Source organism: Pseudomonas sp. SJZ077, assembly GCF_007993905.1.
Classification (GTDB): domain Bacteria; phylum Pseudomonadota; class Gammaproteobacteria; order Pseudomonadales; family Pseudomonadaceae; genus Aquipseudomonas; species Aquipseudomonas mandelii.
The window spans coordinates 1-113,389 of the sequence record NZ_VIUJ01000008.1 but is presented as its reverse complement, the minus strand read 5'-3'; the positions used below and the strand labels follow the sequence as shown (position 1 = coordinate 113,389).

The following is a 113,389-nucleotide window of genomic DNA, read 5'->3' as shown; positions in this document are numbered from 1 at the left end:
TGTCCTCGGCCCTGTTCCTCTGCGAAGCGGGCTACAACGTGACCGTGCTCGAAGCCGCCAAAGTCGGTTTTGGCGCCAGCGGTCGCAATGGCGGCCAACTGGTCAACTCCTACAGCCGCGACGTCGATGTCATCGAAGAACGCTACGGCGACAAAACCGCCGAAGTCCTCGGCAGCATGATCTTCGAAGGTGCCGACATCATTCGTCAGCGCATACAGCACTACGACATCCAGTGCGACTACAAGCCGGGCGGCATCTTCGCTGCGCTGAACAAAAAGCAGCTCAAAGGCCTGGCCGAGCAGAAAAGCAGCTGGGAGCGTTACGGCAACAAAAACCTGACCATGCTCGACGCGACGGACATCAAGCGCGAAGTCGGTTGCGACAACTACGTCGGCGGCCTGCTCGACATGCAGGGCGGTCACATCCACCCGCTGAACCTGGCCCTCGGCGAAGCCTCGGCCATCATCGGCCTGGGCGGCAAAATCTACGAGCAATCGGCAGCGGTGGAAATCACCTACGGCGAACCGATCACCGTGCGCACCGCCAAAGGCGTCGTGCGCACCAAGTACCTGCTGATCGCGGGCAATGCCTACCTGCCACAAGACCTCGATAACCGCGTCACGCGCAAAAGCATGCCGTGCGGTTCGCAAATCGTCGTCACTGAACCGTTGTCGGAAAAGGTTGCGCGCAGCCTGATCAAAAACAACTACTGCGTCGAAGACTGCAATTACTTGCTGGACTACTACCGCCTCACCGCCGACAACCGCCTGCTGTACGGTGGCGGCGTGGTCTACGGTGCCCGCGAACCGGACGACATCGAGCAACTGATCAAGCCGAAAATCCTCAAGACCTTCCCACAGCTGAAGGACGTGAAGATCGACTACCGCTGGACCGGCAACTTCCTGCTGACCATGTCCCGCATGCCGCAATTCGGCCGCATCGAGAAAAACGCCTACTACATGCAAGGCTACAGCGGCCACGGCGTCACCTGCTCGCACCTGGCCGGCAAACTGATCTCGGAAATGATCCGCGGCGACGCCGAACGCTTCGACGCGTTCGCCTCGCTCCCGCATATGCCGATGCTCGGCGGTCGCACCTTCCAGGCGCCACTCACTGCCATGGGCGCCGCGTATTACGCGCTGCGTGATCGGTTCGGGATCTAAGTCCAACGCAATCCCTGTAGGGGCCAAGCCTGCTGGCGAAGACGGCGGCACAGTCAACATCGACGTCGCCAGACACACCGCCATCGCGAGCAGGCTCACTCCTACAGGAGATCTGTGGCGTGCACAAAATGTGGATACGCCCAACGCAATCCCTGTAGGAGCCAAGCTTGCTGGCGAAGACGGCGGTACAGTCAACATCGACGTCGCCAGACACACCGCCATCGCGAGCAGGCTCACTCCTACAGGAGATCTGTGGCGTGCACAAAATGTGGATACGCCCGGCCCAAACTGTAGGCGTGAGCTTGCTGGCGAAGACGGCGGCACAGTCAACATCGACGTCGCCAGACACACCGTCATCGCGAGCAGGCTCACTCCTACAGGAGATCTGTGGCGTGCACAAAATGTGGATACGCCCCGGCCAAAACTGTAGGAGTGAGCCTGCTCGCGATGGCGCCAGATCAGCCACCATCACCGCCACCTGACACCCCCCGAACCCACATCGCCAAACGGTCTGACATGAGCACCCTCAGCTTTTTCACTAACCAGTTATCGAACCTGCTGAGCAACACCACCAAACGTGATTTAATACCCGCCTTTCACATTTACGGGACAGGGAAGCGGTACTTTCGCGGCCAAAAGTCGCCCGCCATCCACCCCCATAACCCTTAAGTATTTCTCGCATAAGGCTGTCATGGACACGGGCTCACGACTCAAATTAGTACGCGAAAGCTACAAACTGTCCCAGCGCGAGCTGGCCCGGCGTAGCGGCGTCACCAATGCCACCATCTCCCTGATCGAACAGAATCGCGTCAGTCCCTCCGTCAGCTCCCTGAAAAAACTGCTCGAAGGCATTCCCATGTCCTTGGCGGATTTCTTTACTTTCGACCAGCCGCCACGTGAGCATCAATACGTGTTTCGCGCCAATGAACAGCCGGATCTTGGGCGTCATGGGTTGCGGCTGCTGTTGATTGGCGCTTCGGTGCCGAGTCGGCAGATGCGCCTTTTGCGCGAGCAATACGCGCCGGGCGCGAGTTCGGGGGAAGAGCCGATTGTGCATTCGGAAGGCGAGGAGTGCGGGCTGGTTACGCGGGGGACGGTTGAGTTGACGGTTGATGGTCAGATCAGCGTGCTCAACGCTGGCGACGGCTATTACTTCCCGACGACGTTGCCTCACAAGTTCCGCAATATTGGCCAGGATGAAGCGGAAATCATCAGCGCTAACACCCCGGCCAACTTCTGATATCAAAACGGACGCCATCCTTTAGCAGCTGCCGAAGGCTGCGTCCGCGGCCAACAGCCATGCCCAATGGACGCACCTGCTACAGGGTTTGATCAAAGCAAATGGACTTCATCTCATGACCACGCCCCGCATCCGAGCCCTCGCACTCTGCATCTTCCATCACGATGGCAGGATACTGGTCAACGAAGCACTCGACCCCGTTACTGGAAAGCCCTTCATGCGCCCAATCGGTGGCGGAATAGAGTTCGGCGAAACCAGCGCCCAAGCCGTAATACGTGAAGTCGACGAAGAACTCGGTTTATCCATTACCGATGTTCGCCTGCTCGGCACGCTCGAAAACATCTTCACCTATGCCGGCACGCCCGGGCACGAAATCGTGCAGGTCTACGATGCGAAATTCGTGGATGCCAGCGTCTATGAGCTGCTCCACTTGGATGCTCAAGAAAGCGATGGCGCTGCCTTTGTAGCGAAGTGGCTGGCGCTCGACAGTATTACTGGCGAAACGCCGTTGGTGCCTGCTGGGCTATACGAGTTGCTGAAGAAAGTCGTACTGCTGGACTGATGCTCGGTCATTAGCAATAGCGCTGTTTAACGTATTGATCGCCAAGGATGCGATCACCTTTCAAGGAGCGAAAATGACATTGACTGCCGAAGCGTTGGTCAGCATCGCGATGACCAATCCAGTAAACGCGGAAATCACCTTGCGCTTGCCTTCACTGGGTTTGAACCAATGCATGCTCACGGCGGGCTGCCTTTTTCAGGCCGTCTGGAATCATCAGTCGAAACAGTCGCCAGCGTGGGGGATCAAGGATTACGACGTTTTCTACTTCGATGAGGATTTGTCGTGGGAGGCTGAGAATGAGGTCATTAACTCGGCACAGCGCCTCTTTCAGGATCTCGGAGTTAGCGTAGAAATCAAGAACCAAGCCCGTGTCCATCTTTGGTACAGCCAGAGGTTTGGCGGGTCTTATCCTCGGCTTCAGTCGACCAGCGACGGCATTGATCGTTATCTGATCGCCGGTACGTGTATCGGGTTGGATATTGAAACAGGTGAGCTCTATGCACCCAACGGTCTGGCCGACACGGAACAGGGGATTCTTCGTATCAACCCCAAAACGCCCCAGCCGGATTTATTTGAACAGAAGGCGAAGAGTTATCAGGCACGCTGGCCTTGGCTCAGGATTCATGGGTACGGCTGACTTAATGCTACCAAGCAAAAAACGTTACTTGGAACGCGCGGTTATTACGAGCATTTTCGGTGGAATGTTCTAATTGATTTTAAATTGCATGAGGGGCGTGTAAATGACAGTGAGTATTTCAGAAGTTACCGCTTTATTGAGTCTTTTTGTTGCCTTTGTTGCATATCGAAATAGCGTAGTGTCGTCTCGAGATAACTCAAAAAAAATTGATAAAATTGCAAATGATTATATGGTGTTGACATCAAATATTGCGATTTCAGAGGCGAGTAAAAAATATATATCACTTCTTTCTGAAGTCAATAAAGAGTTCGAGTGCATAGTGGCGAAATTGGCACATCCTGCGCTTAGTGGGAGCGTCAATATAGGAGATGTTTTCGATGAGTTCGATGCGCAAAGGCATTCTCATCCGTACTTGAGACACGCATTAAACACAAGCGTGAGAGTAGTGCGCGAGGCCTATGACTACGAGCTGACGTACCAGACAGGTCTTAATCTCGTATCCAGGCTGAGGGCGTTGAAATTTATTAAGGGTGATGTTGTTTTATATGAGTCTGAGAAATCGAAAGCTTCGGTCTTTGCTTTTCTGAAAAAGAAATCCGTGCCACAGGGTCCCGAGGAAATAATTGCCGAGTCGTCAGTTTTTTGGGAATCGCTGGGATCTGTATACAATAGAATTCCAGAGGAAAAAGAGTCCGAGCTTTTCCGTAAAGTATTGCCATGCATTCAGGAGTATATAGCTCTGCACAGTGAGTACAGACCTCGCCTTAAGGTACTCGAAGAAAAGCTAGAGGATGCAATTAAAGAAAACTCACTAGAGATGTTTAATATTCGGGATGTTTCGGGTCTAGGGGAAAAATTCTATAGGGTAAAAGGGGATATCGGTCGGATGAGGGAGTTATATCTTCCGGATTTTTATAGGATTGAGGAGGTGCCTGTTTCTGAGGGTGTTTCATATTCTTTGTATGCTGCCAGTGTTCTGTTTATAGCTTCGCAGCATTTTATGTGGGGTAGTGTTTAGTATTGATCCTTCATGTAAAGGTTGGCGCAAGCAGGGCGATTTATCAGTCAATGATTTATTTTGTCGCCCTGTCAGGTGTAGGCCAGCAGTCGGCCACAGAGCACCACGCTGATCCATAACATAATCGAAAATATCGCCTGGATTCTTGCTATTCCTGGCGCCGCGGTGTCGGTGTTCCACCGGGCTACTGATCGAAAGACGCCCACATGAAAAAGAGCCGCGTTGAGGCCCGCAATACCGATCAAGCACAGCTTCAGAATAAAAACGCTGTTAGATGCGAAGTCGTGCGGATGGGCTGAAAACATCATCAGCCCCGCCGGGACGATCAACAGCAGGGCCGCGACTCCCCACCTCAGCAGGTGGCGGGCCAGTGCCGTCACCGGAAGATCTCTCGACAGCCCGAGAACCCGCAGATCGAACATGACGACCGAGCCGACAAGCACCACGAAGCCAATGATGTGAACCACCTCGACGATCGGATACAGCCATAACTCGCTTCGCATCGCCGACCCGAGTGGCGATTCACCCACATCGTCCAGCCAGCCGTCCAGACCCGATCCACCGCGGGTGCCAGTTGTCTGCATCAACGTAACTCAGTGGTTTTGTTGTCGACCGTGATGCGTTCTGCGCGCAGTTCATCGGGGTTGTTGCGATTCTGATAGCCCACCACCGTAGCCCGTTTTCCGACACTCAGCATTTCCCTGGAAAGCCCCCGGTTTTCCATGCGCGATGGCGGCGCAAGCACGACACTCCAGGTCTTGTCGTCGGTCTTCAGGCGAATGAACCCGTGCGGGTGGGAATAACCGGACTCCTCGATCGTTCCGTTCAACTGCAAGGGTTTGCTCGAGTCATACTCACTCCAGCCGTGATGAGCGAACACCGTCGATGCCACCAGTAACGTTGAGAATCCAAGAGCCCCAAGCAAGCGCTTCATGATGCAATCTCCTGTTACGGATCATTGATGACCGTCGACCTGTTCTGATCGGGAACAGGTCAATCCAGAGAGTCTTAAAAATAGTACAGATTCGTGACGAGGGGAGGCCGGGACGGCTTCGCCATCCAGCGGGAGCAAGCTCCCTCGCCACGGAGGGTGGTTTCTATATGGAAAAGGTGACTGGAAAAGGTGACAGATCTATTTAAACAAAGGACCTGTCACCTTTATCACGCGGCTGTCGCTGTGCCGTTCAGCTAAGGCGCCATGGATTTGCACTGATTGCGCAGACCGTCGTCCTTGATGTTCTGGCAACCTCCGGAGCCTTGCTGGGCCTTGCAGTAATTGCGCTGGTCATTGTCGCGAATGTTTCCACAGTCACTCGTACCTTCTGTTTGCGCTTTGCAGGCATTGCGCATGTCGTCGTTCTTGATGTTTTGGCAACCTCCCGAACCCTGCTTGGCTTTGCAATAGTTGCGCTGGTCATTGTCGCGAATGTTTCCACAATCACTCGTACCCTCCGTTTCCGCTTTGCAGGCGTTGCGCTGGTCGTCGTTCTTAATATTCTGACAACCGCCTCGGCCCTCACGCGCCTTGCAATAGTTACGCTGGTCATCGTTGCTGATGTTTTCGCAACTGGCGTAAACGTAGCTGCTGAACATCAGCATCACTGCGAGTATTAGTCTCATTGCACACTTCCTTGATTGCCCGGGAGCCGCATGGCGCGGAGTGGCCCAGGATGAATGGGGACTCGGATGAGCCGTGCTCTCAGTGATTCAAGGCATTACATTGGTTGCGCAGGTCGCTGTTTCTGATACCCGCACAGCTTCCGTTACCTGCTTTGGCATTACAGTAGTAGCGCTGGTCACTGTCATTGATGCCCGCACAACTGCCGTTGCCGGTCTCCGCATTACAAGCATTACGCAAATCTGAGTTATTGATCCCCGCACAGCTTCCGTTACCTGCTTTGGCATTACAGTAGTAACGCTGGTCACTGTCGCTGATGGCGGCACAACTGCCGCTGAAGTTGCCGCTGCCGTTGCCATTACCTCTGACGTTGACGTTGACGTTGACGCTGCCGTTGCCTCTGACGTTGCCGGTCTCCGCATAACAAGCAATGCGCAAACCTGAGTTCCGGATACCCGCACAGCTCCCGCCACCTGCTCTAGCATTACAGTAGTAGCGCTGGTCACTGTCACTGATGCTGGCACAACTGGCGTGGGCATACCCGCTAAGCATCAAAAGCGCTGCAATAATCAGTCTCATCACACACGTCCATGGTTTTCCAGGAAACAGCCTGGCGCTGGTTGGCCCACTGATTGATGTTGTGGCGCGCCATCATATCGACATCATCTGGTTAAAAAGTTCCAAGACAGAAAAAGAGAGTGTGAGGAGCGAAATATGTACAAGGGAACGCATTTATTTTCCCCATCAAAATTGACAACCCCGTTCATCCAAAACACTATCGACCCATGATCTACATTTCCCGCATGAACATGATGTGTTCCTCCATGACCGCCGCTGGCGGGCCGTGAGGTCACGCGTTCATCAGATTTGACGTAGTTACCCAAGGCCCCGCCAGAGATGGACGGGGCTTTTTAGTTCTCCGTCCACCGATGGCTCAAGGAGAATGAAATGTTTGAGATCAGACGCGCCGAACCAAGCGATGCCCAGACCGCATTCGATATCCGCCTTCAAGCGATACGGCACCAATGCATCGGCGCTTATACCGCAGAACAAATGCTCGCCTGGACCGTCGGAGCCGCCAAAGATGGGTATGGCGACTTAATGGAAAAGCACTTTTACCTGGGCTGCATTCAAGGTGAACCAGTGGCGACAGGGATGCTTGATCTGGACAACAGCGAAATCGGCGCGATCTTTGTGCTGCCGGGTTTCATGCAACAAGGCATCGGCTTGAAGATGCTCAGCCATCTGGAATGCCTGGCGCGGGAGTTGGGCCTGAAGGCGGTCAATCTGGACGCTACGTTGAACGCGACTGATTTTTACCGGCGCTGCGGTTTCGTGGGTGACGAACCTGCTGTTTACCATGCGCCTTCAGGGCTTCAGTTGGCGTGTGTGCCTATGGCGAAGAGGCTTTAGCCTTGATCGGGGAAGGCGGGCAGGGGTAAATACAGGTCATGAAAAACCCGCAGTGATGCGGGTAATTTGTGGCTGAAATCGGTTGTGGCTTCTACTTGGTTCACTCGATGAACTGTTTGATCATCGCTTCAATGAATCACACTGGTTACGCAGGTCGCTGTTGCTGATATTCGCACAGCTCCCGTTCCCTATTTTGGCATTACAGTAGTTGCGCTGGTCGCTGTCATTGATGTTGGCGCAACTGCCGCTGCCGCTGCCGCTGCCGGTCTCCGCGTTGCAGGCATTGCGCAAATCCGAGTTGTTGATATTCGCACAGCCCCCATTGCCTATTTTGGCATTACAGTAGTTGCGCTGGTCACTGTCATTGATGTTGGCGCAACTGCCGCTGCCGCTGCCGCTGCCGGTCTCCGCGTTGCAGGCATTGCGCAAATCCGAGTTGTTGATACTCGCACAACTCCCGTTACCTGATTTGGCATTACAGTAGTTGCGCTGGTCACTGTCGCTGATGTTGGCACAACCCGCGTAGGCATACCCGCTAAGCATCAAAAACACAGCAAGGATCAGTCTCATCACATACGTCCATGGTTTTATCAGGAATCAGCCTGACTCTGGTAGCCCCACTGACAAGATGTCGTGGTGCGCCATCATATCGACATCATTTTGTAGTAAAGTTCCAGGCAGAAAAGGCAAGAAAAAGGTGACAGGAAAAGGTGATAGAACTATTTGAGTAAATAGGCCTGTCGCCATTTTCCAATAATGGAGAGGCAAGGATGACTGGACAGGTTTTGAAGTCGAAGTTGGTCAATTTTCTGGTGGCCGATGCCGAGGTGAATTACGACAACGTGGACGATTTATATTCCGTGGCTGAGGCTGGCAATGTGGACGCGTTGGGCGATGTGCTGGAGGCCTTCAAGGAAGCATACGGAGGACTTTGGGTTGGCGGGAAGATGGAGCTGACGCAAAAAATGGTTCGTTTGAGTGCCAATGCCATGAACCGCCTCGTTCAGGACGGGACGCTGGATATTGAGCTCCCACTGGCATTCATCCGAAAGGTCACTATTGAAGGCGGGTTCATGACGAAGATCATCCGTCTGGATACCGGCGCTGGCAGCGTTAAATTCCGGTGTTTTGGTGCGAAGGATGTCGCGGCGCTGATAGAGAAGACAATTCACTCGCCAACTCGACAGGCCTGAACAACACAAAAAACCCGCAACTCAGTGCGGGTTTTTTTACGACTCAACTTTGATCACTGACTCTTGGGTGCATCAAACCCACGCTGCTCAATCACCCGAAACACATCGCTCACATCCTGGACCAGGATCCGGGCGATGTTGGTGACGGTGTTGATGTCGTGTTCGGCGTAGTCGGGGAGGCTGGTGCAGGCCATGAGGTTGAGGTATTTGAGGACGGCGTTGAGGCGTTCGCTGAGGCAGTTGTGGAGTTCGCGCAGTGGGGCGTCGTAGTCGATGAGCAGGACGGGGTAGTCAGTAGCGAGTTGAGACATGGGGGTGAAGCGGCGGGGCGGCTTGTGAGTTGTCATGGTGTGAATCCTAACAAAAGAAGAATTACCACCGTTTGCTGCGAAACAAATTGGGTGGCAGTTGTGCGCGGGTTCGCAGACCGGAGAACCACACCAAAAACCCGGCAGACCCGAAGGTCTCCCGCGCACAACCGCCATAAAACACTTTGCAGCCGGAGCCGGCTGCATCATGCCTGACGGTGTTTTGGTGTCAATCTTGAGGGCTGCGAAACCCTATCGCTAATACAGTCAGCGACGGGTCGAATATAGGCGGCGATTTTGGTGCCTGCAAACGGGTGTGTAGGACCAAAATCGTTACTTTGTGGCTGATGGCGGATCCTGCATTCAGCTGAATAACAGTCGGGAAATCAGAACGTGTTTAATGCCAGCTGAACCGTGCGTGCCGGATTTGCGGCTGCTGTGCAGCCGAACGCAGGCTTCGCCAGCGGCTACGGGATGTAGGCATGTTTAAAATGTTGTCGGATTTTGGGGCTGCTTCGCCGCCCAGCGGGAGCAAGCTCCCTCGCCACAGGTTGTGGTTTCCTACGTGAAATTCGGACGTCGAGATTCATAGATTGTACAAAGCAGCCCGAGCTTTCGGCTGTGCCGACTCGCATTGCCGGTTGAATGCTGATTCAAGCGATGAGTGCCGCCCTTACGGCACTCTCGTCGGTCAAGCATCTTGGCCCGTCATCAAAGCGCCGCGTTAGGCATCCGGCCAAGAGCACGTTCATATTCAACCTGTGCCGTCTGCTCGGAAAACTCCCCGGCCCATCTCGACACCACGACCGTAGCGACACTATTCCCAATGGTGTTGCAGAGTGCGTTAGCCATCGACATAAACCGATACACTCCAAAAATCAGCGCCAGTCCTTCAACCGGTAACACGCCGATGGCGCTCACTGTCGCGGCGAAGACCACAAAGCTGCCGCCATTCACGGTTGCCGCGCCTTTGGAGGTCAGCAGCATGACGGCGAGTATTCCCAGCTGCTCGTCCCAGCTCAGTGGCACGCCGTAGGCGTTGGCAATGAACAGTACGCAGAGTGACATGTAGATCGATGTGCCATCCAGGTTGAACGCATACCCGGTGGGCAGCACCAGACCGACGCTTTGTTTGGAACAGCCAAACTTTTCAAGTTTTTGCAGCAGGCGCGGCAGGACGCTTTCCGAAGAGGCGGTCCCCAGGACGATGAGGATTTCATCCTTGATGTACTTCATAAATCGCCAAAGGCTGAACCCGGACAGTCGGCATATCGCGCCCAGGATGATGAGGATAAAAAAGGCGACCACCACATAGAACATCAGCACCAGGTTGGCCAATGACATCAGTACCGCGCTGCCGTTGCTGCCGACGGCATAGGCCACGGAACCGAAGGCGCCGAGTGGGGCAAGTTTCATGATCAGGTTAATGAATTCAAAGAAGCATTCGGAGATCCGATGCAATCCGTCTTCAATGAAGTTGCGACGTTCCGGTTTAAGAGCCAGCAGAGCGAACCCAAACACCACCGAGATAACCAGCACCTGGAGCATTTGCCCGCCGGAGAACGCACCGACGAAGTTGTCCGGAAAGATGCTGTAAATAAACTCCATGGTCGATGCCGGAGCGTGGGCTTTGGCGACGGCCGCGTTGGCTGCCGCTGTTGCCGCGCTATTTGGGTGGGCGCCGTGCATGTTGGCGCCGATATCCAGCAAGTTGCCCCACAAGAGACCAATGGCCAAGGCGAGGGTGGAAACCACCTCGAAATAAATAATTGCTCTCATGCCGACTTTGCCGACGCGTTTGATATCGCCTGCCGAGGCGATGCCCTGGACCACCGTGAAAAACACCAAGGGCGCCACGGCGGTCTTGATCAGTTTGAGAAAGAGGTCGCCAAGCATTTTGAATTTGACAGCCAGTTCCGGCGCGAGGAAGCCTAAAGCGATACCCAGCCCCATGGCGACGACTACCTGGAACGTGAGGTTTTTATAGATGGGCTTCTTTTCTTTGGTGGACATGTCTGTGGCCTCGTTGTTGTTATTGTCGAGTAGTGACGAGGGGGATTACAGAAGTAACCCATACCGCAGACAAACGAGTTTTTGGCCTTTTGTTGTTGAGGAAATATCAAGCCTGAGACGTTTTAGACGGGAGTGGTATGCATTGATTTGTGATCAAGCGAATCGGGACTTTATCTCGCTTGAGCTGACCTGAACCCTGTTTGACGATCACCGGAAACGTGGACAAAACAAGAACGCGACATTCCGGTTGAGGACGTTATGGGAAATACAAACAAGAACATCACCCTTGAGTTGGCGTCTTTGGTCGTCAGCCTCCGGTTGGAGGATATTCCCCCGCAGGTGTTGCGCATTGCCCGCCAGGCTGTACTCGACTGGCTGGGCGTCACCGTGGCCGGCGCCGATGATTCCGTTTCGCAGACGCTGGCCGGGCTCATGGTGTCGGAGGGCGGCCATCCTCGCTGCTCGCTGGTAGGTCAGGTGGATCGCCTTCCTGCTTCGGCGGCAGCGCTGGTCAATGGTATGGCGTCCCATGCGCTTGACTACGATGACGTCAATTTTTCCATTCCGGGACATGCCACCGCGCCGGTGCTGGCAGCGGCGCTGGCGCTGGGTGAAGACCTCCAGGCCAGTGGTGCACAACTGCTGGAGGCGTTTGTTGCCGGTTATGAAACCTCGTGCCGCGTCGGTCAATTGGTCGCCCCCAATCATTATGCGAAAGGTTTTCATGCGACGGCAACGATGGGCTGTTTCGGGGCGGCTGCCGCAGCATCTCGCTTGCTCGGCCTCGACGCGCAAACGACCGCACGGGCCTTGGGCATTGCATCGACGCGTGCGGCAGGGCTGAAAGCGGCGTTCGGGTCTTCGTGCAAGGCGCTGCAGGTTGGAGAGGCTGCACGCAGTGGGCTGGTGGCTGCGATGCTGGCGCACAGAGGCGTGGATGTTTCCGAGGATATGATCGGTCATCGCCTCGGGTTCGCACGGACGCACTCGAGCGACATGGCCGTGCATTGCGCGCTGAGAACACCCCGCTATGTAGCCGATTTTGCTGTCGAGACCACAGACGTCGCACCGGCCTATGGCTTTCATCTGGAAACCAATCTCTTCAAATATCACAACACTTGCTACGAAACCCATTCGGCCATTGAAAGTGCGCTTTACCTGGTTCGTACTGAAGCCATGAAAGTTTCCGACATCGTTGCGATTGATATTCGCGTAAACCCTCATTGCGACGACATCTGCAACATCGCCAGGCCTGCCACGCCGATGCAGGCCAGGTTTAGCCTCAAGCACACGGTAGCGATGGCGTTGCTCGGCAAAAACACCGCTGACCCCAAGGCCTTTAATGAGCTGAGCGTGGTGGATCCGCAGGTGTTGGCTTTGCAGGGGTTGGCGCAGGTGATTCTGGACCCGGCATTGCGAGTGCCGGAAACGACTGTAGGGATCACATTGCGAGACGGACGGAAACTGGAGCGCCGGCATGATTCAAGTCAGCCGGAAACGGATCTCGGCGCGCAACAAGAGCGGCTCATACAAAAGTTTCGGTCGCTGTGCGAAGGGCGTCTTCCTTTTTCCACGATTGTAGAACTGGAGCGGACGGTCGCGCGGCTGGAGTCGCTGGCTGACGTTGGAGAGCTGGTACGGCCCTTTGGAAATCGTCGTTAATCGGGATATATGATCAGGGCGAGGTCTTCATTTCTGGTGAAGTCTGGCCGATGCCCCCTCTTGAAAATAATTCCAGTGTCCACCGTCGTCTAAAAAATGTACGTTGATGTACATTTTATGTACGCCTTGCACGCAGCCGCGTACAGTTGCCGGGACATCAGATATCAAAGAGGAAGCCAAAATGCCGCAGGCAGGAAAGACGCGAATCAAGGCGCAGGAAGCGGGTTGGCGTGGCTCCGTCAATGGCTGGCTGGACGCGGCTTACGATGCGCTGAAAGAATCCGGTGTGGACGCCGTGCGGGTGATGCCGTTGGCCAAGCGGCTGAATTTGTCGCGCACCAGTTTCTACTGGTTTTATGAAGACCGGGAGCAGTTGCTCGCGGCGCTGCTGGCGCGGTGGCGGGACAAGAACACCGGCGGCCTGATTGGCCAGTGCGAGAGTTATTCAGAAAGTATTTCCGAAGCGATCCTCAACGTTTTCGAATGCTGGTTAAACCCTGATTTGTTTGACTCGCAGTTTGAATTTGCCGTGCGCAGCTGGGCGCTGCAATCGGCTGAGGTGTCCGCCGAAATCGCGCTGGCTGATGAAGCGCGAATCAATGCCCTGGCCGCGATGTTCCGACGGTTCGGTTATGAGGTTGCGGCCGCCGACGCTCGGGCCAGAACGATCTATCTCACCCAGATCGGCTACATCTCCATGAAAACCACTGAGGATATCGTCGTACGTTTCCGGCGAATCCCTGAGTACGTCACCGTATTTACCGGCAAAGCACCGAAGCGGCGCGAGCTCGACCGGTTTTATGGGAAATTCGGCTACGCAGAAAAAGAGCCGGGGGTTTTCGTGTCACGGGTCGACAGCTTTGAGGAGGCCACCCCCGATGCAGAATAGAACCCTGGGCATCATCGGTGGCACCGGCTGGCTGGGCCGCGCGATTGCGCAGGCGCTGCTCGATACCGGCTTCATCCGTCCTGATCGTTTGCTGGTCTCGAACCGGTCCGGCACCCACACGTTCGAACCACCGGTGCGGCTGCTGGCTGACAACCAGTTGCTGGTGGATCTCAGCGATATCGTTGTGCTGTCGATCCGGCCAGAACAATTTCGCCAACTCCAGATAAACGCCAGGGGCAAGCTCGTGATTTCCCTGATGGCCGGGGTTCCGGCGGCGGCTATTCGCGCGGCAACGGGCGCCGAAGTGGTGGTACGTGCGATGCCGAATGCGGCGGTGGAAATCAGGCAGTCGTTCACGCCTTGGTGCTGTCCTGCCAGCCTGTGCGAGCAGGACCGAGCGCTGGTGCAACGGTTGTTCGAGTGCGTGGGCGCGGCGGATGAAGTGCCGGATGAGGACTGTATCGATTACCTCAGCGCGCTGTCCGGCACCGGGCCTGCCTTGGCGGCGATGTTGCACCAGGCGTTGATGAGTCAGGCGGTGGCGGCGGGCATCCCGGCCGCGATCGCACAACGAGCCGCACAGGGTGTGGTGGTGGGCGGCGGTCAATTACTCGCCAGCCACGATCCCCGGCAAATGATTGAAAACTTGATGGCTTATCGCGGGGTGACGGCGGCCGTGCTGCAGTCGATGGCTGATCAGGGCATCGAAGCCATGGTGGGGCGTGCCGTGCAGGAAGGCGCGCAAGTGGCCCGGCGAGGCATGTAGTCGATCGGTCCGGGCACACACTTTGCGCCCGAGGCGCCTCCTTCCGCTCAGGGAAGGAGGCTGTCGAGTCAAATATCTTTCACCAGTCGCAACGCGTCATAGATCGCCGCGTGGGTATTTCGAGCGGACACCGCATCACCAATCCTGAACAACTGGAAACGCCCTTGCGGGTTGGTGACGATGTGCTGTGCGTTGCCCGCGATGAGGTCGTGCTGTTCGACTGCGCCTTCATTGCTCGAATGAGGACGAAGGTCGAAATACAGGTCATCCAGGGGGATCGTGCCGTGGTTGACGACGACCTGATCGACCACGCGTTGCTTGTGGACCTTGCCGTAATCGCTGCCGAAGGTCGCAATGAGCCTGCCATCGCGCTTCTCGACTGACTCGACCCGATAGGTGACGGTGAAGGTGACGGCCAGGTCCTGCAGGCTGCGCATGTAGGGCACCAGGTTCATCGCCATGACTTCGGGTGCAAACGACCGGTCTGGGGTGACGATCTCGACGGTCGCACCGCTTTGCGCGATGACTTCGGCCGCCTGCAGGGCGGCGTGGTCGCCGGCATCATCGAAGATCAGGACATTGCGGCCAGGCTTTACATCGCCGGAGATGATGTCCCAGGTCGAGACCACCAGGTCATTGCCCTGCGACAGCACCTCGGTATGGGGCAGGCCGCCGGTGGCAACGATTACCACGTCCGGTTCATGGGCCAATACCGTGTCGGCCTCGGCCCAGGTGTTGAAGTGGAATTTGACGCCCAGGCGCTCGCACTGGCTCATTCGCCAATCGATGATGCCGATCATTTCGCGTCGGCGCTCGCTCAGCGCCGTCAGCCGGATTTGGCCGCCAGGGCGGTCGGCCGCTTCCAGCACGGTGACATCGTGGCCGCGCTCGCCGGCCACGCGCGCCGCCTCCAGACCTGCGGGGCCGCTACCGATGACCAGGACCTTGCGCTTCACCGCCGCTTTGGGAATGTCATGGGGCATCGTGGTTTCCCGGCCGGTCGCCGGGTTGTGGATGCAATAGGCGGCGCCACCCTGATAGATCCGGTCCAGGCAGTAATTCGCACCCACGCACGGACGGATATCTTCTTCACGCTTCTCGATGATTTTGCGCACGATGTGCGGGTCGGTCATGTGCGCGCGGGTCATGCCCACCATGTCCACCTTGCCTGACGCAATGGCGTAACGCGCGGTGGCAACGTCGGGAATCTTCGCGGCGTGGAAGGTCGGAAAACCCGTGGCGGAGCGAATCTCGCCGGCGAAGTCCAGGTGCGGGGAATTGCGCATGCCCTGGATCGGGATGACGTCGGTCAGGCCCGCGTCGGTGTCGATGTGGCCGCGCACGACGTTCAGGAAGTCCACCAGCCCGCTGTCCTTGAGCATGTGTGAGACCTGCATGCCCTCGCTGGCATTGAAGCCGCCCGGCAGTTGTTCGTCACCCGTATAGCGCACACCCAGCAGGAAATCTTCGCCGACCCGCTGGCGGATGCCCCTGAGGATGTCGAACGTAAAGCGCATGCGGTTTTCCAGCGAGCCACCGTAAGGGCCTTCGAGGTCATTGGTCAGCGGTGACCAGAACTGATCCATCAGGTGCCCGTAAGCCTGTAATTCCAGGCCATCAAGCCCGGCCGCCTTCATGCGCTCGGCGGCATCCACGTAGTCCTTGATGATCCGCTCGATGTCCCAGTCTTCCATCTTCTTCGGGAAGGACCGGTGCGAAGCCTCGCGTCGGTGTGAGGGCGATACCACGGGCAACCAGTCGGCTTTGTCCCAGCGGGTACGGCGGCCCAGGTGTGTCAGCTGGATCATCACGGCCGCGCCGTGTTCATGGCATTCGTCGGTCAGGTCCTTCATCCATTTGACCACTTCGTCCTTGTAGGCGAGCACGTTGTTGAACACCGGAGGGCTGTCTCGGGACACGGCTGCGGAGCCGGCGGTCATGGTCAGGGCCACGCCGGCTTTGGCGCGTTCGACGTGGTAAGCGCGATACAACGCCTGCGGCATGCCATCGACCGGGTAGGCCGGTTCGTGCGCGGTGGTCATGATCCGGTTTTTCAGGGTCAGGTGCTTGATCTTGTAGGGTTGCAGCAAGGGATCGCTGGACATCGTGGTGCGCTCCGTAGTGGGGCTTTATCGGGCTTGGCGAGTTGAAATTAGGATAACTGTACACCTGTGTCAATCATCGTTGACACAGGTGTACATTTTTCTTGCGCGCCGCAAAACTCGTCGATAAGATCAAGCTCGAAAGGGTGCAGAGACCCCGTCGTCAGTGTTCTGGATGGATGACATGCATGGGATTGCGAGGGGCAGAAGAAGAGGGCTGCGCTGCCCGGGCTTAAAGCAGCGAAGACTGCACTGTTCACGACCGTAAGGCCGTTCAAATGAAGACAACCTGCCTATCCCACATCAATAGGAAGACGCCTGATGAACGCTCGTTCGCCGTATCGAAAAAAAGCCTGTGCCTGCCTTTTCGGCTTTGCGCTTGGAGCAAGTGCAGCACTGGCACAGGCTGCTGAACCCGAGCCCGTGCGCATTGGCTGGGTCAATTGGTCCGACACCGAAATCACCGTCAAACTGGCCAGCACCGCGTTGCAGGAACATCTCAAGCAACCGGTCAAACTGGTGATGGCCGACATTGGCATTCAATTCCAGGCGCTGGCCAACGGTAATATCGACCTGATCCCGATGGTGTGGCTACCGAGTACCCACAAGGCGTTTTACGACAAGTACAAGGACCGGCTGGAAGACCTCGGCGTGCTGTATGAAGGGCGGATCGGCATGGCCGTGCCCACCTCGGTGCCCATCAGTGAAGTGGCGAGCGTCGAGGATCTGAACAAACCGCAGGTCCGGGAAAAACTCGACGGCAAGATCCTCACTTCTGAAGTCGGCAATGGCCAATACAAGCTCACGGTCAAGGCCATGGAAGAATACAAGCTCGACGGGTACAAGCTGGTGGCCTCCTCGGAAACCGGCATGCTCAATGAGCTGGACCGCAACCTCAAACGTGACAAATGGTCCCTGGTCAATGCCTGGAGCCCACACTGGATGTTCTCCAAGTGGTCACTGCGTTACCTGGATGATCCCAAGCATATCTTTGGTGGCGCCGAGCAGATTCACGCCATGGCGCGCAAAGGTTTTAGCCAGCAGTACCCGGAAGTGGCGTATTTCTTCGCTCATTACTCGATCCCCCAGGCGGACCTGGAAGCGCTGATGATGCAGGCACGCCAAACCTCCTCTGACCAGGCCGTGGCCGCTTATTACGCGGCCAACAAACCGCGTTTCGAAGCGATGTTCGAGCAAGGCGAGCAGCGGGTCAGCACGCGACAGCCTTGAACACCTGAAAACACACAAGGCCGCGAAGGCGGCCTTGTTTTCATTCTCACTTCTTACACAACCGCAGCCTCGTCAATGCCGCTCTTCGATCTCGACAACGGTCATGCTCCACTCCTGCCAATTCATAGAAGGCAGCGTGTCTGACTGTCCCATGAGGCTGACAAGATAACGGGCGATGAGGTCATCATCGCCCGTTTTCTTTATGCCTGGCGCGCTGCCATGGCCGAGTAGCTGTTCATCAGGTTGCGGTAGTTCGGAATGCGCTGGGACAGCAAGTTGCCCAGGCCTTCGATGTCGTTGCGCCAGTCGCCCTGCAACTCGCAGGCGACCGAGAACCAGTTCATCATTTGCGCACCGGCTTGCGTCATGCGGTTCCACGCCGCCTGTTGCACGGTGGTGTTGAAGGTGCCGGAAGAATCCGTGACCACGAACACTTCAAACCCTTCAGCCAGGGCCGACAGCGTCGGGAAGGTCACGCACACATCGGTCACGACACCGGCAATGATCAGTTGTTTGCGACCGGTCGCCTTGATTGCCTTGACGAAGTCTTCGTTGTCCCAGGCGTTGATCTGGCCAGGACGGGCAATGTAGGGCGCGTCCGGAAACATTTCCTTGAGCTCCGGGACCAGCGGACCATTGGGGCCTTGTTCGAAACTGGTGGTCAGGATGGTCGGCAGTTCGAAGAACTTGGCCACGTCAGCCAGAGCCAGCACATTGTTCTTGAACTCGTTCGGCGAGAAGTCCTGCACCAGCGAGATCAGACCGGTCTGGTGGTCGATCATCAGGACTACGGCGTCGTCTTTGTTCAGGCGGTTGTATGTGGCGTTGCTCATGATGAAATCCTTTCTCTGTAGGGATAAGTGGCTTCGTTCAACATGGGCTCAGATTAATGATCTACAGGAAAGGGAAAAAGAGGGTGAAAACGGTTTGACTGTCAACTCGGATGGGACAATCGAGGCCCGCCCCGGCGAAAGCGGGCATTCACCGCAGCCCCATTCAGGCAAACGCATCCTCGATAAAGGCCTCCAACGCCTTGTCTTCCAATATCTCGATGGAGAAGTGCCCGAAGCGCTTGGGCAGCCAGATGATGCGGGTCCCGGACGGAGATTGCAGGTTCGCACGGGCGAGTGGTTTTCCGTTCTCGTCTTCTGGCTGAACACCCGCGGCGATCAATTCGTCATAGGCCTTCTCGATGTCCGGTGTGGAGTAGCAGTGGCGGTAAATCATGCCTTCGCCCGCGCAATCCAGGAGCGCCTTCAGGTTCCCCGCCAGCGGTTGCACCAGCATGAATCGCTCCGCACCGATCAACGCAATCGCGTAGCGCACGTGCAGACCACCGCGTTCCCAGACAAGCGTTTTAGAGATCCTGGCTTGCAGTATCTGTGCGTAGTAAGCACAGGCTTCTTCGAGGTTCTTGACCAGTACATCGACGTGACTGAACTTCAGCTCCATTGCATTCCTCCGGTTGAACCCGTGTCCATGGTAACGACCGCTGCCTCGGCATTAGAAGAATTTTCGTGTGGCCTTGGTTGCCCGTCCATGAGGCAGCGATGCACTTGCTTCTGCTGCACTATGGCGTCGGTCTGCTCGCCTGAGCACGGCACTGAGCAAACGCTGTCCGTATAAACCGACGCCAAGCCCCGATACGATGAGAACGACAGCAACGATTTTGTTGAATGACAGGGGCTCATTGAAAATCATGACTGAACCCAGCAGTCCGAATACCGGCACCAATAACGATAACGGCGCGACGGTAGACACTGGGTATCGTTTCAGGAGTGAATTCCACACCCAGTAGCCGAACAGGGTGTTGGGGTAGACCTGGAACAGGATCGACAGGACGGCACGGTAGTCGAGTTGATTCACCAATGCGCTGTACCCCGTCGAGCCGTTGACCGCGTAATCAAGCGCGAAAAGAGGGATGGGCGAAAAAGCACTGGACCACACCAGGAAAGCAAAGACCTGAGTTGTTCTGGCTTTTTTGTTGATTACGTTGGCCGCACTCCAGGCCACCGCGCCCAGCAGCACCAGCATCAGCCCTGCCGTCGTCACTGTCCCGTCAACAATCGAGATGATGCTCAACAAGCCACAGAAGGCGATGCCCATGCCCGCCAGTTGGTAGCGGGAAATGGTCTCCTTGAATACCCATGAGCCCAGCAGAATCGTGAAAAAAGCGCTGAACTGAAGCACCAGCGAAGCGATGCCAGCGGAGAGGCCCGACTTGATACCAAGGTTGACGACGCCCCAGAGTCCTATGCCGAAGACCAGACCGTAACCAATGATGTAGCGCCACTGTACATCGGGTTTCGGAATGAAAAAGATCGCTGGAAGTGCGCAAAGCGTAAAGCGAATGCCGGCAAGAATCAGCGGGTCAACGGTGGTGAGGCCCAGTTTGATCACTGAAAAATTCACACCCCAGATGGCCGTAATCGAGATGGCGAGTAGCAGGTGCCTGGCTTTCATGCTGATCTTCCTTGATTGGTCGGTGATAGATGACTCGTAAAAACCCAAAGCGCCAAAGCCGCAGCACTGATCAAGGCGCCAAGCACGCTTGTTGCCATCCAGCCCCAGCGCGCATAAACCTGGGTTGCGGCGACCGCCCCCAGCGCACTGCCGACCGAGTAGAAGCACATGTAGGCGCCGACCATCCGACTTTGCGCGTCGGGTCGTGCCGCAAAAATGAAGCTCTGATTGGTGACGTGCACGGCTTGCACCGCGAAGTCGAGCACGACCACGCCGAAAACCAGCGCGATCAGGGACGTCTCGGCAAAACTGATGGGCAACCAGGAAAGCGCCAGGAGCCCCAGCGAAAGGCCGGTCACGCGTTGACCCCAACCTCTATCGGCCCACTGGCCGGCTCTTCTGGCAGCCAGGGCGCCGGCAACGCCCGCCAGGCCAAACAGGCCGATGGCCGTGTGTGAAAGCGACAGCGGCGGAGCGCTTAACGGCAGCACCATAGAGGTCCACAGCACTGAAAAAGCGGCAAAGATCAGCAAGGCCAACAGGCCCCTGGCCCACAAAACCGGTTCGGTCATGAACAGCTTGAAGAGCGACCGGATCAGCGCGGGGTAGGTGTCATGATTGCGTGGCAACGCCGTGGCGGGCACCACTTTCCACAGGACCGCCGCGAGGGTCAGCATCAATCCTGAGGACACGAAATAGACGGCGCGCCAGCCCGCCAGATCGGCGATCAGCCCAGAGATAAACCGCGCCAGAAGAATGCCCAGGACAACCCCGCTTGTTAGGGTCCCCACGGCCTGCCCGCGCTGTGAGGGCGTTGCGAGCGCGGCGGCATAGGCTACGAGCACCTGAACCACCACGGCGAGTAAGCCCATCACAATCATGGCGCCCAAGAGAGCCAGCCACTGCTGTGAAGCGCCGACGGCCGCCAGCGCAAGGGCAGACAGCATCACTTGAGTCAAAATCAGCCGTTTACGGTTGACCCTGTCGCCCAGCGGTACGATGAACAACAACCCCAGCGCGTATCCGGCCTGAGTGGCCGTCACCACGACCCCGATCACACCTGAAGTGACCCCCAGGCTTTCAGCCATCGAGGCGAGCAAGGGTTGGGCGAAGTAAACATTGGCGACGGCCAGCGCGCAGGTGACAGAAAACAATAACGTGAGTGACGGAGAAAGCCCCGAGGATTGGCCAGTCCTACTGCATTCTCCGGTTTCCGCAGGCGGCAATCCCACAGGCTGCCCGGTGCTACGTTTGGCTATTGCGTCGGCATCTGCTGTCATAAGCGCCTCCATGGCGTTAAGCTGGTTGCAATTAAAAACCGGATTCGATTATTGCTGAATCAAGTTTCAAATTGCAACCAGCTTGGTCGGCAGACTTGGCAACCCTTATCCAAAAGGTAAATACGATGGTCGAAGGCACTTCACCGCACAGCAGCGAATGCCCGGTAGCAAGAACACTTGAGGTGATTGGGGATCGCTGGTCGCTGATGATCCTTCGCGACGCCTTTGACGATATTCGCCGATTCAGCGAATTTCAGAAGAGCCTGGGCGTGGCCAAAAATATCCTGGCCTCGCGACTGAAAGCATTGGTTGAAGTCGGGGTCTTCGACGTTCGACCGGCGTCAGATGGAAGCGCCTACAAGGAGTACGTCCTGACGGACAAAGGACGTGAGATCTTTCCGGTGGTGGTCAGCATGAGGCAGTGGGGCGAACGTTTCCTGTTCCAGCCGCAGGAAACGCGTTCTGTGCTGTTGGACAACGCATCCGGCCAGGCCCTGATGCCGATGGATGTTCGTTCATCAAGCGGGCAAAAACTGGGGCCGTCTGACTGCCACAGGGTGAGACTTGTCGACGGCGAGTCGTGAAACAACAGCAGTCGAGTTAGCTGCTCGAAGTTCGCTATCCGCGGTTATTGCGCAAGATGGAAAAATTCAACGCAGCCGCCACACAAAGCCACACAAGGTAGGGGAACAGGATCAAGCCTGTGATCACATCTAGCCGCATCGCCATCACCACCATCGCTGCGACCACCAGCCAAAGCAGCGTCAGGATCACCATCGCGGCGAAAATGCGGTGCGCGCCGAAAAACACCGGTGTCCACAGCGTATTCAAGGCAATCTGCGCCGCCCATAACGCCAGCACCACCTGACTTCCAGGTATCAGGGACAACCGGTAACCGGCCCAGGCGAGCAACAGATAGATAATCGACCAGGCGACGGGAAACAGCCAGTTGGGTGGCGTGAAGCTCGGTTTGACGAGTGATTCGTACCACTGGCCCGGTTTGAAAAGAAGGCCAGTACTGGCCGCCGCGCCGCAGGCTAAAAGAAAAATCAGAAAGGTCATCATCAGTCCTTCGTTGAAGTCAGCTGTGTGGGGGTTGCAAAAACCGGTCGGCCATTCATGCCGCTAGGCGCCCGGTACGCCAGGCACATCCATGTTGATCTTGCGCCAGGCGGCTTCGGACAAGCTGTACACCGAAAAGGCGATCAATCCCAGGGCCATCACCATCAAGATGACGCCGCCGGCCGGCAGGTTCTGCAGCGCATCGAGGGCCTCCTTCATGCCGGGCGGGTCCATGGCTTTATAGCGGGAGCCACTGATGATCAGCAACAGGGCGATCTCGATGAACACGACGCCACGGGCGATCAGACCGAATCGAGACACCGGACGGACGTAGCGCATTACGTCTTCGTCCGCTTCGAAATATTTCTCGAACGACGACTTCCAGCCCTTGATGATGTGAGCAATGCCTACACCCAGAGGGATGATCGCGACGAGGTAGACCACGACATTCGAGTGTTCCCAGGACAACAGGTGCGCCAGTAGATCCTTGGTCTGCCCACCGCCGGAATCGCCCGAGCTGCTGATGCCGCTGATGAGCAAGCCCAACGCAAAAAACGCCAGCGCGCCGTTGACCAAACCTCCTGCCAACAGTCCTGCCCGGATGACCAACCCCTTCAGTTCGTGACCGTGATGATCAACGTCGCGCAGGGCTTGCAGCACTCGCCAACAGGCGAAGGCGAGCAGGCCTGCCACCACCAATCCGACTAAAACGTAACCGAAAGGCTGGCTTAACACGGCCTCCATGCTCCTGTGACTGTCTTTGGGTTTTGTCGAATCTTGAGCCGCCAGCAGCGCGAAGATGCCAATGATCAGGTAAAGAACGCCGCGAGCGGCATAGCCTCCCCGAGCGAGTACAACAAGGCTTTGGTGCGCAGACATGAGAGCTCATTCCAGAGAAGTACTACAGGAGCAGACCTTTCAGGCGTGGAGGGGTTCGATTGAAGATAGGGTTCGACCAACCCCTCGGTCGATATTGTCAGGCAGGACTAAGCTCAGGCCGCAAATCAAGCGTTGTCATGTCAGTGTCACCCGGGACAACGGGCGCCCTGAACCTTGCAGCATCACGCGCCGGAGGCATCCCGAACAGGCGTGCATATTCACGGCTGAATTGTGATGCGCTTTCATACCCCACGGTGAAGGCAATTGAAGCGGCATCGCGAGGGTCGAACAGCAATAACCAGCGAGCCCTGAGCAGGCGCAGGCGCTTTTGATATTGAATGGGCGTCATGCCTGTGATGGATTTGAAATGCCGATAAAACGCCGCAACGCTCATGTCGGTCATGGTCGCCAGTGGCTCGACGCGAAAGGGTTCGGTGTAGTGCTCACGGATCCATTGGGTGGCGCGGCGTATCTGCGCCAGACGACCATCCGGGCGAGCGATTTCACGCAGCATCGGCCCTAGCGGTCCTTGCAAGGCTCGAAACAGAATCTCCCGCTCAAGCATCGGCGCCAGTACCGCGGCTTCGTTTGGGCGGTCCATCAGCCGCATCATGCGCAACCAGGCGTCGATCATTTCAGCCTGTGCCGGCACCGCCGCAAAGCGGCTTGCGGGTGGCGGCGCGGTCGTCTTGATGTCGGTTGTCAGCAGCGTCGCGATGACGTTCGGGTCCAGGGTCAGGCTGATCGCAAGATAGGGCAAGCCTGGTCCGCCGGGGTGTATCTCACCGGTGGCGGGCACGTCCACCGGCACGAGGAAGTAGGTCATCGGCAGATACTGATAAACCTGATCGCCGATAGACAAGGTTTTCGCACCCTGGAGCACCAGGTGCAGCATCGGCTGATACACCTGGCTCGCACACGCCTCCGCCTGGACCATCGTCACACGCGGCAGCCCGGTGTCCGTCCACTTGTTTTCCGCGCGCATCACGAGGCGGCGCAGTTCTTCGATCGCAGGATTCATGCGCTGAACATGAGCCATCGCCGCGAGCAGGGCAAGCCATGCGAGAAGAATAGGCAAGCATTCGATAACAACTGGCAAACGTTTGTCCTTCGCCTGCCCGGATACTGGGGGCAAGCGGCAGGTTGCGTTCAGGCCTTCAAAACCTGATGGCAGGCAGACCTGCGATGGATCAATCAACTCAGGTAAAGGTCAGCCTCATGAAACTTGAAGGAAAAATTGCTGTTGTCACGGGCGCATCGAAAGGCATCGGCGCAGGTATTGCCAAAGCATTGGGCGCGGCAGGAGCAACGGTCGTTGTGAACTACGCGTCGAGCAAAGCCGACGCCGATGCGGTGGTCGCGCAGATTCAGGGGCAGGGCGGTAAAGCCGTCGCCATTCAGGCGGATATCAGCCAATCAGCCGATGTGGTCCGCTTGTTCGACACGGTCAAGGCGGACTTCGGAGCGCTGGATATTCTGGTGAACAATGCGGGCGTCGCGGTATTTCAAATGATCGAAGACCTCACCGAGGACGCGTTCCACCAGCAATTCAATCTGAATGTGCTCGGGTATCTCCTGGCGGTCCGAGAAGCCGTCAAGCTGCTTGGCCCCTCGGGCAGCATCATCAACATCAGCTCAATTCTCAGCACCGATCCCTACTTGGCCTCCAGCGTTTATTCGGCCACCAAGGGCGCGGTTGATACATTGACGTTTGCCTTGGCCAGAGAGCTCGGGCCGCGAGGGATCAGGGTCAACTCGATCTTGCCCGGTCACACCAATACGCCGGCGACGGAGGGCAACTTCGCCGGAGCGTTTGGTGAACAGCTGATCGCCGGTACGCCGCTTGGCCGTTTCGGTGAGCCCGAAGACATTGCGCCGCTGGCCGTTTTCCTGGCATCCGACGACTCGCATTGGGTCACCGGCGAATCCATTCGGGCATCGGGTGGTGTTCGTGGGGTGGGTTACTGAATCCTGTGATGATTGCGACCGGTGCGGGGTGACAGGCACCCGCAAATGACAAAAGGGCCACGCCTCTCCGTATCACTGGATCGAGGTGGCCCCTTTCAGGCGTCACAGATTCAACAACGGCATCACTTCACATCAAAGCGATCCAGGTTCATCACCTTGGTCCACGCCGCCACGAAGTCTTTCACAAACTTCTCTTTCGCATCACTGCTCGCGTAAACCTCCGCCAGCGCCCTCAATTGCGCATGAGAGCCGAAGACCAGATCAACCCGCGTGCCGGTCCACTTCAACTCACCGGTTTTGCGATCGCGTGCTTCAAACTCCTCGTTGGCCTCTGAGGTCGGTTTCCATTCCACGCCCATGTCCAGCAGGTTCTTGAAGAAGTCATTGGTCAATGCCTCTGGCTGCTGGGTGAACACGCCGTGTTTTGTTTGCCCGACGTTGGTGTTCAACACGCGAAGACCACCCACGAGCGCGGTCATTTCTGGCGCGGTGAGCGTCAGCTGTTGCGCCTTGTCGATCAACAGATGCTCGGCCGACACGCTGTAACGGGATTTGAGGTAGTTGCGAAAGCCATCGGCGATGGGTTCGAGGAAGCCGAAAGACTCGACATCCGTCTGCTCTTGCGAGGCGTCCATCCGCCCGGGTGTGAACGGCACGGTGACGCTGTGGCCGGCATTTTTTGCGGCCTGTTCGACACCTGCATTACCCGCCAGAACGATCAAATCCGCCAGCGAGATTTTCTTGCCGCTGTTGTTGAACTCGCTCTGGATGCTCTCCAGTTTCGCCAGCACGTTCGCCAGTTGCTCAGGCTGGTTGGCTTGCCAGGATTTCTGCGGCGCCAGACGCAGACGACCGCCGTTGGCGCCGCCACGTTTATCGGAGCCACGGAAGGTGGAAGCCGCTGCCCAAGCTGTTGATACCAATTGCGAGACGCTCAGGCCCGAGGCAAGCACTTTGCTCTTGAGCGCTGCGACGTCGCTGTCGTTGACCAAAGCATGGTCGACCTCTGGGATCGGGTCTTGCCACAGCAGTTCTTCGCCGGGCATTTCCGGGCCGAGGTAGCGGGAGAGGGGGCCCATGTCACGGTGGATCAGTTTGAACCAGGCACGGGCGAAGGCGTCGGCCAACTGATCCGGATTGGCCAGGAAGCGCCGCGAGATCGGTTCGTAGATCGGGTCGAATCGCAGGGCCAGGTCTGAGGTCAGCATGGTGGGATTACGCCGTTTGGACGGGTCGAAAGCATCCGGGATGGTGCCGGCGCCCGCGCCGTTTTTCGCAACCCACTGGTGCGCACCGGCCGGGCTTTTGCTCAGTTCCCAGTCGAAGCCGAACAGGTTTTCCAGGTAGTTGTTGCTCCACCGGGTGGGTGTGGTGGTCCAGGTCACTTCCAGGCCGCTGGTGATGGTGTCCGGGCCTTTGCCGGTGCCGAAGCTGTTCTTCCAGCCCAGGCCTTGTGCTTCGAGGCCCGCCGCCTCAGGTTCGGCGCCTACGTTGTCGGCGGGGCCGGCGCCGTGGGTTTTGCCAAAGGCGTGGCCGCCGGCAATCAGCGCCACGGTTTCTTCGTCATTCATTGCCATGCGGCCGAAGGTTTCGCGGATGTCTATGGCGGATCTGACCGGGTCTGGCTCGCCTTCCGGGCCTTCGGGGTTGACGTAGATCAGGCCCATTTGCACGGCGGCCAGCGGGTTTTCGAGGTTGCGGCCGTGTTCGGTACGGCTCTCCTCGTTTTTGCCGGGTTCGGCCACGAGTGGACCGTCACCGGGTGCTTCCACGGGAGCATTGTCGTCTTTGCCGTAGCGGGTGTCGCCGCCCAGCCATTTGTTTTCCGAGCCCCAGTAGACGTCTTCATCGGGTTCCCAAACGTCCGCACGACCACCGGAAAAACCGAAGGTCTTGAAGCCCATGGACTCCAGCGCGACGTTGCCGGTAAGGACGATCAGGTCGGCCCAGGAAATTTTGCGACCGTACTTTTGCTTGATCGGCCAGAGCAGCCGGCGCGCCTTGTCGAGGCTGACGTTGTCCGGCCAGCTGTTGAGCGGTGCGAAGCGCTGTTGGCCCGAGCCGGCGCCGCCCCGACCGTCGCCTGTGCGGTACGTGCCTGCTGCGTGCCAGGCCATGCGAACGAACAGCGGTCCATAGTGACCGAAGTCCGCTGGCCACCAGTCTTGGGAATCGGTCATCAGCGCCGTCAGGTCGCGCTTGACCGCCTCATAGTCCAGGGTCTTGAATTCTTCGGCGTAGTTGAAGCCCTCGTCCATGGGGTCGGACAGGGACGAGTGCTGGTGCAGGATCTTCAGATTCAGTTGGTTCGGCCACCAATCGCGGTTCGTCGTGCCACCGCCAGCGGCGTGATTGAACGGGCATTTCGATTCATTTGCCATGTGTGAGCTACCTTTGGTCGTGTTTCATCCGGCTATCGGCCCGGGGTGGGCGTTAGATAGCAACGAGCGAATTCAATGACATAGGCTGCAGGACCCAGAGTTGGATCAACTGATTGTCTGGACCACACGGGAATTCTGAACTGCGGCAATCGAGTTGCCTGCGCGGTGGCCCACGGGTGGCCTAGTCAAGCTTCGGACTCATTCCTGTCTCCTTATCAGCACTAAACCGGCCAGCTTGTTCCGCCAGCGCTGGATACAGGTTAGACCCCACTTGGGAAGTCAGCTAATAGGTGGAGTATTGGGGAGTAATAGACAGAGTCTTTTACGGGTTTCGCGGGGAGGGCCCGCGTCTATTTGGAGCATAGACGCGGGTTTGCGGGGCTTGAACGGTTACTTTCGAACGTTCTGGTACAGCATCAACCGTGAGGTTTCATGCATGGCGCGGGTCAGCGCCGACAGGCGTTTGAACTCTTCAGGGTTTTTCTCGGCAACGTTGTCCCGTGGCGTCATCGAAGCCAGGTCGTGAAGGGTCGGCGAACTGCCGTCGTGCTCCATCTGCACCATATAGTGTTGAGTCACGCCGGCAATCAGCGGGAACGTGCCCTCACGCAATACCAGAGGCACCACGCGTTCACCCTCGCGCGCGGGCTGCTGGATATCACGTCCCATGCCGCTGTTGCGAAACTCAAGGCCGGCCATCCCCGCCACGGTGGGCAGCAGGTCCACCAGGCCGACCGCTTCCTTGACCTGGCGCGTCCCGATCAAGCCTGGTGCGTGGATGATCATCGGCACCGCGTTGCTCTCCAGGCCCAGTTGCTCGTAGGCCGGTGCCAGGAACGGGATCTGCGCGATACGGGTGTTGTGGTCGCCAAACATCACGAAGATGGTGTTTTCGTACCATCCACCGGCCTTGGCGATTTCCATCAAGCGGCCGAGGTTGAAGTCCAGCAGGCGCACGGCGTTGTACTGCTCGACACTGCGCGATCCGGCGGCCTGCACTTCGGCCAGGGTAGGGTGCTTGACCTCGAAGCCGTCATTGCTTTTTGGGATCGTGAACGGACGGTGGTTGCCGGCCGTCTGCACATAGGCAAAGAAAGGTTTGTCCTTGGGCAGTGCTTGCAGGATCTGGTCGGTTTCCTTGAACAGGTCCAGATCGGAAATACCCCAGACGTCCACCACCGGCGATTTCCAGTCCCGCTCTTCGAACAGACGCACGCCGTCGATGCTCTGCCGGATCAGGGCATTCATGTTGGCCCAGCCGGAGTTGCCGCCGATGGTGTAGATCTTCTCGTAACCGGTAAACGCATTAATCAGCGTGTTTTGCTGGGTGATCAGCGGATTACGCGTCGCGGTTTCCTGCCGCGTGACATCAGGCACCCCGCTGATGCTGGCCCAGACGGTTTTCGCGGTCCCCGTTACGGGTACGTAGAAGTGCTCGAAGAACCAGCTCTGAGTGGCCAGCCGATCGAGATTGGGCGTCGGATTGATCGGGTTGCCGTAGGCCCCGACAGCACTGGTGCCCAGCGATTCAAGCATGATGAACATCACGTTCGGGGGACGCGAGCCCGGGATTTTGTACGGTTGGGGGCCCTGGTGCCGCACGAAATCAAGGGTCTGCGGGTCGGGTTTGTCGACGCCCAGGTAGTTGGCCATGACCGCGTAATGTTCGCGCACTTGCGCCTCGTCATAACGCGATTGGCCGACTTTGCCCGTATCGTAGAGAAACAGCACCGGGTTCAGGCCGAGTGCGGCGATCTGGTTATTACCCGAGAAGAACGCATCGCTCCAGCGCAACGGAACGGGGTTTTCAAGGTTCATGTTTTCGACACGACCCAAAATTCCCAGCAGCACCAGGACGACCATCAACGCACCGCCCCACGTCGCGGAGAGCTTGCGAATGGCTTTGCGAGGGCGGTCCAGCGTGACGCGTTCCAGGCGCACCAGGGCCAGTGTCACCAGCGCAATCGTCACCAGCCAGCCCAGTGAAATCCAGATCACCGGGTAAGTCTGCCAAACCATGTCGCGGGAGATCTGCGCATCCTCGATGAAGCGCAGCACGGTGGCGTTGATCCTCACGCCCAGGTAGGCGTAGTGGCCAAAGTCGATGATGTAGATCAGCAGCAAAACGCTCAGGGCGGCGACCAGATAGACGCGTGCGATACGGCGCAGCAGGCGGCTGCGGAGCAGGTTCCAGCGAGGCATCCAGGCCAGCAGCGCCAACGGCAACATGGTCAGGATGGCCAGGCGCAGATCGAAACTGAAGCCGATGCTCAGGGTTTCCCAGACGCCCTTTGTGTCGATCAGGGCTTTGGGTTCGAACCCGGAAAAGCCGAAGAAGAACGCCATCCTCAGCAGTGCAAACAGCACAAACGCAATCGCTGTAGCGCCTAGCCAATAATGTAAACGTCTCGAGTGCAGCCAACCCATCCTTGTTCCCCTGTTAAAAAGTCGTTAAATCTCAAACGGATTTGAGTTCGTCGCTCACTGCACCGTGCCGCTTGCTTGAGCGGCGATAGGTCCAGCGCAGGGCAAGCGTCAGCAGTGCCCCGCAGCAATACAGACCCAGCAGCGGATCAACCAGGTAATCCCAATAGTTTTGCGAAGGTTTGATCCCGGCGATGAAGGCCAGGGTTGCGCTGGCCAGCATCAAGACGGCCAGGCCGTTACGCAGGTAAAACAGGCCCAGCGTCAGCACTGCGAAGAAAATCAACATTGGGCGCGGGCTGTAGCCTAACCGATAGGGGTCCACATCACTCATGCCCAGAGTGGCCGGGTACAACACCAGGGCCATCGCGGCGAAGAGGATCAATACGCCGGTTTTGCCGCGTGCCGGTGGCAGCATGTCCAGTCGACGCAAGCAGCCCCACGCCATGAACACCAGGGTGGTGATCGCAAGGTCATCAATGTAGCTGCGCAAATACGCGGCCAACGACAAGCCGTCCGGCGAGAAGAAGCTGACGGCCAGCAAGGCGGCCAGCAGTGCGATCCGCCAGTTCCTGGACAAGCCGAACGACGGCAGCAGCAGGAAGATGATCATCGCGAAGCTGAGATGGGCTTGCCACAGGCTGATCATTTGAGGCGCTCGCTAAGCCATGCATCGTTAAAGGTGACGTGCTTGATGAAGGTGTTGTTCCAGGAATAAACCAAGTGATACATACCGTCAGGACTGCGGATGAAATACGGGTATTCGTATTCGAATTCACACCCCTGGTTTTTACAGACACGGTTGTCGAGGTTATCCAGGAACTCCGCTTCCAGTGAATGGCGGCGTGCGCCGCTGGAACCGCGGAATTCTCTGCCGATGATCTCCTTGTAGGCTTCGGGAGAAAATGGCGCGCCCAGTGGATCCGGGGATTTGTCCAGGTCGCGTAATGAGCGCCAATCGTCCATTTTGGCATCGGTCCCATACAGGCTCAGCTTGAAGCGCCCCTCCTGCAGGTCGTTGAGCGCCACCAGCAACCCATGTTCGGGTGTTGCGACGGCAGCCAACGAGGAATTCGGATTCGAGGGGTCGAGCGGATAAGGTTCGCTCCAGGTTTGCCCGGCGTCTTCAGTGCGGGTCGCCAGGACACGGTGGTGGGTGTTGCCGGCATAACGCAGCAAGGCGATGCCGCGCTGGCCATCCAGCGGCACCACCGCGGGTTGCAATGAATTCATGCCATGGCTGATGCGGAATTTGTCGATTACATCGCCGTCTGCGCTCAGGTAGAGGTACTCGGCAAACTTGCCCAGGAACTCATGGTAGACCGGCAGGCCGATGGAACCGTCGGCATGAAACACCGGTGCCGACCGGACCAGGGTGCTGATGTTCAGAAAGGGCGAGGTGATCAGTTGGCGCGGAGCGGACCAATGTTCACCGAAGTCATCGGACACCATCACGTTGACCGCGCTACCGGCCCAGCCACCCATGGACACGGACACGTAGAACAACCACACCCGATTATCCGGCGCGAGCGCCACCACCGGGTTGCCCAGCTTGCGGATGTATTTTCGAGTGCCCTGTTGGGTCGAGTCCCGAGTGGCCAATACCTGTTCAGCACCCCATTCGCCGGTTTTCGAGTCGAACCGGGCGGAGCGCACCTGTACATCGGCTGCGCCTTCGCGGGAGCCAGCAAACCAGACCGTCATCAGACTGCCGTCGGGCAGTGCGGTGACCGCCGAGGAATGCACGAAATCCACCAACCCGGAGGAGGCGAAACGGCTGGTATAGATGGGCTTGGCCACTTTGCCGGCCACTGCCATCACGGGGCTGATCAGGGCAAAGGAAGAGTGCGTATTGGCAGGATTGGTGATCCACGCGGTCGCAAACAGGCAGGACAGTAGAAGGTAAGCACAGAAGGCAGGAAAACTGGGAAGTTTGATGCGCATGACTACGTTGGCATCTCATGGACCGATAAGGCGGCCAAACTAACACTCGTTAGTACACGATCGGGTTTTATGACTGGCTAAATTGTAAGCAGGTATTTGTAGCGGCCAGCCATGTCGTCGCGTTCAGTTTGATTTAGCGCCGGAGACTGTCGGGCCAGAGCGATCGTGGCGGGCTTGAGGTGAATTACGCCGTTGGTCGCAAAGGCTGGGGCGGTAACAGGGACGTCTTCGGAATATGTGCTGTTTGTTCCGGCCTCTTCGCGGGCAAGCCACGCTCCTACGGTTGACCTGCGTCGTTCACACAAGACGTGATCGACCCCTATCTCTGTGGAAGCGTGGTTTGCCCGCCAAGACAGCAGCACAGGCACAAACGCTTTTTCTGCTGAAACCTAGTGCTGTCTGTACGTCTGTAGGGTGAAGGCATTCCCTGCCGGGTCTTTACCCTCAAGCGTTATCTCATTGTCCTTGATCATCAGGATTTTGAGTTCGTCGGAAGCGCCGGACGCTAAGCCGTCGCTAAAGTTTGGCAAGGAGGGCCCGGCAAACTTGGCAACCAGCAAGGGGGAAATGGCTGTGCCGTTGATTACGTAAGACTTGGGAACTGATTTCATGTCAGCCAATGTGAACGAAAGCAGGCTGGAATCGGCCGTCCAGCTACCGGCTCCGTTTACGCTGTACTCAAGCCGGTAAGGTTTGGCTTCAACGGTTCCGTCCACAAAGACAACGCCATTGACGTTGTACCGTCCGTTGCGGAAGTACTCTGTCATTCCCTTGAATTCGAACGTGCCGTTGGTGATCGGGTAGGTGTAATCGGTCGTCCAGCGACCTATGAAGCGGGGATTGTTGGGGTTGGTTTCGTGAAACGTGGCGTAAATCGTTGCAATGCCGCTTAGAACTGTCACCAGGGCCGCAAGCGCGAACCAGGCTTTAGTGGAGACTTTTTGTATAGCAGTGAAACTCATTGTGATGGATTCCATTCGATTGATTTGTCGTGCGCGGACGTCTTCCATGGGCGGTGGTGATACCGCACCCCGGTGTATTAGGCGCCGGGACAGAAGTATAAAACTTAAGGCGCTAGAAGACACAAAAACGCGAACTCACGCAGTTTCATTTGCCGCGTCATCCGACCGAACCCGCTGCACGCGCGCGGTCACCCGCGGCACCTCCCCAGCGGCATCACGTTTCAGCCATTCGGCCGGTGGACAGCCAATCACGTTGAGAAAAGTACGGGAGAAAGAAGCTTGCGAGCTGTACCCGACCGATGCGGCAACCACTTTGATCTGAACCCCGTCGCGTAGCAGGTCCTGGGCCACTTTCATCCGCCAGGCCGTCACGTAGCCCATTGGTGATGTACCCATGATCTGCGTGAAGTACGCAGAGAATTTCGACCGGGACATGTTCGCCAGGCCAGCAAGTTTCTCGACAGTCCACAGCGCCTCCGGCTCCTGGTGAACACGTTGGAAAACCGCCCCAAGACGCCCATCCTGAAGCGCATAAAGCAGGCCGCTGGAAATCTTTTGCTCGACGACCGAACGGCGCACCAACACCACGAAAATGTACTCAAGCAACAGGTTGAGCGCTTTGGTTCTACCAGGGGCCTGATCCTTGAATTCGGCAAGCAGTGAGCCGATCACGGGCGTGATGTTCTGCAGTTCACTGAACGGGAAAACCAGCGTTTCCTTGAGGCCCAGAGGGAAGGGTTGCAGGGCGTTGCGCCCGAACTGGAACGAGGCGCAGATTAGCTCGGCGCCGTGTGCCGAACTGGCGCGCAACTGGTAGCGGCAGCTGCTCGGGCAAAACAACACGCTGGGTTCGGTGATGGAGATCTTCGGCAGGCCGGGTTGCACCATGTCGATCCCGCCTTCACTGATGACATGGATGAACGCCATGCCAGGAGGCTTGTCGAGCACCAGCGTGCCATCGACCCTGCCAGAGAAGAACAGCCTGCCCTGAAGGTTGGTGCGTTCGAAGAATTCGGACAGGATATCCATGATAGAGACGACCGGGTAAAGACTCTGCACGTCCAGGCAAAAGCCGCGCAGGGCAGGGCAATAGGATGAAGTTCTCGCCGATGGTAGACAACGCCCCACCCGGGCGCCATGGCGCAGAGCGATTTTCCTGTTATCGACCGGAGTCCACTGTCATGAGCAACGATTCGAACCGCATCGCCCTCCAGTATGCAGACCCGGCAGAGCCTGCGCTGCCCGATCCCGGCATGAAGCTTGACCTCTCGCGGGCCGCGCTGGTGGTGATCGATCCGCAAATCGACTTCCTCAGCCCCGAAGGCGTGAGCTGGGGCGTGTTTGGAAAAAGCATCGTCGAGCACGATACCGTCAAGCACATCGGCCAGCTGTTTGCGGCCGCCAAGGGCGCGGGCATCACGGTCGCCGTTTCGCCGCACTATTACTATCCATGTGACCACGACTGGCATTTCGGCGGACCGCTTGAGAAGGTCATGCACAGTATCTGCATGTTTGATCGCAAGGGGCCGCTGACCCTCGACGGTTTCGAGAACTCCGGTGCCGACTTCATGCCCGAGTACAAGCCCTACATTCTCGACGGCAAAACCATCATCGCGTCACCACACAAGGTGTACGGCCCGGAAACCAATGACCTGGCGTTGCAGCTGCGCAAGCACGGCGTGTCGCAAATCATTCTGGCGGGCATGGCGGCTAACCTCTGTGTCGAGTCGCACTTGCGTGAACTGCTGGAGCTTGGCTTCGAAGTGGCCGTGGTTCGGGACGCCACCGCCGGCCCGACGACTCCCGAGGGCGATGGCTACCTGGCAGCGCTGATCAACTATCGCTACATCGCCAATGCGTTGTGGAGTACGGCGCAAACGGTCGAGTTTCTTAACGGGAAATAAGCCATGGCAATGGACTGCGTCTCACCATTGGGGCGCAGCCTTGAAAAACTGCCTTTGGTCGGTGCACCTGAACCGCTTTCACGATGGATTGATCCATTCTGAAAGAACTCTAGGGGGGCGCTGCCATGCACTCGTTTGCCAATCTGCTGACTCCGGCGCAAGAGCAAAAGCTGCGTGCGCTCAACACCTGGCATCTTGTCCTGGAGGACTTGAAGCTGCGCATGGAGTGCCCCGATGCGTATCACGAGGAACTGATTCGTCAGTCTGACGAGATGGATCGCCTGGGAATCGTGAGCTGGCAGGAATGGCGCGACCTCAGGGTTGAGGCCGATCAAGCGTACCTGCGCGCCATCGCGGGCGAGGATTATCACCGAGCACTAAGGAAGAGGAGCGGTTGATGAGCTTCGCCGGTGCACAGCTGAGGCTGAAGTTTGATTCGGTGTTAAACACGGAAAACGGGTTAAGTGCGATGTCGATCGTTGAAACAGTCGTCGATTATCTGCGTCAACAGTCGTTGCGGCTGACCACCGCAGAATCCTGCACGGCGGGCAGTATCATCACGCTGCTGGCCCAGGTGCCCGGCAGCGGTGAGCTGATTGAAAGCGGCTACGTGGTTTACTCACCCGAGGCTAAGCAACGCTTGCTCGCAGTCAGTGCAATCACTATCGAGACCTTTAATCTCACCAGCTGCGAAGTGGCTCGGGAAATGGCCATCGGCGCGCTGCGTGACAGCCCGGCCAACGTGGCGGTGTCCACGACAGGGCTGCTGGGGCCGGAGGATGTTGATGGTATTCCAGCCGGCACGGTTTGCTTTGCATGGGCCTTCATGGCAGGGCAGGAAATGGCGGTATTCAGCCGCAAGCAGCGATTTTCTGGCAGTCGGGAGTCCGTGCTTCAGCAGGCGTCGTTGTATGCTTTGAAAGAATTGCCGACGTTTCATCAGGCCATGCTCAACGGCGAGCGGGGCTAGATGATGAACACTTCGGTTATCCCGTTCGAGTGAGTCGGGGTTCGATAGCATGAACAAAACCATCAGCGCTAACGATCTGGGCCCTGTTGGACGACGGGATGCCTCCGGATGTCCTGGTCGCTACCGCCAAGCGCATGGGCGCTCGATCAGAGGATCTGGAAGGGTTGCGGCTGGAGCTGTTGAAGACTATTCAACAAGGGGAAAATGTACCGGGTTTCGGGTTTTGCCGATCTTGTCGCTTCCATCAGACAGTGGCTGGCGGGGCCTTTTGTGGGCTGACTCAGGAACCTGGAGTCCGGCGAAATCGGTTTGATTGACAGGGAGCATCGATTGCCCCAAGAAGTGAACGATTGACAGCGGTTTAATATTTCGACCATCAAAGGATTCCCCATGGGTTTAAGCAAACGCGATCAGGCACACATCGAGCGTCGCCTGATTGCCACCCTGACTGAGGCGTGTGAAACGGCCAAAGCGCACATCGTCGGCTTTGAATGGCTGACCCACGAAGTCGATTACGAGGAGTTTCCTTCCAGCCTGAGGGTGGTCTGGGTTTTCGACACCCAGGCCAACAAGGATCAGGCGCTGGCGAGCGGGCAGGGCGAACGCATGGTCGAACTGACGGCTACAGCGTTAAGCGAAGCGGATGTACACGTCAGATCGGTCGCGGCCCATGTGCAGTTTGATTCTGAAGAACAATGCCAGCGCGCCAATGGCGGCAATTGGCAGCAACGCCTGGCGCGTAAGCGCTAGCCCTGTAGCGAATCGGCTTCGTACCAGCACGCTTTGGACTCAATACAGGTGTGTTTCTGCTTTAAGGCCAGGAAAGGCGTATCCAGCGTACCGATCGCTATCGAAACCCAGTCCGAAAACGCCCCCTTCGAATCAGACCAGAACAGCGAAGACCCGCAGTGGGAGCAGAATTGGCGTGTGACGCCTTTGGACGATTCGTAGCCCTTGAGCACCTTTGCACCGGCAACCATTGAAACCGTCGACCTGGGAGCGCTCGCATACGTCGCGAATGCCGCTCCATGACTCTTTTGGCATTTTTTGCAATGGCAGTGGGTGACGGCTTTCAGTTCGGTGGATACGTGATATTCAACGGCGCCGCATAGGCAACTGCCTTGGTGAAGCTCGTCCATGTTCATCGGTTCCATGATTTTCGTCGCGCCACTTTAGCCGCCCGGCGCAAGGTTTGGCCATGACTTCACCGCTCAGAAAGCGACAGCGCAGAATCAGGATCACGGCGCACCAAACATCATCGTCCAGTAAACCCCTTCATCACTGCGTGCGTCCGCTGCATACGCCGCGCCCACCTGGGTAAACATCGGGTTCATCAAGTTGGCGCAATGCCCGGGGCTGGCCAGCCAGCCTGCCATTGCCTTGCCCGGTGAGCTCTGCCCGGCGGCGATGTTTTCGCCGATCTGCCGGCCTCGGTAACCGGCGGCCCTTGCTCGATCCGCCGGGCCATCACCGTCGGGGTCACGGTGTGCAAAGTAATTGCCATAGGCCATGGCCTTGCTGTGCCCTTGCGCTGCCGCGCCGAGGGCGGGGTTCCAGCTCAGCGGTCGTGCGGCGGGGTAGCGCTGACGACCGCACATCCGTGATTTGGCCCGGGCGGCATTGACCTGCGCCAACAGCCCCTTGCTCGCCGCACGGGAATCACCCACACGGCTATCGAGAACGGGTTGCGCCAGCACGATCTGCCACTCGCTTCGGGCTCGACTGACGCCAATGTCGGCGTACTGGTTATCCAGCAGCGCCCCGCAATACTCGTCCTGAAACAGGTCAAACGCTTCGTCGGCGTCCTGCGCGCCTACCACACGCAGGGTGCGCACCGTCACCGCTGCATAGCCTGAAGCCTTCAATCGATCGCGCAAACCGCCGCCATAGCCAATCGGCAACGCCAGGTTCGACTTCAATGACAGCGGGGCCAAACGTTGGGCCGGGCGCCTGTCGCAACGTTGCGGGTGGGCGCGGTAGTCGTTGATGGCTTCCACCAGTTGCCGTTCACCACTGGCATAAGCAGGACTGGCAAACAAAGCAAGCAAAGGCATGAAACAGAGCGAGACAAAACGCAAGGCAAGGCGAGGTTGGCGCATGGGACGGCAGCTCTGATGAGATGACAGCGGCAATGGGAATTCACGGCTCGGCTAAGACTTGCGTTCAGGCGCTAGGTTCAGGCGTGAAGAGGGGAAATTTGCGCTGGAGACAGCGGCGGTGACTACCGCATGTCGCAAAACACTGAAAGTCCGGCGTCAGGCATCAAAGAGTGGCGGGCGCCGCCGATAACGTGTTCATAAAAGCGACGTACCGAGAGGGCTACCCCATGTCTATAAAATTACGTTTGTTGCTGCTGATTGGTACGAGCTTGCTCACCGCGCTGATCGTGAGCCTGGTCAGTTACGTGGGAAACACCCGGATGGCCGAAGCGGTGAAGGACAACGAGGTCAGCTTGACCGCGCTGCGCAATCACCTCGAAGCCGACATGATGCACGACGCACTGCGCGCCGATGTGCTGTCCGCGATGGTGGTCGGACTGGGCAAAAGCACCAGCAGCAAAGCCGAGGTGCACAGTTCCATCGAGGAGCATGCGGCGCATTTTCGTGAAGTGCTGGGTGAAAACCTCCAGTTGCCGGTCAACGACACCATCAAGGCGGGCTTGAACAAGGTCAAGCCGAGCCTCGACACCTACATCAGCGCCGCCGAGCGCATTGTCGGTCTGGCGCTGGAAAATCCGGATTCCGCGCAAAAGGAACTCGGCACGTTTAATACCGCGTTCAGCCAACTGGAAGACCAGATGGCAGCCCTCAGCGAGGTGATCGAAACCAGCACCCAACAGACCAGTAAAAACACCGAGCAGGCCATCAGCAGCGCCAACTTCACGCTGGGTATCGTGCTGATCGCCAGCCTGTTGTTACTGCTGATCCAGGGACGCTGGGTGATTTCGAGCATCATGGGGCCGTTGCAGACCGCCAGCCGCATTGCCCAAAGCATCGCCCATGGCAACCTCAGCGAGCCGATTGTCGAACCGACCCACAATGACGAAGCGAGCGCCTTGATCCGCAGCCTGGCGACCATGCAGCGTGACTTGCGCGGCATGATCGAGGTGGTTCGCAGCAATGCGCATGGCGTCAGCGGCATGAGCGTGCAGTTAAGCAGTGGCTGCCATCAGGTCGCCGACAGCAGCCAGCAGCAAAGCGTCGCCGCCAGCACCATGGCCGCTGCCGCCAGTGAGATGACTGCCAGCATCGAGGAAGTCACCCGTCACGCCGAACGCGCGCTGAACATGGCCAACCAGGCCGAGGCATTGGCCAAGGACGGTGGTCGGGTGATTCATCAGGTGGTCAATGACATGGATGGCATTGCGCGTTCGGCGCAGCAGTCAGCCCAGGTGATCCGCACGCTGGACAAGGAGTCCGAGGGGATTTTCAGCATCATTCAGGTGATCAAGGGCATCGCCGATCAAACCAACCTGCTGGCCCTCAACGCCGCCATCGAAGCTGCTCGCGCCGGTGAACAGGGCCGTGGTTTTGCCGTGGTGGCCGACGAAGTCCGCAGTCTCGCAGGACGCACCAGTGCCTCCACGCAGGAAATTGCCAGCATGGTCGCGCGCATCCAGCAAAGCACCCGCGAGGCGGTGACCAGCATGGAGGCGGGCGTGGCGCAGGTCGACAAAGGCATGGCCGTGACCGCCGACGTCGAGCGCGCGATCCGCGAAATCCTCGAAGCCACGCTCAATACCACTGAGCTGGTGAATGACATCACTCGCACGATCGGCGAGCAGAGCCTGGCCAGTAACGAAATTGCCCAACAGGTGGACATGATTGCCGGGATGTCGGAGGGTAACAGCAAGATTATTGGCCAGACGGCTTCGACGACTGATGAGCTGTCGACCTTGGCGGGCAAGCTGTCGCAGTCAGTGGATCGGTTTCGGCTTTGAGGCTTGTGCGCTGATCCATTGATTCTTGGTGATATTGAAGGCCTCTTCGCGAACAGGCCCGCTCTTGCATGGGGTCTGCTTCGAACACAGATCCTGTGTTCAATGAAGATCTCATGCAGGAGCGAGCCTGCTCGCGAATGCGCCAGATCAGACAGCGCAGAACCTATCCCTTAAAGATATTTATCCGTCACCGCGCCCTCCGAAGCACTGGACACAGTCTTCGCATACTTGGCCAACACCCCGCGTTTGTATTTGGATTCCGGCCGCACCCAACGGGTCTTGCGCTCGGCCAATTCCGCGTCTGAAACATCCACCGTAATCTGACGGGTCTCAGCATCGATGGTGATCCTGTCGCCGTCTTCAATCAGCGCAATCGGCCCGCCGTCAAAGGCTTCCGGCGTGATATGCCCCACCACAAAACCATGGGAACCACCGGAGAAGCGGCCGTCGGTGATCAGCGCGACATCCTTGCCCAGCCCTTTGCCCATGACTGCCGACGTCGGCGAGAGCATTTCGCGCATGCCCGGCCCTCCCTTGGGGCCTTCGTAGCGAATGACGATGACGTCGCCGGCCCGGACTTCGCCATTGAGAATCCCGGCCAACGCGCCTTCTTCACCGTGATACACGCGCGCCGTGCCTTCAAAGCGCAAACCTTCCTTGCCAGTGATCTTGGCCACCGCGCCCGTCGGCGAGAGGTTGCCGCGCAGCACCACCAGATGAGAGTCCTTTTTGACCGGCTGATCGAACGGCAGAATCACGTCCTGGCCTTCGGGGTAGTCGGGCACGTTTTCCAGGTTCTCGGCCAGGGTCTTGCCGGTCACCGTCAACACATCGCCGTGCAGCATGCCGGCCGCGAGCATGCGTTTCATCAGCGGCTGGATGCCGCCGATGGCCACCAGCTCGCTCATCATGTATTTGCCGCTGGGACGCAGGTCGGCCACGACCGGGGAGATCTTGCCCAGCTCGACAAAATCATCCAGCGTCAGTTCGACATCCACGGCATGCGCCATGGCTAAAAGGTGCAGCACGGCATTGGTCGAGCCGGCGAGGGCGATCACCACGCGGATGGCGTTCTCGAATGCCTTGCGGGTCATGATATCGCGCGGCTTGAGGTCCAGCTTGAGCAGCTCCATGACCTGCTGGCCGGCGCGGAAACTGTCCGAGGCTTTATCGCTGCCGACGGCGTCCTGGGAGCTGGAACCGGGCAGGCTCATGCCCAAAGCCTCAATGGCCGAGGCCATGGTGTTGGCCGTGTACATGCCGCCGCAGGAGCCGGGGCCAGGGATCGCCACTTCCTCGATCTGCTTGACCTGAATCTCGTTGATGTCACCCCGGGCGTGCTGACCCACGGCCTCGAACACGGAAATGATGTCGGTGTGGCCAGCGCCCGGGCGGATGGTGCCACCATAGACGAAGATCGACGGGCGATTCAGCCGCGCCATACCGATCAGGCACCCCGGCATGTTCTTGTCGCAACCGCCCACGGTCACCAACCCGTCGAAGCCTTCGCAACCGGCCACCACCTCGATGGAATCGGCGATCACTTCCCGCGACACCAGCGAATACTTCATGCCTTCGGTGCCGTTGGCGATGCCGTCGGAAATGGTGATGGTGTTGAAAATGACGCCCTTGGCGCCCGCGGCATTCGCGCCTTTTTCGGCCTCGATGGCCAGCTTGTCGATGTGCATGTTGCACGGCGTGACCATCGCCCACGTCGAGGCGATGCCGATCTGCGGTTTCTTGAAGTCTTCATCCGTGAAGCCCACGGCCCGCAGCATGGAACGGCCGGGCGCGCGCTCCACGCCGTCGACCACTTGAGAGGAGTACTTACGCAAATTGTCTTTGTCGCTCATGACGTTCCCTTCTATCCAGATCGCTGGCCCGACCGGTGTGGCCCGAAGCAACGCATAGAGTCTAGACCCGGCGGCGACAAAAATCAGTTTGCTAATCCAGCGATCCCGCACACACCGCCCGAAGACATCCGCGCAACCACTGGTGCGCGGCATCGGCGTCCATTCGCGGGTGCCAGAGCATTGAAACGGTGATCACTGGCGTGGCGACCGGAAGGGGAAAACTGTGGAGGCCGGCGCGCAGCGTGTGGGTGTGGCGTTCGGGCACCGTCGCGATCAGGTCCGAGGCCCGGGCCAACGCCAGGGCCGCGGAAAAACCGCCGACGATGGTGACGATCTCACGGGTCAGTCCAAGCGTGTCCAACGCATCATCCATTGGCCCTTGGTCCCGTCCGCGCCGCGAGACCAGGACATGCCGGCCGGCCGCATACCGGGCGGGCGTGATCTTGCCCTTGCTCAGTGGATGCCCCGGCCGTACCACGCCGATGAAACGGTCCTGGTACAACGCGCGGGTACGCACTTCCGGGCTGGTGGTGTCCGCCACAACGCCGGTTTCCAGATCGACCGTGCCGTCCCGCAGCAGGGTGCTGTCCTGGTTCAGTTTCTGCAAAAAGTGCAGCCGTACCCCCGGTGCTTCCTCGCTGAGGCGAGCAATCAACGCCGGCCCGAAGTTTTCTACAAAGCCGTCGCTGGTGCGCAGGGTGAAGGTTCGTACCAAGTGCTTGAGGTCCAGCTGCTCGGCGGGGCGCAGTACCGCTTCGGCGTGCTGCACCAGTTGGCTGACGTGTTCGCGCAGTTCCAGTGCCCGGGGTGTCGGCACCAGGCCGCGTCCGGCGCGGACCAGCAGGGGATCGCCGGTGGTTTCACGCAGTCGCGCCAGCGCCCGGCTCATGGCCGACGGGCTCAGCCGCAGTCGTTGGGCGGCACGCGCCACACTGCCTTCTGTGAGCAGCGCGTCGAGGGTAATCAGCAGGTTCAGGTCGGGAGTCGTCATGCTTTAACGTTAGCACGGCCGGATGGTGACATGGCGTTGTATGCAGGTATCAAGTGCAAACGGTGCGTCTTCCGCCTTGTCAGGCGCCGGCATACGCTGAAGGTCTACAGTTCACAAGTGAGCCCTACCATGAAACTTATCGCATCCTCCGGTTCGGTCCGCTGGGCGTTGGCCAGTCTCTCGCTGTCGATGCTGATGCCTTCGCTCGACACCAGCATCGCCAATGCAGGCTTGCCCACCTTGTCCCAGGCACTGGACGCTTCATTCCAGCAAGTGCAGTGGATCGTCCTGGCCTATCTGCTCGCGATAACCACCTTGATCGTCAGTGTTGGACGTTTGGGCGACATCGTCGGTCGTCGCCGCTTGATGCTGGCCGGCATCGCCATTTTTACGTTGGCTTCGCTGGCGTGCGGCCTGGCGCCGTCGCTGGGGTGGCTGGTCGCCGCCCGGGCCGTGCAAGGTCTGGGCGCCGCGATCATGTTGGCGCTCACCGTGGCGTTGGTCGGTGAGACGGTGCCCAAGGCGCAGACCGGCAGCGCCATGGGATTGCTCGGCACGGTGTCGGCGATCGGCACGACGCTGGGGCCGTCGCTCGGCGGCGTGTTGATTTCTGGCTTCGGCTGGCAGGCGATTTTCCTGGTCAACCTGCCGCTGGGTGTTTTGAACGCTGTGCTCGCCTATCGCTATTTGCCCGCCGATCGCCAAGCGCCGAAGGTTCAGCGCGGCGCATTCGATCTGGTCGGCACGCTGGTGCTGGCCCTGACGCTCGGTGCGTATGCGCTGGCCATGACATGGGGCGAAGGCGATTGGGGTTCGCTGAACCTTGCGTTATTGCTCATCGCTGTTGCCGGGGCAGGCGTTTTCCTGTTCGTCGAGGCGACAGTTGCATCGCCTCTGATCAAACTGGCGCTGTTGCGTGATCGGGGATTGAGCGCGAGCCTGGCCATGAGCATGCTTGTCTCGACGGTGATGATGGCGACGCTGGTGGTCGGGCCGTTTTATCTCTCGGGCGCACTCGGTTTGAATGCTGCGTTGGTCGGGCTCGTGTTGTCCGTCGGTCCGCTGGTGGCTGCATTGGCTGGCGTCCCTGCAGGTCGCCTGGTGGATCGTTTAGGCGCCCGGCGCATGACGGTGGCGGGGCTCGTCGCGATGGCGCTCGGCGCGTGCGTGTTGTCGCTGATCCCGGCGCGTGTCGGCATCATCGGCTACCTCGCGCCGATTGCAGTGATGACTGCCAGTTATGCGCTGTTCCAGGCGGCCAACAACACGTTGATCATGACCGATGTGAGCCAGGATCAGCGCGGTGTCATTGCCGGACTGTTGAGCCTGTCACGCAATCTCGGCCTCATCACCGGCGCCTCGGTCATGGGCGCGGTGTTTGCGCTGGCGTCCTCGACGCCCGACATCACCCATGCAGCCCCGGAAGCGGTCGCCCACGGCATGGCGATCACCTTTGCGGTCGCGGCGGGGCTGATTGGCCTGGCGTTCGCCATTGCGTTGCCCGCGCTGAAAAGAGAACCCGTGGTGGCGTAACGCAGAAGAAAAAAAACGCCCGCCAAAAAAACGGGTTGGCGGGCGTTTGGGAAGCGTTATTCAGGAACTGAAAAAGCCCCTTGTAGACGTCTTGCTGTTCACCTGAGCGTGGAGCTTTTGTGGTGAGGGGATTTGTTGTCGAGCATTGAATGGGTGCTCGATCAGCGGCAGGCGTAGCAGAAGTCCGAGTTCGTGTCGGAACCGAAGTCAAAGCCACCGTCGGCAACACGGTTCTGCATCAAACGATCAGACCCGCCTTCCGCTACACGCGTACCGCGCATATTGCTGTTGGCACCGTAGGCAAGGCTGTTCTGCTTCAGATGATCGGAGCCATCCGATGCCAGTTGCCGTTCTCTCAAGCGATCAGCGCCGCCTTCGGCAAGGCTGTTCTGCTTGAGGTGGTCGGAGCCGTCCGATGCCAGCTGCCGTTCTTTCAAGCGATCAGCGCCACCTTCGGCAAGGCTGTTCTGCTTGAGGTGGTCAGAGCCGTCGGACGCCAGCTGCCGTTCTTTCAAGCGATCAGCGCCACCTTCGGCAAGGCTGTTCTGCTTGAGGTGGTCAGAGCCGTCGGACGCCAGCTGCCGTTCTCTCAAGCGATCAGCGCCGCCTTCGGCAAGGCTGTTCTGCTTCAGATGATCGGAGCCATCCGATGCCAGTTGCCGCTCTTTCAAGCGGTCAGCACCGCCCTCGGCAAGGTGTTGGTCAGCGGGTTTATCAGCGGCGTGTTGGACCAAAGGGGCCGTTGCATCCCGATCTCCGCCTGCCCGGCTGCCGCCGGCAGCGCCAGCGTGTGGTTCGGCGGCGTGGGTCATCGCCGATATCAAGCCGGTGGTGGCAAGGAGGGCGATGCCCAATACAACGTTTGGCGTTTTCATCCTGTTTTCCTATTTGATCAGGGGAGGTTCAAACGCCAAGAGGCTTTGCATGAGTCCGGCGATCCGACGTCAGCGTCGAATTGACTTGAGCCTGGACGTTTTTGGGTCCGGTCAAGCCTTGGCATTTGACGTCTGTATCTTAAACAGAGGCGAAATTACGTCACTTATGCCTAGGTTGCTTCGAAGGGATATATAGGTGTTAAGGATTCACCCACAGGTATGACTTGCAACAGCAAGCGGATTCTGAATCGTCACCGCGTGATGCAACGAATGCCGACCCAGGGCCTCATATGAAAAGGACGGGTCCATCGGTGCAGGTACGCATGGGATGGCCACGCGCACAATTTTTCCCGACAACAGGTGATTGCTTTTATGACCGCGGCTGACAAAAACCATGTGACCTGGCTGGTTGAACAATCGATGCTGCATGCCGCCAGGCAGCGGGCCAAGCTCTATTCGGGGCAAGGTCGACTGTGGCAACAGCCTTACGCCCATACCCGGCCCCGTGATGCTTCCGCCTTGGCCTCGGTGTGGTTCACCGCCTACCCGGCGTCCATCGTCACCCGCGAAGACGGCAGCGTGCTGGAAGCCCTGGGCGATGAAACCTTATGGCATGCCCTGTCGAAAATCGGCATCCAGGGCATTCACAACGGGCCGCTGAAAATGTCGGGCGGCCTGACAGGCACCCAACGCACGCCGACCATTGACGGCAATTTTGACCGCGTCAGTTTCGAGATCGACCCGGAACTGGGCACCGAGGCGCAGCTCCAGGCGCTGGTGCGCATGGCCGCCGCGCACAATGCGGTGATCATCGATGACGTGATCCCTTCGCACACCGGCAAAGGCGCAGACTTCCGCCTGGCCGAGATGGCCTATGAAGACTATCCGGGCCTCTACCACATGGTCGAAATCCGCGAAGAGGACTGGCCGTTGCTGCCGGACATCGCCGATGGCCGGGATGCACAAAATCTCAGTCCGCTGCAGGTCGACGTGCTCCGGGACAAGCACTACATCGTCGGCCAGTTGCAACGGGTGATTTTCTTCGAACCCGGGGTCAAGGAGACCGACTGGAGCGCGACGCCAATCGTGATCGGCGTCGATGGCAAGCCGCGACGCTGGGTCTATCTGCATTACTTCAAGGAAGGGCAGCCGTCGTTGAACTGGCTGGACCCGACCTTCGCCGCGCAGCAGATGATCATCGGCGATGCGCTGCACGCCATTGACGTCATGGGCGCGAAAATCCTGCGCCTGGACGCCAACGGATTCCTCGGCGTGGAGCGCAAGCTCGACGGCACAGCCTGGTCTGAAAGCCATCCGTTATCGATCACCGGTAACCAGCTGCTGGCCGGGGCGATCCGCAAGGCCGGCGGTTTCAGTTTCCAGGAGCTCAACCTGACCGTCGATGACATCGCCAACATGTCCCACGGCGGCGCCGACCTTTCCTATGACTTCATCACCCGACCGGCCTACCAGCACGCGCTGTTGATGGGCGACACCGAGTTCCTGCGCTTGATGCTGCGGCAGATGCACACCCTCGGCATCGACCCGGGGTCGCTGATCCATGCCTTGCAAAACCACGACGAACTGACCCTGGAGCTGGTGCATTTCTGGACGCTGCACGCCCATGACACCTACCTCTATCAGGGCCAGAGCTTCCCGGGCAACATCCTGCGTGAACACATTCGCGAGCAGATGTACGAACGTCTGGCGGGCGAGCACGCGCCCTACAACCTGAAATTTGTCACCAACGGCGTGTCTTGCACCACCGCCAGTATCATCACGGCAGCGCTGGGGATTCGTGATCTCGACGCGATCACCGAGGCGGACATCCAACAGATTCGCCAGGTGCATTTGCTGTTGGTGATGTACAACGCGATGCAACCGGGCGTGTTTGCGCTGTCCGGCTGGGACCTGGTCGGCGCGTTGCCGTTGCCAGCGGAACAGGTTGAGCATTTGATGGGTGACGGCGACACGCGCTGGATTCATCGTGGCGCCTACGACCTGGTGGACCTCAATCCGGACGCACCGCTGTCCGCAGGGCAAATGCCACGGCCGAAAACTTTGTACGGCAGCCTGCCCAGCCAGTTGAAGGACTCGGATTCGTTCGTCTCGCAACTCAAGAGAATCCTCGCCGCGCGCCGCGCTTACGATATCGCCGCCAGTCGGCAGATCCTGATTCCTGATGTCCAGCATCCGGGGCTGTTGGTCATGGTCCACGAATTGCCGGCCGGTAAAGGCACGCAAATCACTGCGCTGAACTTCGGCTCGACGCCGATCACCGAAACCTTGCACCTGCCCAATATTGCGCCGGGCCCGGTGGTCGACATCATCAACGAGCGAGTCGAAGGTGATCTCACGCCTGAGGGTGATTTCACCATTACCCTGGATGCCTACGAAGGGTTGGCACTGCGCGTGGTGAGCAGTTCGCCGATGATTTGAGGGCGTTGGCAGGCGTCTGGGAACAAGGTCATAGACAGGCGTTGTTCACAGCGCATCGCCAAGTAATTTCAGGTATTCGGGACTTTCGGAAATGGAATTGTGGCCCACCCCCGGTACGACTCGCAGCGTGGCCACGCCTTTGGCGAAATGCGTGTAGAGCAGCTCGGTGCTTGAACGCGGTATGACTTCATCGTGCTCCGCCGCGATCAGCAGCGTCGGTATCGTGATGTGCGCCGCGTACTTCCAAGATTCAAAGCGCTCCTGCAGCAACCACTTCACCGGAAACCACGGGAACTGGCGCACGGCGAGGTCTTCCAGGCTGTTGTAGGGCGTAATCAGGATCAGGCTCGAGGCCGGCCGCTGGCTGGCGAGGCGCACGGCGACCCCCGAACCGAGGCTGCGTCCGACCACGGCGATGTGCGGATGAGTGCCGTAGACCTTGTCAAACAAGGTCATGGCATCGCGCTGAATTGACTCCTCCGAAGGCGAGCCGGAGCTACCCCCGAAACCTCGATAGTGCAGCAAATAGATCGCATGCTCCGGGAATGCCTGGGCGAACCCTGGCAGGTTGCGAGAAACATCCTCGGCATTGCCGCCGAAATAGATCAACGCCTTCGGCCCGTCGTGGGGCCTGATCGACACCGCCACGTCCACATCGTCCACCGTCAGCTTGAGCAGCGTTTCGGACGTCTCGATGGCGCTGGGCTGCGGGAAGTAGATGAGCGCGCGCTGAAACACGAACAGCGCTGCACAGAGCGCCAGGTACAACGCGACCAGGATGACGACGATTAACACCAGGGTTCGTTGCATTCGGCTAACTTTAGTGGGCGACATTGACGGCTCTGGGCTGAGAAACCCAATCCACTGGATCGGAGCCAGAGTTTAGTTCATCGGTAGTGGGGCACACCAAGTCCGGCTACAGAGGAGGGCGCCCATGCCCATCGCGGCAAAATGGCTCGACGTGCAGCCCGGCGAAAGAACCGCCCTGATGCTGGGGTTCGCGTTCCATTTCTGCGTGCTGGCCAGTTATTACCTGGTGCGACCGTTGCGCGATGCCCTGGGCCTTGAGGGCGGTGCCGACAAATTGCAGTGGCTGTTCACGGCGACGTTCGTGGTGATGTTGCTGATGGTGCCGGTGTTCGGATTGCTGGCGTCGCGGCTGCCGGCCACGCGGTTCGTGCCGTTGATCTATCGCGTGATCGCCGCGTCGATGATGGTGTTTGGTGTGTTGATCGCCAATCGCATTGCGCCGGTGGCCGTCGGGCGGGTGTTTTTCGTCTGGATCAGCATCTACAACCTGTTCATCGTCAGCATTTTCTGGAGCGTGCTGGTCGACCGGTTTTCCAGTGAACAAGGGCGACGGTTATTCGGGTTCATCGCCGCGGGTGGCACCCTGGGCACGTTCATCGGGCCGTTGCTGGCCGCGACCATGGCCACGCGATTGGGCCCGGTGGCGTTGACCGTCGCGGCGGCGTTGCTGCTGGAAGTCGCGGTGCGCTGCTATCGGGCGCTGCTCTCGCGCACCCAATCGCAGTCCGGCAGCCGCTTGATGGAGGATCGGCGCATGGGCGGCAGCATGCTGGCCGGGATCACGTTGATTACGCGTTCGCCTTATCTGCTGGGACTGGTGTTGTTCATGTTGCTGCACACCAGCGCCGCGACCTTGTTGTATTTCGAGCAGGGAAGGATTGTGGCGGGTAGCTATGCTGATGTGGCCAGCCGGACGCAATTCTTCGCCGTGGTCGATTTGATCGTGTCGGCGCTGACCTTGATCTTTCAACTGCTGTTGACGGCGCCGTTGATTCGGCTGGTCGGTGTCGGCGGGGCGCTGGTGGCATTGCCGCTGGCGACCATCGTGGCGTTTAGCGCCATGGCGCTGGCGCCCGTGCCCGCTACCGTCGCCCTGGCGCAGGGGCTGCGTCGTGCGGTCGAGTTCGCTATCGTGCGGCCGGCGCGTGAAGTGTTGTGGACCGTGGTCAGCCGCGAGGAAAAGTACAAGGCCAAGAATGTGATCGAAACCCTGGTGTATCGCGGCGGAGACGCCGCCAGTGGCTGGTTGTCGGTCGGTCTGACGGCATTGGGCGCCGGTTTTGGTCTGGTGGCGCTGGTGATCGTGCCGTTTGCCGGGCTGTGGGGCTGGTTATGCCTGTGGCTGGCCAGGCATCAGGAAAAACAGGTTGAAAGCAAAAAGGTGGAAGGGTCATTCCATGAGCCACACTGATGAATACACACGTCGCCAAATACTCACGCTGGCTGCCGGTGCTTCGGCGGTTTTCACCTTCGGCCCGGCCTTCGCTGCAACCACGCCGTCGAAGGACACAGGAGGCAAGAACATGCTGACCCGCGCCATTCCTTCCAGCTCCGAGCCATTGCCCCTTGTCGGGTTGGGCACCTATCGCGGGTTTGATGTCGGGCCTTCGAGCCCCGCCTACAAGCAGTTGCCCGCCGTTCTGCGCGCATTGTTCGAGAAGGGCGGAAAGGTAATCGATAGCTCGCCGATGTACGGCCGCGCGGAAGAGACGACCGGTGAGTTGCTGTCGATTCATGAGCCACGTTCGCCCGCTTTCCTGGCCACCAAGGTCTGGACCCGTGGCCGCGAAGAAGGCATCGCGCAGATGGAGCAGTCCTTCAAACTGCTGCAAACCGATCGCATCGATCTGATGCAGATCCATAACCTGCTGGACTGGCAAACCCATTTGCCGACCTTGCGCAAATGGAAGGAAGAAGGGCGCATCCGCTACATCGGCATCACCCATTACACGGCGTCGGCGTATGACGAGGTGGAAGCGGTGCTCAAGGCCGAGCCGTTGGATTTCTTGCAGATCAACTATGCGCTGGATGACCGCGGCGTCGAGAAACGCATCCTGCCGCTGTGCCGCGAACGTGGCGTGGCGGTGATCTGCAATCGGCCGTTCGGCGGCGGCAACCTGCTCAGCCGCTTGAAGGACAAACCCTTGCCGCGCTGGGCGGCGGACGTGAGGGTCAACAGTTGGCCGCAGATGGCGCTGAAGTTCTTGCTGTCGCATCCGGCGGTGACCTGCGTGATTCCCGGTACCGGCAACCCGCGCTACATGGCGGACAACGCCGGCGCCGGTTTCGGGCCGATGCTGACCGGTGCGCAGCGCGAGCAGTTGATCGATATCGTCGGTTAACGACAAGGTCTATTTTCTGAACGAATAAAGCGCAGAGGCCCGGGCGTGAAAAGACTCCCGGGCCACTGGAGGTGATCAGCGGCGATCCAGCCAAACCGTCTGCGCATTGCAAAACTCGCGCACGCCGAAGTGCGACAGCTCGCGGCCAAAACCGCTTTTCTTCACGCCGCCGAAGGTGACGCGCGGGTCGCTTGCGCAATAGCCATTGATGAACACGCCACCGGTTTCCAGTTCGCCGGCCATCTGCTGGGCACGTTCGACGTTGCCGGTGTAGATCGTCGCGGCGAGTCCGAATTCGCTGTCATTGGCCAGTTCCAGCGCATGGGTGGCATCGCGTGCGGTGATGATCGAGGCGACCGGGCCGAACAGTTCCTGCTTGAACGAAGTCATTTGGTCGGTGACATCCTTGAAGACCGTAGGCTCGTAGAAGTTGCCCGGGCCTTCAGCTTTTTTGCCGCCCAGCAACAATGTCGCGCCTTCTTCCAGGGTGTCGCGCACCTGTTGATCCAGTTCATCACGCAGATCGAAGCGAGCCATCGGGCCAATGTAAGTGTCGGCGGCCAGTGGATCGCCGACCACCAGTTTGCCCGTGGCTTCGACGAACTTGCGCGTGAATTCCTCGACGATGCCTTGTTCGACGATCAAGCGTTTGGCTGCCGCGCAGACTTGCCCGGTGTTCTGATAACGGCCAATCACCGCGGCTTTGACGGCTTCGTCGAGATCGGCATCGTCGAGCACGATGAAAGGATCAGAACCGCCCAGTTCCAGTACGCATTTCTTCAACGCTGCACCGGCCTGCGCACCGATGGCCATGCCGGCGCGCACGCTGCCGGTGAGGGTCACCGCTGCGATGCGAGGATCAGCGATCGCCGTGGAGACGCCCTCTGGCGTGACGTTGATGACCTCGAACACACCTTCAGGGAAGTCGGCTTGCTTGAAGGCTTCCTGCAGCAGGTAAGCGCTGCCCATCACGTTTGGCGCATGTTTGAGCACGTAGGTGTTGCCGGCGATCAGCGCGGGTACGGCGCCACGCAGGACCTGCCAGATCGGGAAATTCCACGGCATCACCGCGAGAATCGGGCCGAGCGGACGATATTCGATGCGTGCTTTGCCGCCTTCAACCAGGGTCGGCTCGGCGGTCAGCATGGCCGGGCCGTGTTCGGCGTACCACTCGCAGAGCTGGGCACATTTTTCGATTTCACCGCGGGCCTGGGTAATCGGCTTGCCCATCTCCAGAGTAATCATGTTCGCCATCGCTGCGGCGTTACCGCGTAACGCTTGCGCCAGGGCGATCAAAAGCTGTGAGCGTTGCGCCACCGCTGTGCTGCGCCAGACACGGAATCCGTCAGCGGCTCGGGACAGTGCGGCTTGCAGCGCCGAAGCGGATTCAAATGGGTAGTGGCCGATCTGCTCGCCGGTGGCGGGGTTGATCGAAATGGCGTGGGTGAGACTGGAAACGTTGGTCATGGCACCGTCCTGCTAGGTGGGAATGCGCTCAGGTTACGGTGGCGTTAGTTTTCTGGAAACTGAATAATGCTGAGCATATCGTTCACGTTTGGAGAATGACTGTGGATCTGGTTCAGCTGGAAATTTTCAAAGCAGTGGCCGAGCACGGCAGCATCAGCGTGGCTGCCCAACACATCCATCGAGTGCCGTCGAACCTGACGACACGGATCAAGCAACTGGAGCAGGACTTGGGCGTGGACCTGTTTATCCGCGAGAAAAGCCGTCTGCGCCTGTCGCCCGCCGGCTGGAGTTTTCTCGATTACGCCCGGCGCATTCTCGACTTGGTGCAGGAAGCCCGGGCGACGGTGGCCGGTGAAGAACCCCAAGGCACCTTTGCGCTAGGGTCGCTGGAAAGCACGGCGGCGGTGCGCATCCCCGAGCTGTTGGCCGCGTATAACCAGAAGCACGCCAAGGTCGAGCTGGATCTGTCCACCGGACCGTCCGGGACCATGATCGACGGTGTGCTGTCGGGCCGACTGGCCGCTGCTTTTGTCGACGGCCCGGTGCTGCACCCGGCACTGGAAGGCGTGCCGGCATTCGAGGAAGAAATGGTGCTGATCGCGCCGCTCAACCATGCCCCGATCCACCGCGCGCGGGAGGTCAACGGCGAAAACATCTATGCGTTTCGCTCCAATTGCTCCTACCGCCACCACTTCGAAAGCTGGTTCGCCAAGGACTCGGCAGTGCCCGGGAAAATCTTCGAAATGGAGTCCTATCACGGCATGCTGGCCTGCGTCAGCGCCGGAGCCGGCCTGGCGCTGATGCCGCGCAGCATGCTCGAAAGCATGCCGGGCTGCACCACGGTGAGTGTCTGGCCGTTGTCGCCAGCCTTCCGGTTTTTGCGCACCTGGCTGGTGTGGCGCAGAGGGACGGTGTCGCAAAGCCTGACCATGTTTGTGCGCTTGCTGGAAGAACGCGGCGTGGTGCAGCAAGACGCCTGAATCCTTTAAACGCAAACCCTGCGGGAGCAAGCTCGCTCCCACAAGGGTATTGAGACTGACGTCGGTCGGCGTGCTGTTTAGCCTGCCCTGCGAGGCCAATACCTGATGCCACGGTGCCTGGACGCCGCTGCCGGAACCCAGGGTGTACCGCGTCATGCGCGCTTGGGCAGTTTCCAGTTCGGCCGAATGAAATGGCAGGTGTAACCGGTCGGCAGCCGTTCGAGGTAGTCCTGATGCTCCGGCTCTGCCTCCCAGAACGGGCCGGCGGGGGCGATTTCGGTGACCGCCTTGCCGGGCCAGAGACCGGATGCATTCACATCGGCCACAGTGTCCTCGGCCACTGCCTTCTGTTCTTCATTCAGATAAAAAATCGCCGAACGGTAGCTGAGACCGATGTCGTTACCCTGACGATTGGCGGTCGACGGATCGTGAATCTGGAAGAAAAACTCAAGGATCTGGCGGTAGCTGGTAATGGCCGGGTCAAACTCGATCTCGATTGCTTCGGCATGGGTGCCGTGGTTGCGATACGTTGCATTGGGCACGTCGCCGCCGGAGTAGCCGACTCGAGTCGACAGCACGCCTTTCTGTTTCCTTATCAGATCCTGCATGCCCCAGAAGCAGCCGCCGGCCAGGATTGCGGTTTCAGTGTGCGTGGTCATCGCTTGCTCCTCAGTGTTCATTGATGTGATCAGGTTGTTGCGCAGGCGCTCGATGGAGGTCTGCAGTGGCGTGAACTCATTCTGCATCAGACAGGTCGCGTCCGAGAACTTCGTTGCTGCCTTCCGGCGGGTCGACGTGCAGGGTAACGTCGAACCCGCCGCGCGGTGCATCACGCCGTGAGGACTTTCAAGTCCACGTCGATGTTGCCACGAGTCGCCTTCGAGTACGGGCAGATCTGGTCGGCGGTGTGTGCCAGGGTCTTTGCAACGTCGTCCGCCAGGCCGGGCACGCGCAGGGTCAATCGAGCTTGAAGGAAGTAATCCGCACCGGTCTGGCCGACGTCGACTTCGATGTCGACAGACATGTCCGCCGGCAGCACAACGTTCAGGTCATTGGCCACCAGCCCGACAGCGGCGGTGTAGCAGGCCGACCATGCGCCGGCGAACAATTGCTCGGCGGCCGGGTGCGGCTGGGTGGCGGCGAACACGTGCGCAGGCTGGGTGCTGCCGGGCGACGAGAGGGCGATGTCGAGGCTGCCGTTGTGGCCGCGCGAGGTGTTACCGGTGCTGCTGGCGGTGGTGTGGGTTTTGCCGGTGGCCAGTACTTTTTCGATCTTGCTCATGGACGATTACCTGAATGTTTTAATGAGTTTGTTTTCGTGTGCGCTTTAGTCGCATGCGATATGTATGAGGTTTCTTGAAAGCCAAATGATGTCAAAGCGTCGCTGTGTATCAGGCCGTGACTACGTTCAGGGCCACGTCAATGTTGCCGCGTGTTGCTTTGGAGTACGGGCAGATCTGGTCTGCGGCGTGGGCGATTTCTGTCGCGACGGCCTGATCCAGACCTGGAGCGCGCAGCGTCAGGCGTGCCTGGAGGAAGTAAGCGTCGCCGGTCTGGCCAAGGTCGACTTCGATATCGACGGACACATCGGAGGGAAGCTCGACGTTGCGCTGTTTGGCAGCCAGACCGATGGCGGCGATGTAGCAGGCCGACCAGGCACCGGCAAACAGTTGCTCGGCTTTCGGGTGTGGCTGGGTGCCTTTGAATTCATGAACGGGTTTGTCGCTGCCAGGTGACGAAAGCACGATGTCGAGGCTGCCGTTATGGCCGCGCGAAGTGGTACCGGTGCTGCTCATGGTGGTGTGGGTTTTGCCGGAGGCCAGGACTTTTTCGATCTTGCTCATGGGATGAATCCTCAAAGGTGTACTAGGTTTGTTTGTATGGCGTATACGTTTGTATCGTATGCGATGTAAATAATATTCGCGCAGTCGCCAATTTAAGTCAATAGGGGAAAGGCCTGCTTGGCGACGAACGGTTGGATTGAGGGGGGTGGCATTGGCTGCCGGTCCTGCACACAACGAAAAAGCCCGCACAAGGCGGGCTTCGAAATAGAGTAGGTGGCCAGCGCTGGTCTCTGGCTTACAAGGTTTATCAGGCTTCTGACAGAACAGTTTTGTGCTGTCCTGCTTCACACGGCATAAGGGCTGGATCTCAACTCGGAGAATCTTTCTAACCGTGTACCCTTAGGAGCGCGCCCCACGCTTCCTCGCTATCCTCTTGCGCATCAGTCTGCGTCTTCACCTACAGGTTTAGAATAGCAAAGGCTACGAAACGCAAACCGGACTTTTTAGACCGATTTCGTCCTTGATCAACGGCGGCAGGATGGATAAATGCTATGGGGAAAAACTCGGTACAGCCTGCCGGGATGGCAGGCCGCATTATGGGCCCGGTTTAAACCAGATTAAGCGTGACGTCGATGTTGCCACGGGTCGCTTTGGAGTACGGGCAGGTTTGATGGGCGGCATCGACTAACGCCCGTGCGACAACAGGATCGAGACCAGGAAGGCTGACATTGAGGCGTGCCTGGAGGAAAAAGGCGTTGTCGGTCTTGCCCAGATCCACTTCGGCATCAACGGCGACGCCGCTCGGCAAGGTCACCTTCAGCGCGGCAGCCGCTTTACCGATCGCGCCGATGAAACAGGCCGACCAGCCTGCAGCCAATAGCTGTTCGGGATTGGTCCCAGCCCCTGAAGAGCCTGGCGGGGAAAGCTTGATGTCCAGACGTCCATCCGAACTCTTCGATTCGCCGTCGCGGCCGCCAGTGGTGTGGGTCTTTCCGGTATACAGCACGGTGTCGATTTCATTGATCATGACGGGTTCCTGCTAAAGGGTTGGGGGCCTCACCGTTTATGTCGCCGCGTTACGGACGAACGGGAGAAGCCCCCACTTTTCCACCTTTATGTAGTGCCTATGTGTCCTGATCCGCTGGTTGTGTATCGCTGTGTAAGATCGTCAGCGAACATACACGCCGATACAAACCCGTTACGCCTGCCAGTTTTTTCGGTGAGCCGGTGCGCCCAATGGCGAACTGGTTGCACCGCCGTCGACAACAATCTCCGCACCGACGACATTCGAAGAGTCGCTGGAGGCGAGGAACAAGGCGACGGTGGCCACTTCTTCCGCTTCGCCAATGCGACCGAGCGGGATCGTGGTGTTCAGTTTTTCCTCCAGCGCATCCATTCCCACTTTCACCGTGTGGGGGTTCCAGACCGGTGTGCGTGCAGCTCCGGGGGTAATCTGGTTGACGCGAATGCCGCGCGGCGCAAATTCTGCGGCCATCACCCGTGTCATGGAACGAACGGCGCCCTTGCTTGCTGCGTAGGCGCTGTACCCCGGCCATCCCATCACAGCGTGCACCGACCCGTTCAAAATGATCGAAGCACCCGGATTGAGGTGCGGCTCGGCTGCCTGCACGGTGAAAAACGTGCCGGTGAGGTTGGTCTGGATAATGGTCTGGAAGGTTTCTAGCGAAGTGCCGCCAACCGGGGTCTGTCCGGCGATACCGGCATTGGCGAACACGATGTCCAGCTTGCCGAATGCTGCGACGGCTTCTGATACGGCGCGCTCGATCTCTTTCACGTCGGTCAGGTCCGCCTGGATCGCCAGCAGGTTTGGCCCCAACGCCTCCCGGGCTTCATCCAGGGTTTTTTGACTGCGACCGGTGATCGCCACTTTTGCGCCTTCAGCGATAAACAGTCTGGCGGTGGCCAGGCCCAGGCCGCTGTTGCCGCCGGTGATAAATGCAATTTTTCCAGCCAGTTTCATTGGGAATCTCCTACGGTTTTATCATGCAACCATTGAGGGCGAAATCACTGTGCGTCTGGCACAGGGAATCACTCGAAATCGGGTTGTCGGTTTCATTATGAAACCAATGAAAGTGATTTTTACCAGCATGGGTTGTATTATGCAACCACCTGCCATCTGACCAAATTATCGTCAGCGTTGGCACCCTTTTGGTGGAGGTTCGTTTACGTGAAGCGCAAAAGCTTGCAGGGCAGTCCGTGTCCGGTCGCTCGATCCCTGGACCTCATTGGCGATTGGTGGTCCTTGCTGATCATTCGTGATGCGCTCTCAGGCACAAAACGCTTCAGCGATTTTCAGAAAAGCCTGAATGTCGCGAAAAACATTCTGAGCACCCGCCTCAAAGGCCTGGTGGCAGAAGGTGTGATGCGCATGGAGCCAGCGGCTGATGGAAGCATCTACAAGGAGTACGTGCTGACTGAAAAGGGCAGGGCCTTGCAAACCGTCCTGATTGCCTTGTCTCAGTGGGGCAACGAGTTTTTGTACGAACCCGGCGAAGCGGGATCCGTCATGGTCGACGCACAGGATCGTCAGCCAATCCAGAAATTGCAGTTGGTTTCAATGGACGGGCGACAGCTCAAGCCAGAAGACATCGTGACCAGATTCGGCGTTGCGCACTGACGCGCATCTGCGGTTGTATCCGAACGTATCCCCGGCGCCGGTAGTTACCTGGGCATACAAAACCATGCTGTTCTCGACACTTGCGCGATACACCGCGACCTCGTAATGAAGCCACCGCAACCGCGGCATTCATTGGAGAATTGCGATGTCCCGTATCAACTCCCGTCACACCGCAGGCCTGCTCGGCATCGCCCTGGCTGCCGCCGTATCACTCAACGCTTTCGCGGCTGAAGAAGCCAAAGCGCCGGCGCAAGCCACTCCGGCAAAAAGCTGGCAGACAGGCCTGCACCGCACGGACCTGGTGCGCCAGGACCTCGATATTTCCAAGGGTGAGGTGATTCAGGTGCGTGTCGATTTCGACCCGGGCGTCACTTCCCCCAAGCATTCTCATCCTGGGGTGGAGGTCGCTTACGTCATCTCGGGCACGTTTGAGTATCAACTCGAAGGGCGGGCGCCCGTCACGCTCAAGGCCGGTGACTCCTTGTACATCCCCGCAGGCACTGCGCATGTCGCGAAGAACGTCGGTGACGGCAAAGCTTCGGAGCTGGCGACGTACCTGGTGAAAAAAGACACGCCGCTGTTGATCCTGGAAAAATAAGCGATAGCCGCCCGATGCACTGCATCGGGCGTCTTCGTTAAAGCGTATTCAGATCCCGACTGTTTCCCCCGGCCAACCCGCCTGACGCAAGGCCTTGAGCAGTGTTTTCGCGTCCAGTCCAGGCACGGTGTGGCCGTTACCTTCCGTCGTTTCAGCCGCCAGCACGGCGTTGATGATCGCTTCCTCCACCGCTTCAGTCGCGGCCAAAAACAACTCACTGATGTGGTCGTTGTTGACCATGCTCAGGTTGTTGCAGGTGGGAGCACCTTTGCCTTCATAAGCGGCCGGTGGCACGTGTTGGTTGCCGGTGGCAAAGGCGATGAAAATGTCGCCGCTGTGGTCTTCGTTGCCGCCGCCTGTGCGGGCAAGCCCGAGGCTGGCGCGCTGTGCGAGGCGCGTGCATTGATGCGGCAGCAGCGGCGCATCGGTGGCCAGGCAAACGACGATCGAGCCCATGCCCGGATAAGGCAGCGATGCCCTGAGGAACGGTGAGTCAGCCTGTTCCATATAGCGACCGACCGGGTAACCGTCGACGCGCAGTTCATTGCGAATGCCATGGTTGGCCTGGACGATCGCACCGACGGTCCAGCCTCCTTGCGCCTTGCTCAATTGGCGCGAAGACGTGCCGATGCCCCCCTTGAATTCGTGACAGATCATCCCGCTGCCACCGCCCACCGCGCCTTCCGTCACCGGTCCGCCGACGGCATTGCGCTGGGCCTCGGCCACATGTTCAGGCTTCACATGAAAACCGTTGATGTCGCTGAGCAGGCCGTCGAAGGTCTCCAGCACCACCGGCATGTTCCAGTAAAGTCGTCCGTCATCGGGCTGAGCCTGACGATCCAGGGCAATCAGCGCATCACGCACCACGCCCAGGCTGTGGGTGTTGGTGAAGGCGATCGGGCTGGTCAGCAAGCCGGCTTCACGAATCCACTCAAGACCCGTGGCGTCACCGTTGCCGTTGAGCACATGGACGCCGGCAAAACACGGTTGCTGATTGGTGGACCCGGCATGCGGTTCGATCAGGGTCACGCCGGTGCAGATGTCGCGGCCATTGGCGGTCCGTCCGCGGACATCGCTGTGGCCGACGCGCACGCCGGGCACATCGGTGATGGCATTGAGGGGGCCGGGTTGCAGTTGGCCGAACTGGATGTTCAAGTCGCGGGCACGTGGTTTCATCGGTTCTCTCATCTTCAATTTATTCAAAAAATGCGTGGCTGATGCGATCCCTGTAGCAGCCTGAATTACTGCCCGTTCTTCACCTTGCTCCAGATCCGTGTGCGCACCCGCTCGATGGCCGGCGGCAACGGTTGAAGGGTGAATAACGTCGCCAGTGCTTCGGCCGACGGATAAACAGCGGGGTTGTTGCGGGTCGATTCAGCCACCAGCGGTGTCGCGCTGCGGTTGCCGTTGGGGTAGGACAGGTGATCGCTGACCGGGGCGATGACTTCGGGGCGCATGAGGTAGTCGATGAAGGCCAGGCCTTGCTCTGGATGCGGTGCGTCCTTGAGCAACACCAGCGTGTCGAACCAGACCGGCGCACCTTCCTTCGGCAGGCTATAAGCGATCTTCACGCCATTCTTGGCCTGCTCGGCGTTGGTCTTGGCTTCGAGCATCGCGCCGGACCAGCCCACCGCCACACAAATGTTGCCGTTGGCCAGGTCGCTGATGAACTTCGACGAGTTGAAGTAGGCGATGTGCGGACGCAGCTTGAGCAGCAGTGCTTCGGCCTTTTTGTAGTCCTCGGGGCTAGTGCTGTTCGGCGGCAAGCCCAGGTAGTGCAGGGCGACCGGCAACATCTCCGACGGCGAGTCGAGCATCGCCACCCCGCACTGGCCGAGTTTGGCCAGGTTCTCTTCGTTGAACACCAGGTCCCAGGAATCCACCGGCGCCTTGTCACCCAGTGCGGCACGGACCTTGTCGATGTTGTAGCCGATGCCGTTGGTGCCCCACAGGTACGGCACGGCGTACTGGTTGCCCGGATCGTTGTTGGCCAGTTTCGCCAGCAGCTCGGTGTCCATGTTCTTGAAATCCGGCATCTGTGCGCGAGGCAGTGGTGCCAGGGCGCCGGCCTTGATCAGGGTCGGCAGGCTGAAGTTACTCGCCACCACCACGTCGTACCCGCTGCGGCTGGTGAGCAGTTTGCCTTCCAGCACTTCGGCACTGTCGAAGGTGTCGTAAACCGGCTCGATTCCGGTGTCGCGCTTGAAGTCGTGCAGGGTGGTGGGGCCGATGTAGTCATACCAGTTGTAGACATGAACCGTGGGTGCCTCGGCAGCGACCGCCGACAGCGAAACGCACATACAGGCGCTCAGTCCAAGATTGATCTGTTGACGGCGACGACTCATGATGCGGCACTCCTGGCCTGCTGCAGGCCGGTGATGAACAGGTGCTTGCAGCGTATCGGCAGGCGGGGTACACACCCATTCCCATCATGGGTTACTCGAAAGGGGTAGTGCATGGACGCGTTGTTGAAAGAGTTGCCGGTGCACCAAGGGCTGGCGCGGGTATTTGACGCGTTGGGTCAGGACGGTTTCTGGCGCGCGCTGGTCGACACGCTGCGGCTGCTGGTGCCGCTGGACAACGCACTGGTGGCGGTGATGCGGGAGGGGCGAGTGCCCCGTTTGCTGATCGACTTCGACTCCAAGGGGGGCGCCAACGAATACGAAGAACTGGCGGACTACAGCGCCGGCATGTACCTGCTCGATCCGTTTTACCAAGCGGCTTGCGCGGGCATTGCCGATGGCCTGCACAGTCTCGACTCGGTGGCTCCCGACCAGTTTCAGCAGAGCGAGTATTACCTGAGCTACTTCCGCTCGGTGGTCGGCGGTGACGAGTTGCAGTTCATGGTCAACATCGACGGCGCCGTGCTCGGCTTATCGCTGGGTCGCTCGACGCGGTTCACGCTTGAAGAGCAAGGGCGGTTGCTGTGCGTGCGCGATTGGGTGCTGTCCGCCATGCGCCGGCACCAGCAATTGATGCCGCCGCAAGGTACGACTGCCGAGGCCGTGGCCGGCGATCTGGCCACCTTGCTGGATCGCTTCGATGCGCGATTGTCAGTACGCGAAGTCGAAACGGCTCGACTGATTCTCCAAGGCTTCTCCAGCAAAGCCATTGCCCAGCAAATGGGCATCTCGCCGGAGACGGTGAAAGTGCATCGACGCAACCTCTATCACAAACTCAATGTGAACGGTCACGGCGAGCTGTTTGCGCTGGTGTTGCAGCCGCGTTGACCCAAGCAGTAGCCTCACACCAGCCCCCCTGTGGGAGCGAGCCTGCTCGCGATAGCGATTTATTATTCAACACAGATATCGACTGACCCACCGCCATCGCGAGCAAGTCGAATCGTCGCACCGTCGCTCCCACAGTCAGCAGCACTCAGTCCTTCAGTGTAAACACCAACGCCTTCAACCCGCATTCAACATCAGCATCCGGAAACTCCGGCGGATTCTCCAGCCGCCGCTCGAACCGCAAGCCCGGCGCTTCACGCATCACGCCATCGATCAGGAAGTCTGCCCCGAACGCCGGATCGTTCATGCACGCCAGCACCATCCCTTCGGGGCTGAGTAACTCCGGCAGCCGACGCAGCACGCGCTGGTAATCCTTGGTCAGCAGGAAACTGCCTTTCTGAAAGGACGGTGGATCGATGATGACTAGGTCGTAAGGGCCCTTGCCGATCACCTTGCCCCAGGACTTGAACAAGTCGTGGCCGAGAAAACTCACCTTGCTCATGTCATGGCCATTGAGCCGATGGTTGTCGCGACCACGGTTCAGCGCCGGGCTCGACATGTCCAGGTTGACCACGTGTTCGGCGCCTCCCTCGATGGCGGCGACCGAAAAGCCGCAGGTGTAGGCGAACAGATTCAACACGCGCTTGCCTGCGGCATTGGCCCGCACCCAGTCGCGGCCGTAGCGCATGTCGAGGAACAACCCGGTGTTCTGCTTGCGGCCCAGGTCCACCCGATAACGCAGGCCACCCTCGGTGATGATCAATTCCTCGATCGCTTCCCCAAGCAGCCATTCGGTGGTGCTTTGCAGCAGGTAGCGGTGTTGCAGCAACAGGGTGTGCGCCCCTGATTGTTGCCACTGCGCCGATTCAGTGACCGTCATCAGCAACCGCTTCAATGCTTCCAGCTGCGCCGCTTCAGGCTCCTTGAACAGCGACACCAGCACCACCCTTTGCAGCCAGTCGACGGTCAATTGCTCCAGCCCGGGCCAGCACCGGCCCCGGCCATGGAACAGCCGGCGGGTTTCCGCGGGAGCATCGGCCAGGGCGGTCAGCAAATGGTCGTGAAGGGTGGAGAGAGCGTCAGCGTTCATCGGGCAGGGGCCAGCAATGGGTGGGGGCGGCATTTTAAACACAATTGCGCCGCAGTTCTGCCGGGTATTACCAAACCTCATGCCCTCATGACTTTTAATGGTTACGGCCGCTCAACCTGCCAGTGTTAAAAAATCGCAAACACAGCTCATCAACAACAAAAAGAGCGTTTGCCCCCATGACTCATCCTCATTGTCACGTCCTGCGCTCTTCAATTCCCGCCTGTTGTCACGCGGCCGCGACGGTCGGCGTGCATCTGTGCTCAACCTCTATCTCTGAAGAGTAAATAACCCCATGAAAGAACTCGATCTGTACATCGGTGAAGGTTTCGAAGGTCCGGGCGTCAACGCCGCGCACATCAACATTCTGATCGGTCCGCGCAACGGGCCGGCGGGGCAGGCGTTTGCCAACAGCCTAGCGTCGCCAAGCCAGGGACATTGCCCCTTCATGGTCATCGCGCAGCCCAATATTCCGGTCAAACCGATGACCCTCTACGTCAACAAAGCCGCGATCAACAGCGACTTGCACGGTAACGCCACATGGGGTGCATCGCAGGCCGGGATTGCCAAGGCCGTATTGGAAGCACTGCTCGACGGCACCTTGCCACCGGAGGCCGAAAACGAGTGGGCGATCGTCACCGCGAACTGGGTCAACCCGGCCTGTGATGACCTGGATGCGGTCTACCTGAACAACTATAACGCCTGCCGCACGGCGATCCGTGCCGCGCTGACCGGCAAGCCGGAAACCGCGCAACTGGCGGACGTGGTCAATCACATCAGCAACCCTTTCTACACGCCAAAAGCCTGAGGTCCGCGCCATGCAATACATTCGTCTGGGCCACTCTGGCCTGCAAGTCTCCCGCCTGTGCCTGGGCACTATGAACATGGGCACCCCGGATTGGAAACCGTGGATCTTCGATGAGAAGAAAAGCGAGCCGATCGTTGCGCACGCGCTGGACAACGGCGTGAATTTCATTGACCTCGCCGACTTCTATTCTGCCGGTGTCGGCGAGGAAGTGGTCGGGCGTATCGTCAAGCGCCTGGCCCGTCGCGAAGACCTGGTGATCACCACCAAAGTCGGTTACGGCACCCGCACCGGGATCAACGCCAGCGGTCATTCGCGCAAGCACATCATGGACAGCATCGATGCCTCGTTAAAGCGTCTGAACATGGATTACGTCGATGTATTCATGCTGCATTACTTCGATGTGAACACCCCGGTCGAAGAAACCATGAGCGCCATGAACGACATCGTGCGTTCCGGCAAGGCCCGCTACATCGGCGTGTCGACCATGCTTACCGGGCAACTTGCAAAGATCCTCATGGCTTGCGAGCGCAATGGTTGGGTCAAGCCGATCAACATGCAGCTGCAGCTCAATTGCGCTTACCGCGAAGAAGAGCGCGAGATGATTCCGTTCTGCCGCGATCAGGGCCTGGGCGTCTCGGTGTTCAGTCCTTTGGCTCGCGGGTTGTTGACCGGTGATGTGCAATCGACCCGCAACCAGACCGACTTCTTTACCCAACAGATGTACAGCGACGAAGCCTCGTTCCAGATCGCGCATTCGGTACAACGTGTGGCCCGTGCTCGTGGTGTATCCAACGCCCAGATCGCGCAGGCCTGGGTCGCCAACCATCCGGGCGTGGATTGCATGCTCGTGGGCGCCGACACCACTGAACAGTTCGACAGTGCCCTGGCGGCGTTGGAGACCAGGCTTGACGCCGAAGAACTGCAGGAACTGGAACGCAACTACACCCCGTGCGACGTGATCAACGATTACACCGCCGGCAAGCGCATCTTGCGTTCGGCCCGTCCAGGTCTGGAACGCTTCAATCTGACCGAGGCTGTGGCATGAGCGCACTGATCCGTAACGGCAATTACATCGACGGCCAGTGGTCCAGCGATGGTCCGACTTACCCGGTTTTCAACCCGGCGAACGGGGAGTTAATCACCGACGTACAAAAAGCCGGAGCAGAGGAAACTTGCCTGGCCATCGACGCCGCCAATCGTGCCTTGCCTGCCTGGCGCAAATTGACCGCCAAGGAGCGCAGCCAGAAGCTCAAGCGCTGGAGCGAGTTGATGTTGAGCAACCAGAAGGACCTGGCCACGTTGCTCAGTCGCGAACAGGGCAAACCGCTGGCTGAAGCCATGGGCGAAGTCGTCTACGCCGCAAGCTTTCTGGAGTGGTTCGCTGAAGAAGCCAAGCGCGCCTATGGCGACGTTATACCGAGCCACAAGGCAGACGCGCGGATCATCGTGGTCAAGGAAGCCATTGGCGTGGTCGCGGCAATCACCCCGTGGAATTTCCCGCTGGCCATGGTCACCCGCAAAGTCGGCCCGGCATTGGCGGCGGGTTGCACGATGATTCTCAAGCCCTCGGAAGAAACGCCTTTGTCGGCGTTTGCCCTGGCCGTATTGGCCGAGCAGGCGGGCATACCGGCCGGTGTGTTTAACGTTGTTTCTGGTGACGCGGTCGCGATTGGCGGGGCACTGCAAGCCTCCGGCATTGTGCGCAAGCTGTCCTTCACCGGCTCCACCCGCACCGGCAAACTGCTGATGCGCCAGGCCGCCGACACCCTGAAAAAAGTCTCTCTGGAACTGGGTGGCAACGCGCCGTTCATTGTCTTCGACGACGCCGACCTGGACGCGGCCGTGAAAGGCGCCATGGCCTCGAAATTTCGCAACACCGGGCAAACCTGCGTCTGCGTGAACCGCTTCTTCATTCAGGACGGCGTGTACGAAGCCTTCACCGGCAAACTCGCCGAAGCCGTGGCGGCCATGCGCGTTGGCAGCGCACTGGATGGTGAAACCGAACAAGGTCCGTTGATCAACGCTGCGGCGCTGGCGAAGGTCGAACTGCATGTCGGCGATGCCTTGGAGAAGGGCGCCCAGCTGTTGTGCGGTGGCCGTCGCCACGCGCTCGGAGGCACATTTTATGAGCCGACCATCCTCGCCGAAGCCAACAGCGACATGCTCATCGCCCAGGACGAGACCTTCGGGCCGGTGGCGGCGTGCTTCCGCTTCAAGGACGAAGCCGAAGTGCTGCAAAAGGCCAACGACACGCCCTACGGCTTGTCGGCTTATTTCTACAGCCGCGATATCGGCCGCGTCTGGCGCATGGCCGAAGGCCTGGAAGCCGGCATGGTCGGAATCAACGAAGGGATCATTTCCACGGAAGTGGCGCCGTTCGGTGGCATCAAGGAATCGGGCCTGGGGCGTGAGGGTTCGAAGTACGGTCTGGATGACTACCTGGAAATCAAATACCTGCTGATGGGTGGCCTTTAAGGTCTCAAACTCCTGTGGGCGCGAGCGGGCTCGCGCCCACACAAGTTAACGGTTTCATTTCTCCGTCAATAACAACAATGGGAGACGCACATGTCCGTTCAACCAACAAAAATCGACGACCTGCCCATCGGGCGCTTTCACCTGAAAATCGCCGGCCTGACCTTCGGCGCGCACTTTACCGATGGCTACATCCTTGGCCTGATCGGTATTGCATTCACATTGCTCAGTCCACAGATGCAGCTTGATGCGTTCTGGCAAGGGTTGATCGGTGCTTCGGCCTTGATCGGGCTGTTTCTCGGTAGTCTGTTTTTCGGCTGGATTTCCGACAAAGTGGGGCGGCAGAAAATCTTCCTGGTCAGCTTCGTGCTGATCACCCTCGCTTCTTTGATGCAGTTCTATGCGGAAACGGCGATGGGGTTATTTCTCTGCCGAGTGTTGATCGGCATCGGGTTGGGCGGTGATTTCAGCGTCGGTCACGCCATGTTGGCCGAGTTTGCACCGAAGAAACATCGCGGTGTGCTGCTGGGATCATTCAGCGTGATCTGGACCTTCGGATACGTCGCTGCGACATTCGTCGGCACCGCCATGCTCAGCCTGGGCGACGATGCCTGGCGCTGGATGCTGGCTTCGTCGGCCATTCCGGCAGCGTTGATCCTAATTGCCCGCATTGGCACGCCAGAGTCGCCGCGCTGGTTGGTGAATCAGGGCCGAATCGCCGAGGCACGAGCGATCGTCAAGAAGCACTTGGGCGACAACATTGAACTCGACGAAACCCGATCCACCGAAACCCGTTCCGGCTACGCCGTGCTGTTCAGCCGTGAATACCGCAAACGCACCGCGTTCAATTGCCTGTTCTTCGTCTGCATCGTGATGCCGTACTTCGCCATTTACACCTTTCTGCCGTCGATTCTGCAGAAAATGGGCCTGGCCGAAGGTTTTGGCACCGAACTGATGCTGAACATGCTGCTGATCCTCGGTGCGCTGATCGGGATCTGGTGCACGATCAAATTCTCCCGCCGGGGGTTCCTGATCAACTCGTTCATTATTCTGGCCGTTGCGTTGTTCGGGTTGGCGGTGTTGCCGAGTAGCGCTGCGTTCTTGATGGTGTTGGTGTTTGGCTTGTTTACCCTGGTGTTGTCCGCGGTCAGCAACCTGGTGGGCGTGTTCCCGGCCGAGAGCTTTCCCACCGAAGTGCGGGCCAGCGGGATTGGCCTGGCGACCGCGGTCAGCCGTTTGGGCTCGGCAGTGAGTACGTTCCTGTTGCCGGTGAGCGTAGCGGGGATTGGCCTGAGCCCGACGATGGGCATTCTGGCGGCGATTCTGGCGCTGGGTGCGTTGCTGTCCTGGGCTTGGGCGCCGGAGACTAAATCGTTGACGCTGAGCCAGGCGTGCAAGGCGCAGAGTCCGGTAGAGGGTGGGGCAACGGTGGCAGTGAAGGCAGTTGCCCCGGTTTAACAGACGGTCAAAGTCCCAATGTGGGAACGAGCAAGCTCGCTCCCACAAGGAACGTCGATGGCCTCAGGGATTACTGACCCGTTCCAGCCACTGCCTGAACAACCGTACTTTCGACAATCCTTGCTTGTCGTTCGCCACATCCAGCCAATACCCATACGGCCCGACCACTTCCACCGGGGTGATCGGCAACAAACTGCCATGGGCCAGTTCCTTCTCGATCATTTGCCGGTCAATCACCGCCAACCCGCCGCCAGCCAATGCCGTGTGAATCACCTGGTCCAAGGTGCTGAATTCCAGCCCCTGAGCGGCATCCACATCGTCCCGTCCCATCGCCGCCAACCAGTTCTCCCAGACCTTCAATCGCTTGCCGTCGTGCAAAATGTGCAGCAATGGAAATTGGCGCAGGTCCGGCGGTTGCCCGTCGCTGAAGAGCTCCGGGCTGGCCACCGCGATGTGCCGTTCCATCACCAGTAACTGACTGCTGCAATGACTGGCGGTGTCGAGGCCGAAGCGGATGTGGCAATCGATGTCCGCGAGGTTGTCGTGGCCGGTCTGATTGGTCACGCTCAGGCTGATGTCCGGATAACGCTGGCAGAATTCGCGCAGATGCGCCGACAACCAGCGTGTCGCCCAGGTGGGTGGGGCAAGAATGCGCAGACGCTGGCGCAGGTTGGGTACACGCACGGCTTGCAAGGCCCGTTCGATATGATCGAAGGCTTCCGTCAGGTGGGGGGAGAGGGCGATGCCGGCTTCGGTCAATGACAAACCCTGGGGCGTGCGGATAAAGAGCGCTACGCCGAGGTAGTCTTCGAGTTGTTTGATTTGGCGGCTGACGGCACCCTGGGTGACGTTCAGCCCCAGCGCGGCCTGGCTGAAGCTGCGATGCCGCGCAACCTCTTCGAAGACGCGCAGCATGTTGAGCGAGGGCAGTTGTCGCATGGGAGATGGCTCCGCACCTGCCTCGGGTGTCACGTCGGGCCGGTTTATTATTTTTGGATTGTTTGAGCGGCCTATCTGACTATCAGGAGGGGGCTGATGCAAGTGTTGTCTGGACGGGCGTCTTCGCGGGCGAGCCCGCACCCACAGGTTCGGTGATCCTTGTGGGCGCGAGCTGGCTGGCGAGGGTGCCCTCAGACGCCCGAAAACGCCTGATCAGAAGTAATAGCCGATGTTCATATACAGCTGGTTTTCCCACTGGTCGCTACCACCCGCCCCCAGGCTCTGGGTGTAGCTGCTGCCTCCGATGTAGGGGTCGTTCTTGCCGTAGATCCACTCCGTCGCGACCCACAGTTTGCTCAGTGAGAACGAAGTTCCGAGGATCACCCGTTGCGAGGTCTTGAAATCGTCGGCGGATTTATCGAAGGCACTGTAGTTGACGTACAGCTTCACGCCGCTGACCTGATCGAACAGGTATTTGCCGGCCACGTCATAACTCACATCTGCCACGTATAGATTGCCGCGACTGGCAACGTTGTAGGTGCCGTCATAACCACCCAGCGTCACCACTTCATCGGTCCCCGGATTGCGCGGTGACATCTGCTGTCGCGCTGCTTGCAGCTGCACGCCCCAGGGGCCGTTCTTGCCCAGGTAATGCACGGCCACTGCGTTGCGGCGCCCGTCATTGTGAGTGTCCTTGTTCTCCAGGGACGAGGTCAGACCGGAGAGCCCGACTTCGGATTTCCATGGCCCCAGGTCCAGTGCCTTGGCGACTCGCAGCACGACGGTGTTGCGTTCCTGGTTATCGCTGCCGTCGGCGACGTAGCTGTCTGCCTCGGACACTACGCTGGAGAATGTCACGCCTTTGCTGGTGCCTTTGCCTTGCCATGCCGGGCGCAAGTAGTAGCCAGCCTGCAGGTTCCAGTCACCGCTTTGCTGAATGTACCTGGCGCCGATCTGTTGCACATCTTCCAGGCCGATAACGTTGCCCAGGGTTTCGTAGAAGGTACTACCGAAGTACGGCTGCAAGCCGAATGGCACGGTGTCCAGCCCCACGTGCACTTGCTGCTCGGGGTTGAACTTGTAGCCGACCCACGCAAGTTTGGCGAATTGGATATCGCCATAGTCTTTAGTGTACTGATAGGGATAGGAGCGCCCGTAGAAACGGTATTGAGCCTCGCCGATCCAGGTGTCGGAGTTGTACTTGGCGCTGAGGAACACGGTGTCCAGGCCGAACTTCTGAATGTCGCGATCCGGGTCGTAATCCCACCGGGCGCGAATGGCGCCGCCCAGGTCGAGGTTGTCAGTGACCTGTACCGCCATGGCAGGGGCGGCAAAGGAGCAGAGCAAAGCAAGGAAAGACGGACTAAGGCGCAGGGAATCAGGGAAATGCATGGGGCCACTCTCGGTTATTTTTATTAGAGATGCCGGCCAGTCTTGCGATGAGCGATGCGTTGAACAAACGATAAAAAATGTGAGAGAACCTTCGCCAAATGCATGTTACTGAGAAAATCCTGTAGGACAATGCGCGGCGGGCATGGGATGCTTTGCGTCTTGTCACCCTAATTGAGTGCCTTTCCATGAAACGCAAAATGCCCGGCCTCAACGCGCTTAAAGCCTTTGAAGTGGCCGGCAGCACGGGCAGCTTCACCCGCGCCGCCGAGCTGTTGAACGTGACCCAGAGCGCTGTCAGCCGCCAGGTGCGTCAGCTGGAGGAACAGCTCGACGAGAGTTTGCTGGAGCGGCGACACCATCACCTCGAACTGACCAGTGCCGGTCGGATCTTGCTGCGGGCGCTGCATCAATCCTTCGACAAAATCGAACTGACGGTGCGCAGCATCCAGCAGAAAACCCATTCCAATCGCCTGCACATCAACGCGCCTCCCACCTTCACCAATCGCTGGCTGATGCCGCGTCTGGGGCGTCTGCGCGAGAAGCATCCGGAACTGGAATTAAGCATCACCACGCGTTTGCAGGACAGCCTGGCCGAGACCAGCACACTGGACTGCGCGATCCGGTTCGGCGATGGCGAATGGGATGGCCTGGACAGTTCGCTGCTGATCCAGGAGCGCCATATCGCGGTGTGTGCTCCGTCCTTGTATGCGCGGGAGTGGAGCGGGCAGGGCATCGACCTCAATCGCCTGACCTTGCTGCATGTACTGGCCCGGGAAGACCAACGCTACCTGACCTGGAAACATTGGCTGGACGCCGCGCGTATCACCGGTGTCGACACCCAGGGCGGGTACGAATTCGACCTGCTGGACCTGGCGATCCGCGCGGCGATCGACGGCCTGGGAATCACCATCGCCGACTGGCACATGGTTGCTTCGGAATTGGCCAGCGGGCAGTTGACCCAGGTACTCAACGTGCATGTCGACGGCCATCAATCCTACTGGCTCGTCACTCGGCCGGAGCAAACACTGATGCCGCAATTACAGGTGTTCAGTCAGTGGCTCCAGGAAGAGATCTGGTTGGCGCACAGGCAGCTCGAGCCGTCGACCGCCGCCAGCTGATTCCCGCAGGGAAACTCACTCGTCTATGGAGTAACCTGCATTTTTAGCATGTTACATCGCTCAATAAATCGTTTGTTCAACGCCATTCAGATGCCAAGACTGCAAGCACTGGATAAAAACAACGATGGGCGATGCACATGCGAATCGAGCGAAATTTTGTTAACGGTCACTTTGTCGAACCTGCCAGCGAGGCGCTGATCGCGGTGTACAACCCGGCGACCGAAGCCTTGGTGGGGCACGTCTCGGCGGCCACGGCCGATGAAGCCACGGCTGCGGTCAACGCGGCCGCCGCCGCGCAGAAATCCTGGGGGAAACTCACCAGCATTGAGCGCGCCGAACACTTGCGTTCGTTGGCCGACGCCCTTGACGCCTGCGCCGAACACATCGGTGAAGCCCTGGCTGCCGAATCCGGCAAGAGTGTCGCCGACGCCAGTAATGAAGCCCGTTATGCCGCACAGATCACCCGTTATCACGCCGAGTGGGCGCGCCGGATCGAAGGCGAGATCATTCCCAGCGACAGCCCGAACGAAAACCTGTTCCTGCACCGTGAACCGATTGGCGTGGTCGCGTGCCTGATTCCGTTCAACTACCCGGTCTACACCTTGCTGCGCAAAATCGCCCCGGCGCTGATTGCCGGCAACACCGTGGTCGTGCGCCCGAGCAACAACACCCCGACCTCGGCATTCGAGATCGCCAAGGCGGTGCAGCAATCCGGCCTGCCGGACGGTGTGGTGAATATCCTGACCATGGATCACGCCACGGCCGCTGTCTTATGCACCCACAAGGTTGTCGGTCTGATCACCCTGACCGGTAGCGTCAACGCCGGGCGCATCGTGCTCGATTACTGCAAGGCCAACATTGCCAAGCCGTCGCTGGAACTGGGCGGCAAGACGCCGGCGATCATTGAGGCCGACGCCGACCTGGAAGCCGCCGCTTCTGCAATCGTCGCCTCCAAGACCACCCACTGTGGCCAGTTATGCACGGCCGTAGAGCGGGTTTACGTACAGGAAAGCGTTTATGACGAATTCCTCGTACTGCTCAAAGCCAAAATGGGCGCGGTGAAATCCGGCAATCGCGCGACCGATGCCAGCTTGATGGGGCCATTGGTCAGCGCCAGTGCGCAGCAGAACATCCACCAGATGGTCGAACGTGCCATCGCCGACGGTGCTGTACTGGAAACAGGCGGTTTTATCCCGCAAGGCAGCGGTCATTTTTATCCGGCGACGCTGCTCAGCGGCTGCCGCCAGGACATGGAAATCGTTCAAGAGGAAATCTTCGGCCCGGTGTTGCCGGTCCTCAAGTACCGCGACATCGACGAAGCGCTGGCCATGGCCAACGACCATCAGTTCGGCCTGTCTTCGGTGCTGTACACCGAGAATTACCGCACCACGATGAAAGTCGCCAACGCCATTGAAGCCGGCGAGTTGTACGTCAATCGCACGCCGGCCGATCCTTACCAGGGCTTCCACGCCGGCTGGAAACGCTCCGGTCTGGGCGGCGATGACGGCAAGCACGGCATGCTCGAATTCACTCAGACCCGTCTTGTGGTCATGAAGTATTGATCCACCTGCAACACGCCTCACGCATCACCTATAAAAACAATTATCAGGGGCGTCCGGACCACCGGGCTGCCCGAGGTCTTCCAGATGTCCAAGCATGCATCCACTGCTGCCGCTGTTCAGGGTTCGAACGCGGGTTCAAAAAGTCACAGCGACAAGGCAAGTCGTTACGTCCAACTGATGCTCCTGGTGCTGGCCGCCGGCGCGATCTATCCCATTCTGTATCTGCGCCAGGTCTACCAGACCACCATGCTCGACGTGTTCCAGATCAACCACAGCGAGCTGGGTTATCTGTATTCGATGCTGGGCACGATCTTTCTCCTCAGTTATTTGCCCAGTGGTTGGCTGGCCGACCGAATCGCACCACGTTTTCTGATTTTCTTCTCGTTGGTCGCCACCGGTGTATTAGGCCTTTGGTATTCCACTGCGCCGTCGATGACAGGCTTGATGATCATTTTCGGATGCTGGGGCCTGACCACCGGCCTGACCTTCTGGGCCTCGGTGCTCAAGCGCGTGAAGATGATCGCTCATCACACTGAACAGGGCCGGTTCTTCGGCATCCTCGATGGCGGTCGCGGGCTGGTCGAAGCCTTGCTGGCAACCATCGCACTCGGGCTGTTTGCCTTCGCCACCGAAACCCGTGGCGAGTCAGCTGCCGAGGGCTTCAAGCACGTGGTTTATCTCTATGCCTTCACCTGTATTGCCATCGGCTGTGTGCTGGTACTGATCAAGGACCCAAAGTCCATGGAAGACACGGCGGCGGTGGAGAAGGGCAAGTACAACCTGCTCAGCGACCTGACCACCCTGGTGAAAATTCCTGAGCTGTGGCTGGTCACTGCCATCGTGTTCTGCGGCTATCACATCTTCTGGGCGACCTACAGCTTCTCCGATTACCTGCAAGGCGGCGGCATGACCGCGGTGATGGCCGGCACCATCACCACCATCAAACTGTGGATGCGGCCTATCGGCGGCATCGGCGGTGGCTGGCTGGGTGACAGGTTCTCGAACATTTCGGTACTGATCGTGGCGCTGTTTCTAGCGACGCTGGCGATGGTCGGTCTGATCGTATTCCCGGCGCTCAACAGCATGGGGCTGCTGGTCGGCACTGTGATCTTCATCGGCTTGATGACCTACGCCATTCGTGGTCTGTACTGGGCGATTCTCGACACCTGCAACGTTCCGCTGCGTATCACCGGCCTGGCCATTGGCATTGTCTCGGTGGTCGGGTACTTGCCCGACGCCTTCATTCCCTTGATCAACGGCTACCTCACCGAGCATTACCCCGGCGCCTTTGGTTACAAGCTGTATTTCGGCTACATCGCTTTCGTCGGCCTGCTCGGGACCCTGGCGGCCCTGACCTTGCGCGCTCGTATTAACCGTAAATCTTCAATCAAGACAGGTGCCTGAGATGAAAATCGTCGCCCTTGAAACTCATATCGTTGCCGTACCACCACCGCACGTCGGCGGCATGTACTGGTTGTTCGTCAAGCTCAAGACTGATTGCGGCATCGAAGGCGTCGGTGAAATCTACGCCGCGACCTTCGGCCCCAAAGCCATGCTGCCGATCATCGAAGACGTGTTCGAACGCTACCTGCTCAACCACGACCCGCATCACATCGAACGCTTTTTCCGCCAGGCGTACTCGAGTGGTTTCACCCAGCGACCGGACCTGACCATGATGGGCGTGGTCAGCGGCCTGGAGATGGCGTGCTGGGACATCATCGGTAAAGCCGCCAACAAGCCGGTGTACGAATTGCTCGGCGGCAAGGTCAACGAACGCCTGCGTTCCTACACCTACTTGTACCCGGTCAACAGCCAAGGTGAGTACGACTACGACGACCCGGACCTGGCCGCCGAGTGCGCCATCGAGAACATGAACAAAGGCTTCACCGCCGTGAAGTTTGACCCCGCCGGGCCCTACACCGCGTACTCCGGGCACCAGATTTCCCTGGAAGTGCTGGAACGCTGCGAAACCTTCTGCCGCAAGATCCGCGAAGCGGTGGGCGACAAGTGCGACCTGCTGTTTGGCACCCACGGACAAATGGTGCCGTCCTCGGCGATTCGCCTGGCCAAACGTCTGGAAAAATACGATCCGCTGTGGTTCGAAGAACCGGTGCCGCCAGGTCAGGAAGCCGCCATGGCACAAGTCGCGGCCAAGACCAGCATCCCGATTGCCACTGGCGAACGCCTGACCACCAAGTACGAATTCTTCAAGCTGCTGCAGGCCGGGGGCGCCTCGATCCTGCAGATGAACGTCGCCCGTTGCGGCGGTCTGCTGGAAGCGAAAAAAATCGCCAGCATGGCCGAGGCTTATTACGCCCAAATCGCTCCACACCTCTACAACGGACCGATCGGTGCCGCCGCCAGTTTCCAGTTGGCGACCTGTACGCCGAATTTCCTGATTCAGGAAAGCATCATGACCTGGGGCGGTTTCCACGCCGAGGTCTTGACCAAGCCGCTGCAATGGGAGGACGGCTACATCATTCCGTCCACCGAACCAGGCCTGGGCGTGGAGTTGAACATGGACGTGGTGCGCAAGCATTCGCCCTACACCGGTGAGCGCCTGCACCTGCAAATGGCGCCGATGCCGGCTGACGTCAAAGACATATCGCCAGCCCGCGGCTGACGGGATTTGCCGCCCATGACGGGCGGCTTTTTGTAAAACGACTTACGCGGTAACCGTGCATGACTTACGACTACATCATCGCTGGCGCTGGCGCCGCAGGCTGCATCCTCGCCAATCGGCTCTCGGCTTCGGGCAAACACTCGGTACTGTTGCTGGAGGCCGGCGGCAAGGACAGTTCCCTGTGGTTCAAGATCCCGGTTGGCTTCGCCAAAATGTATTACAACCCGACCTTCAACTGGATGTACTACAGCCAGCCGCAAAAACAGCTGAACAACCGTGAAATCTATGCGCCTCGCGGAAAAGTCCAGGGCGGCTCGGGCTCGATCAACGCGATGATCTATGTCCGTGGCCAGGCCCATGACTTCGACGACTGGGCGGCCAACGGCAATGAAGGCTGGAGCTTCAAGGACGTGCTGCCGTACTTCCGTAAACTGGAAAACCATCCGCTGGGCGACACGGAGTATCACGGCGGCAGCGGTCCGATCAGCATTACGCCGATGAAGGGCCAGACTCATCCCATTTGCGATGTGTTCCTCAAAGGTTGCGACGAACTCGGCTACCCGCACAGCGATGATTTCAACGGGCCGAGGTTCGAAGGCTCGGGGATCTACGACGTCAATACCCGCAACGGCCAGCGTTGCTCCAGCAGTTTTGCGCACCTGCATCCGGCATTGAGTCGACCGAACTTGACGGTCGAGCATTATGCGTTGGTCGATCGAGTGCTGTTCGATAACGCCCGTGCGACAGGGATTTCCATTAGCCAGCATGGCGTGGTGCGGACCTTTACCGCGAACAAGGAAGTCATCCTCTGTGCCGGCGCCGTGGACACTCCGAAGATTCTGCAATTGTCCGGTGTTGCCGATCAGGCGCTGCTGGCCAGGCACAACATTCCGTTGATCAAGCACTTGCCAGCGGTAGGACAAAACCTGCAAGACCACCTGTGCGCCAGTTATTACTACAAAGCCAATATCCCAACGCTCAATGATCAACTGAGTTCGTTGTTCGGCCAGTTCAAGCTGGGTTTGAAATACCTGTTCACCCGTAAGGGCGCATTGGCAATGAGCGTCAATCAGGCGGGTGGGTTCTTTCGTGGCAATGAACAGCAGGCCAACCCGAACTTGCAGCTGTACTTCAACCCGCTTTCGTACCAGATTCCGAAAAACAACAAAGCCAGCCTCAAGCCCGAACCCTACTCCGGCTTCCTGTTGTGCTTTAACCCCTGCCGTCCGACCAGTCGGGGCCACATCGAGATTGCTTCAAAAAATCCTCGGGACGCGGCGCTGATCGATCCGAATTACCTGAGCACGCAAAAGGACATCGATGAAGTGATTCAGGGCAGCCGCTTGATGCGCAAAATCATGCAGGCCCCCGCACTCAAAGGCATCACGGTCGAGGAAGTATTGCCGGGGCCCGCCATCGAAAGTGACGAACAGATGCTGCAGTATTTTCGAGAAAACAGCGGTTCGATTTATCACCTGTGCGGCTCCTGTGCGATGGGCACGGACGAGCAGCGGTCGGTGGTCGACAAACGCCTTAAAGTTCATGGATTAGACAACTTGCGCATTGTCGATGCGTCCATTTTTCCTAACGTGACGTCCGGCAATACCCATGCGGCCGTGTTGATGGTGGCAGAGAAGGGGGCCGATCTGATTCTGCAGGACGCCTGATTTATCGCCTCGGTGTATCAAAAATGAATTTCCTGCAGATCCGCTGCTCATACCTGTAGGCAGCGGTTTTGAGCCTGCGAATTCATTAGGTAATCAGGGAGTGGCAAAGTCATGTGTCCAACACCGACGGCGGGCGAGCAGCTTCCTGGCAGGTTGATTCTGGTGGTTGAAGATGACCCGCTTATTCTTGAGTTTCTCTGCGAAATTCTTCAGGAAGAAGGTTTCATGGTTGAACCGCAAGTCAGCGCGGATGCCGCATCGGAATACCTGAAAAAACACGCCAACGAGGTCGGTCTGTTGTTGACGGACATCACCATGCCCGGAAAGCGGAACGGCGCGGATCTGGCCAATGAGTTCGGCGATCGCTGGCCCGGCAAGCCGATCATGATCATGTCCGGTTTTGAAACTCCCAAATCCTCCGGGGTCCGGCATAAGGTGTCGTTCATCAAGAAACCCTGGGCGTTGGGACAACTGCTGGATTGTGTCGAGGCGGCCTTCAAGTCGCGACAGTAAGTGTCGCTCGTGTACATTAACGGACCTGCCTGACACACGAAGGAAGCTTATCCTTGTCTGCCCACAACTCCGTTTTCAATACCCCGTATCGCGCGTTCCTGTTCGATATGGACGGCACCGTCCTCAACTCCATCGCCGCCGCGGAGCGGATCTGGACCACTTGGGCCTTGCAGCACGGCGTGGATGTCGAGTCCTTTCTGCCGACCATTCACGGCGCCCGCGCCATCGACACCATTAATCGTCTGGCGTTGTCCGGAGTGGATGCCAAGGCCCAAGCCGACTGGATCACCGAAGCGGAAATCGAGGACGTGGAGGGGGTGGTCGAAGTGGCCGGCGCGGCGAACTTCCTCAGGTCCCTGCCCAAGAACCGATGGGCCATCGTCACCTCGGCACCGCGAGCACTGGCGGTGCGCCGGATGGCGGCAGCAGGGATTCCCGAACCCGATGTCATGGTCACCGCCGAAGACGTCAGCGCCGGCAAACCGGACCCAGCGGGCTATCGCCTGGCGGCTCAACGGCTAGGCCTCGAGGTGACTGACTGCCTGATCTTTGAAGATGCCGCCGTGGGCATTCTGGCGGCGGAGGCGGCAGGGGCGGACCTTGTGATCATTACCTCGACTCATGACCATCCGATTCAGACGGTGCATGCGACATTGGCCAGCTATGACTCCGTTGCGGCGCAAGTGGCTCCCGATAACCATATCCGCCTGCACCAACTCTAATGTGGGAGTGAGCCTGCTCGCGATAGCGGTCTTTCAGTCAAACAGATGCTGGATGTGCCGACGCTATCGCGAGCAGGCTCGCTCCCACATTGGGACTGTGCAGGGTCAATAAATCCCGGGGATCAACCGCCAAGTCCGGGCGCAATAAGCCTCATATTCATTCCCGAACTGCGCCTTCAATAACGCCTCTTCCGAATGAATCCGCGCAATCAGCGGAATTACCGTCAGCGCCGCAAGCAACAGCCCGACCCCCGAGCGAAACGCCAGCGCCCAGCCCACGGCGATGACCAACATCCCCAGGTAACTGGGGTTGCGCAAGCGGCGGTAAATCCCTTCGGTCACCAGACTGTGCCCCGGCTGAATCGCCACCAACCCGCTAAACCGCTTGCCCAGCACAAACACCGGCCACAGCCGTAGCGCGCCGCCGAGAATGAACAGTAATGCCCCCACCCAGCGCACGCCTTCACCGCCGAAGGTCCAGAAGTCGATGCGGTCGGTGTAGGCCGGCAGGTACCCGCTCAACAGTCCTATGACGCCGAATGCCGGCAGCACCCAGCGGTTGGCCCGGTCCTCACGTTCCCCTGGGCTCAGATTAACCTCGGTGAACAACGAGGCAACGACCATTACCAAGGTGGCGATAACAACGACCACCAGCGGCGCATGGGTGAAGAACGCCGCAAACCCGCCCAAACCCCACACCGCGAGACCGAGGTAGGCGAGGGTGGAGACGATGGCGAAAAACGCCAGCCTGGCCGAGATTTTCATGGGCACCCATTCCCGCTTTGCACCGATGTCTTCAGTGTAGATGTTCATGCCGATTCGCCGGTTTGGGCTGGCGTCAGGAAACGTTTCGGTCAGGCAAAAGCAGAGGTGCATGGACCGTTTGAATCGGGTCTGCGAGAAAACCCTGGAAGGGGCTGGTGATTCCGATTCACTGGGATGATTTTTTCGAGCCGCTCGACGAGGGGGCGCCCCCGATGCCTGCGTGGATGGACCCCTTCGAGGTGGCGATGCAAAGGTTGATGCCGCTGGCCCAGGCCGATGGCGTGGCCCTGTGATTAATGCCGCTGTATAAAACGGTCGACCTGCGAGCAGCGCTTCCCCCGCGCTGACGCTCACGCCGTCATCTGCGACCTGGCATTACGCCGAATGACCTGCGGCGGTTGACCGAACGCCCGGAGGAAGGCTTCGCGCATGCGGCGGCGGTCGGTGAAGCCGGCCTCGGCGGCGATCTGGTCGAGGGTCAGCCGTCCGCGCTCGAGCATTTGCCGCGCCGCCTCCAGGCGCAGATTTTCGATGGCCTTGGCCGGGGACTGCCCGGTCTCGGCGCGGAAGGTGCGGCTGAATTGTCGTGGGCTGAGGCGTGCCACTTCCGCCAGTTGCTCCACCGATAACGCCGATGTCAGGTGTTCCCGGGCGTAGCCGAGGACGGTCTGAATGCGGTCGGATTTGGGCTCCAGTTCCAGCAAGGCCGAATGCTGCGACTGACCACCCGCGCGGCGCTGATACATCACCAGTTTCTGCGCCACCGAACGGGCCAGGTCGGCGCCATGATCCTTTTCAACCATCGCCAGCGCCAGGTCGATGCCCGCAGTCATGCCGGCGGAGGTCCAGATGGAACCGTCGACTACGTAAATACGATCATCTTCCACTTTGATCGAGGGAAACCGCGCTTGCAGGTCCCGCGCATAGGCCCAATGCGTGGTGGCCCGCCGTCCGTCGAGCAGGCCGGCCTGGGCCAGCACGAATGCCCCCGAGCAGATCGACGCGGTGCGCCGGGCGGTTTTCACGCTGTCGCGCAGGTACGCCAACACACCCTCGGGCGCCTGCTCGAGAATCGAATCGCCGCCGACCACGATGACCGTGTCGAACACCCGCTCATCAAACGCCTGGGTGCCGACACTCAAACCGCCGGAAGCCCGCAGGGAGCGACCCTCCTCAGAGATCACGCTGACCTCGTAAAGCGCTTCGCCAGCGCTGAAGTTGGCGTACTCGAACACCGGCATCGCCGCCAACGCCATGGACTGGAACCCCTCGAAAACCACGAACGCCACGGAAGTCATGATGGTGCCCTCAAAAGCCAATGTCCGAAAAACGTACTTTAAACGTCATTTGAGACGAGCGTCAGTCAATTTATAACAGTTCACACCCGGCGACCTTATCGCCTCACTGTGAAGGAAATTGAACATGGCTCTTTCATCCAAAGGCACTGCACTGATCACTGGCGCTTCTTCGGGCATTGGCGCGGTCTACGCCGACCGTCTCGCCCGGCAGGGTTACGACCTGATTTTGGTCGCCCGCAGCCAGGGCAAACTCAACGCTTTGGCCAATCATCTGAGCAACGAAACCGGCCGCGCCGTGGAAGTGGTTGCTGCCGACCTCAAAGACAAAGCCGGCCTGCTACGGGTTGAAAGCATTCTGCGCAACGACGCGAGCATCACCTTGCTGGTCAACAATGCCGGTGTTGGTGGCGTGATGCCGTTGCTCGGCAGCCCGGTGGACGACATGGACGCCATGATCAGCCTCAATGTCACCGCGCTGATGCGTCTGTCCTATGCCGTGGTGCCCGGCTTCGTCGCGCGGGGCACCGGCACCGTGATCAACATTTCCTCCATCGTCGCAATCGCTCCAGAAATCCTCAACGGCGTTTACGGCGGTACCAAGGCTTTCGTGCTGGGCTTGAGCCAATCGATGCACCACGAACTGGCCGACAAGGGCATACGCGTTCAGGCGGTGTTGCCCGGCGCAACTGCCACCGATTTCTGGAGCGAGGCCGGCAACCCGGTGGAAAACCTGCCACAAGAGATCGTGATGTCCGCCGAGGACATGGTCGATGCGGCGCTGGTCGGCCTGGCGAAGGGTGAAGTGGTGACCATCCCGGGCCTGCACGAGGCTGATAAATGGGACGCTTACGAAACCCAGCGCCAAGTGCTGTCAGGCTCGTTCGGCCACTCATCGGCGGCACCGCGCTACCGGTAAACCGATAGCCCTGGGGCAGGGTGAACTAAGCTTGGAGAAGGATCGTTCATCACCGGCTCGCCGAAACCTCGACAGGCCGGTGCTGCCAAGGGAGCACACAATGCTTCACATCAGAACGCCTTTGATTCTGCACCCTGGCTTGTCAACGCCGACCCGGCGCATCTGGCTCAAGCTGGAAAACCTGCAACCCAGCGGCTCGTTCAAATTACGCGGCATGGGCCTTCTGTGCAGTCAGGCAAAGGACCAAGGCAAAAGCAAAGTCGTCTGTCCTTCCGGCGGCAACGCCGGTTTTGCCACCGCCATGGCCGCCGCTGCCCTCGGGCTGAAAGCCTGCATTATTGTGCCGCACACCACCCCGGAAACCACCCGTGCCAGGATCAGGAAAACCGGCGCCGAGGTCATCGTTCACGGCAAGGTCTGGGACGAGGCCAACCAACGGGCCAAAGCGCTTTCACAGGATGCGGATACCGAGTACGTGCCCGCCTTCGATCATCCCGTGCTGTGGGAAGGGCACAGCACCCTGATTGATGAAGTCCTCGAGGATTGCCCTCAAGTCGATGCGCTGGTGACGTCGGTCGGGGGCGGTGGATTACTGGCGGGGTTGCTGACAGGTTTGATCCGGCACCATCGCATGGACTGCCGGATCATCACCTGCGAAACCCAAGGAGCAGCCTCCTTTGCCGCCGCTGTCGAGGCCGGACATCCCGTCAGGCTGCCGCGTATCGACACCGTCGCGACATCGCTGGGCGCTGCGAAAGTGGCCGCGTGGCCGGTGCAGCACATCCTCGACTTTCCTCACGAATGCGTGGTGCTCAGTGATGACGAGGCAATCATGGGCGTGGTGCGTTACGCCAACGACCTGCGCCAGTTGGTCGAACCGGCGTGCGGCGTTTCATTGGCGGTGGCATACCTGGACCATCCGGCGATCGCCGAAGCCCATGACGTGGTGATTGTGGTGTGTGGCGGAGTCAGCATCAGCGCGCAGCTGGTGGCCGGGTGGGCGCGCTTGTCCGCGGGGTGAAGCAAAGGGGCAGGGCTGGAGACTATCCGGCTGTCGCGAGCCCCACCGTTACCTTTTCAACCTTCATTGGCCAGCAGCAACGCCTTCGTGGATGAGGATGGCTCTGGCCAGCTCTTCGTCGCTGGCTTCGAGTCCGGGATTTTCCTGGCGAATCTGATTCAACACCGACTCCAGGTACACACCGCGAATCGTACCGCCACTGGCAACGAAGCTGGAGGCGTCATCACGGGCGGGAATCGCCAGTTTGTGGTCCTTGAACGTCGAGTACAGTGATGCGGAAACCCCCGCAGAGGTGGCGACATCGCCGGCGTCCACTTTGGCGAAGGCCGAACCGAAGGGCAAACACAACATGAATGAGGAGATGATAATCAGACGGCGCATAGCAATGTCCTCTGAAGCGTGAAGCAAAAAAAGGAGTACTTCATCATTTAGGATGCCTGGCGAACGTCAGGAGTTCCCTGTGGATGCGTTATCCGCACCTAATCGTTCAAAACCGCAGCGTTGCTCCGGTGGTCAGCCACTGATCCCGTTCCCCCGTCAGGTTGCGGCCCACCACCAGATCGACGTCGATGCGCTCACCGACATGCAACCTTGGCCCGGCCTGCCATGCCTGTTCGCCGCCTTGCTGGCCGTAGCGTTCAGCAATCAGCGTCAGGGAACGGGCCAGGTCGTATTCGACGCCGGTGCCCCAGGTCCAGCGATGGTTTTGCTCGCCATCGTCATAGGCATGGGTCCAGCCGGCATTGAGGTTCAGGCGCAGGGTTTCGAAAGGTTGGTAGGTGAGGGGCAGGTTCAGGTCGACGCCATCGAAGGCGTGGGCCCGATTGAAGGCAAAGTGAGTCGACCCCGCCAGCGCCAACTCAAGGCCAAGGTCTTCCCGGGAGAAAATTTGCGCCTTGAATTGCGGGCTCAACCGGGTTTCCGAGTCCCCGTCGTCGCGGTCGTGCTGCACGGCGGCACCGAGTTGCACGTTGGGCAGGCCTTTGAGCGTGCAGTCCTGTGACACCACGCTGCTGGATGAGCCGTGCCGACCGTTTTGATACCAGGCGTCGATGTTGCATTCGCCGGGCGCATTGATTCCGGCGTCATCCACCGTATATGCACCGCCGGCAGCGTTGGCTTTGGAGATGATGCTGAGCACCGCAATCAGGCTCAGAGTGAGGCTGACGAACAACAGATTGCGGCGCAGGCGCCGGCCTTGAGCGGCTGGCAGGCTGAGCACGAAGGACGCGAATAGACGAGTGGGGTTTTGCATGAAGTTTATCTCGAAGTTATTTGATGGCGGCGGCGGTCAGCCCCCGATCCTCTACCGATAGGGTTTGCAAGCCGGCCGTCCGGGCCCGGGCGACCAACTCTTCGGTGTCTTCGCCGCCGGGCAGGGCGATCACCACGTCAGGTCGGCTGTCGAGCAACATGAAGTGGTTGCGCAGTCGTTCAGCCAACTTGCCGTGGCGCTGCCAGTTGGGCGGGTAGCGCACGATGTCGGCGCCGTGTTCCCGGGCCCACTCTTCGATGTCTCCGCCCAGGTATTGATTGCCACCATGGATCAGCACACGCACGGGGTGCAGGCGCTGGAAGGCGTCGAGGACCCGTCGGCACAGACGGCTGTCGGCGTAATAGCGGCCCGCGCAGATCAAGAGGCGCATGAGGAATTCTCCTTGGTCAGGTCGGTACTCTCGACCGGTTGCTCGCCGGCACGCTCCAGCAGCGGATAGCCCAGGGCGGCGATGTGGTGATGCACGCGGCGGTAATCGCGCAGGACCCGCTGGAAGATGTCGCCGGACTCCGCCCAGGTGTTCTTGTCTTCCTGCAACTTGCGAAAGTGCTCGCGGCTGGCGTGCGCTTCGAGCCTTCTGACCGTCTCCTTGCGATGGATCAAGTGGTGCGCGGTGGGAATGTCTTCACGCAGAAACACGGTAATCGCCAGGCTCAGGCTTTCCAGCAGTGCGTCGTGCAGCGGCGCGATGTTGCCCAGCTCGAACGCCGAGAACTGTTCGCCACGGCGCAAGCGGCGCATGGCCAACTGCGTCAGGCTGCTGGAAAGAATGTCCGCGGCATGTTCGAGGTTGATCACGAACAGCAGGATTTCCTGGGAACGATCGGCATCGCTGTCACTGATGCCTTCCTTGCCGATGTCCGCCAGGTAAGCCCGAATGGCCGCGCCCAGCAGGTCCAGAGACTGATCGACGCGTCGCACTTCATCGGCACAGGCGGGCACCGAGGTGTGGAACAGCTGCACCAGGCGGCCGAGCATTGCCGAGAGCATGTCGGCCATGCGCAACGCTTCCCGGGCGGCGTTGGACAGGCCGATGTTGGCCACTTCCAGACCCGCTTCGTCGAGGTAGTGCGGCATGCCCGGATCGACATCCCGCTCGGGGGCCGGCAGCAGATGGGTCAGCCCTTTGGCGAGCACATCGGTCAGGCCGATGAACACCAGCGCCAGCAGCACATTGAAACCGCTGTGCAGCGACACCACCAGCACCGAGGGCTCCAGCTTCAGCTCGGCCAGCAGCCCGGCAAATGGCAACACCACCAAGGCACCGACCGCACGCACCAGCAGATTGCCCAGCGGCAAGCGCCGGCCGACGCTCGAACCGGCATTGATCACCGAAGGCAGCGCACCGCCAATGTTCACCCCGAGCACCAGCGCGACGAGGGTGGTTCCCGACAGCAAGCCGGTGGCGGCCAGCGAGACGATCAGCAACACCACCGCCACGCTGGAATGGCACAGCCAGGTGAGGATGAGCGCCACCAGCAACGCAATCAGCAGATCGCCGTCCAGGCTCTGCATGATCAGCTGGAAGACCGGCGTGCCTTCGACGTCCGCCAGGGTTGAGCCGAGCATGCGCAGGGCCAACAACATCAGCCCCAGGCCGATCAGCGCACAGCCGACGCTTTCGTAGCGTGAGTCATCGCGCAGCCGGAACACCATCAAACCCGCGAGCAACACGATGGGTGTGAGGATTGAAACGTCGACGCTGAGCAGTTGCACCACCAGGGTCGAACCGATATTGGCGCCGAGCATTACCGCCAGCGCCGGCGCCAGCCCCAGGGTCCCGGCGGCCGTAAACGACGTCGCCATCAGGCTGACGGCGGTGCTGCTTTGCAGGATGCCGGTGATGCCGATACCCGACAGCAGCGCCATCCAGCGGTTGTTCAAGTTGTGGCCCAGCCACTGGCGCAGCGGCGTGCCGAAGCCGCGCAACAACGCCGAAGAAATCATGTGAGTGCCCCACAGCAAGAGTGCGATGGAGCCTGCGAGGTTGATCAGTAGAGTCGTTCCCGACATCAGGACTCTCCCTTTTCGATAGGGTTAAGCGCATTCCCCTGTAGGAGTGAGCCTGCTCGCGATAGCGGACTGTCAGCCAACATCAATGTTGAGTGATCCACTGCCTCGCAAGCAGGCTCGCTCCTACAGGGAATTGTGGTGTTCAGGTGATTTGGGTTTGCCCCCGTACTCCGGGGGCTCAGGCCATCAGAACCACTGCTTGAAGCGGCGGATGTAGATCGTCTTCATGATCTGCGCGAACACGCAGTAGCTGAGCAGGGTGCCCACCAGCCAAGGGAAGTACGCCCACGGCAGCGGTTGCAGGCCGACCAAAGTACCCAGTGGCGAGAACGGAATGTAGATACCCAGCGCCATCACCAACCCGGTCATCAGGATCACCGGCAACGCCGCCGTGCTCTGGAAGAACGGAATCTTCTGCGTGCGCAACATATGCACCACCAGCGTCTGCGACAGCAGCCCCTCGATGAACCAGCCGGACTGGAACAGGCCCTGCATTTCCACGCTGTTGGCGGCGAACACGTACCACATCAGGGCGAAAGTGGTGATGTCGAAGACCGATGAGGTCGGCCCGATCCACAGCATGAAACGGCCAATGTTTTTCGCGTCCCACTTGCGTGGTTTGCGCAGGAACTCCTTGTCCATCTTGTCCCACGGCAGCGACAACTGAGAGATGTCGTACATGAGGTTTTGCAGCAGCAGATGGATCGACAGCATCGGCAGGAATGGAATGAACGCACTGGCCACCAGCACCGAGAACACGTTGCCGAAGTTGGAGCTGGCGGTCATGTTCAGGTACTTCATGATATTGCCGAAGGTCTCACGGCCCTTGAGCACGCCTTCCTCCAGCACCATCAGGCTCTTCTCCAGCAGAATGATGTCGGCCGATTCCTTGGCGATGTCGGTGCCGCTGTCCACCGAAATGCCGACATCGGCATCGCGCAGGGCAGGGGCGTCGTTGATGCCGTCGCCGAGGAAACCCACGGTGTGACCGTTGGCCTGCAACGCCTTGAGCACCCGGGACTTTTGCAGCGGCGTCAACTTGGCGAACACCGTGCGTTCTTCGACCCGCAGCTTGAGGGTGGTGTCGTCCATGTTCTCGATGTCTGGCCCGAGCAGCGGCGTACCGGGTTCCAGCCCGACTTCGCGGCAGATCTTGCAAGTCACCACGGCGTTGTCGCCGGTCAGCACCTTGACGGTCACGCCCATGTCGCGCAGCGCGGCAATCGCCGGGCCCGCGGTTTCCTTCGGTGGATCGAGAAAGGTCAGGAAGCCGCGAATCACCAGCTCGCGCTCATCCGCGGTGTTGTACTGGTTTTTGCTCTGCGCTTTCGGGATCTCGCGGGTGGCGACCAGCAGCACCCGGAAACCGTCCTCGTTGTACTCGTTGGCCAGCGCCAGCAGGTCTTTGCGGCGCTGTGCATCGAGTGCCACGACGGTGCCGTTTTCGTGAATGTGGCTGGCGATGCTCAGCATTTCCTCGACCGCGCCTTTGCACACCATCAGGTGATCGTCGCGGCTGTCCTTGACGATGATCGACAGGCGCCGACGGACGAAGTCGAACGGCAACTCATCGACCTTGCTGTAGGCAAACGGCACCCTGAATTTTGGATTGGCGTTGGCGAACTGCACCACCGCCTGGTCCATCAGGTTTTTCAGACCGCTCTGGTGATGGCTGTTGAGCCACGCCAGTTCGAGGAGCGTGTCGTCGCGCCGGCCGTTGCTGTCGACGTGGTGCTCAAGGATGATCTTGTCCTGGGTCAGGGTGCCGGTCTTGTCGGTGCACAGCACGTCCATCGAACCGAAGTTCTGGATCGCATTGAGGCGCTTGACCACCACTTTGCGCTTGGCCATGGCCATCGCGCCTTTGGCCAGGTTGGCGCTGACAATCATCGGCAGCATTTCCGGGGTCAGGCCAACCGCGACTGCCAGCGCAAACAGGAACGCGTCACTCCAGTCGCCCTTGGAGAAGCCGTTGAGCAGGAACACGATCGGCACCATGACCAGCATGAAGCGGATCAACAACCAACTGACGCTGTTCACACCGCGGTCGAAGGCTGTTTGCACCCGCGAACCGACAATCGCTTTGGCCAGCGAGCCGAAGTAGGTACGCGGGCCGGTTGCGACCACCACCGCTTTGGCCGTGCCGCTGACCACGTTGGTGCCCATGAAGCAGATGTTCGGCAAGTCCAGCAGGTTGGATTGATCGGCAGCGCTGCGGGTCGCCGACTTCTGTGCGACGTCGCCCAGGGTGTCGTACTTCTCGACGGGCAAGGCTTCGCCGGTCAGCACCGCCTGGCTGATGAACAGGTCGCGGGATTCGATCAGGCGGATGTCCGCCGGGATCATGTCCCCGGCGCTGAGCTGAACGATGTCGCCGGCCACCAGTTCGCGCATCGGCACTTCGCGCAGCACCGGGGTGTTGCCGTTTTGTCCGCGTCGCAGCACGGTTGCGGTGGTGCGCACCATGGCTTTGAGGGCTTCGGCGGATTTGGCCGAGCGGTATTCCTGCCAGAACCGCAGCAGGCTGCTCAGGGTAACCATGGTCATGATAATGATGACTTTGGTCAGGTCCGCTTCGTCGCCTTCGCCCTGGCTGATCGGCAGCCAGTAATCGGTGAAGAAACTGATGCCTGCCAGGGTCAGCAGGACATAGATGAAGGGATTGTTCAGGGCCTTGAGCAGTTGGACGATGGCGTGAGGCGGCTTGTCGTGGGCGACCTCGTTATAGCCTGCGCGGGCTAGCCGGCCTTCGGCCTCGAGTTCAGTCAAACCGTCAGGGGTGGCGTTGAGATTGGCGAGGGTCACGGTCAGGCCGTTTTGCGCTTCCCGGGCGGCGCGCATCGACAGTTTGGCGTTATCGCTGCTGGCGCCTTTGGCGCGAGTATTCGGCGTTTTTACAGTCGTCATTGTGTGTGCTCCTGCCGCCGTCTTGCGGCACGACACACGGCTCGCTCAACTATTCATAGGCGAGCGAGTGTATGTCGAGTCGCAAACAGGCGATCAATTTCGAAAGTGTTGTTTTCTTGTGTTTTAACGTTCGCTGCGTATCAATGAAAAGTTGATGCGCAGCGAACCGTCTACTGGCTTCGTCCATAACTAACTCCGATAACGTTGTGTTTTAACAGGCAATAAGAAGTTGCCGAATTTCCTATCAAGGAAAACGCTGGGGGAAGAACGTTAAAGTGCCTTCAGGTCAACTGAATGCGCGGGTCTCGAAGGTAAGACCGAGCATCCGCGCGATGCGCCGACTCGGTGGTTCCTGGCTGTCGTCGAAGCTCCAGCGTTGCTGAAGCCGACCCGTCATCGGGCAGACGCGCCAGTTGGCACGAGGGTGTGCCTTGGCAGGGGCGGAAGGGCTGGAAAACGGGGCGCTGACCCGAGTCGTCAACAGACGCTCACGGCACAGCTTGACCCGCATGGTCGATGCAAAGGCGCGCACGCCCGGCATTACGGTGGTTTTGAAGTTCATAACATGCCTCTGGACCGGACGGACGCCGGTGAGGCAAGTTACGGTGGAGCATCAAGCTCTAGCGCAGCTCACCCGACCGAAAAGTCGAGTCCCGTCATTTACTGGGTTATGTGCCAGGTTCCGCGAATTCGCAGCGACCCGACAGCGACTAGATACTGTGTCCATTGGATTCTTTTGTGAGTTGAAAAAAGGCCTTCGTCGAAGGCCCGGGCAATTTACTCAGGGAGGTGGGTGAAGTCAACTGCCAATACCCGCCAAATACCAAGATGAATGGGGAAAACATCGAAACTTGATATTGAAGTTAGAACTGGTTCAGCTAATTGACAGTTAGTTGCATACGAAATGGCTGCCAGCCCCCTAATGGCCCTCCGGCTTACAACATTCCCTGTAGGAGTGGACCTGCTCGCGATAGCGGTCTGTCAGCCGACGTCGATGCTGGCTGACCCGCCGCTGTCGCGAGCAGGCTCACCCCCACCGATGGCACTCGTGATAATCCAGAACAATTGTATTGCCCATCCCTGTCTGTTTCCCCACAGACGGGCTGCGTACCTTGGGTCCACTGCAACCTCACAAGGACCCGCTCATGCTGACCCGATTGGTACTGCCGTTTGCCCTGTTGTTCACCCTCCATGCAGCTCACGCGGCGGATGCCGAAAAATGGTACCCCTCGAAATACGGTGCCAACGATGAAATCGGCGCGCTGAATCTGCTAAACGCGGAGTCGGTGATCAACGCCTCCAAATTGATCAAGAGCGGCAAAACCTATCCGCTGGCCGTGCCCATCGACAAGACTCTGCCCGCCTTCCGTCACCGCAGTTTTCACCTGACCAACATCCAGCCGGGCGAGGCGGGTGGCACCACCATGGGGCCTAACAAGTTCACCTTCAACGATGAACTGGTGGTCGGCTGGACCGGTGTCGGCACCCAACTCAACGGCATCGGCCATATCGGCATCGACAATGTCTACTACAACGGCAACCGTGCGGCGGACTTCGTTACCGTCGAAGGCGTGAAAAAACTCGGCATCGAAAAAGTCCCGCCCATCGTCACCCGTGGCGTGGTGCTGGACATGACCGCCGTGTACGGCAGCGCCATCGTGCCGGAGAAAACCGAGTTCAGCGTTGCCGATATCCAGAAGGCGCTGGACCTGCAAGGCATCAGCATTCAGAAGGGCGACGTGGTGCTGTTCAACACCGGTTGGCTGGAACTGCTGGGCAAGGACAACGAGAAATTCCTCGCCGTGGAGCCGGGCATCGGCATGGCCGCGGCCAAATGGTTGGCGGACAAGCAGATCGTCGCGTTCGGCGGCGACACCTGGGCCTCGGAGATCTACCCGGCGAAAGACGGCCAAGAGTTCCCGGTCAACCAGTTCATGCTGGCCAAGAACGGCATCTACAACCTTGAATTGATCGACAGCCGCGCGCTGGTGAAGGACAAGGCCTGGGAGTTCATGTTCGTCCTCGGACAGCCGCTGTACAAGGGCTCGACCCAGGTCAACATCAACCCGGTCGCGATTCACTGACACCTGGTACCACCGATGACAGGCGGGGGATGACGAATACTCATCCCCTGGCCCGTTGTTGTCATTTGTTGCCCATCAGCCCGGCCAATAGAGTGAAGCGTGCGCCTTCGGCGTACCCCTTCAATTCGAATGATCGCCTGCCGAACGCCGGCGAGGGAGTTATTGATGTCCGCTATTTTGGGCCAGCAGTTTATCGACGGGCAGCGCAGCGCTCTGGGCGGCGAAACGTTGCAGAGTTTCGACGCCAGCACCGGGCAAGCACTGCCCTATGTTTTTCATCAGGCCAATGATCAGGAAGTCGAGCTGGCATTGACGGCCGCCTCGCGAGCTTTTGCCCCGTTTCGTCAGCTGTTGCCGTTACGACGTGCGGAGTTTCTTGGCGCAATAGCTGATGAAATCGATGCGCTGGGTGACGATTTTATCGCCTTGGTGTGCCAGGAAACCGCCTTGCCCGAAGGGCGGATTCGCGGTGAGCGCAATCGCACCACGGGCCAGTTACGCTTGTTTGCGCAGGTGTTGCTCCGGGGTGATTTTCTCGGTGCGCGGATCGATCAGGCTCAGCCCGAACGCACACCGTTGCCGCGCCAGGACATCCGTCAGTACCGCATCGGCGTCGGCCCGGTCGCCGTGTTTGGAGCGAGCAATTTCCCACTGGCGTTTTCCACCGCCGGTGGCGATACCGCTTCTGCGCTGGCCGCCGGTTGCCCGGTGGTGTTCAAGGCCCACAGCGGGCACATGGCGACCGCGGACCGCGTGGCCGGCGCCATCGTGCGCGCGGCACAGCGCACCGGCATGCCTTCGGGCGTGTTCAACATGATTTACGGCGCGGGTGTCGGCCAGGGGTTGGTCAAGGCCGATGGCATCAAGGCCGTCGGTTTCACCGGTTCATTGAAGGGCGGTCGAGCCTTGTCCGACCTGGCCGCCGCGCGCCCGCAACCGATCCCGGTGTTCGCCGAGATGTCGAGCATCAACCCGGTGATCCTGCTGCCTGAGGCGCTGAACACCCGTGGCAGCCAAGTCGCCGAGGAACTGACCGCGTCGATCAACCTCGGCTGCGGCCAGTTCTGCACCAGCCCCGGACTGATCATCGGCCTGCACTCGCCGCAGTTCAGCGAGTTCCTGGACGTATTCGCGCAAAACATGGGCAGCCAACCGGCCCAGACCATGCTCAACGCTGGCGCCCTGAACAGCTATCGCGCAGGTCTTCAACACATCGTGGCCCACGAACGGGTCGATCACCTCGCCGGTCAGCCGCAGGGCAAATCCAAGGCGCAACCGCAGCTGTTCAAGGCCGACGTACAGTTGTTGCTCGACGGCGATCCGTTGTTGCAGGAAGAGATCTTCGGCCCGGCCACGCTGGTGGTGGAGGTCGCAGACCGGCACCAACTGCGCGCCGTGCTCGGCAGTTTGCACGGTCAACTGACCGCCACGCTGATTGCCGATCCGGCGGACCTGGATCGCTTCGGCGACCTGTTGCCGCTACTCGAAGACAAGGTCGGACGCTTGCTGCTCAACGGCTACCCGACCGGCGTCGAAGTCAGTGATGCGATGGTGCATGGCGGCCCCTATCCAGCCACTTCGGATGCGCGCGGTACCTCAGTCGGCACCTTGGCCATTGATCGCTTCCTGCGGCCGGTCTGCTACCAGAACTATCCTGATGAGTACCTGCCCCAGGCGCTGCAAAACGCTAACCCGCTGAGCCTCAATCGACTGGTCGATGGCCAGTGGAGCAGGGCGCCCCTGAGCTAACCACTTTGCCCACGTCGGCAAATGGCGGCGTGGGCCTGACGGATTTGTCCATTGAATCGAGCACACACCGACATGGTTCCTTCACTTGGCAGCATCGCTTCGCGGCTTCGACTCAAACAACTGCGGTTGCTGATCGCGCTGGACGATCGTGGCTCCTTGCACAAGGCCGCCGAGCACATTTCGATTTCCCAGTCCGGCGCCACCAAGGCCTTGCACGAAGTCGAGTCGTTGCTTGGGATGCCGCTATTCGAACGTCAGCCCAAGGGCCTGGTTGCTAATGAAATGGGCCGTTGCATGATTCGGTATGCACGGCTGATCTACAGCGACGTCGAACATTTGCGCGAGGAAATGCTCAGCATCATGCAGGGCCAGGGCGGGCGGTTGTCGGTAGGCGTGATCATGGGCGCGGTGCCGTTGCTGACCCGGGCCCTGAGCGAATTAAGGCTCAAGCAGCCGGAGTTGTCCGTGGAACTGGTGGAAAACACCAGCGCCACCTTGCTCGGTTTGCTGGATCAAGGGCGGCTGGACCTGGCGATCTGTCGCACCAGCGTCGGCCAGCGCTCGGACGCTTATGACTGCATCGAACTCAGCGAAGAGCCCTTGGCGGTGGTCGCCAGCAAAGACCATCCGTTGGCCCGTGCCGAGTCGTTGCAGTTGTCGCAACTGAGCGATTACCGCTGGGTGGTCTACCCCAAGGACATGCCGATGCGCCAGGCCCTGGAGCGTGAGTTAAATGAGGCGGGGCTGGAGATTCCGCGTTATCCGCTGGAAACCTCATCGACCTTCGCCACCATTCTGTTGGTGCAGCAGGACCCGACCTTGCTGGCGGTGATCCCGGTGGAAGTCGCGCAATTCTGCGAGCAACACGATTTGCTGGTGAAATTGCCGGTGTCCATGCGCGCGCTGATCGAGCCTTATGGTGTGATCAGCCGGGTCGGCGCCGACCTGTCTCCGGCAGCGACCCTGCTGATCAACGAGCTGAAGCAGGACCTGACTACTTGATCACAATCGGATTCACTGGCGCACCGGTCCCGCCGACAATCTTCAACGGCGCGGCGGTGTAGAGGAACTGCCACTGGCCGTCTTCGGCGCAATCTGTGGCCAGGTCGTCAAGCAGCGCCACTTCGGTGAAGGTCACGCCGAGGTTGCGCATCAAGGCATTGTGCAGCGGGATCAGCACGCCCGAGGTGGGGTCGACCGCCACTTCGTTGGCCATGGTGTCGGTCACCAGGTTGGGAATTTCCATCTGGTGAAACCACTCCACCAGTTCGCGGCTGAAGGTCAGGCCCGGCTCGGCGAAGTCCTTGTAGAACTCTTCCGGTTCGCGCTCATAGAACGAGCCGATCCAGCCGGTGCGGATGATCAGGATGTCGCGCTTCTGGATCTCGATGCCCTGCGCCTTTGCAGCAGCCTGCAGGTCCAAGTGGTTGAAGGTCTCCCCCTTGTCCAGCACCGCTTTGCCGCGATGGCGCGCCATGTCGATCAGCACCGCGCGGCCGACAATTCCGCGTTCGGCAATCGGCAGGATGCTGGCCTTGTCCATGCTGCCGATGGTGCTCATGGCGTCGTAGCCGTTCCACAGCTTGTTGTCGTGCCAGACGTGGCCGAGCGCATCGTATTGGGTCGAGCCTTGCAGGTGCATGAAGATCACATCGTCGGCGTATTCCACGTGACCGTCAAAGTGGGTCTTGCCCGCCAGGAAGTGGCCCTTGTCCAGCACGTTGACACGCATCGACGGGCGTCGGCCGGGCCACAACGGCTCGCCCTTGGGATGGCCGATCTGCACTTGCAGGGTGAAGGTCTTGCCTTGGCGCACCGAGGCGATGCCCCGGAGGATCTCGGCGCTTTGCAGGTAATTCAGGGCCCCGACTTCATCGTCCGGCCCCCATTTGCCCCAGTTAGTGGGCAGGCCTTCGAGCAAGGCCTTGATGTCGGGAGATCGGTCGGCGGCGGTATTGTTGGGATTGTGGTCGCACATGAGGTTGTCCTTGGTTTGAGCCGATTCGGCAGGCCAGTACAAATCCCCGTGTGGGAGCGAGCCTGCTCGCGATGGGGAGTGCCAGTTAACCTTGATGCGTCTGACATACCGCTATCGCGAGCAGGTTCGCTCCCACAGGGGTTTATTTGATCGGGGAGAAATCGGCGGCGATCAGCAGTTTCGATTCCATCTTTTCCAGCATCGGGAACGCTTTCGGCACGAAACCCTCTAGCCAGTCAGGGTCCTGATACAGCGCCGCGCGTTTGTTGATCCGGTCGTCGAGGCTCTCGTAGGCCCAGATGTGGATCACCTGATTCAGCTCGCCGATTTCGGTGTACCACCAACCCACCAGCGTGGTGTAGCGGGAGATCACGGGTAGCCCGGCCTCCTCGAAGTGCTTGAGGTAGGTCTGCATTTTTCCGATTTGAATCGTGTAGGTGCGCATTTCGTAAAACATGGGCGTGTTCTCTTCAGGAATGAATGCCGTGCCAGGCGTTGCTGATGATTCGCTCAATGTCGGCGGCGGTGGTCAGGCGTGGGTTGACCAGCACGTTGCCGCTGCGCATCGAGTCACTGACCATTTGCGGCATGTAATCCAGGTCCACGCCCAGGTCCTTGATGTTGTCGGGAATGCCGATGGCCTTGTTCAGCGCCACCACGTGGTCCACCACTTTGTGCCCGGCGCGGGCCAGGCTCAGGCCGTCGATGTCTTCGCCCATGGCGATGGCAATCTCGCGAAACAGCTCCGGGCAGGCCGCCAGGTTGTATTCGATGACGTAGGGCAGCAGCGTGGCGTTGGCGATGCCGTGGGGAATGTTGAAGACGCCGCCGAAGGTATGGGAGATCGCATGCACGTTGCCCAGTTTCGATTGGGCGAAGGCCACGCCCGCCAGGAACGACCCAAGCAGCATCTGTTCCCGGGCGTGCAGGTCGGAGCCGCTGAAAAATGCCTTGGGCAGGTGCGTGCAGATCATCTTGATCGCTTGCAGCGCCAGGGCCTGGCTGACCGGGTTGGCCTGCTTCGACACGTAGGATTCGATGGCGTGGGTCAAGGCGTCCATGCCCGTCGCAGCGGTGATCGACGGTGGAAGTTTGAGCGTCAGCTCGGCGTCGAGAATCGCCAGTTTCGGAAACAGCGCCGGGCTGATGATCACGGTTTTGAACAGGGTCTTGGTGTTGGTGAACACGGTGGAGGCGGTGCATTCGCTGCCAGTGCCGGAGGTGGTCGGGATCGCGAAGATCGGCAGGGGTGGGTGCAGCAGTTTGTCGTAGCCCTCGTAGTCGAGGATGTTGCCGGGGTTGGTGGCCATGGCCGCCACGCCCTTGGCGGTGTCGATGCTGCTGCCGCCACCGACACCGATCACCGAGTCACAGTCGTGGTTTTTCAGGAAGGCCACGGCTCGTTCCAGCACGTCGGTGGTGGGGTTCGGTTCAACGCCGGAAAACACTTCATAGCCGATGTCACTCTCGGCCAGGGAGGCGAAAAAACCTTCCATCACGCCCGACGCCATCAGCCCTGCGTCAGTGACCACCAGCAGTTTTTTCCGAACATGGGGCTTGAGCAATGCACCGGCCTGACGCACCAGGCCGTTGCCGCTTTTCAAAGTGGTGGGGAAATAAAACTGGAACGGGTTCATGGGTTTCTCCGGTTCTTATTGGTCCGCAGACAGTAATAAGCGTGGGAGGCGGCTGATAATGAAAAGGTCTGATCCGCCGATCACCCTTTGTCATCCCCCGGCGAGGCGGGTCCTGGTGGTAACGTGAGGTTTTCCAACCGTCAGGAGCATCGTCATGGATTTGGGTATTTCAGGTCGCTGGGCCATCGTCTGCGCCGCCAGCAAGGGCCTGGGTCTGGCCTGTGCGCGGGCCTTGGCGAAGGAGGGCGTCAACCTGGTGATCAACGCCCGGGGTGACGAAACCTTGCAGGCTGCCGCTACAGAATTGCGCAGCCTGGCGCCGGGCATCGACGTGCGCACGGTGGCCGGGGACATCAGCACGCCCGCAGTGCGCGACCAGGTGTTGGCGGCATGTCCGCAGGTGGACATCCTGATCAACAACGCCGGCGGACCGCCTCCGGGAGACTTCCGTGACTGGCAGCGCGACGACTGGCTGAAGGCGCTGGATGCCAACATGCTCACGCCCATCGAGCTGATCAAGGCCTGCGTCGATGGCATGGCCGAGCGCGGTTTCGGGCGTATCGTCAACATCACCTCCGGCGCGGTGAAGGCGCCAATCGATGTGTTGGGACTGTCCAATGGCGCACGCAGCGGCCTGACCGGTTTTATCGCCGGGCTTGCACGCCAGTCGCGGCTGGCCGGGCATAACGTGACGATCAACAATCTGCTGCCGGGACCGTTCGAGACCGAGCGTTTGCACAAGACCCTGAGCGCCGCCGCCGAGGCCAATGGCACCAGCGTCGAAAGCATCAGCGAACAGCGGCGCAAGCACGTGCCGGCCCAGCGCTTCGGGCAACCCGATGAGTTCGGCGCCTACTGCGCGTTCATCTGCAGCGCAAATGCCGGTTTCCTCACCGGGCAAAACCTGCTGCTGGACGGCGGCAGTTACCCCGGGACGTTCTGATCTTTTCGGGGGATGACGTTTGGTGATCCCCTAATCAGATCCCCTCATTATTCAGCCCGAGGACGCGTGATTAGAGTTGGGGTGCTTGCCCAATACCCGTCAGCCAAGATGTAAACCCAGTAGGAGCGAGGCTTGCCCGCGAAGGCGGAGTGTCAGTGGACATCATTGGTAATGACACTCCGCCTTCGCGGGCAAGCCTCGCTCCTACAGGATTTGCGTTAATAGGCGGGTATTGGGCCGCTTGCACCCACAACAACAAGAGCGCCCCTCATGAACAATCCGAGTGCCGAAACCCTGCGGCTCGCCGCCGCGTCTGCCACCGAGCGTCCGACCAGCGTGCGCTGGCGGATCTTTCTCATCATGTTGCTGCTGACCGCCATCAACTACATCGACCGCGCTTCGCTGTCGGTGGCCTTGCCGCTGATTTCCAGTGAGTTCCAGATCCCTCCCGCGCTGGAAGGCTTGATGCTCAGTGCGTTTTTCTGGTCGTACGCATTGATGCAGATTCCCGGCGGCATGCTGCTGGACCGTTTTCAGACCCGCCGCGTCATCGTCATCGCGACTGTCGCCTGGGGCGCCTTCCAGGCCTTGGCTGCCGGTGCGCACAACTGGATCACGCTGTTGATTACGCGCATGGGGCTGGGCATCGCCGAGTCGCCGATCATGCCGGCCGGGGCCAAACTCAACGGCGCCTGGCTGACTCCCAACGAACGCGGACGTGGCGCGGTGCTGGTCGATGGCGGCGCACCGCTGGGCAGTGCTTTCGGCGCGATCATCATTGCCGGGTTGATCGGCTGGTTCGATTCCTGGCGCATCGCCTTCGTGATCGCCGGTATCGGCACCATGCTTGCCGGTGTACTGGCGTGGAAATACATCCGCAACCATCCCAGCGAGCACCCCGGTGTCAACGCGGCGGAACTGGCGCACATCACCGAAGGCAATCGCAAAGTCAGCCAACCCGGCACGGTGACCAGCATCCCCCTCAAAGAGCTGCTCAAGGACCGTTCGGTGCTCGCGATGTTCGCCGGTTACTGCTGCATTCTCAGCGTGTTCTACGGTTTGCTGACCTGGATGCCGAGCTACCTGCACCAGACCCACGGCCTGAACATTTCGAGCATGGGCGGTGCGACCTTCCTGATTTTCATGTGCGGTTTCGTCGGCGAGCTGGTGGGCGGTTATCTGGGGGATAAATGGAAAACCAGCGGCGCCTCGCCCAACCTGGTGATGCGCAGCATGTTCAGTGGTTCGGCGCTGGTCGCGGCCCTGTGCATGCTGGCGGTGGCCTATACCAATGAAGCCGGCAAGGCCATCGGTCTGCTCTGCGTGGCGATGTTTTTCATTCGCTGGTGCGGCATGTACTGGTGCATTCCGTCGATCCTCGGCGGCACCTCGAAAACCGGTGTGCTGGCCGGCACCATGAACTTCTGCGGCAACATGGCCGGGGTTATCGTGCCGATCCTGATCGGATTGATCGTGCAGTTCACCGGCTCGTATTTCCTGGTGCTGATCTTCTTCGTGGTCATGGCCATGCTGCTGGCGATATTCTCCAGCCTGATCGATTATCGGGAACGAGGGCTGGCTTGACATGAGCGGAGGGCAGGTGAGCGTCGATATCGAATGCGTGGTGGTCGGCGCCGGCGTGGTTGGCCTGGCGGTGACCAGGGCACTGGCCCGTAGCGGGCGGGAAGTGATCCTGATCGAAGCCGGCGAGGGGATTGGTGTGGGCATCAGTTCGCGCAATTCAGAAGTGATCCACGCCGGCATCTATTACCCGAGCGGCAGCCTGAAAGCGCAATTGTGCGTGGAGGGCAAGCATCGCCTGTACGCCTTTTGCGATGAGCGCGGTGTCGATTACCAACGCCTGGGCAAGTTGATCGTGGCCACCGATGACAGCCAGTGCGCGGCCTTGCAGAGGTTGCTGGAGCAGGGCCGGCGCAATGGCGTCGATGACTTGCAATGGCTGGACGCCGGGCAGGCACGGTCGCTTGAACCGGCGCTGTCCTGCGTCGCCGCGCTCTGGTCGCCGTCCACCGGGATCGTCGATTCCCATGCGCTGATGCTGGCGCTTCAGGCAGACGTCGAAGCCTCGGGCACCTCGATTGCCTTGCACACGCCGTTGGTGTCCGCCCGTTGCACCGAACAAGGTTTCGAATTGCACATGGGCGGCGCACAGCCGATGACCTTGACCTGTCGCGAGTTGATCAATTGCGCCGGTTTGTCCGCGCCGGAGGTGGCGAGCCGGATCGAAGGCTTGCCGACGCAATACGTTCCCGAGGCACGCCTGTGCAAGGGCAGTTATTTCAGTTTCAGTGGCCGGGCGCCATTCCGGCATCTGGTGTATCCGGCACCGGAGAGCGCCGGCCTGGGCGTGCACATGACCCTCGACCTTGGCGGGCAGGCGCGTTTCGGGCCGGACGTCGAATGGGTCGACCATGTCGATTACCGCGTCGATCCGCGCCGGGTCGACGGGTTCTATCAGGCCATCCGCCGCTACTGGCCGACGTTAGCCGATAACAGTCTGCAACCCGCCTACAGCGGCATCCGCCCGAAGATTTCCGGCCCGACCGAACCGGCCGCCGACTTCCTCATCAGTGGCCCGGTCGAGCATGGTGTGCCGGGGTTGGTGAATCTGTTCGGCATCGAATCGCCGGGCCTCACCAGCTGCCTGGCGCTGGCTGATCGGGTGGTACAACGCCTGACACCGCATTCCCTGTAGCAGCTGTCGCGTTGCGGTGAGGTGCCGGTTATCAGCGTCTGCGCTGCCAGCCGCCGAGCGGTCTATGCTTGCCAGTGTGCCCATCGTAATGGGAGAACTCTGATGATCAACATACGCACTGCCCGCATGCTTGCCGATTACAAGCAATGGGCCGACCAGCGCCTCTTTGACAGCCTGGCCGCGCTGCCGCCGGGGGAGGTCAACAAAGAGCGGGTGTCGGTGTTCAAGAACATGATCGGTACCCTGAATCACATCTATGTCGTGGACTGCATCTGGCAGGCTCACCTCGAAGGCCGAGGGCACGGCTTCAAAACCTCACACGATCTGCTCCATCCCGACCTGGCTGATTTGCGCATGGCGCAAAAGGACATCGATCACTGGTATTGCAACTGGAGCGCAAGGCAGACCGAGAGGTCGCTGGATAAGCCCGTCGAGTTCACGTTCGTCTCCGGCGAGAGCGGCACCATGAGCGCCGGCGCGATGCTGCTGCACGTGGTCAATCACGCCAGTTACCACCGCGGCTGGGTGATCCAGATGTATTTCGACATCCCGGCGATGCCACCGATGACCGACATGCCGATCTTCCTGCGCGAGACCGATCCGGCTTTCAACGCGCTCAAAGCACCGGCAACTCAGCCGACATGTGTTGCGCAATTCGCGAACGCAACCAACGTTCTGCCGGATCGTTATCGTTGACCCCGTTCCAGACCATGGACAGTTCGGACAGCACGATGTCAAACGGCGGGTCGTCGGCCCGCAGCTGGCTGCTGCCTTCGATCAGCGCACACGCCGCGTAATCCGGCACCGTGGCCAGCAGGTCGGTGCCGGCCAGCAGGGCACGCAACCCGGCGAATTGCGGCACCGCCAGCACCACCCGCCGCGAGCGGCCGATGCGTGCCAGATCGTTGTCGATGGCACCGGTCAAGTCTCCGGAAAAAGACACCAGCGCATGAGGGCGTTCGCAATACTCATCCAGGGTCAGGGGGCCGGGACGGTTGTCGCCCCGCAGAATCTTCACGCTCAGGTCCCGCAATTTCTTGCGCTTGGCATTGGCCGGCAGCTCCGTGGTGTAACTGATCCCGACGGAAATCTCCCCGGAGGCGAGCATCGGTGACATCAGCAAGTAATTCACCCTTCGCACCACCACCACGACGTTCTGCGCCTCTTCGCGTATTTGCTTGAGCAGCGGCGGAAACAGACCGAACTCGGCGTCGTCGGACAAGCCGATGCGGAACACATCGCGGCTGGTGGACGGGTCGAAATCCTTGGCCCGGCTGACCGCACCGGAAATGGTGTCCATCGCCGGCTGCAACTCCTTGAGAATCGCCAACGCCCGTTGGGTCGGCTCCAACACCCGACCGTTGCGCACCAGCAGCGGGTCGTCGAACAGATCGCGCAACTTGGCCAGCGAAGCACTGACAGCGGGCTGACCGAGGAACAGTTTCTCCCCGGCCCGGGTCAGGTTCTTCTCGAACATCAACGTTTCGAAAATCACCAGCAGGTTCATGTCCACGCGGCGCAGGTCGTTGCGGTTCATGTGGGGGTACTCGCAGGGTTTTTGGGTCTTTTCAGTAAAGCATCAAACCCTGTGGCGAGAGAGCACCGGTGATGAGGGGGTTACCTGTGATGCAAAAACCACATGAAATGAAAGGGCCACCTGCTGTGAAGGGATTTACCTGTGGCGAGGGGGGAGCGAAACGTCGCACCGTCCCGTTCGGCTGCGCAGCAGTCGTAAATCCTATACCCGCGGTTTACCTGAATCACCGCAGTTGCAGGTTTTGGGGCCGCTGCGCGACCCAGCGGGAGCAAGCTCCCTCGCCACAGGGTTTTGTAAGTTCCACGAGAAAAGGGGACGCATCTATTTATCTATACGCTGTGCCGCGAAGCGGCCCCGGAAAAATGGGACCGCTGCACAATTCAACGTCGGTTATTCACTCACCGCAGAGCGGCACTTATATGGGCAGATCGATCTTATCCAACACCCGGTTCGCCGTGATCTCCGCCATCATGATGCTGTTGGAAATCCCCAGCAGGGCGTAGCGCGTCTCTCCCTCCAGGTGATCCACCAACTGGTGGACCATCACGTCGACTGAGGCGAGTATTTCCACCAGATAAACCGCCAGGGTTTCGGCCGTGGCCTCGGGGTCTACGGAGAACAGAGTGCTGCGTGTGCGTGGGGTGGCTTTGATGTCGGCGTTCGATGGGAAGTGGAAGTCGAGGGCGCGCTCGGCGGCTTCGTTGAGTTTTTTTGAATCGGGTTCGTAGGGGGAGACCGGATCGGTGTCCGGTGGATTGGGCGTTACTTTGAACATATGCTGAGTTTCCAAATTGGGTGCCACCCCTCTTGCGACTAAACGTAAGGGGAGGCAGCTGCACGCAGGTTAGTCGACCGGGAAACTCAGCAATCCGGCGCGCCCGAAAGCGCCCTGCGTACAGCCACCATCAGATACAGGAATGAAAGACCTGCATGACAGATGCACGCACAACTGAGTTAGCGCGGGCGACTAAACCCGATCACTGATGAGCAGTGACGGGAATCAAGTTACCGAGCGGCCCCAAGGCGCACAAGCCGGCGGATTCTGGCGTAGCCGTAGGCAACGGCGCAAGGATTTGTAGCTTTCAGGACGTATCTTTGAGGTGGTTTAAACAGGCACTGCTTCACGGTTAAACAGACGAGCGCGATAAGTGGCCGGATGTGTTCATACACAACACTCTGTGGCGAGGGAGCTTGCTCCCGCCGTCCGATCCGCGCTCGGGCGCAGCAGGCGCCAAACCATCCAACGCGGTCATCCTGACAGTGCGCGCTTGCAGGTTTTGGGGCCGCTGCGCGACCCAGCGGGAGCAAGCTCCCTCGCCACAGGGACTCGGTCAGGCCAACTCCACCTCTGGACAATGCATCGCATTGGACGCCAGCAAATCGGCAATCTCATCCTCAGAAAAGTCGAACTCACGCAACACCGACCGCGAGTGCTGGCCATTCTCCGGCGCCGGCGCATACGGTGTTTGCGCGGCTTCGAGGCTGTTGACCGGAAACCCCGGTACCCGAATCACGCCATGCTGCGGGTGGTGCAGTTCCACGAGCATGCCATTGCTGGCGATCTGCGGATGGGCCAGCACGTCGTTGTAATCGCTGACCCTGGAGCAAAGGATGTCGGCCTCGCGCAGCACCGCTAGCCAATGGGCCACCGGCCGGGTGTGGAACACGTCGGTCAGTGCCGCGCACATGGCTTCACGGTTAACCACGCGTTGCGCCGAGCTGGCGAAACGCGGGTCGTCGATCCACTCCGGGTGCCCGAGCACCCTGCTCAGGGTCGGCCAGCGATTGCCGTTGTACGCCGCGACCATCAACCAGCCATCCGCCGCCTCAAAGGCTTCGTTCGGAGCAGAGTAGGGCGCGGCGCTGCCGATGCGGGTCGGCAGCTTGCCGTCGCAGAGGAAGCTCGCCAGCGACGCTTGTTGCAGCGCCAGGGCCGAGTTCATCAGGCTGACGTCGAGGTGGCCGCCCAGGCCGTCCTTTTCTCGGGCATGCAGTTTGGCCAACACGGCCATGCATGCCATATAACCGGTGACCACATCCACCACCGGCGCTTGCACCTTGGAGGGCGCCGAGTTCGGCGTGCCGATCAGGCTCATCAGGCCGGAATCGGCTTGCAGAATGCCGTCGACGCCCGCCCGGTCGGCATACGGTCCTTCCTGCCCGTAGGCGGAAATCGAGCAGTAGATCAGGTCCGGTTTCAGTGCAGCCAGGTCCTCATAACCCAGTCCCAGTCGAGCCATGACGCCAGGGCGCATGCTTTCGACCAGTACGTCGGCTTGCAGCACCAGTCGTTTGATCACCGCGGCGCTGTCCGGGTGTTTCAGGTCCAGGCTCATACCCAGCTTGCCGCGATTGAACGCGTGATACAGCGCGCTATCCTCGCCAACCCACGCCGGGCCGAGCGTACGACCCAGTTCGCCTTCGTGGGATTCGATCTTGATCACCCGCGCGCCCATGTCGGCCATCAGCATGGTTGCCGTGGGGCCGGCGGCGATCTGGGTGAAATCGAGGACGGTCAGACCGTCCAGAGCGGTGCGTAACATGTTCGCCTCCTCGGGCGCTTCAGCGGCCCGTGTAATGCGGTGCGCGTTTTTCGGCAAACGCCTGCCGGCCTTCGAGACGATCCTCGGTGTCGCGCAACACGCCCCAATACAATTCGGTCAAACGCTGGGCGTCGCTGTCGCTCAAGTGCGCGGTACTGCGAGCCAGGGTTTGCAAGGCCTGGATCGCCAGCGGTGCCTGGCGGGCAATCTGCTCGGCCAGGATCATCGCCCGTTGCAACAGGGCCTCGCGGCTGTCCAGACGCTCGGAGATCAAGCCAATAGCGCAGGCCTGCCACGCATCGATGCGCGACCCGGTTAACGCCATCTGCATCGCATGGGCGGGCGGCACCGCGCGCATCAAACGATGCAGGCCGCTGACCGCCGGAATCGATCCGACGGCGGCTTCCGGCAGACCGAACGTCGCACTGGCACTGGCAATGCGCAGGTCGCATTGCAATGCCAGCTCCAGGCCGCCGCCCAGGCAATGGCCATTGATGGCGGCAATCAGCGGCTTGTGCAGGTCGAGGTCGGCAAGGTCCATCTGGCGGATGTAAAGCCCGGCGTCTGCGGCGGGTTCGTTGGCCAGGAACAGCGCCTCGGCATAGGAGGCCGAGGAGGCCCGCGTACTTTTCAGGTCGGCGCCGACGCAAAACGCCCGTTCACCGCTGCCGGTGATCACGGCCACACGCAGTTCCCGGCGGTCGCGTACTTCACGTAGATGGCCGCGCAAGGCCTGGAGGGAATCCAGGTCCAGCGCATTCAGGGCTTGCGGGCGGTCGATCGTAATCAGGGCCACAGGGCCGTGGACTTCCAAAGTGACTGACATGGCGTTCACCTCACACGCTGGCCGAGGACAGACTGCGTCCGCCGCACACATACAGGGTTTGCCCGGTGACGTAACTGCTGGCCGGGGCGAGGAAAAACTCCACGGCATTGGCAATGTCGTCCGGGGTGCCGATGCGTTTTACCGGCACCGTGTCCTTGAGTTTTGCCTGCACCTCAGGCGTGAAACTCTGGAACAGCGGCGTATCGACGATGCCCGGGGCGATGGCGTTGACGGTGATGCCTTTGGCCGCGAACTCGATGGCCAGGCTACGGGTCAGGCTGACCACGCCGCCCTTGGCCGCCGAGTAATTGGCCTGGCCGAAACCGCCCAGCCAGGCCCGGGACGACATGTTGACGATGCGCCCGAAGCCTTTCTCCAGCATCAGTGGCAGGGCCGCTTTGCAGCAGAGAAATTGCGCCCGCAGATTGGTGTCCACCACCAGGTCCCAGTCCTGTTCGGTCATGTTCAGGAAGCGTTTGTCGCGGACCACGCCGGCGTTGTTCACCAGAAAATCCAGGCGACCGTGGGCTTCGTGGATCTGCGTGAAGGCGGCGTTGACCGACTCGCCTTCGGTCAGGTCCAGCGCAATTCCGGCGACCTTCAAGTCTTCGGCGTTCATCGCGCTGACACTGCTGTTCAGCGCCTGTTCGTCGCGATCCAGCAGGTAGACAAACACCCCTTGATGCGCCAGTCGTTGGGCAATGGTCAGGCCGATCCCGCGAGCAGCGCCGGTGACGACGGCGACCTGGCCGGCCGCAAAGTGTTGGTTGTTCATGGCTTCAGACTCCCAGGATGTGCACGGCTGACGCCGCGTGGTCGACCCCGGCGATACCGCCACCGGTGCATTGCGCCAGGCCCAGGCGCGGAGTGCCGGCTTGGCGGCTGCCGGCGCGGTCTTGCAACTGCCAGAGCAACTCGACCATTTGCGCGACACCGGTGGCGCCCAGTGGATGACCCTTGGCCAACAGACCGCCACTTGGATTGACCGGCACCCGACCACCGAGGGCGGTGGCGCCCGAGTGCAACAGCGAGACCGCTTCGCCCGGTGTGGCCAGCCCGAGGGCTTCGTAATACAGCAGCTCGGCGATGGTGAAGGCGTCGTGCAACTCGACCACACCGATATCGGCCGGGGCGACACCGGCCTGTTCATAGGCCAGGCGTGCGGCGCGTGCGGTGATTTCGGCATCGAGAATGTCTTCGTCACCGCTCTCGCGAAGGCCCGAGACAATGATCGAACCCAGCACCTTGACGTCTTTGGCGTGGGGTCCCGGTTTGTTGCCGAGCACCAGCGCAGCGGCACCGTCCACTTGCGACGGGCAGCACTGCAACAGGGTCAGCGGGTCGGCGATCATGCGCGAGGCGAGCACCTCTTCGAGGCTGACTTCGTTGCGTTGCTGGGCGTATTCGTTGAGCGAACCGTGACGACGATTCTTCACCGCTACAGCGGCCAGATCGGCGGGCTTGGCGTCACGCTCGTGGATGAAACGGGTGGCGCGCATCGCGTAGACCGCCGGCAACACCATGCCTGCCGTGGCGTAGAGGTCGGTCATGCGGTCGTTGCGCTGCATTGGGATCATGCCGCCACCCAATGCGGTCAACTGCTCGATCCCAAACACCAGCACGCGTTCATATTGACCGGCGAGCAAGGCGTGGCGCGCCAGGTGCACCGCCGTCGCGCCGCTGGCACAGGCGTTTTCGATGTTGTAGACCGGAATCCCTTTCAGGCCCAGATCGCGCACGATCACCTGCCCGAGAATCATCCCGCCCAGCACATTGGCGCAGTACACGGCCTGAATGTCGGCCAGCTGCAAGCCGGCATCGGCCACGGCGTCAAGAATTGCGCGCTGGGCCAGTTCCGGGGCCATGACACCGGGGTGACGGCCGAAGACGGTCATGGCGCCGCCCATTACATGCATCTGGCTCATGGACGGGCCTCCTGGGACTGGAAAACGTAGCCGTAGGTGTCGTCGGCAATCACTCGGCATTTTTCGCCAATGGCCGGCACGCCGGGGGTACCGATCAGGCGCCCGAACAAACGCACCGGGCCGGGCAGGTCGACGTAGGCGAGCACGAACGGGGCGAGGCCGCTTTTCGGGCTCGGGTGCATGATGGTGAAGCTGTAGACCTGGCCCTCGACGTCTAGCACGGTGTCGTCGAACTGGTTGCTCAGCGGCGAATCGTCCGGCACGGACGGAAAGAATATTTCGCCGTTGTGGTGATGGCGCGAGGCATGCAGGCCGGGTGGCGTGGACGGCGTCCAGATGGACGTGGAAAAACTCATGATGACCTCCTGTTGTTATGGGCTTGCGAACAAGCTCTGGAGGTCATGGTCGGGCAGGGCAGAAGGCCCGACAAACGATATAAAAACCCGGTTTGGTTGAGAAAAAATCAAGCCATCGGTCAGCCTGGAATACAACACTGTAGGAGTGAGCCTGCTAGCGAAAGCGGTGTGTCAGGCGATAACAATGTCGACTGACACACCGCTTTCGCGAGCAGGCTCACTCCTACAGGGGATCTGCGGTGGAAATTAAACTCAGCCTTGGAGTTCGACGCCCGCCATCTGCTCCAGCACCTGCACCACATGGGTCATATCCCGCGCCGGGTCACCTTCGCTCAAGGCCTGATCGAAGAACTGCTTGACCACCGAAGAGGTAAAGGCCGGCACTCCGGTGTTTTCCGCCTCGGCCAGAAACAGCCGCACGTCCTTGCGCATCAAATCCAGGCGGAAGCCGAAGTCGAATTCCCGGCGCATCACGGTGCCCGCCAGGATCTGTTCGCTGGTAAAACTGCGCGCGGTGCTGGCGTTGAGCATCTCCACCATCTGCCGTGGGTCGAGCCCGGCCTTGACCCCGAATAACATGGCTTCGCTGGTGGCCACCAGAGTGGCGGCGACGATCATGTTGTTGACCAGCTTCAAGGTTTGGCCTAGCCCTGGCTCGGTGCCGATGTGTTCGACCTTCTTGCCGAAGGCGGCGAATACCGATGAGCAACGCTCATAAGCGGCACGATCACCTCCAACCATCACCGACAGCGTGCCGTTCTGCGCCCCCGCGACACCCCCGGCCAGCGGTGCATCGAGGGCGGCGATGTTGCGTTCAGACAACGCCGCTTGCAGGCGTCGGGCCAGGCTCGGACCGGTGGTGGAGTGGTCGACCAGAATGCTGACCTTTTGACCATGGATCACGCCGTCGGCACCGAGCACTACGTTTTCGACGATGTCCGGGGTTGGCACGCAGACCAGCACGATGTGCGCGTGGTCCGCCACTTCCCGAGGCGTTGCATGGCTGTGCGCACCCCGTTCAAGCAATGGCGCCAAGGCGAGGGGATTGGGATCAAACAGGTTCAGGTCAAAGCCTTTGTCGAGCAGATGGCGGGCCATTTTCTGGCCCATGGCGCCGAGGCCGATGAAACCGATGGAAGGCGTATCGGGGGTGGTCATGGCGGGTCTCTTTCTTGTGGATGGAGACCCATGCTAGACACGGTGACAAATGACCGACAAAGCAGTTTTACGCCGCAGTGCCTTGATCAAAGCTCAAGCCAGATCGCGGGTGATGCGTGCCTGTTCAAGGACCCATTCACGGAAAATTCGCAGGTCTTCGCTTTCCTCGCGGTGCTTGGGAATCAGCAGGTAGTAGGTGTAGACGCCCATGTCCACCACCTGTTCGAACGGCCGGATCAGGCTGCCGTCCTGCAGTTCCTTGTTCACCAGAAACAGCTGCGCCATGGCAATGCCCTGACCGCCGACCGCCGCCGCGTAAACCATCGACGAACTCTGATAAGTCATGCCGGCGTGGGCATCGACTTCGCGACTGACCCCGCAAGCTTCCAGCCAGTAACGCCAGTCTTCGAGGCGGGCGATCGAGTGCAGCATGGTGTAGTTGGCGATATCGGCCGGCGTCTGCAACCCCGGGCCATGCTGCAGCAGCGACGGGCTGCACACCGGGGCCAGCTGGTTATCGCTGAGCACGTGACAATTGCAGTTGGGCCACTCACCGGAGCCGAGGCGGATGGCGGCATCGATGTCTTCCTTGTAGAAGTCCACGGGCTCAAGGGAGGCGGTCAGCAGCACTTCGATCTTCGGGTTCTGCGCGTGGAAGCTTGCCAGGCGCGGGATCAGCCACTGCATGGCGAAGGTGGTGTAGGCGCGGACTTTCAGCTGACGGCGCAGCGGTGGAGACATGAGTTTTTTGGTGGCTCCGCGCAGGTCTTCGACCACCCGGGCCACCGCGCGGAAGTACTGCTCGCCGGCAGCGGTCAGGGTGATCTGGCGGTGCCCGCGCACGAACAGGTCGAGCTTGAGAAATTCTTCGAGCGTGCGGATCTGCCGGCTGACTGCGCCCGGGGTGACGTTCAATTCATCGGCGGCCAGGGTGATGCTCAAATGCCGGGCGACGGATTCGAATGCGCGGATGGCATTCAGGGGAGGCAGACGTTCCATGGTGAGCAACTCTTGTTCTTATGGGAGGAGCGGCGCGCAGTGTACGTAAACCAAAGCCTAAACCCACTTGATTAAAACTCAAGGGAAGGGCGTATTTTTCTCGATTGTCGGTCGGCAGCGCGGCTTTCAGGATCGACCGTCACGCGCCTGTCTGGCCCGTGGCCGAACCTGACAACAATAAGAGAAACACACCCATGAACAGCCCCTTTTCCAACGCCCGGAAGGGCTTCCCGCTGGTATGGCGCCTGTCGCTGTGCAGTGCCGCCAGCACGCTGATGAACCCGGCCTGTGCCGATTTCCTTCAGGGCAGCAAAAGCAGCCTGGAGCTGCGCAACTATTACTTCAATCGTGATTTTCGTCAGTCCGGCGTCGCTCAAAGCAAGGCAGAGGAATGGGCGCAGGGCTTCATCCTGCGGCTGGAATCGGGCTACACCGACGGCATGCTCGGCGTCGGGTTCGACGCTATCGGACTGGTGGGCGTCAAGCTCGATTCATCACCGGATCGCTCCGGCACCGGGCTGCTCAATACCGAGCGTGGACCGGGTGGACGAGCCGAGGATGACTACGGCGAACTGGGCCTGACCGGCAAACTGCGCCTGGCGCGCAGCACTCTGAAAGTCGGCACCTTGCTGCCTCGGATGCCGGTGGTCATGTACAACGATTCACGCCTGCTGCCGCAAACCTTTCGCGGCGCCTGGCTCAACAGCTCGGACCTCGACAACCTGTCCCTGGACCTTGGTCGACTCGACCAGACCAACTTGCGCAACTCTTCCGACAATGAAGACATGAGCGTTTTCAACGGCGGGTCACGCAATATCCGCCTGGGAAGCCACGCCACCAGTGACCGCTTCGACTTTGCCGGGGCCACCTACCGCTGGGTGCCGGCGCTGAGCACGGCCTATCACTACGGTGAACTGGAGGGGATATATCAGCAGCACTACCTGACCCTGAACCACAAATGGACGATCAGCGAAGGCCAGACCTTGAACTCGGATTTACGCTGGGCGCGTAGCCTTGACGAGGGCAACAGCAATGTCGACAACTCGGCGCTGGGCGCGATGTTGACCTACAGCGCCCGCGGCCATGCCGTGGGCCTGGGTTATCAGCGCATGAGCGGCGACACCGGTTTCGCCAACATCAACGGCACCGACGGCTATCTGGTCAACCTGGTGCAGATCAACGATTTCGGTAACCAGGACGAACGTTCATGGCAGGCGCGCTACGACTACAACTTTGCCGCCGTGGGAATTCCCGGCCTGACCTTCATGACCCGCTATCTGTCGGGCGACGACGTCACCGTGCGCAACCGGGCGGAGGGCGGCAAGGAATGGGAGCGTGATTCCGAGTTGGGGTATGTGATTCAGAGCGGGCCGTTGAAGGACCTGGGGCTGAAGTGGAAAAACGCCAGTGCGCGGAGCAATTTCTCCAGTGATATCGATGAGAACCGCTTGATTGTGACCTACTCGTTGGCGCTTTGGTAAACCCCTAGATCTATGAACTGATGCTCACTCGTGGTGAAAGAATTACCTGTGTCGAGTGCCTCGCCACAGGTACTTCTTTCACCTCTGGAGGGCGGTGTATTTGAGGACGAAAAAAGGGTGCAGCAATGGCTGCACCCTTGGGTGTTAGACGGGAAGTCAGAGGCGGATGATCACTGATTTGAGCTGCGTGTAATGCGACAACGCATCAACCCCTTGCTCACGCCCGTAACCACTTTGCTTGAACCCGCCGCACGGTGTCTGGACGAACCCGCCGCTGTATTCGTTGACCACAATCCGCCCGGCCTCAAGGTTCGCGGCCACCCGGTGCACCCGGCCAATGTCACGGCTCCAGATACCGGCCCCCAGGCCGAACTCGCTGTCGTTGGCAATACGCAACGCGTCCGCTTCATCCTTGAACGGAATCACGCACACAATCGGCCCGAAGATTTCTTCACGGGCCAGGGTCATGTCATTGGTTACGCCGGTGTAGACGGTCGGCTCGATGTACCAGCCGTTTTCAAAGCCGGGATGGCTCGCCACCTTGCCGCCGATGGCCGGGGTCAGGCCTTCGCGTTCGGCAATTGCAAAGTAGCTCTGGATTTTCTCGAACTGGGCGCGGGTGGTGATGGGACCGGACGTCGCATCGTCCTGCGGGCCGACCCGCAGATTGCCGACCTCGGCCACCAGTTTGTCGACGAAGCGATCGTAGATCGATTCCTGCACCAGCAACCGGGTCCCGGCAGCGCACCACTGTCCGCTGTTCCAGGTGAACGCGAGGGTCGAGCCTTTGGCCGCGGCGTCCAGGTCGGCATCGTCGAACACGATGTTGGCAGACTTGCCGCCCAGTTCCAGGGTCAACGGCAGGATCCGCTCCGCCGCAATATGCCCCAACTCCTGACCGGCACGAATGCCGCCAGTAAAGGAGATTTTGCGGATGTGCGGGTTATGCGCCATGGCCGGGCCGATGACGCTGCCTTTGCCGACGATCACGTTGAACACCCCCGGCGGAATTCCGGCCTCCACAGCCATGCGCGCGAGTTCCACCAGCGATGCCGAGGTGTGTTCCGACGGTTTCGCCACCACCGTGTTGCCCGTGGCCAGCGCCGGAGCAATCGCCCGGGCCGCCTGATGCAGCGGAGCGTTCCACGGCAGGATCACACCGATCACGCCGAACGGATCGCGGCGGGTGTAGACGTGGTAATTCGGGCCTTGGTTGATCACTTCACCGTCCATGACATTGACGATGCCGCCGTAGAACTCGAAGTACTGCGCCGTGAGGTCCATCAGGGTCGCCATCTCGCGCCCGGGTTTGCCGGTTTCGGCCCGTTCCAGCGCACCGAGGGTGCTTTCGCTGGCGCGGATCAAACGCCCGAAATCGTTGAGGATGCGCCCGCGGTCCGCCGGGCGCATGTCACGCCAGGCTTGCAGCGCGGCGGCGGCGGAATCGATCGCGATGGCCACGTCAGCCGGGCCGCTGCTGGCCACTTCGTTGAGTTTTTCGCCGGTGCGTGGATCGATTTTGTCTTCGTACTGGCCGTCCAGCGGCGGCACGGAGCGTCCATCGATGAAGCTGTTGGTTTGCTCAAACATTGCGGGTTCTCCTCGCGAAACTTTTATTGTCGATGCGGTACATGGGGGAGGTCGTGGGCAGCCCCATGATTGCCTGCATTTACCCTCGCTCGCGCGGGCGCCTTCAACCGAGTTTTACAGGGGTATGCGTTGAGAAAACCTCAACATAGTGGGTTGATTTTTAGTCAATCGAACCGCCCTGAAAACTCGCTACACGAGAAGGTGACGGTGCTGGATATTTCTCCCGTAGCAACACTGAGGCCGCGTCTAAAGGTCAACAATAATAGCGCCCACGGGAGCCATAACCATGAGCAACTACCCTACGGTGGACAGCGAACTGCCGTCCGCATCCAACGCCACTGCCACGACTCAGAGCCAAGGTCGACAACTCAACAGTGCAGAGAAAAAAGCGATTGTCGCCGCGACCCTGGGCACCATCGTCGAGTACACAGACTGGGTCATCTATGCGACCTTTTCCTCCATTCTCGCCAAGCAGTTTTTCCCCGCCGGTGACGGGGCAACCGCCTTGCTGTCGGTGTTGGCCGTGTTCGCCGTCGGCTTCATCATGCGCCCGATCGGTGGCGCGGTGCTGGGCCAACTGGCAGACCGCTATGGCCGCAAGAAGGGCCTGACGCTATCCATCCTGCTGATGTCCGTCGCCTCTCTGGTGATCGGCATCTGCCCCAACTATGAGAGCATCGGCATTGCCGCGCCGATCATTCTGGTGTTTGCGCGGCTGGTTCAGGGCTTCTCGGCGGGCGGCGAATTCGGCTCCGCCTCGGCGTTTCTGATCGAGTCGGCCCCTGCGCATCGCCGGGCCTTCGCCGGGTCGTGGCAGTGGTTTGCAATCAATGCCGGCACGCTGGTGTCGTTCCTGCTCGGCTTTGCCCTGGCGTCGATGGGCAGCGACACTGCGCTCTACGATTGGGGCTGGCGCGTCGCGTTCGTGATTGCCGCGCTGATGGGCTTGATCACCCTATGGATTCGCCTGTCGGTACGCGAAACCGAGATCTTCAAATCGCGCATCGCCAGCCACGGCAAAAAACGCCCGATTCGCGAACTGCTGTTCAGCCATCGCCGCGATGCCATGCGCGTGATCGGCATCGCCATGGCCGGCAACCTGCTCAACTACGTGTGGATGGTCAGCTATCCGAACCAGGTGCATTTGATCACCGGCATGTCGATCCGCGACACCTTGCTGGCCGGGGTGATTTCCGTAGGTGTGTCGCTGGTATTGCTGCCATTCGCCGGCAAACTGGCGGATCGCGTCGGGCGGCGTCCGGTGCTGATCGCCTTCGCCATCGCCTCGATCCTGTGGGCCTGGCCGAGCTTTGGCTTACTGCACGTCGGCATCAGCCTGATGGAAGTGACGCTGATCCAGACCGTCTCGATGGTCATCATGACCGGCTTCGGCGCCGCCTCGGCGGTGACCATGGCCGAGCAATTCCCGGCCGAGGTTCGCGTGACGGGCATCGCCTTGCCGTATGCGTTGTCGGTGACCTTGTTCGGCGGCACCGCCCCGTACCTGATGGCCGCCATGGCGGGTTGGGGGTATGGCGGGTTGTTCTGGATTTACCTGGCGGTGATCAGTGCAATCAGCGCGGTGGTTTACCTGCGGATGCCGGAGACGCGGGGGCAGCCGTTGCGTTGATCGGACATCAATGAAAAAGGGGCGGATGATCCGCCCCTTTTTCATGCCAGAAACACAAACCCTGTGGGAGATTCTATGTTTGGGGGGAACACCCAAACATAGAATTTGGCTTGTATTCGGTTTGGTTTTTCATCAGGGCAAACATCACTCTG

Annotated in this window: 108 protein-coding genes (1 of these 108 cut by a window edge); 50 read left to right on the top strand and 58 right to left on the bottom strand. The window is 59.7% G+C overall.

The genetic code is table 11. The features are described from left to right. The 5 genes from FBY01_RS14360 to FBY01_RS14340 all read left to right on the top strand — a co-directional run. Window positions 1–1,163: the 3' portion of an FAD-binding oxidoreductase gene (locus FBY01_RS14360; protein WP_145308298.1), read on the top strand. The gene continues 121 nt to the left of window position 1, outside the view; only the last 1,163 of its 1,284 coding nucleotides appear in the window; its start codon lies off the left edge, out of view; it ends in the stop codon at window positions 1,161–1,163. Window positions 1,164–1,854: 691 nt separating this feature from the next. Then, window positions 1,855–2,403, top strand: a complete 549-nt coding sequence (locus FBY01_RS14355) for a cupin domain-containing protein (RefSeq protein ID WP_007946335.1) — start codon at window positions 1,855–1,857, stop codon at window positions 2,401–2,403. Between the two features lie 115 nt (window positions 2,404–2,518). Next, on the top strand, window positions 2,519–2,965 hold the full coding sequence (locus FBY01_RS14350; RefSeq protein ID WP_145308300.1) for an NUDIX hydrolase: 447 nt from the start codon (window positions 2,519–2,521) through the stop codon (window positions 2,963–2,965). 73 nt (window positions 2,966–3,038) lie between these two features. After that, window positions 3,039–3,602, top strand: coding sequence for a nucleotidyltransferase family protein (locus FBY01_RS14345; protein WP_010455420.1), 564 nt, complete (start codon window positions 3,039–3,041; stop codon window positions 3,600–3,602). 103 nt (window positions 3,603–3,705) lie between these two features. Further along, window positions 3,706–4,620: a hypothetical protein gene (locus tag FBY01_RS14340; protein ID WP_145308302.1), complete on the top strand. Its 915-nt coding sequence runs from the start codon at window positions 3,706–3,708 to the stop codon at window positions 4,618–4,620. A gap of 71 nt (window positions 4,621–4,691) precedes the next feature. Here FBY01_RS14340 and FBY01_RS14335 read toward each other — a convergent pair whose 3' ends face one another. From FBY01_RS14335 to FBY01_RS14320, 4 genes are all read right to left on the bottom strand, one after another. Then, complete coding sequence (locus tag FBY01_RS14335; RefSeq protein ID WP_145308304.1) at window positions 4,692–5,204, bottom strand: DUF6644 family protein; 513 nt, start codon at window positions 5,202–5,204, stop codon at window positions 4,692–4,694. Next, the gene (locus FBY01_RS14330; protein ID WP_077749504.1) at window positions 5,204–5,554 is read right to left on the bottom strand and encodes a DUF6152 family protein; all 351 of its coding nucleotides are present in this window, start codon (window positions 5,552–5,554) and stop codon (window positions 5,204–5,206) included. Before FBY01_RS14330 ends, FBY01_RS14335 begins: the two co-directional genes overlap by 1 nt. A gap of 254 nt (window positions 5,555–5,808) precedes the next feature. Then, window positions 5,809–6,240, bottom strand: coding sequence for a hypothetical protein (locus FBY01_RS14325; protein WP_042932767.1), 432 nt, complete (start codon window positions 6,238–6,240; stop codon window positions 5,809–5,811). 79 nt (window positions 6,241–6,319) lie between these two features. Beyond that, window positions 6,320–6,817 (bottom strand): hypothetical protein, encoded by a 498-nt coding sequence (locus FBY01_RS14320; protein WP_145308306.1) that lies wholly within the window; start codon window positions 6,815–6,817, stop codon window positions 6,320–6,322. A gap of 369 nt (window positions 6,818–7,186) precedes the next feature. Here FBY01_RS14320 and FBY01_RS14315 point away from each other — a divergent pair, with 369 nt between their 5' ends. Beyond that, a complete protein-coding gene (locus tag FBY01_RS14315) occupies window positions 7,187–7,651 on the top strand; it encodes a GNAT family N-acetyltransferase (protein WP_010455408.1) in 465 nt (154 codons plus the stop codon). Window positions 7,652–7,771: 120 nt separating this feature from the next. Here FBY01_RS14315 and FBY01_RS14310 read toward each other — a convergent pair whose 3' ends face one another. After that, window positions 7,772–8,221 (bottom strand): hypothetical protein, encoded by a 450-nt coding sequence (locus FBY01_RS14310; RefSeq protein ID WP_083376441.1) that lies wholly within the window; start codon window positions 8,219–8,221, stop codon window positions 7,772–7,774. 200 nt (window positions 8,222–8,421) lie between these two features. On the opposite strand from FBY01_RS14310, the gene FBY01_RS14305 reads away from it, so the two are divergent. Beyond that, window positions 8,422–8,844: a hypothetical protein gene (locus FBY01_RS14305; RefSeq protein WP_145308309.1), complete on the top strand. Its 423-nt coding sequence runs from the start codon at window positions 8,422–8,424 to the stop codon at window positions 8,842–8,844. A 53-nt stretch (window positions 8,845–8,897) separates the two neighbouring features. On the opposite strand, the gene FBY01_RS14300 is transcribed toward FBY01_RS14305, so the two are convergent. Beyond that, window positions 8,898–9,191: a fructose-bisphosphate aldolase gene (locus tag FBY01_RS14300; RefSeq protein WP_145308311.1), complete on the bottom strand. Its 294-nt coding sequence runs from the start codon at window positions 9,189–9,191 to the stop codon at window positions 8,898–8,900. Between the two features lie 672 nt (window positions 9,192–9,863). Continuing rightward, window positions 9,864–11,165, bottom strand: coding sequence for a cation:dicarboxylate symporter family transporter (locus FBY01_RS14295; protein WP_145308313.1), 1,302 nt, complete (start codon window positions 11,163–11,165; stop codon window positions 9,864–9,866). Between the two features lie 258 nt (window positions 11,166–11,423). Between FBY01_RS14295 and FBY01_RS14290 the strand changes: the two genes are divergently transcribed. The 3 genes from FBY01_RS14290 (at window position 11,424) to FBY01_RS14280 (ending at window position 14,482) form a co-directional block, all read left to right on the top strand. After that, window positions 11,424–12,827, top strand: coding sequence for an MmgE/PrpD family protein (locus FBY01_RS14290; RefSeq protein WP_145308314.1), 1,404 nt, complete (start codon window positions 11,424–11,426; stop codon window positions 12,825–12,827). A gap of 181 nt (window positions 12,828–13,008) precedes the next feature. Next, a complete protein-coding gene (locus FBY01_RS14285; RefSeq protein WP_010455399.1) occupies window positions 13,009–13,716 on the top strand; it encodes a TetR/AcrR family transcriptional regulator in 708 nt (235 codons plus the stop codon). Beyond that, a complete protein-coding gene (locus tag FBY01_RS14280) occupies window positions 13,706–14,482 on the top strand; it encodes a pyrroline-5-carboxylate reductase (protein WP_145308316.1) in 777 nt (258 codons plus the stop codon). The genes FBY01_RS14285 and FBY01_RS14280 overlap by 11 nt, the downstream gene beginning before the upstream one ends. 68 nt (window positions 14,483–14,550) lie before the next feature. Here FBY01_RS14280 and FBY01_RS14275 read toward each other — a convergent pair whose 3' ends face one another. Further along, window positions 14,551–16,587 carry an NADH:flavin oxidoreductase gene (locus FBY01_RS14275; protein ID WP_145308318.1) on the bottom strand — a complete coding sequence of 679 codons (2,037 nt, stop codon included), beginning with the start codon at window positions 16,585–16,587 and terminating at the stop codon, window positions 14,551–14,553. 318 nt (window positions 16,588–16,905) lie between these two features. Between FBY01_RS14275 and FBY01_RS14270 the strand changes: the two genes are divergently transcribed. Continuing rightward, window positions 16,906–17,814: a glycine betaine ABC transporter substrate-binding protein gene (locus tag FBY01_RS14270; RefSeq protein ID WP_145308320.1), complete on the top strand. Its 909-nt coding sequence runs from the start codon at window positions 16,906–16,908 to the stop codon at window positions 17,812–17,814. 200 nt (window positions 17,815–18,014) lie between these two features. Here the strand turns inward: FBY01_RS14270 and ycaC are convergent, their stop codons facing one another. The 4 genes from ycaC to FBY01_RS14250 form a co-directional block, all read right to left on the bottom strand. Next, window positions 18,015–18,647 (bottom strand): isochorismate family cysteine hydrolase YcaC, encoded by a 633-nt coding sequence (gene ycaC / locus FBY01_RS14265; protein WP_077749496.1) that lies wholly within the window; start codon window positions 18,645–18,647, stop codon window positions 18,015–18,017. Window positions 18,648–18,810: 163 nt separating this feature from the next. Continuing rightward, window positions 18,811–19,266: a VOC family protein gene (locus FBY01_RS14260; protein WP_010455390.1), complete on the bottom strand. Its 456-nt coding sequence runs from the start codon at window positions 19,264–19,266 to the stop codon at window positions 18,811–18,813. 51 nt (window positions 19,267–19,317) lie between these two features. Continuing rightward, window positions 19,318–20,277, bottom strand: coding sequence for an EamA family transporter (locus FBY01_RS14255; protein WP_077749495.1), 960 nt, complete (start codon window positions 20,275–20,277; stop codon window positions 19,318–19,320). Then, complete coding sequence (locus FBY01_RS14250) at window positions 20,274–21,557, bottom strand: MFS transporter (RefSeq protein ID WP_145308322.1); 1,284 nt, start codon at window positions 21,555–21,557, stop codon at window positions 20,274–20,276. Before FBY01_RS14250 ends, FBY01_RS14255 begins: the two co-directional genes overlap by 4 nt. A gap of 125 nt (window positions 21,558–21,682) precedes the next feature. Here FBY01_RS14250 and FBY01_RS14245 point away from each other — a divergent pair, with 125 nt between their 5' ends. After that, a complete protein-coding gene (locus FBY01_RS14245) occupies window positions 21,683–22,141 on the top strand; it encodes a helix-turn-helix domain-containing protein (protein ID WP_145308324.1) in 459 nt (152 codons plus the stop codon). Window positions 22,142–22,175: 34 nt separating this feature from the next. On the opposite strand, the gene FBY01_RS14240 is transcribed toward FBY01_RS14245, so the two are convergent. From FBY01_RS14240 to FBY01_RS14230, 3 genes are all read right to left on the bottom strand, one after another. Beyond that, window positions 22,176–22,619, bottom strand: a complete 444-nt coding sequence (locus FBY01_RS14240) for a TspO/MBR family protein (RefSeq protein ID WP_083377295.1) — start codon at window positions 22,617–22,619, stop codon at window positions 22,176–22,178. A gap of 63 nt (window positions 22,620–22,682) precedes the next feature. After that, window positions 22,683–23,498, bottom strand: a complete 816-nt coding sequence (locus FBY01_RS14235) for a DUF1206 domain-containing protein (RefSeq protein ID WP_145308326.1) — start codon at window positions 23,496–23,498, stop codon at window positions 22,683–22,685. 97 nt (window positions 23,499–23,595) lie between these two features. After that, window positions 23,596–24,519, bottom strand: a complete 924-nt coding sequence (locus FBY01_RS14230; protein WP_145308383.1) for an AraC family transcriptional regulator — start codon at window positions 24,517–24,519, stop codon at window positions 23,596–23,598. A 197-nt stretch (window positions 24,520–24,716) separates the two neighbouring features. Between FBY01_RS14230 and FBY01_RS14225 the strand changes: the two genes are divergently transcribed. Then, complete coding sequence (locus FBY01_RS14225) at window positions 24,717–25,466, top strand: glucose 1-dehydrogenase (RefSeq protein WP_077749510.1); 750 nt, start codon at window positions 24,717–24,719, stop codon at window positions 25,464–25,466. Window positions 25,467–25,588: 122 nt separating this feature from the next. Here the strand turns inward: FBY01_RS14225 and katG are convergent, their stop codons facing one another. From katG to FBY01_RS14195, 6 genes are all read right to left on the bottom strand, one after another. Next, window positions 25,589–27,847 carry a catalase/peroxidase HPI gene (gene katG, locus FBY01_RS14220; RefSeq protein WP_145308327.1) on the bottom strand — a complete coding sequence of 753 codons (2,259 nt, stop codon included), beginning with the start codon at window positions 27,845–27,847 and terminating at the stop codon, window positions 25,589–25,591. A gap of 390 nt (window positions 27,848–28,237) precedes the next feature. Beyond that, the gene (locus FBY01_RS14215) at window positions 28,238–30,274 is read right to left on the bottom strand and encodes an LTA synthase family protein (RefSeq protein WP_145308328.1); all 2,037 of its coding nucleotides are present in this window, start codon (window positions 30,272–30,274) and stop codon (window positions 28,238–28,240) included. 31 nt (window positions 30,275–30,305) lie between these two features. Further along, on the bottom strand, window positions 30,306–30,920 hold the full coding sequence (locus FBY01_RS14210; protein WP_145308329.1) for a hypothetical protein: 615 nt from the start codon (window positions 30,918–30,920) through the stop codon (window positions 30,306–30,308). Further along, window positions 30,917–32,215, bottom strand: a complete 1,299-nt coding sequence (locus FBY01_RS14205) for an exo-alpha-sialidase (protein ID WP_102594471.1) — start codon at window positions 32,213–32,215, stop codon at window positions 30,917–30,919. Before FBY01_RS14205 ends, FBY01_RS14210 begins: the two co-directional genes overlap by 4 nt. A gap of 389 nt (window positions 32,216–32,604) precedes the next feature. Further along, the gene (locus FBY01_RS14200; protein WP_145308330.1) at window positions 32,605–33,177 is read right to left on the bottom strand and encodes a hypothetical protein; all 573 of its coding nucleotides are present in this window, start codon (window positions 33,175–33,177) and stop codon (window positions 32,605–32,607) included. A gap of 135 nt (window positions 33,178–33,312) precedes the next feature. Beyond that, the gene (locus tag FBY01_RS14195; RefSeq protein WP_145308332.1) at window positions 33,313–34,206 is read right to left on the bottom strand and encodes an AraC family transcriptional regulator; all 894 of its coding nucleotides are present in this window, start codon (window positions 34,204–34,206) and stop codon (window positions 33,313–33,315) included. A 152-nt stretch (window positions 34,207–34,358) separates the two neighbouring features. Here FBY01_RS14195 and FBY01_RS14190 point away from each other — a divergent pair, with 152 nt between their 5' ends. The 4 genes from FBY01_RS14190 (at window position 34,359) to FBY01_RS14175 (ending at window position 36,801) form a co-directional block, all read left to right on the top strand. After that, window positions 34,359–35,081: a cysteine hydrolase family protein gene (locus tag FBY01_RS14190; RefSeq protein WP_145308334.1), complete on the top strand. Its 723-nt coding sequence runs from the start codon at window positions 34,359–34,361 to the stop codon at window positions 35,079–35,081. Window positions 35,082–35,206: 125 nt separating this feature from the next. Beyond that, on the top strand, window positions 35,207–35,479 hold the full coding sequence (locus tag FBY01_RS14185; RefSeq protein WP_077749485.1) for a hypothetical protein: 273 nt from the start codon (window positions 35,207–35,209) through the stop codon (window positions 35,477–35,479). A gap of 71 nt (window positions 35,480–35,550) precedes the next feature. Then, window positions 35,551–36,051, top strand: coding sequence for a CinA family protein (locus tag FBY01_RS14180; RefSeq protein ID WP_077749509.1), 501 nt, complete (start codon window positions 35,551–35,553; stop codon window positions 36,049–36,051). A 390-nt stretch (window positions 36,052–36,441) separates the two neighbouring features. After that, entirely contained in the window at window positions 36,442–36,801 is a 360-nt protein-coding gene (locus FBY01_RS14175) for a hypothetical protein (RefSeq protein WP_145308337.1), read from the top strand. Here the strand turns inward: FBY01_RS14175 and FBY01_RS14170 are convergent. Continuing rightward, entirely contained in the window at window positions 36,798–37,190 is a 393-nt protein-coding gene (locus tag FBY01_RS14170) for a GFA family protein (protein ID WP_145308339.1), read from the bottom strand. The genes FBY01_RS14175 and FBY01_RS14170 overlap by 4 nt on opposite strands. A gap of 99 nt (window positions 37,191–37,289) precedes the next feature. Beyond that, window positions 37,290–38,150, bottom strand: a complete 861-nt coding sequence (locus FBY01_RS14165) for a CAP domain-containing protein (RefSeq protein ID WP_010455357.1) — start codon at window positions 38,148–38,150, stop codon at window positions 37,290–37,292. A 227-nt stretch (window positions 38,151–38,377) separates the two neighbouring features. Here FBY01_RS14165 and FBY01_RS14160 point away from each other — a divergent pair, with 227 nt between their 5' ends. Continuing rightward, window positions 38,378–39,991 carry a methyl-accepting chemotaxis protein gene (locus FBY01_RS14160; protein ID WP_077749481.1) on the top strand — a complete coding sequence of 538 codons (1,614 nt, stop codon included), beginning with the start codon at window positions 38,378–38,380 and terminating at the stop codon, window positions 39,989–39,991. Window positions 39,992–40,161: 170 nt separating this feature from the next. Here the strand turns inward: FBY01_RS14160 and ilvD are convergent, their stop codons facing one another. Together ilvD and FBY01_RS14150 are read right to left on the bottom strand one after the other, a co-directional pair. Further along, window positions 40,162–41,844 carry a dihydroxy-acid dehydratase gene (ilvD, locus tag FBY01_RS14155; RefSeq protein WP_145308341.1) on the bottom strand — a complete coding sequence of 561 codons (1,683 nt, stop codon included), beginning with the start codon at window positions 41,842–41,844 and terminating at the stop codon, window positions 40,162–40,164. A 91-nt stretch (window positions 41,845–41,935) separates the two neighbouring features. Beyond that, the gene (locus tag FBY01_RS14150) at window positions 41,936–42,835 is read right to left on the bottom strand and encodes a LysR family transcriptional regulator (RefSeq protein WP_010455351.1); all 900 of its coding nucleotides are present in this window, start codon (window positions 42,833–42,835) and stop codon (window positions 41,936–41,938) included. A 129-nt stretch (window positions 42,836–42,964) separates the two neighbouring features. Between FBY01_RS14150 and FBY01_RS14145 the strand changes: the two genes are divergently transcribed. The 3 genes from FBY01_RS14145 to treS all read left to right on the top strand — a co-directional run bounded on the left by FBY01_RS14145 (window position 42,965) and on the right by treS (window position 47,682). Then, entirely contained in the window at window positions 42,965–44,368 is a 1,404-nt protein-coding gene (locus tag FBY01_RS14145; RefSeq protein ID WP_083376455.1) for an MFS transporter, read from the top strand. Window positions 44,369–44,517: 149 nt separating this feature from the next. Beyond that, on the top strand, window positions 44,518–45,327 hold the full coding sequence (locus FBY01_RS31560; RefSeq protein WP_178113256.1) for a hypothetical protein: 810 nt from the start codon (window positions 44,518–44,520) through the stop codon (window positions 45,325–45,327). Window positions 45,328–45,615: 288 nt separating this feature from the next. Further along, on the top strand, window positions 45,616–47,682 hold the full coding sequence (gene treS / locus FBY01_RS14135) for a maltose alpha-D-glucosyltransferase (RefSeq protein WP_010455345.1): 2,067 nt from the start codon (window positions 45,616–45,618) through the stop codon (window positions 47,680–47,682). 45 nt (window positions 47,683–47,727) lie between these two features. On the opposite strand, the gene FBY01_RS14130 is transcribed toward treS, so the two are convergent. Continuing rightward, window positions 47,728–48,516 carry an alpha/beta hydrolase gene (locus FBY01_RS14130; protein WP_083376465.1) on the bottom strand — a complete coding sequence of 263 codons (789 nt, stop codon included), beginning with the start codon at window positions 48,514–48,516 and terminating at the stop codon, window positions 47,728–47,730. A 100-nt stretch (window positions 48,517–48,616) separates the two neighbouring features. On the opposite strand from FBY01_RS14130, the gene FBY01_RS14125 reads away from it, so the two are divergent. Together FBY01_RS14125 and FBY01_RS14120 are read left to right on the top strand one after the other, a co-directional pair. Further along, window positions 48,617–49,903: an NTP/NDP exchange transporter gene (locus tag FBY01_RS14125; protein ID WP_083376466.1), complete on the top strand. Its 1,287-nt coding sequence runs from the start codon at window positions 48,617–48,619 to the stop codon at window positions 49,901–49,903. After that, window positions 49,890–50,834, top strand: a complete 945-nt coding sequence (locus FBY01_RS14120; protein WP_083376467.1) for an aldo/keto reductase — start codon at window positions 49,890–49,892, stop codon at window positions 50,832–50,834. Before FBY01_RS14125 ends, FBY01_RS14120 begins: the two co-directional genes overlap by 14 nt. A 75-nt stretch (window positions 50,835–50,909) precedes the next feature. On the opposite strand, the gene FBY01_RS14115 is transcribed toward FBY01_RS14120, so the two are convergent. After that, window positions 50,910–52,301: an aldehyde dehydrogenase family protein gene (locus FBY01_RS14115; protein ID WP_083376468.1), complete on the bottom strand. Its 1,392-nt coding sequence runs from the start codon at window positions 52,299–52,301 to the stop codon at window positions 50,910–50,912. Window positions 52,302–52,402: 101 nt separating this feature from the next. Between FBY01_RS14115 and FBY01_RS14110 the strand changes: the two genes are divergently transcribed. Beyond that, window positions 52,403–53,281 (top strand): LysR family transcriptional regulator, encoded by an 879-nt coding sequence (locus FBY01_RS14110; protein WP_010455340.1) that lies wholly within the window; start codon window positions 52,403–52,405, stop codon window positions 53,279–53,281. Between the two features lie 152 nt (window positions 53,282–53,433). On the opposite strand, the gene msrA is transcribed toward FBY01_RS14110, so the two are convergent. The 5 genes from msrA to FBY01_RS14085 form a co-directional block, all read right to left on the bottom strand. After that, the gene (gene msrA / locus FBY01_RS14105) at window positions 53,434–53,940 is read right to left on the bottom strand and encodes a peptide-methionine (S)-S-oxide reductase MsrA (protein ID WP_010455339.1); all 507 of its coding nucleotides are present in this window, start codon (window positions 53,938–53,940) and stop codon (window positions 53,434–53,436) included. 170 nt (window positions 53,941–54,110) lie between these two features. Further along, complete coding sequence (locus FBY01_RS14100) at window positions 54,111–54,563, bottom strand: Ohr family peroxiredoxin (RefSeq protein WP_010455338.1); 453 nt, start codon at window positions 54,561–54,563, stop codon at window positions 54,111–54,113. A gap of 109 nt (window positions 54,564–54,672) precedes the next feature. Next, on the bottom strand, window positions 54,673–55,125 hold the full coding sequence (locus FBY01_RS14095) for an Ohr family peroxiredoxin (protein ID WP_010455337.1): 453 nt from the start codon (window positions 55,123–55,125) through the stop codon (window positions 54,673–54,675). A gap of 547 nt (window positions 55,126–55,672) precedes the next feature. Continuing rightward, complete coding sequence (locus tag FBY01_RS14090) at window positions 55,673–56,092, bottom strand: organic hydroperoxide resistance protein (RefSeq protein ID WP_010455335.1); 420 nt, start codon at window positions 56,090–56,092, stop codon at window positions 55,673–55,675. Between the two features lie 171 nt (window positions 56,093–56,263). Next, window positions 56,264–57,046: an SDR family NAD(P)-dependent oxidoreductase gene (locus tag FBY01_RS14085; RefSeq protein ID WP_145308343.1), complete on the bottom strand. Its 783-nt coding sequence runs from the start codon at window positions 57,044–57,046 to the stop codon at window positions 56,264–56,266. 207 nt (window positions 57,047–57,253) lie between these two features. Here FBY01_RS14085 and FBY01_RS14080 point away from each other — a divergent pair, with 207 nt between their 5' ends. Both FBY01_RS14080 and FBY01_RS14075 read left to right on the top strand, forming a co-directional pair. Further along, window positions 57,254–57,703, top strand: a complete 450-nt coding sequence (locus FBY01_RS14080) for a helix-turn-helix domain-containing protein (protein WP_010455332.1) — start codon at window positions 57,254–57,256, stop codon at window positions 57,701–57,703. 145 nt (window positions 57,704–57,848) lie between these two features. Next, window positions 57,849–58,301 carry a cupin domain-containing protein gene (locus tag FBY01_RS14075; RefSeq protein ID WP_010455330.1) on the top strand — a complete coding sequence of 151 codons (453 nt, stop codon included), beginning with the start codon at window positions 57,849–57,851 and terminating at the stop codon, window positions 58,299–58,301. Window positions 58,302–58,349: 48 nt separating this feature from the next. On the opposite strand, the gene FBY01_RS14070 is transcribed toward FBY01_RS14075, so the two are convergent. Beyond that, window positions 58,350–59,477, bottom strand: a complete 1,128-nt coding sequence (locus FBY01_RS14070; RefSeq protein WP_145308345.1) for a P1 family peptidase — start codon at window positions 59,475–59,477, stop codon at window positions 58,350–58,352. A 65-nt stretch (window positions 59,478–59,542) separates the two neighbouring features. Continuing rightward, entirely contained in the window at window positions 59,543–60,646 is a 1,104-nt protein-coding gene (locus tag FBY01_RS14065; RefSeq protein WP_145308347.1) for an extracellular solute-binding protein, read from the bottom strand. A 111-nt stretch (window positions 60,647–60,757) separates the two neighbouring features. Here FBY01_RS14065 and FBY01_RS14060 point away from each other — a divergent pair, with 111 nt between their 5' ends. Then, entirely contained in the window at window positions 60,758–61,531 is a 774-nt protein-coding gene (locus FBY01_RS14060; protein WP_145308349.1) for a helix-turn-helix transcriptional regulator, read from the top strand. A 145-nt stretch (window positions 61,532–61,676) separates the two neighbouring features. On the opposite strand, the gene FBY01_RS14050 is transcribed toward FBY01_RS14060, so the two are convergent. Continuing rightward, complete coding sequence (locus FBY01_RS14050; RefSeq protein ID WP_145308353.1) at window positions 61,677–62,618, bottom strand: class I SAM-dependent methyltransferase; 942 nt, start codon at window positions 62,616–62,618, stop codon at window positions 61,677–61,679. Between the two features lie 292 nt (window positions 62,619–62,910). On the opposite strand from FBY01_RS14050, the gene fae reads away from it, so the two are divergent. The 4 genes from fae (at window position 62,911) to FBY01_RS14030 (ending at window position 67,353) form a co-directional block, all read left to right on the top strand. After that, complete coding sequence (gene fae, locus FBY01_RS14045) at window positions 62,911–63,423, top strand: formaldehyde-activating enzyme (RefSeq protein ID WP_010455319.1); 513 nt, start codon at window positions 62,911–62,913, stop codon at window positions 63,421–63,423. 10 nt (window positions 63,424–63,433) lie between these two features. Further along, on the top strand, window positions 63,434–64,468 hold the full coding sequence (locus FBY01_RS14040) for an aldo/keto reductase (protein WP_083376475.1): 1,035 nt from the start codon (window positions 63,434–63,436) through the stop codon (window positions 64,466–64,468). After that, entirely contained in the window at window positions 64,465–65,898 is a 1,434-nt protein-coding gene (locus FBY01_RS14035; RefSeq protein ID WP_010455316.1) for an NAD-dependent succinate-semialdehyde dehydrogenase, read from the top strand. The genes FBY01_RS14040 and FBY01_RS14035 overlap by 4 nt, the downstream gene beginning before the upstream one ends. A 90-nt stretch (window positions 65,899–65,988) precedes the next feature. Beyond that, window positions 65,989–67,353 (top strand): MFS transporter, encoded by a 1,365-nt coding sequence (locus FBY01_RS14030; RefSeq protein WP_010455313.1) that lies wholly within the window; start codon window positions 65,989–65,991, stop codon window positions 67,351–67,353. A gap of 63 nt (window positions 67,354–67,416) precedes the next feature. Here FBY01_RS14030 and FBY01_RS14025 read toward each other — a convergent pair whose 3' ends face one another. Together FBY01_RS14025 and FBY01_RS14020 are read right to left on the bottom strand one after the other, a co-directional pair. Then, entirely contained in the window at window positions 67,417–68,292 is an 876-nt protein-coding gene (locus FBY01_RS14025; RefSeq protein ID WP_010455311.1) for a LysR substrate-binding domain-containing protein, read from the bottom strand. Window positions 68,293–68,505: 213 nt separating this feature from the next. Further along, window positions 68,506–69,684, bottom strand: a complete 1,179-nt coding sequence (locus FBY01_RS14020; protein WP_010455309.1) for a hypothetical protein — start codon at window positions 69,682–69,684, stop codon at window positions 68,506–68,508. Window positions 69,685–69,869: 185 nt separating this feature from the next. Between FBY01_RS14020 and FBY01_RS14015 the strand changes: the two genes are divergently transcribed. From FBY01_RS14015 to FBY01_RS13985, 7 genes are all read left to right on the top strand, one after another. Further along, a complete protein-coding gene (locus tag FBY01_RS14015) occupies window positions 69,870–70,802 on the top strand; it encodes a LysR substrate-binding domain-containing protein (RefSeq protein WP_010455308.1) in 933 nt (310 codons plus the stop codon). A 137-nt stretch (window positions 70,803–70,939) separates the two neighbouring features. Beyond that, entirely contained in the window at window positions 70,940–72,364 is a 1,425-nt protein-coding gene (aldA, locus tag FBY01_RS14010) for an aldehyde dehydrogenase (RefSeq protein WP_010455306.1), read from the top strand. A gap of 84 nt (window positions 72,365–72,448) precedes the next feature. Further along, window positions 72,449–73,768, top strand: a complete 1,320-nt coding sequence (locus tag FBY01_RS14005; protein ID WP_010455304.1) for a nitrate/nitrite transporter — start codon at window positions 72,449–72,451, stop codon at window positions 73,766–73,768. Between the two features lies 1 nt (window position 73,769). Further along, entirely contained in the window at window positions 73,770–74,987 is a 1,218-nt protein-coding gene (locus FBY01_RS14000; protein WP_083376477.1) for a mandelate racemase/muconate lactonizing enzyme family protein, read from the top strand. A gap of 59 nt (window positions 74,988–75,046) precedes the next feature. Further along, window positions 75,047–76,654, top strand: coding sequence for a GMC family oxidoreductase (locus tag FBY01_RS13995; protein WP_010455299.1), 1,608 nt, complete (start codon window positions 75,047–75,049; stop codon window positions 76,652–76,654). 111 nt (window positions 76,655–76,765) lie between these two features. Next, entirely contained in the window at window positions 76,766–77,167 is a 402-nt protein-coding gene (locus tag FBY01_RS13990; protein WP_010455297.1) for a response regulator, read from the top strand. Window positions 77,168–77,220: 53 nt separating this feature from the next. Further along, on the top strand, window positions 77,221–77,889 hold the full coding sequence (locus FBY01_RS13985; protein WP_145308355.1) for an HAD-IA family hydrolase: 669 nt from the start codon (window positions 77,221–77,223) through the stop codon (window positions 77,887–77,889). 105 nt (window positions 77,890–77,994) lie between these two features. On the opposite strand, the gene FBY01_RS13980 is transcribed toward FBY01_RS13985, so the two are convergent. Beyond that, entirely contained in the window at window positions 77,995–78,654 is a 660-nt protein-coding gene (locus FBY01_RS13980; protein WP_145308387.1) for an isoprenylcysteine carboxylmethyltransferase family protein, read from the bottom strand. Between the two features lie 155 nt (window positions 78,655–78,809). Between FBY01_RS13980 and FBY01_RS31555 the strand changes: the two genes are divergently transcribed. Further along, window positions 78,810–78,947 (top strand): hypothetical protein, encoded by a 138-nt coding sequence (locus FBY01_RS31555; RefSeq protein ID WP_178113258.1) that lies wholly within the window; start codon window positions 78,810–78,812, stop codon window positions 78,945–78,947. Window positions 78,948–79,004: 57 nt separating this feature from the next. Here the strand turns inward: FBY01_RS31555 and FBY01_RS13975 are convergent, their stop codons facing one another. Continuing rightward, window positions 79,005–79,952 (bottom strand): GlxA family transcriptional regulator, encoded by a 948-nt coding sequence (locus tag FBY01_RS13975; RefSeq protein ID WP_077749447.1) that lies wholly within the window; start codon window positions 79,950–79,952, stop codon window positions 79,005–79,007. Window positions 79,953–80,076: 124 nt separating this feature from the next. Between FBY01_RS13975 and FBY01_RS13970 the strand changes: the two genes are divergently transcribed. Together FBY01_RS13970 and FBY01_RS13965 are read left to right on the top strand one after the other, a co-directional pair. Then, window positions 80,077–80,868 carry an SDR family oxidoreductase gene (locus tag FBY01_RS13970; RefSeq protein WP_010455288.1) on the top strand — a complete coding sequence of 264 codons (792 nt, stop codon included), beginning with the start codon at window positions 80,077–80,079 and terminating at the stop codon, window positions 80,866–80,868. A 100-nt stretch (window positions 80,869–80,968) separates the two neighbouring features. Continuing rightward, window positions 80,969–81,889, top strand: a complete 921-nt coding sequence (locus FBY01_RS13965) for a pyridoxal-phosphate dependent enzyme (RefSeq protein WP_010455286.1) — start codon at window positions 80,969–80,971, stop codon at window positions 81,887–81,889. Between the two features lie 63 nt (window positions 81,890–81,952). Here the strand turns inward: FBY01_RS13965 and FBY01_RS13960 are convergent, their stop codons facing one another. From FBY01_RS13960 to FBY01_RS13935, 6 genes are all read right to left on the bottom strand, one after another. Continuing rightward, complete coding sequence (locus FBY01_RS13960) at window positions 81,953–82,270, bottom strand: DUF2388 domain-containing protein (RefSeq protein ID WP_083376481.1); 318 nt, start codon at window positions 82,268–82,270, stop codon at window positions 81,953–81,955. Window positions 82,271–82,376: 106 nt separating this feature from the next. Further along, window positions 82,377–83,144: a hypothetical protein gene (locus tag FBY01_RS13955; RefSeq protein WP_145308357.1), complete on the bottom strand. Its 768-nt coding sequence runs from the start codon at window positions 83,142–83,144 to the stop codon at window positions 82,377–82,379. A 16-nt stretch (window positions 83,145–83,160) separates the two neighbouring features. Beyond that, on the bottom strand, window positions 83,161–83,535 hold the full coding sequence (locus tag FBY01_RS13950; protein ID WP_010455279.1) for a DUF2493 domain-containing protein: 375 nt from the start codon (window positions 83,533–83,535) through the stop codon (window positions 83,161–83,163). Then, window positions 83,523–85,178 carry a Na/Pi cotransporter family protein gene (locus tag FBY01_RS13945; protein WP_145308358.1) on the bottom strand — a complete coding sequence of 552 codons (1,656 nt, stop codon included), beginning with the start codon at window positions 85,176–85,178 and terminating at the stop codon, window positions 83,523–83,525. The genes FBY01_RS13950 and FBY01_RS13945 overlap by 13 nt, the downstream gene beginning before the upstream one ends. 186 nt (window positions 85,179–85,364) lie before the next feature. After that, a complete protein-coding gene (gene mgtA / locus FBY01_RS13940) occupies window positions 85,365–88,085 on the bottom strand; it encodes a magnesium-translocating P-type ATPase (RefSeq protein WP_145308361.1) in 2,721 nt (906 codons plus the stop codon). A gap of 286 nt (window positions 88,086–88,371) precedes the next feature. After that, window positions 88,372–88,647, bottom strand: a complete 276-nt coding sequence (locus FBY01_RS13935) for a hypothetical protein (protein WP_145308363.1) — start codon at window positions 88,645–88,647, stop codon at window positions 88,372–88,374. Between the two features lie 583 nt (window positions 88,648–89,230). Between FBY01_RS13935 and FBY01_RS13930 the strand changes: the two genes are divergently transcribed. The 3 genes from FBY01_RS13930 (at window position 89,231) to FBY01_RS13920 (ending at window position 92,920) form a co-directional block, all read left to right on the top strand. Further along, the gene (locus FBY01_RS13930; protein ID WP_102595064.1) at window positions 89,231–90,169 is read left to right on the top strand and encodes a cyclase family protein; all 939 of its coding nucleotides are present in this window, start codon (window positions 89,231–89,233) and stop codon (window positions 90,167–90,169) included. A gap of 165 nt (window positions 90,170–90,334) precedes the next feature. Continuing rightward, window positions 90,335–91,918 carry an aldehyde dehydrogenase (NADP(+)) gene (locus FBY01_RS13925; protein WP_145308365.1) on the top strand — a complete coding sequence of 528 codons (1,584 nt, stop codon included), beginning with the start codon at window positions 90,335–90,337 and terminating at the stop codon, window positions 91,916–91,918. A gap of 72 nt (window positions 91,919–91,990) precedes the next feature. Next, window positions 91,991–92,920, top strand: a complete 930-nt coding sequence (locus tag FBY01_RS13920; protein ID WP_077749438.1) for a LysR family transcriptional regulator — start codon at window positions 91,991–91,993, stop codon at window positions 92,918–92,920. On the opposite strand, the gene FBY01_RS13915 is transcribed toward FBY01_RS13920, so the two are convergent. From FBY01_RS13915 to FBY01_RS13905, 3 genes are all read right to left on the bottom strand, one after another. Next, a complete protein-coding gene (locus FBY01_RS13915; protein WP_145308367.1) occupies window positions 92,913–93,896 on the bottom strand; it encodes a cyclase family protein in 984 nt (327 codons plus the stop codon). The two genes, FBY01_RS13920 and FBY01_RS13915, sit on opposite strands and share 8 nt — an antisense overlap. 142 nt (window positions 93,897–94,038) lie before the next feature. Then, the gene (locus FBY01_RS13910) at window positions 94,039–94,353 is read right to left on the bottom strand and encodes an NIPSNAP family protein (protein WP_083376488.1); all 315 of its coding nucleotides are present in this window, start codon (window positions 94,351–94,353) and stop codon (window positions 94,039–94,041) included. A 13-nt stretch (window positions 94,354–94,366) separates the two neighbouring features. Further along, window positions 94,367–95,533 (bottom strand): iron-containing alcohol dehydrogenase, encoded by a 1,167-nt coding sequence (locus tag FBY01_RS13905; RefSeq protein ID WP_083376489.1) that lies wholly within the window; start codon window positions 95,531–95,533, stop codon window positions 94,367–94,369. Window positions 95,534–95,687: 154 nt separating this feature from the next. Between FBY01_RS13905 and FBY01_RS13900 the strand changes: the two genes are divergently transcribed. From FBY01_RS13900 to FBY01_RS13885, 4 genes are all read left to right on the top strand, one after another. After that, the gene (locus FBY01_RS13900) at window positions 95,688–96,476 is read left to right on the top strand and encodes an SDR family oxidoreductase (protein ID WP_077749434.1); all 789 of its coding nucleotides are present in this window, start codon (window positions 95,688–95,690) and stop codon (window positions 96,474–96,476) included. A gap of 270 nt (window positions 96,477–96,746) precedes the next feature. After that, window positions 96,747–98,060: an MFS transporter gene (locus FBY01_RS13895; protein WP_102595068.1), complete on the top strand. Its 1,314-nt coding sequence runs from the start codon at window positions 96,747–96,749 to the stop codon at window positions 98,058–98,060. A gap of 16 nt (window positions 98,061–98,076) precedes the next feature. Further along, a complete protein-coding gene (locus tag FBY01_RS13890) occupies window positions 98,077–99,192 on the top strand; it encodes an NAD(P)/FAD-dependent oxidoreductase (protein ID WP_083377298.1) in 1,116 nt (371 codons plus the stop codon). Between the two features lie 102 nt (window positions 99,193–99,294). After that, the gene (locus tag FBY01_RS13885) at window positions 99,295–99,888 is read left to right on the top strand and encodes a DinB family protein (RefSeq protein WP_145308369.1); all 594 of its coding nucleotides are present in this window, start codon (window positions 99,295–99,297) and stop codon (window positions 99,886–99,888) included. Here the strand turns inward: FBY01_RS13885 and FBY01_RS13880 are convergent. From FBY01_RS13880 to gcvA, 9 genes are all read right to left on the bottom strand, one after another. After that, window positions 99,809–100,729, bottom strand: coding sequence for a LysR substrate-binding domain-containing protein (locus FBY01_RS13880; RefSeq protein ID WP_077749432.1), 921 nt, complete (start codon window positions 100,727–100,729; stop codon window positions 99,809–99,811). The two genes, FBY01_RS13885 and FBY01_RS13880, sit on opposite strands and share 80 nt — an antisense overlap. 415 nt (window positions 100,730–101,144) lie before the next feature. Beyond that, window positions 101,145–101,504, bottom strand: a complete 360-nt coding sequence (locus tag FBY01_RS13875; RefSeq protein WP_083376491.1) for a DUF6124 family protein — start codon at window positions 101,502–101,504, stop codon at window positions 101,145–101,147. Between the two features lie 556 nt (window positions 101,505–102,060). Beyond that, entirely contained in the window at window positions 102,061–103,272 is a 1,212-nt protein-coding gene (locus FBY01_RS13870; protein ID WP_145308371.1) for a CaiB/BaiF CoA-transferase family protein, read from the bottom strand. Window positions 103,273–103,291: 19 nt separating this feature from the next. Further along, window positions 103,292–104,098 carry an enoyl-CoA hydratase/isomerase family protein gene (locus FBY01_RS13865; RefSeq protein WP_145308373.1) on the bottom strand — a complete coding sequence of 269 codons (807 nt, stop codon included), beginning with the start codon at window positions 104,096–104,098 and terminating at the stop codon, window positions 103,292–103,294. A 10-nt stretch (window positions 104,099–104,108) separates the two neighbouring features. Beyond that, entirely contained in the window at window positions 104,109–104,873 is a 765-nt protein-coding gene (locus FBY01_RS13860) for an SDR family NAD(P)-dependent oxidoreductase (protein ID WP_102595071.1), read from the bottom strand. A 4-nt stretch (window positions 104,874–104,877) separates the two neighbouring features. Further along, complete coding sequence (locus FBY01_RS13855; protein ID WP_145308375.1) at window positions 104,878–106,023, bottom strand: thiolase family protein; 1,146 nt, start codon at window positions 106,021–106,023, stop codon at window positions 104,878–104,880. Continuing rightward, the gene (locus FBY01_RS13850; protein ID WP_010455240.1) at window positions 106,020–106,379 is read right to left on the bottom strand and encodes a Zn-ribbon domain-containing OB-fold protein; all 360 of its coding nucleotides are present in this window, start codon (window positions 106,377–106,379) and stop codon (window positions 106,020–106,022) included. Before FBY01_RS13850 ends, FBY01_RS13855 begins: the two co-directional genes overlap by 4 nt. 252 nt (window positions 106,380–106,631) lie before the next feature. Continuing rightward, the gene (locus tag FBY01_RS13840; RefSeq protein WP_145308377.1) at window positions 106,632–107,537 is read right to left on the bottom strand and encodes an NAD(P)-dependent oxidoreductase; all 906 of its coding nucleotides are present in this window, start codon (window positions 107,535–107,537) and stop codon (window positions 106,632–106,634) included. A gap of 93 nt (window positions 107,538–107,630) precedes the next feature. Next, window positions 107,631–108,536, bottom strand: coding sequence for a transcriptional regulator GcvA (gene gcvA, locus FBY01_RS13835; protein WP_010455236.1), 906 nt, complete (start codon window positions 108,534–108,536; stop codon window positions 107,631–107,633). 194 nt (window positions 108,537–108,730) lie between these two features. Between gcvA and FBY01_RS13830 the strand changes: the two genes are divergently transcribed. Then, window positions 108,731–110,017: an OprD family porin gene (locus FBY01_RS13830; protein ID WP_145308379.1), complete on the top strand. Its 1,287-nt coding sequence runs from the start codon at window positions 108,731–108,733 to the stop codon at window positions 110,015–110,017. Between the two features lie 156 nt (window positions 110,018–110,173). Here the strand turns inward: FBY01_RS13830 and FBY01_RS13825 are convergent, their stop codons facing one another. Continuing rightward, window positions 110,174–111,607 (bottom strand): aldehyde dehydrogenase, encoded by a 1,434-nt coding sequence (locus tag FBY01_RS13825; protein ID WP_010455232.1) that lies wholly within the window; start codon window positions 111,605–111,607, stop codon window positions 110,174–110,176. Between the two features lie 286 nt (window positions 111,608–111,893). On the opposite strand from FBY01_RS13825, the gene FBY01_RS13820 reads away from it, so the two are divergent. Beyond that, window positions 111,894–113,237 carry an MFS transporter gene (locus FBY01_RS13820; protein ID WP_102594371.1) on the top strand — a complete coding sequence of 448 codons (1,344 nt, stop codon included), beginning with the start codon at window positions 111,894–111,896 and terminating at the stop codon, window positions 113,235–113,237. Window positions 113,238–113,389: the final 152 nt, after the last annotated feature.

Coding starts and splice junctions, on each gene's coding strand:
- FBY01_RS14355 (WP_007946335.1), top strand. CDS start 1,855: ATGGACACGGGCTCACGACTCAAATTAGTACGCGAAAGCTACAAACTG.
- FBY01_RS14350 (WP_145308300.1), top strand. CDS start 2,519: ATGACCACGCCCCGCATCCGAGCCCTCGCACTCTGCATCTTCCATCAC.
- FBY01_RS14345 (WP_010455420.1), top strand. CDS start 3,039: ATGACATTGACTGCCGAAGCGTTGGTCAGCATCGCGATGACCAATCCA.
- FBY01_RS14340 (WP_145308302.1), top strand. CDS start 3,706: ATGACAGTGAGTATTTCAGAAGTTACCGCTTTATTGAGTCTTTTTGTT.
- FBY01_RS14335 (WP_145308304.1), bottom strand. CDS start 5,204: ATGCAGACAACTGGCACCCGCGGTGGATCGGGTCTGGACGGCTGGCTG.
- FBY01_RS14330 (WP_077749504.1), bottom strand. CDS start 5,554: ATGAAGCGCTTGCTTGGGGCTCTTGGATTCTCAACGTTACTGGTGGCA.
- FBY01_RS14325 (WP_042932767.1), bottom strand. CDS start 6,240: ATGAGACTAATACTCGCAGTGATGCTGATGTTCAGCAGCTACGTTTAC.
- FBY01_RS14320 (WP_145308306.1), bottom strand. CDS start 6,817: ATGAGACTGATTATTGCAGCGCTTTTGATGCTTAGCGGGTATGCCCAC.
- FBY01_RS14315 (WP_010455408.1), top strand. CDS start 7,187: ATGTTTGAGATCAGACGCGCCGAACCAAGCGATGCCCAGACCGCATTC.
- FBY01_RS14310 (WP_083376441.1), bottom strand. CDS start 8,221: ATGAGACTGATCCTTGCTGTGTTTTTGATGCTTAGCGGGTATGCCTAC.
- FBY01_RS14305 (WP_145308309.1), top strand. CDS start 8,422: ATGACTGGACAGGTTTTGAAGTCGAAGTTGGTCAATTTTCTGGTGGCC.
- FBY01_RS14300 (WP_145308311.1), bottom strand. CDS start 9,191: ATGACAACTCACAAGCCGCCCCGCCGCTTCACCCCCATGTCTCAACTC.
- FBY01_RS14295 (WP_145308313.1), bottom strand. CDS start 11,165: ATGTCCACCAAAGAAAAGAAGCCCATCTATAAAAACCTCACGTTCCAG.
- FBY01_RS14290 (WP_145308314.1), top strand. CDS start 11,424: ATGGGAAATACAAACAAGAACATCACCCTTGAGTTGGCGTCTTTGGTC.
- FBY01_RS14285 (WP_010455399.1), top strand. CDS start 13,009: ATGCCGCAGGCAGGAAAGACGCGAATCAAGGCGCAGGAAGCGGGTTGG.
- FBY01_RS14280 (WP_145308316.1), top strand. CDS start 13,706: ATGCAGAATAGAACCCTGGGCATCATCGGTGGCACCGGCTGGCTGGGC.
- FBY01_RS14275 (WP_145308318.1), bottom strand. CDS start 16,587: ATGTCCAGCGATCCCTTGCTGCAACCCTACAAGATCAAGCACCTGACC.
- FBY01_RS14270 (WP_145308320.1), top strand. CDS start 16,906: ATGAACGCTCGTTCGCCGTATCGAAAAAAAGCCTGTGCCTGCCTTTTC.
- ycaC (WP_077749496.1), bottom strand. CDS start 18,647: ATGAGCAACGCCACATACAACCGCCTGAACAAAGACGACGCCGTAGTC.
- FBY01_RS14260 (WP_010455390.1), bottom strand. CDS start 19,266: ATGGAGCTGAAGTTCAGTCACGTCGATGTACTGGTCAAGAACCTCGAA.
- FBY01_RS14255 (WP_077749495.1), bottom strand. CDS start 20,277: ATGAAAGCCAGGCACCTGCTACTCGCCATCTCGATTACGGCCATCTGG.
- FBY01_RS14250 (WP_145308322.1), bottom strand. CDS start 21,557: ATGACAGCAGATGCCGACGCAATAGCCAAACGTAGCACCGGGCAGCCT.
- FBY01_RS14245 (WP_145308324.1), top strand. CDS start 21,683: ATGGTCGAAGGCACTTCACCGCACAGCAGCGAATGCCCGGTAGCAAGA.
- FBY01_RS14240 (WP_083377295.1), bottom strand. CDS start 22,619: ATGACCTTTCTGATTTTTCTTTTAGCCTGCGGCGCGGCGGCCAGTACT.
- FBY01_RS14235 (WP_145308326.1), bottom strand. CDS start 23,498: ATGTCTGCGCACCAAAGCCTTGTTGTACTCGCTCGGGGAGGCTATGCC.
- FBY01_RS14230 (WP_145308383.1), bottom strand. CDS start 24,519: ATGAATCCTGCGATCGAAGAACTGCGCCGCCTCGTGATGCGCGCGGAA.
- FBY01_RS14225 (WP_077749510.1), top strand. CDS start 24,717: ATGAAACTTGAAGGAAAAATTGCTGTTGTCACGGGCGCATCGAAAGGC.
- katG (WP_145308327.1), bottom strand. CDS start 27,847: ATGGCAAATGAATCGAAATGCCCGTTCAATCACGCCGCTGGCGGTGGC.
- FBY01_RS14215 (WP_145308328.1), bottom strand. CDS start 30,274: ATGGGTTGGCTGCACTCGAGACGTTTACATTATTGGCTAGGCGCTACA.
- FBY01_RS14210 (WP_145308329.1), bottom strand. CDS start 30,920: ATGATCAGCCTGTGGCAAGCCCATCTCAGCTTCGCGATGATCATCTTC.
- FBY01_RS14205 (WP_102594471.1), bottom strand. CDS start 32,215: ATGCGCATCAAACTTCCCAGTTTTCCTGCCTTCTGTGCTTACCTTCTA.
- FBY01_RS14200 (WP_145308330.1), bottom strand. CDS start 33,177: ATGAGTTTCACTGCTATACAAAAAGTCTCCACTAAAGCCTGGTTCGCG.
- FBY01_RS14195 (WP_145308332.1), bottom strand. CDS start 34,206: ATGGATATCCTGTCCGAATTCTTCGAACGCACCAACCTTCAGGGCAGG.
- FBY01_RS14190 (WP_145308334.1), top strand. CDS start 34,359: ATGAGCAACGATTCGAACCGCATCGCCCTCCAGTATGCAGACCCGGCA.
- FBY01_RS14185 (WP_077749485.1), top strand. CDS start 35,207: ATGCACTCGTTTGCCAATCTGCTGACTCCGGCGCAAGAGCAAAAGCTG.
- FBY01_RS14180 (WP_077749509.1), top strand. CDS start 35,551: ATGTCGATCGTTGAAACAGTCGTCGATTATCTGCGTCAACAGTCGTTG.
- FBY01_RS14175 (WP_145308337.1), top strand. CDS start 36,442: ATGGGTTTAAGCAAACGCGATCAGGCACACATCGAGCGTCGCCTGATT.
- FBY01_RS14170 (WP_145308339.1), bottom strand. CDS start 37,190: ATGGACGAGCTTCACCAAGGCAGTTGCCTATGCGGCGCCGTTGAATAT.
- FBY01_RS14165 (WP_010455357.1), bottom strand. CDS start 38,150: ATGCGCCAACCTCGCCTTGCCTTGCGTTTTGTCTCGCTCTGTTTCATG.
- FBY01_RS14160 (WP_077749481.1), top strand. CDS start 38,378: ATGTCTATAAAATTACGTTTGTTGCTGCTGATTGGTACGAGCTTGCTC.
- ilvD (WP_145308341.1), bottom strand. CDS start 41,844: ATGAGCGACAAAGACAATTTGCGTAAGTACTCCTCTCAAGTGGTCGAC.
- FBY01_RS14150 (WP_010455351.1), bottom strand. CDS start 42,835: ATGACGACTCCCGACCTGAACCTGCTGATTACCCTCGACGCGCTGCTC.
- FBY01_RS14145 (WP_083376455.1), top strand. CDS start 42,965: ATGAAACTTATCGCATCCTCCGGTTCGGTCCGCTGGGCGTTGGCCAGT.
- FBY01_RS31560 (WP_178113256.1), top strand. CDS start 44,518: ATGGGTGCTCGATCAGCGGCAGGCGTAGCAGAAGTCCGAGTTCGTGTC.
- treS (WP_010455345.1), top strand. CDS start 45,616: ATGACCGCGGCTGACAAAAACCATGTGACCTGGCTGGTTGAACAATCG.
- FBY01_RS14130 (WP_083376465.1), bottom strand. CDS start 48,516: ATGTCGCCCACTAAAGTTAGCCGAATGCAACGAACCCTGGTGTTAATC.
- FBY01_RS14125 (WP_083376466.1), top strand. CDS start 48,617: ATGCCCATCGCGGCAAAATGGCTCGACGTGCAGCCCGGCGAAAGAACC.
- FBY01_RS14120 (WP_083376467.1), top strand. CDS start 49,890: ATGAGCCACACTGATGAATACACACGTCGCCAAATACTCACGCTGGCT.
- FBY01_RS14115 (WP_083376468.1), bottom strand. CDS start 52,301: ATGACCAACGTTTCCAGTCTCACCCACGCCATTTCGATCAACCCCGCC.
- msrA (WP_010455339.1), bottom strand. CDS start 53,940: ATGACCACGCACACTGAAACCGCAATCCTGGCCGGCGGCTGCTTCTGG.
- FBY01_RS14100 (WP_010455338.1), bottom strand. CDS start 54,563: ATGAGCAAGATCGAAAAAGTACTGGCCACCGGCAAAACCCACACCACC.
- FBY01_RS14095 (WP_010455337.1), bottom strand. CDS start 55,125: ATGAGCAAGATCGAAAAAGTCCTGGCCTCCGGCAAAACCCACACCACC.
- FBY01_RS14090 (WP_010455335.1), bottom strand. CDS start 56,092: ATGATCAATGAAATCGACACCGTGCTGTATACCGGAAAGACCCACACC.
- FBY01_RS14085 (WP_145308343.1), bottom strand. CDS start 57,046: ATGAAACTGGCTGGAAAAATTGCATTTATCACCGGCGGCAACAGCGGC.
- FBY01_RS14075 (WP_010455330.1), top strand. CDS start 57,849: ATGTCCCGTATCAACTCCCGTCACACCGCAGGCCTGCTCGGCATCGCC.
- FBY01_RS14070 (WP_145308345.1), bottom strand. CDS start 59,477: ATGAAACCACGTGCCCGCGACTTGAACATCCAGTTCGGCCAACTGCAA.
- FBY01_RS14065 (WP_145308347.1), bottom strand. CDS start 60,646: ATGAGTCGTCGCCGTCAACAGATCAATCTTGGACTGAGCGCCTGTATG.
- FBY01_RS14060 (WP_145308349.1), top strand. CDS start 60,758: ATGGACGCGTTGTTGAAAGAGTTGCCGGTGCACCAAGGGCTGGCGCGG.
- FBY01_RS14050 (WP_145308353.1), bottom strand. CDS start 62,618: ATGAACGCTGACGCTCTCTCCACCCTTCACGACCATTTGCTGACCGCC.
- fae (WP_010455319.1), top strand. CDS start 62,911: ATGAAAGAACTCGATCTGTACATCGGTGAAGGTTTCGAAGGTCCGGGC.
- FBY01_RS14040 (WP_083376475.1), top strand. CDS start 63,434: ATGCAATACATTCGTCTGGGCCACTCTGGCCTGCAAGTCTCCCGCCTG.
- FBY01_RS14035 (WP_010455316.1), top strand. CDS start 64,465: ATGAGCGCACTGATCCGTAACGGCAATTACATCGACGGCCAGTGGTCC.
- FBY01_RS14030 (WP_010455313.1), top strand. CDS start 65,989: ATGTCCGTTCAACCAACAAAAATCGACGACCTGCCCATCGGGCGCTTT.
- FBY01_RS14025 (WP_010455311.1), bottom strand. CDS start 68,292: ATGCGACAACTGCCCTCGCTCAACATGCTGCGCGTCTTCGAAGAGGTT.
- FBY01_RS14020 (WP_010455309.1), bottom strand. CDS start 69,684: ATGCATTTCCCTGATTCCCTGCGCCTTAGTCCGTCTTTCCTTGCTTTG.
- FBY01_RS14015 (WP_010455308.1), top strand. CDS start 69,870: ATGAAACGCAAAATGCCCGGCCTCAACGCGCTTAAAGCCTTTGAAGTG.
- aldA (WP_010455306.1), top strand. CDS start 70,940: ATGCGAATCGAGCGAAATTTTGTTAACGGTCACTTTGTCGAACCTGCC.
- FBY01_RS14005 (WP_010455304.1), top strand. CDS start 72,449: ATGTCCAAGCATGCATCCACTGCTGCCGCTGTTCAGGGTTCGAACGCG.
- FBY01_RS14000 (WP_083376477.1), top strand. CDS start 73,770: ATGAAAATCGTCGCCCTTGAAACTCATATCGTTGCCGTACCACCACCG.
- FBY01_RS13995 (WP_010455299.1), top strand. CDS start 75,047: ATGACTTACGACTACATCATCGCTGGCGCTGGCGCCGCAGGCTGCATC.
- FBY01_RS13990 (WP_010455297.1), top strand. CDS start 76,766: ATGTGTCCAACACCGACGGCGGGCGAGCAGCTTCCTGGCAGGTTGATT.
- FBY01_RS13980 (WP_145308387.1), bottom strand. CDS start 78,654: ATGAAAATCTCGGCCAGGCTGGCGTTTTTCGCCATCGTCTCCACCCTC.
- FBY01_RS13975 (WP_077749447.1), bottom strand. CDS start 79,952: ATGACTTCCGTGGCGTTCGTGGTTTTCGAGGGGTTCCAGTCCATGGCG.
- FBY01_RS13970 (WP_010455288.1), top strand. CDS start 80,077: ATGGCTCTTTCATCCAAAGGCACTGCACTGATCACTGGCGCTTCTTCG.
- FBY01_RS13965 (WP_010455286.1), top strand. CDS start 80,969: ATGCTTCACATCAGAACGCCTTTGATTCTGCACCCTGGCTTGTCAACG.
- FBY01_RS13960 (WP_083376481.1), bottom strand. CDS start 82,270: ATGCGCCGTCTGATTATCATCTCCTCATTCATGTTGTGTTTGCCCTTC.
- FBY01_RS13955 (WP_145308357.1), bottom strand. CDS start 83,144: ATGCAAAACCCCACTCGTCTATTCGCGTCCTTCGTGCTCAGCCTGCCA.
- FBY01_RS13950 (WP_010455279.1), bottom strand. CDS start 83,535: ATGCGCCTCTTGATCTGCGCGGGCCGCTATTACGCCGACAGCCGTCTG.
- FBY01_RS13945 (WP_145308358.1), bottom strand. CDS start 85,178: ATGTCGGGAACGACTCTACTGATCAACCTCGCAGGCTCCATCGCACTC.
- mgtA (WP_145308361.1), bottom strand. CDS start 88,085: ATGACGACTGTAAAAACGCCGAATACTCGCGCCAAAGGCGCCAGCAGC.
- FBY01_RS13935 (WP_145308363.1), bottom strand. CDS start 88,647: ATGAACTTCAAAACCACCGTAATGCCGGGCGTGCGCGCCTTTGCATCG.
- FBY01_RS13930 (WP_102595064.1), top strand. CDS start 89,231: ATGCTGACCCGATTGGTACTGCCGTTTGCCCTGTTGTTCACCCTCCAT.
- FBY01_RS13925 (WP_145308365.1), top strand. CDS start 90,335: ATGTCCGCTATTTTGGGCCAGCAGTTTATCGACGGGCAGCGCAGCGCT.
- FBY01_RS13920 (WP_077749438.1), top strand. CDS start 91,991: ATGGTTCCTTCACTTGGCAGCATCGCTTCGCGGCTTCGACTCAAACAA.
- FBY01_RS13915 (WP_145308367.1), bottom strand. CDS start 93,896: ATGTGCGACCACAATCCCAACAATACCGCCGCCGACCGATCTCCCGAC.
- FBY01_RS13910 (WP_083376488.1), bottom strand. CDS start 94,353: ATGTTTTACGAAATGCGCACCTACACGATTCAAATCGGAAAAATGCAG.
- FBY01_RS13905 (WP_083376489.1), bottom strand. CDS start 95,533: ATGAACCCGTTCCAGTTTTATTTCCCCACCACTTTGAAAAGCGGCAAC.
- FBY01_RS13900 (WP_077749434.1), top strand. CDS start 95,688: ATGGATTTGGGTATTTCAGGTCGCTGGGCCATCGTCTGCGCCGCCAGC.
- FBY01_RS13895 (WP_102595068.1), top strand. CDS start 96,747: ATGAACAATCCGAGTGCCGAAACCCTGCGGCTCGCCGCCGCGTCTGCC.
- FBY01_RS13885 (WP_145308369.1), top strand. CDS start 99,295: ATGATCAACATACGCACTGCCCGCATGCTTGCCGATTACAAGCAATGG.
- FBY01_RS13880 (WP_077749432.1), bottom strand. CDS start 100,729: ATGAACCGCAACGACCTGCGCCGCGTGGACATGAACCTGCTGGTGATT.
- FBY01_RS13875 (WP_083376491.1), bottom strand. CDS start 101,504: ATGTTCAAAGTAACGCCCAATCCACCGGACACCGATCCGGTCTCCCCC.
- FBY01_RS13870 (WP_145308371.1), bottom strand. CDS start 103,272: ATGTTACGCACCGCTCTGGACGGTCTGACCGTCCTCGATTTCACCCAG.
- FBY01_RS13865 (WP_145308373.1), bottom strand. CDS start 104,098: ATGTCAGTCACTTTGGAAGTCCACGGCCCTGTGGCCCTGATTACGATC.
- FBY01_RS13860 (WP_102595071.1), bottom strand. CDS start 104,873: ATGAACAACCAACACTTTGCGGCCGGCCAGGTCGCCGTCGTCACCGGC.
- FBY01_RS13855 (WP_145308375.1), bottom strand. CDS start 106,023: ATGAGCCAGATGCATGTAATGGGCGGCGCCATGACCGTCTTCGGCCGT.
- FBY01_RS13850 (WP_010455240.1), bottom strand. CDS start 106,379: ATGAGTTTTTCCACGTCCATCTGGACGCCGTCCACGCCACCCGGCCTG.
- FBY01_RS13840 (WP_145308377.1), bottom strand. CDS start 107,537: ATGACCACCCCCGATACGCCTTCCATCGGTTTCATCGGCCTCGGCGCC.
- gcvA (WP_010455236.1), bottom strand. CDS start 108,536: ATGGAACGTCTGCCTCCCCTGAATGCCATCCGCGCATTCGAATCCGTC.
- FBY01_RS13830 (WP_145308379.1), top strand. CDS start 108,731: ATGAACAGCCCCTTTTCCAACGCCCGGAAGGGCTTCCCGCTGGTATGG.
- FBY01_RS13825 (WP_010455232.1), bottom strand. CDS start 111,607: ATGTTTGAGCAAACCAACAGCTTCATCGATGGACGCTCCGTGCCGCCG.
- FBY01_RS13820 (WP_102594371.1), top strand. CDS start 111,894: ATGAGCAACTACCCTACGGTGGACAGCGAACTGCCGTCCGCATCCAAC.